This window comes from Albimonas pacifica, from assembly GCF_900113695.1.
Taxonomy (GTDB): domain Bacteria; phylum Pseudomonadota; class Alphaproteobacteria; order Rhodobacterales; family Rhodobacteraceae; genus Albimonas; species Albimonas pacifica.
On record NZ_FOQH01000002.1, the window covers coordinates 56,029 to 170,069 of the forward strand.

A 114,041-nucleotide genomic window follows, 5' to 3' on the forward strand; every position below is an offset into this window, starting at 1 on the left:
ACGTGCAGGTCGCTCTCCAGCTCCTCGATCACCGGCGGGGGCAGGTCGTCGGGCTCCTCCTGCGCCGCGACCACCCGCTCCAGCATGTCCGCCAGCTCCCGCCCCGGCAGGCGCGGCGCGCTCTCGGCCAGCGCCAGCGGCTCCAGCGCCTCGCGGATCGCGAAGTAATGGGCCACGTCGCGGGCGGTCAGCGGGCCGATCATCCAGTGGCTGCGCGGGTTCTTCTGCACCAGCCCCCGGTCCTGCAGCCGCGACAGCAGCTCCCGGATCACGTTGCGCGAGACGTCGTAGTGGTCCGCCGCCGCCTGCTCGTGAACCCGGAACAGCCCGAAGGGCAGGGCGCGGGCGACCGAGCCCTCGAAGTCCCGCGCGATCCGCTCCGCCGCCCCCATCTGCGGCTCCGGCGCGCCCTCCTCCAGCCCCAGCATGGCCGGCGTCAGCTTCACCCGCCGAGGGGCCTCGCCCCCGGGCACCAGGAACCCGCGCCCGGCGAAGCGCTCCAGCATCCCGCGGGCCGCCAGCTCCCCCATCGCCGTCCGCACCGGCGTGCGGGAGGAGCCGAACAGCGCCGCCACCGGCCCCTCGGTCAGCACCGTTCCCGGCGCCAGCCGCCCGCCCGCGATCGCCTGCTCCAGCGTCCGCTCCACCGCGGCGTAGAGGGGCGCGGGGCGACCGGGGTCGACCGTGCGGGTCTCGAGCCTCTCGGGGTCGTCTTCGCTCACGCCTGACCTCGTGTCGTTTCGGGAAACGCTACGCGCAAAATCGGCTTTCGTATACGAAAGTCGCTTTCAGGGCGCCGCATATCTGGGCTTCCCTGCCCATTTCGCCGTCGTTCGCACGGAATGCACCCTGCCTCCACCAAAGAGTTTTGACTTTTGTCACCAAAGTGCAATTCTGATCCGGCGAGTCGAACCAGGGAGGACGCGCCCACATGCTGGAGCTTCAGGGGCTCTCCAAGCGCTACGGGACCGAGGTCGCCCTCGACGACGTCTCCCTCGTCGTCCGCGACGACGAGTATCTGACGCTCCTCGGGCCCTCGGGCTCGGGCAAGTCCACGCTGCTGCGGGTGATCGCGGGGCTCGAGACGCCCGACGCCGGCCGCGTCCTGCTCGACGGCAGGGACATCGGCGCGCTGCCGACCCACCGCCGGGGCCTGGGGATCGTGCAGCAGAACTACGCGCTCTTCCCCCACATGACGGTCTTCGACAACGTCGCCTTCGGCCTGCGCTTCCGCGAGACCGCGCCCGTCGCCGACCCCTCCGAAGTCGACCGCCGCACCCGCGCGACCCTCGACCTCGTCGGCCTGACCGGGTTCGAGACCCGCATGCCCGGCCAGCTCTCCGGCGGCCAGAAGCAGCGCGTCTCGCTGGCCCGCACCCTGGTCACCGAGCCCCGCATCTGCCTCCTCGACGAGCCGCTGGGCGCCCTCGACGCCAACCTGCGCGAGCGCATGACGGTCGAGCTCCGCCGCATCCGCGAGGCGCTGGGCGTCACCTTCCTCCATGTCACCGGCAACGAGGCCGAGGCGCTGGCGATGGGCGACCGCATGATCGTCCTCGACCGCGGCCGCGCCCTGGCGGTGGCCCCGCCCGAGGAGATCTTCGCCGCCCCCGCCGACACCCGCGTGGCCCGCTTCCTCAACGCCTGGAACCTGATCCCCGGCCGCGCCGGCGCCGACGGCTTCGAGGTCGCGGGCGAAGCCCCCCTCGCCCTCCCCGCCCCCGCGCCCCAGGCGCAGACCTACGGCGTCCCCTACGACGCCGCCTGGATCAGCCGCGACCCCGCGCCGGCCCCCGGCGAGGGCGTCCTGCCCGCGCGCTACGTCGCCTCCGAGTTCCTGGGCTCGAAGGTCGTCTACCTGCTGCGCCGGGCCGACGGGAAAGTGTTCGAGGTGGAGCGCCATCTCAGCCGCGAGGACCCCGAGACCTACGCCCAGGACGAGACGCTGGCCGTCCGCTGGCGCCTCGCCGACGTGCATCTCTTCGACGGCGCCGGCCGCCGCATTCCGCTCGCCCCTGCCGGAGCCCCTGCATGACGTCCTCCGAGACCCTGACGCGCCCCGCCCCCGCCGCCGCCGATCCGCGGGCCGAGGGCTGGTTCGCCCGCAACCGCAGCCTCGTGCTGGCGTCGCCGGGCGTGGCGTGGATGGTGCTGTTCCTGCTCGTGCCGCTGGGCATGATGATCTACGTCAGCTTCTGGACGCAGACCACCTTCGCGATCAACTCCACCCTGACCACGAAAAGCTGGGTCGCGTTCTTCTCCTCGGACACCTACGTCGGCGCCCTGCTGCGCACCCTGCGCCTGTGGCTGACGGTCCTCGCCCTGACCTTCGTCATCGGCTACCCGACCGCGCTGTTCATCGGCCGCTTCGTGCGTTCGAAATCCATCCAGACGATCCTGCTGGTCGCCTGCGTGATCCCGTTCTGGACCTCGTTCCTGATCCGCGTCCTCGCCTGGCGCCCGATGCTGGGGCGCGAGGGCGCGGTGAACATCGTCCTCGAGAACCTCGGGATCATCTCCCAGCCCATCGAGACGCTGCTGTTCACCGAGACCTCGGTGATCATCGGCATGGTGCAGATCTACGTGGTGTTCATGGTCGGCCCCGTGGCCTTCATGCTGGCGCGCATCGACGACAGCCTGATCGAGGCCGCCCGCGATCTCGGCGCCTCCGCCTGGACGATCTTCTCGCGCATCATCTTCCCCCTCAGCCTGCCCGGCGTGGTGGTCGGCGCGATCTTCGTCTCGGTGATGGTGCTGGGCGAGTTCGCCACCGCCTCCGCCCTTTCGGGGCGCAAGGTGAACCTGCTGGGCAACATCATCGTCAGCCAGGTCGGCTCCCTGAAATGGGCCTTCGCCGCGGTGATCGGCGTGGTGCTGACCGTCTGCATCGGGGTGGTCGTCGCGGCCCTCCTGCGCCTCGTCAACCTGCGCAAGGAGCTCTGAGCCATGGGCGACCTCCCGATCCTGAAGCGCACGCTGGCGGTCTACACCGGCCTCTTCATCGTCTTCCTCTACGGCCCCTTCGTGGTGATGGGGATCCTGAGCTTCCAGGCCGGCCCCGAGGGCGGCCCCCAGTTCCCGATCATCGAGTGGTCGACCTACTGGTATCGCCACCTCTTCGGCCTGACCGAGGCCACCCGCATCGCCCCCCTCCCGATCCGCGAGGCGCTGCTCCGCTCCCTGACCCTCGCCTTCGCCACCACCGTCGTCTCGACGGTCCTCGGCACCCTGACCGCGCAAGCCTTCCGGCGGAACTTCCGCGGCTCCGGCGTGATCTTCTACCTCGTGATCCTGGGCATGATGGTCCCCGGCCTGCTGCTGGGCCTGGGCCAGGCGCTGGTGGCGCAGAACCTCGGCATCGACCGCAGCTGGTGGGGCACGGCCTTCGTCCTGCACGTGGTCTACACCTACCCGTTCGCCTTCCTGGTGATGCTGGCGATCTTCAACCGCTTCGACCCCCGCGTGGAAGAGGCCGCCTGGAGCTTGGGCGTCTCCCCCGCCGTCACGTTCCGCAAAGTGACCTTCCCGATGGTCTTCCCCGGCGTGCTCTCGGCCATGCTCTTCGGCTTCACGCTCAGCTACGACGAGTTCCCCCGCTCGCTCTTCACCGCCGGCTCCGACGTCACCCTGCCGCTGGCGATCTACGGAACCTTCGCGGTCGAGATCCACCCCAACATCTTCGCCTTCGGGGTCCTGTCGACGCTCTTCTCCTTCACCATCCTCGCCATCTACGGCCTGCTGATGGCGGCCTCCGTCCGCCGCGCCCGCATCAAGGCTTCCGGCATCCAGGAGGACGAGGCATGACCCGCCTCGCCGCCCACACCGCCCTCGTCACCGGCGCCGGCGCCGGCATCGGCAAGGCCATCGCCCTCCGCCTCGCCGCAGAAGGCGCGAAAGTCGCCGTCAACGACCTCTCCGCGGAGCGCGCCGCCGAGACCGTGGCGCTGATCCAGAAAGCCGGAGGCGAAGCCCTCCCCACCCCCGGCGACGTCTCCGACCCCGAGGCGGTCGAGGCCATGTATTCCACCGCGGAATCCGCCTGGGGCCGCATCACCCTCGCCGTCAACAACGCCGGCATCGTCCACCAGGCCAGACTGGAAGACCTCGCCGTCGAGGACTTCGACCGCATGATCGCCGTGCACCTGCGCGGCTGCTTCCTCGGCTGCCGCCGCGCGATCAACCCGATGCTCGCGGCGGGGCAGGGGGTGATCGTCAACATCGCCTCCCAGCTCGGCCAGATCGGCGGCATCGAGCTCGCCCATTACTCCGCCGCCAAGGCCGGCATCATCGGCCTGACCAAGTCCCTCGCCCGCGAGGTCTCGTCCCGCGGCGTCCGCGTCAACGCCGTCGCCCCCGGCCCGATCGCGACCGAGCTGGTCATGGCCCTCTCCGACGACTGGCGCGCCGCCAAGACCGCCGAGCTCCCCCTGGGCCGCTTCGGCGCCCCCGAGGACGTGGCGGCCACCGTCGCCTTCCTCGCCTCGGACGACGCGAAAATCTACGTGGGCCAGACGCTTGGCCCGAATTCCGGCGACGTGATGCTGTGAGGGACCCCCGATGACCGACGCCATGAAAACCGTCCTGATCACCGGCGCCGGCATCGGCATCGGCCGCGCCACCTCCCTCGCCTTCGCCGCCGCCGGCTGGCGCGTGATCGTCACCGACGTGCTCCCCGAGGAAGGCGCCTCCGTCGTCGCGGAGATCGAGGCCGCCGGCGGCACGGCCGAGTTCCACCCCCTCGACGTCACCTCCACCGAGGCCGCCGAGACCCTCGTCGCGAAGATCGAGCAAACCCACGGCGCAATCGACGCCCTGATCTGCAACGCCGGCATCGCCCACAAGGTCCCGCTGGCCGACCTCACGGACGCCAAATGGGACCACACCATGGAGGTGGACCTGAAGGGCATGATCCGCCTCGTCCGCCCCGCCGTCCCGGGCATGAAGGCCAGGGGCGCCGGCGCCATCGTCTGCCTCAGCTCGATCATGGGCGTCGCCTACGGCTGGGACGAGCATGTCGCCTACTCCGCCGCCAAGTCCGGCGTCGTCGGCATGGTCCGCGCGCTGGCCGTCGAGCTCGCCCGCTCCGGCATCCGCGTCAACGGCGTCGCGCCGGGCTACATCCGCACCGCCCAGGCGCTCTCCGAAAAGCATTCCCTCGGGCCGGAGGGCCTCGAGAAGGCCGCCGACTTCATCCCGATGGGCCGGGTCGGAGAGCCCGAGGACATCGCCGACGTCATCCTTTTCCTCGTCTCGGACCAGGCCCGGTATCTCACCGGCCAGGTGCTGACCGTCGACGGGGGTTTGCTGGTGGGCCGCTACTGACCGCCCGCGCGTCACGACCTCGACAGATCGTCAACAGGGAGACGACCATGAGACCCATCCACCCCTCACGCCGCCGGTTCCTCGCCGGCGCCGGCGCGCTGGCCGGCTCCTCGGCGCTGATCCGCCCGAACCGCCTGTGGGCGCAGGGCCTCTCCAGCCAGGAGCTGCGCACCGTCGGCCTCTCGGTCACGGTGCAGGAGCGCATCCTGCAGGAGTTCAAGGAGAAATCCGGCGTCGGCGCGGTGTCGGGCAAGGCCGACATCTTCCCCAACACCCAGACCGAGCTGCTGTCGGGCTCCACGGCCTACGACTGCTGGGAGACCATCGGCGAGCGTCTGCCGGCGATGACCATCACCAACACCATCGCCCCCATCGCCACCTCGGACCTTTCGAACTGGGGCGACATCCGCCCCATCTTCACCGAGGTCACGGGCGGGATGGAGCCCAAGGCTCATATCGCCGGCCAGATCTGGGCCGACGAGGCCAAGACCCGGCTGTGGATGGTCCCCACCGTCTTCAACTTCGACTCCATCGGCTACCGCCCCGACCTCGTGGAGGCCGAGGAGGCCAACACCTGGACCTGCCTCTTCGACGACAAGTTCAAGGGCAAGTCGGGCCTCAACGTGGACCCGCTGATCGCCTTCGGCCAGGCGATCCTGGCCATGAACAGCCTCGGCCTGCTGGAGGTCCCGAACCCCGGCAACCCCTCCGTCGAGGAGATCGACGAGGCCGCGGCCTTCCTGATCTCCAAGAAGAAGGGCGGCCAGTTCCGCGCGCTGTGGGGCGACTTCGGCGAGCTGGTGAACCTGCTGGCCTCGGGCGAGATGGTCGTCGCCGACGCCTGGCAGCCCGCCGTGATGGCGGTGAAGGCCCAGGGCATCCAGTGCGCCTACGCCATCCCCAAGGAGGGCTACCGCGGCTGGGCCATCGGCATCTCGATGATCGACGGCACCCCCAACGCGGAGGCGGTGAAGGCCTACGCCGACTACTGGCTGTCGGGCCCGCCGGCGATCACGGTCTCCGAGCAGGGCTATTACTCGCCCACGACCAAGATCAAGGAGGTCATGGACCCCGCCAAGTACGCCTTCTGGTACGAGGGCCAGCCCTGGACCGGCGCGCCCGAGCGCGGGATCTCCGAGGGCGACCTGCGCGACGGCGGCTCGCTGGAGGAACGGTCCTCCCACGTCGCCTACTGGCACCAGTGGCCCGACGAATACGACCACCTGATGATGAAGTGGGACGAGTTCCTCTCGGCCTGATCCCCCCCCCGCGGGGCGCCGTGCCGGGCGCCCCGCGCAGCCCTCGCCCGTCCCGGCGGGCGGGGGCCCCTCTGCCCCCCGGAGCGCCCGATGACCCAATTCGACCTGGAGCTGGTGAAGCTGCGCAAGGTCTACGGCGGCGAGACCGTCGCGGTCGAGGATTTCGACCTTCAGGTCTCGAAGGGCGAGTTCATCTCCTTCGTCGGCCCGTCGGGCTGCGGAAAGACCACGACGCTGCGCATGATCGCGGGGCTGGAGGAGATCACGTCGGGCGACCTCCTGATCCGCGGCCGGAACTTCACCCGCATCCCGGCCGAGAAGCGCCCCACTGCCACGATCTTCCAGAACTACGCCCTGTTCCCCCACCTCACGGTGCGCGAGAACATCGAATTCGGCCTGAAGGTCCGCGGCCTGTCCTCTGGGGACGTCAAACGCCGCACCGACGCGATCATCGACAAGCTGGAGCTAGGCGACGTCGCGGGATCGCGCGAAGGCGCCCTCTCCGGCGGCCAGAAGCAGCGCGTGGCCCTCGCCCGCGGCCTGGCGGTGGAGCCCGAGATCCTGCTGCTGGACGAGCCCCTCGGCGCCCTCGACGCCAACCTGCGCAAATCCATCCAGGAAGAACTGAAGATCCTCCAGCGCGAGGTCGGCATCACTTTCATCTTCGTCACCCATGCCCAGTCCGAGGCCCTCTCGATGGGCGACCGCGTCGTGGTGATGAACGCCGGGAAGGTCGAGCAGATCTCGCCCCCCTTCGAGCTCTACACCCGCCCCCGCTCCCCCTTCGTGGCCCGCTTCATCGGCCGCAACCTGCTGATCCCCGGAGACCTTTCCCAATGCACCGGGGATCGCGCGGTGGTCAGCACCCGTTTCGGCTCCCTCGCCGGCGCCCCCGTCTTCTCCGCCGCGGCCTCCGGCGCGAAAGTCACCGTCGTCGCCCCCTCCGAATACGTCGAGCTCCACGCCCCCGGCGCCCCGCCCCACGACGCCGAGGCCACCGAGGGCCTGACCGGCCGCATCACCGCCCTCGACCCCGTCGGCCACGTGATCTTCGCCACCGTGCAGCTGGACGAGACCCTCTCCGTCCGCCTCGAAACCCACCGTGAGCGCTTCGAGGGCCGCGGCCTCGCCCCCGGCGCCCCCGTCAACCTGCGCTGGCGCCCCGCCCGCGCCTCGGTGGTGCTCGACGCCGCCTGACAACGGGGGCGGCCCGCCCGCCCCCGACCGGACGGCCCCGCCCGTCCCGACCAGATCCGACGGCCCGCACGGCCGTCCCGACAGCCCGGCCGGCCCCGCGCCGACCGACCCCGCAACCGCCCTGGCGACCCCAGGCCCCGCGCGACCCCCCCGTTTCAGGAGGGAGTCGCGCGACGCTGGAGACGTGCCCGATGGACGCCCTCAAGCGCCCCTTCGCCCCTCGTCGGACGCCCCCGCACGCCCCGGCCGGCGCCTCTGCGGGCGGGGGCGGCGACCGCCTCGACCGCATCGCCGACGCCACCGCGGCCGAGATCGGCCGGGCGCTGGCCACCGGCGAGACCTCCTCCCTGGCCCTGACCGAGCGCCTCCTGACCCGGATCGCCGCCGGCGACCCCGCCGCCTTCATCCGCCTGACGCCCGAGCGCGCCCGCGCCGAGGCCACGGCCGCCGACGCCCGCCTCGCCGCCGGCCGCCCGCTGTCGCCGCTCGACGGCGTGCCCATCGCCTGGAAGGACCTGGTGGACATGGCCGGCGAGCGGACCACCGCCGGCTCCGCGCTGCACGCCGACGCCATCCCCGCGATCCGCGATGCGGCGGTGGTCGCGAACGCCGCCCGCGCCGGCATGGTCAGCCTCGGCAAGCTGAACCTGGCGGAGTTCGCCTACTCCGCCCTGGGCCAGAACCCCCACTTCGGAACGCCCGCCAATCCCGCCGTCGGCGCCGGCCCCGCCCGCGCCCCCGGCGGCTCCTCCTCCGCCTCCGGCGCCGCGGTGGCCGCGGGCCTGGTCCCCTGCGCGCTGGGTTCCGACACCGGCGGCTCGATCCGCATCCCGGCGAGCTTCTGCGGCGTGGTCGGCTCCAAATCCTCCGGCGGCCGCCTGCCCATGGGCGGCGTGTTCCCGCTCTCGAAGACCCAGGACACCGTCGGCCCGCTCTGCCGCTCGGTCGAGGACGCCGCCCTCCTCGACGCCATCCTCCGCGGCGCCCCCGCGCCTGCGCCACCCCCGCGCGACGTCGCCAACCTGTCCCTGCTGGTCCCCGAGGGCATCGCCCTGAGCGACCTCGCCGAGGACGTGTCGGAAAACTTCGAGCGCAGCCTCACCGCCCTCTCCCGCGCCGGCGCCTGGATCCGCCGCGAGCCCCTCCCGGCCCTCGAGCGCATCGCCCAGGCCCTCACGACCGGCTCCATCGTGGCGGCGGAGGCCTACGCCCTCCACCGCACGGCCCTCGAGGGCCCCGAGCTCGCCCGCATCGACCCCCGCGTCGCCGCCCGGATGCTGATCGGGCAGGGCATGTCGGCGGCCGACCTCGTCGACCTCCACCGGCTGCGCGACGAGGCCATGGCGGAAGTGGCCGCCGCGCTGGACGGCGCCTTCCTCGCCATGCCCACCACGGCGATCGCCGCCCCGAAACTGAGCGAGTTGAAGGACGAGGCCGCCTTCCGCCGCCTCACCCATCTCGCCAACCGCAACACCGGCTTCGGCAGTTTCCTGGACCTCCCCGGCCTCGCGATCCCCAACGGGCGCGACCGGAGCGGCCTGCCCACCTCCTTCCTCCTCTCGGCCCCCGCCAACGAGGACGCGGCGCTCCTGCGCGCCGGCCTCGGCGTCGAGCCGCTCATCCGCACCACGAAAGGACCAGCTGCATGATACGAGTAGGCGTCGACGTCGGCGGCACCTTCACCGACATCGTCCTCGAGCGCCGCGAGCCCGGGACGGACCCCGAGGTGACCGTCACCAAGGTCCCCTCCACCCCCCACGACCAGTCCGAGGGCGTGGTCGCCGGCGTCCTGCAGGTCTGCCGCCTGGCGGGCGTGGAGCCCGCCGCGATCAACCAGCTCTTCCACGGCACCACGGTCGCCACCAACATGGTCATCGAGCGCGACGGCGCCCATGTCGGCATGCTGACCACCAAGGGTTTTCGGGATATCCTCCACATGGCGCGGCATAAAAGGCCGCACAATTTCTCCCTGCAGTTCGACGTCCCCTGGCAGTCGAAACCGCTGGTCAAACGCCGCGACCGCCTCCCCATCGCCGAGCGCGTGATGCCCCCCACCGGCGACATCGAGGTTCCGCTGGACGAAGATGAGGTGCGCGCCGCCGCCGAGCTCCTCAAGAAGCGCGGCGTCGAGGCCGTCGCCATCGGCTTCCTGTTCTCCTTCCTCAACGACGCCCACGAGAAGCGCGCCCGCGAGATCGTCCAGGAGGTCATGCCCGAGGCCTACATCTGCGCCTCCTCCGACGTGGTGAACGTGATCCGCGAATACGAGCGGTTCTCCTCGACCGCCATGAACGCCTACATCGGCCCGCGCACGGCCCTGTATCTCCGCCGCCTCGAGACCCGCCTGAAAGAAAACGGCATCGAGGCCATCGTGCGCATCATGCAGTCCAACGGCGGCATCTCGACCATCGAGAACTCGGCCGCCCGTCCCATCGGCTTGCTGCTCTCGGGACCTGCCGGCGGCGTCATGGGCGGCCGCTGGACGGGCGAGCACTGCGACGCGGCCAACGTGATCACCATCGACATCGGCGGCACCTCGGCCGACATCTCGGTGATCCAGGACGGCGAGCTGCGCATCAAGAACCCCCGCGACACCACCGTGGCGGACCTGCCGGTGCTCGCGCCCATGATCGACATCGACGCCATCGGCGCCGGCGGCGGCTCGATCGCCTATGTCGACGCCGGCGGCGCCTTCCGCGTCGGCCCCCGCTCGGCCGGCGCCGCCCCGGGCCCCGCCTGCTACGGCCGCGGCGGCACCGAGCCGACCGTCACCGACGCCCAGGTGGCGCTGGGCCGCCTCGACCCCGAGCGCTTCCTCGGCGGCGACCTGAGCATCGACAAGACCCTCGCCGAGGAAGCCATCCGCACCCACATCGCCGAGCCGCTTGGCCTGTCGGTCACCGACGCCGCGCTGGGCATCCTGAAAATCATCAACAACAACATGGCGCTGGCCATCAACGCCAACTCCGTCGCCAAGGGCATCGATCCGCGAGGCTTCTCCCTGATGGGCTTCGGCGGCGCCGGCCCCCTGCACGTCGTGGCGCTGGGCGAGATGATCCAGGCGAAGGACATGATCTCCCCCCTCCAGCCCGGCATCACCGCCGCCACCGGCCTGCTCGTCGGCGACCTGAAGTACGAGTACACCCAGTCGGTGCTGGCCACCCTCGACGACGCCGCCGACGAGACGCTGGCCTCGATCAACGCCATCGCCGACGCCCTGACCGCCGAGGCCACCGCCCAGCTCGACGCCGACGGCATCCCCCCCGAGAAGCGCCGCTTCACCAGGGTCATGGAGTGCCGCTACGTCGGCCAGGGCTTCGAGCTTCGCGCCGCCATGCCCGAGGGCGCCCTGACGCAAGCCAACAAGCAGGCCGTCATCGACGCCTTCTTCGACGTCCATAAAGAGACCTACGGCCACGCCTTCCGCGACCAGACCACGGAGGGCGTCACGCTCCGCGTCATCGCCTCCGCGGAAGTCGACACCCTGCGCCTGAAGGAACTGGAGAAGGGCGGCCGCGCCAACCCGACGGACGCCATCCTCTACACCGCCGACACCGTCTTCGACGACGGGGTCGCCACCCCCACCCCCCGCTACGACCGCGAAAAACTGAAAGCCGACGACACCGTCGACGGCCCCGCGATCATCACCCAGCACAACTCCACGACCATCCTGCCGCCCGGCTACGTCGCCACCGTGCTCGGCTACGGCGACATCCGCATCTCGCGCACCTGACGGAGGACCCCATGACCCAGGATCTCGATCCCATCACCCTGCAGGTCGTCGGCGGCGCCCTGCACTCGATCGCCGACCAGATGGGCAACGTGCTCTACCGCATGAGCTATTCGTCCATCATCCGCGAAAGCCAGGACCTCGGCGCCGGCCTCTTCGACACGGCCTACAACACGCTCTGCGAGTCCGACTCCACGCCGATGCACATCGGCTCCCTCCCCGGCTACCTCCGCGGCATCGCCCAGACGATCCCGCTGGACGCCTGGAAGCCCGGCGACCTTGTGCTGCACAACCACCCCTACAAGGGCTGCTCGCACTCCCCCGACATCGCCGTCGTCATGCCGGTGTTCTTCGAGGGCGAGCTGGTCGGCTTCTCCGCCAACACCGCCCACCACGTCGACATCGGCGCCGCCACGCCGGGCCTGATCATCGACGTCGCCGACATGTGGTCCGAGGGCATGATCCTCGACGCCGAAAAGCTCTACGACGAGGGCGTGCGCAACGAGACCCTGTGGCGCCACATCCGCAACAACACCCGCGTCCCCGGCCTGGTGATGGGCGACCTCGAAGCCCAGATCGCGTCGGCCGAGCTCGGCGTCCGCCGCTTCCAGGAACTGATGGCCCGCTACGGCAAGGCCACGGTCATCCAGGCCACCCAGCAGCTGATGGACTACACCGAGCGCCGGATGCGGGCCGAGATCGCCAAGATCCCCGACGGAGAATACTTCGCCGAAGGCTTCCTCGACGACGACGGCCGCAACTACGGCGAGCACCTGGCGATCAAGGTGAAGGTCATCATCGACGGCGACAGCGCCACCATCGACCTCACCGGCTCCGCCCCCCAGACGCCGACGGCCTTCAACGTCCCCTTCGACGGCTCCACCATGGTGGCGGCCTTCTTCGTGTTCCGGGCCATGCTGCTCGACACCTACACGACGCAGGACGACATCCCGGCCAACGAAGGCTCCTTCCGCCCGATCTCGGTCATCGCCCCCAAGGGCTGCATCTTCAACCCGAACATGCCCGCGGCCGCCGAGGCCCGCTTCTGCCAGATCCAGCGCATGGCCGATCTGGTGATCAAGGCCCTCGCCCCGGTGCTGCCGGACCGCTGCACCGCCGGCAACGCGGCGACGCTGGACTTCGCCGCCTACTCCGGCGTCAAGGACAACGGCGACTACTGGGTGTTCCTGGAGGTCAACGAGGCCGCCATGGGCGGGCGCCCCTTCTCCGACGGCCCCGACACGGTCGAGGAGCTGATGCGCAACACCCGCAACAACCCGCTCGAGGACCTGGGCATGCACCTGCCCCTGATCTGCGACCGCTACGAGGTGCGCGACGACGTCGAGCCCGGCGCCGGCAAGTTCCGCGGCGGGCAGGGCGTGGTCAAATCCCAGCGCTATCTCACCCCCGGCCAGACCACCCACGAGAACGACCGCCACCACGACGTCCCCTGGGGCATCTTCGGCGGCAAGCCCGGCGCCACCGGCAAGCTGGAGCTGCACAACATCCACTCGGGCGAGACCCGCTCGCTGCACGCCAAGCTCTCGGGCATGCCCACCCAGACCGGGGACGTGATCTCCTACTTCTCGCCCTCGGGCGGGGGCTACGGCGATCCGCTGGAACGCGACCCCGCCAAGGTCCTCGACGACGTGCTCGACGGCTTCATCCGACCCGAGAGCGCGCGGCGCGACTACGGCGTGGCGCTGGTCGAGGTCGACGACGGCTACGGCTGGGCGCTGGACCTCGCCGCGACCGAGTCCCTGCGCGCCGACCTGCGCGCCTGACGCGCCCGGCCGTCCCCCGCGATCCGCGCCGGCGAGCCCCCTCGCCGGCGCATTTTCGTATCCGATCCGGGCCGCCATGCACCCCCTGCGGGCGTCGCCGGCCCGCGATTCCGCGTGCGGTGCAACATGGGCGCAGAGCGACCAAGAATCGTTCGCTGCCCGACAAGACTGCACAAGGCGCGTGCGGCCATGCTGATCCCTGCTCGATACAGCCTGTCGATTGGGCATAGCCCCGTGTTCGAACGCCCCTCGAAAAGGAACTGTCCACAGTGGACCTTCTCGCCCGATCGGATGCCCTCCTCGATGCCGCGGCGCCGCAGACGCCGCTGGCGGAGGTCGGCAACCTCTCCGACCGGGTGCGGGCCTACCTGCTCGCCCAGCTCACCGCGGGCGAGCTCGCCCCCGGCGAGCGGATCAACGAGGCCGAGCTCGCCCGGCGTCTGGGCATCTCGCGCAACCCGGTGCGCGAGGCGGTGGCGGGGCTGGTGCGCCAGGGCTTCCTGGTGGCCCGCCCGCGCCGCGGCGCCTTCCTGCGCACCTTCACGCGCAAGGACGCGGACGATATCTTCTCGTTCCGCATCGCGGTCGAGACCTTCGCCCTGCGCCAGGCCCTCGCGCTCGGCGAGCCGGGCTTCGGCCTGCGGATGCGGATGATCGCGGGCGACATGCTCGAGGCCGCCCGCACCGGCGACGTGGGCCGGATGCACGAGCTCGACATCGCCTTCCACCGCACGATCTGCGTGGCCTCCGACAACCGCGCGGCGCTGCGCGCGCACGAGGCGATGGACGCCTCGGTGCGCATGATGATCGCGACCGTGAACCTGCGCGAGGACCCGCTGGAGCTGTCGGCGGGCGAGCATCTCGCCATCGCCGAGGCCATCGACCGGCGCGAGGCCGACCGGGCCGAGGGCCTGCTCGCGGCCCATATCCGGCGCAGCCGAAGCAACGTCGTGCTCGCCCCCGCGGCGGAGCGCGAGCCCGGCGCGCCGCTCTCCCCGACCCCCAGGAGGACGTCATGAAGCTGTCCGCCACCAAGCTCTACGTCGAGCGCTACGTGAAATGCCGCTGCTGCGGCGTGCTGATCTACGACGCCGGCCGCGCCGATGCGGTCGAGCGCGACGGCGCGCTGTTCTGCTCGACCTGGTGCGTCGACTGGCACGACGCCCGCCCGTCCCTGTCCGCCGCCGGCCCCGGCGCGGACCCGGCGCCGGCCGACTGAGGCCCCGCCCCACCCCCGAGCGGACATCGCCCGAGGAGAAACGCCCCCCGCAGGCGGGGGGGACGCCCGGCGGCCCCGGCCGCCGGACCGAAAGCCGTGGGCGCAGGCGGCGCAGACCGCCGCGCCGCGACGCCCTGAAGCGACCCCGGCCGGGAGCGCCGGACGCTGCAACCGACAGGAGAGGTGCAATGAAATCCGCGACCCTGAAATCGTTCCTGGCCGGCGCCTCGGCGCTGGGCCTGCTCGCCGGCGGTCCCGCCGCCGCGCAGGAGGAGATCGTCGTCGGCATGGCCGTCGCCCAGACCGGCTGGATGGAGGCCTATGACGGCGAAGGCGCCAAGATGGCGCAGATGTATTTCGAGCAGCTCAACGCCGAGGGCGGCCTGCTCGGCAAGCAGATCAAGGTGCTGATCGCCGACACCAAGACCGACCGGGTCGAGGGCGCGAAGGTCGGCCAGACCATGGTCCAGGAAGGGGCCGAGCTGATGCTGGTCTCGGCCGACTACGACTACGGCGCGCCCGCCGCGCTGCAGGCCCAGAAGGCGGGGATCGTCTCGTTCTTCCTCGGCGCCTCGGACCCCAAGGCGGGCGTGCTCGGCGTCGGGCCGTTCTCCTTCACCTCCGCCAACGCCGCCCAGCTCGAGGGCGCGACGATGGCCGACTGGGGCTATCAGGAGAAGGGCTTCCGCAAGGGCTATTCCCTCGTCGACGAGTCGATCGAATACAACAAGTCGATCTGCGCCGGCTACGACTGGATCATGGGCCTCAAGGACGACGCCGAGATCGTGGGCACCGACGTGTTCAAGGGCCTCGACCCGGTGATCTCGACCCAGATCACCCGCATGTCGGACGCCATCGCCTCGGGCGGGGTGGACCACATCATGCTGTGCTCCACGAACCCCGGCGCGGCCTCGGCGCTGCGCCAGATCCGCGCCGCGGGCATCGACCTGCCGGTCTTCGGCGGCACCTCGATGGACGGGACCTACTGGACCGAGGCCGTCCCCGGCCTGAAGGACTTCTACGTCCCGTCGCTGGCCCTGACCAAGGACGACCCCCGCGCCTCGGTCAACGAGGTCACCGAGGCCTACGCCGCCAAGTACGGCGCCGGCCCCGCCTCGCAGTACGCCTACCTGATCTACGGCATGCTCGACATGTGGGTCGCCGCGGTGAAGGAGGCCGAGACCACCGACGCCGCCGCCGTGGTCGAGGTGATGAACGGCTACGACAGCTTCGAGACCACGGTCGGCCTGCGCAAGCTGACGCCCGAGCTGCACATCCAGACCGAGATCCCGATGCTGGTCACCTCCTACGAGGGCGGCGAGCAGACCCTGGTCACCGAGTGGAGCGTCGGCATGCCGATCCCCCAGGAGGTGCTCTACCGCCTGGCGAAGTGAGGGCGCGCGCCCGGCCGGTCCCTCCGGCCGTCCGGGCGCCGTCGCCCCCCGCCCCTGACCGGCCCGGCGCCACCTTGGCCGGGCAGGGGCGAGCGGCGGCGGGCGCGGCCCCTCCCTCCGCGTCCGCCGTTCCCGAATTCCGCCCCGGAGCCTGCGCGCCGCTCGCGCCCGCTCCGGACGCCTTCCGCCCCGGCGCGCGCCCCTTCGCGGTGCGCCGCGCGCCCCCGGACCGTCGCCCCGGACCGCCCCGGCCGCCCTTCCGGCCTTCGCGGACCGCGCGCGCGCCCCGCAGGAGACGCCCCATGCAGGCTCCCCCCGCCCGCCACGCGCCGCCCCTCGACCGCCCCGGCGCCTCCGACGACGCCGAGCTGGGCGTCGAGAACCTGACCGTCCGTTTCCAGGGCCTCGCCGCCATCGACGACGTGTCGCTGAAGATGCAGCGCCACGAGATCTTCGGCCTGATCGGCCCCAACGGCGCCGGCAAGACCACGCTGGTCAACTGCCTGACCGGCTTCCAGAAGCCGACGGAGGGCCGGGTGATGATGGCCGGCCGCGACATCACCGGCTGGGCCCCCACGGAATTCCGCCGCCACGGCATCGCCCGCACCTTCCAGGCGGGGCGCCTGTTCCCCGAGATGTCGGTGCTGGAGAACGCCGAGGTCACCGGCGTCGGCCTCGGCCAGTCCCGCCGCACGGCGCAGGCCGAGGCGAAGGAACTGCTCGACTGGATCGGCCTCGGCGACAAGCTCGACGTGCCGGCCTCCGCGCTCGCCTACACCGACCAGCGCCGCCTCGGCATCGCCCGCGCGATGATGCTGTCGCCCGCCTTCGTGCTGCTCGACGAGCCCGCGGCGGGCATGTCGGATTCCGAGTGCGAAGACCTGATGGAGATCGTCCAGGCCATTCCAAAAGCCTTCATCTGCGGCGTCCTGCTGATCGAGCACAACATGCGCGTCGTGATGGGCATCTGCGACCGCATCCACGTCCTCGACGGCGGCAAGACGCTCGCCGAGGACGTCCCCGAGGCGATCCAGCGCCACGAGGCGGTGATGGCCGCCTATCTTGGAATGGAGGCCTGAGATGGCGCTTCTCGACGTCTCCGACATCCATGTCCGCTACGGCGACATGGTGGCGCTGCGCGGCCTCTCGCTGAAGGTCGAGGAGGGCGAGGTGGTCTGCATCATCGGCCCCAACGGCGCCGGCAAGTCCACCACGCTCGCCGCCATCGCCGGCGGCGTGCGCCCCTACCGGGGCGAGATCCGCTACGACGGCCAGCCGATCCTCGGCACGCCCCCCGACAAGATCGCCACGATGGGCGTCAGCCTGGTCCCCGAGGGCCGCCACATCTTCGGCTCCCTGACGGTGGCCGAGAACCTGATCATCGGCGCCTACATGCGCAAGGACAAGGCCGAGGTCGCCCGCGACCGCGAGCGCATCCTCGCCCTCCTCCCGCGTCTCGCCGAGCGCATCGACTTCCCCGCCGGCCGCCTCTCCGGCGGCGAGCAGCAGATGCTGGCCGTCGCCCGCGCCGTGATGACCCGTCCCAAGCTGCTGCTGGTGGACGAGCCCTCCCTCGGCCTCGCCCCCAAGATCGTCGACCAGATCTACGAGATCCTGCTGGAACTCCGCAAAACCGAGGGCCTGACCCTCGTCATCAACGAGCAGTCCTCGAACCGCGTCCTGAAGTTCGCCGACCGGGTGAACGTGCTCCGCCAGGGTGAGATCCGCCTGGCCGGCACGGCGGCCGAGCTCGCCGACGGCGCCGCCATCCGCCAGGCCTACTTCGGCTTCGAACACGGGGCCCAGCCGGCCCCGGCCATGCAGACCCCCACCCAGGCTTCAACCGGAGGCGCGGCATGATCGGCTTCATCCAGAACCTCATCGACGCCCTGTCGCTGGGCGGGCTCTACGCGCTGACGGCGCTGGGCATCGGGCTTCTGTTCGGCATCCTTCGGCTGATCAACCTGGCGCATGGCGACCTGATCTCGGTCGCGGCCTATGCGCTGATCGTGCCGTCGGTGGACGTCACCGCGCGGATGTTCATCGGCGACTTCAACATCCTGTTCCTGCTGCCCTCGATCGCGCTGATCGTGATCCTGCTGGCGCTGGCGACCGACCTGATGGCCTTCCGGCCGCTGCGCAAGGCGACCACGCCGACGCTGATGATCGCCTCCTTCGCGGTCAGCTACATCATCCAGAACGGCATCCTGATGATCTACGGCTCGCGCCCGAAGGCCATCAACCTCTGGGGCGCCGCCAACCAGCAGATCCAGGTCGGAGACCTCCGCGTCCCCCTCCTCCAGGTGATCACCGTCGTCGTCACCATCGCCCTGATGGTCGGCCTGTCGCTGTTCCTCTCCAAGACCCGCTACGGCGTCCAGATGCGCGCCGCCGCCGAGGATTTCCGCATGGCCCAGTACCTCGGCGTCAAAGGCAACTTCGTCATCGGCATCGCCTTCGCCATCTCCGGCATCCTCGCAGCCGCGGTCGGGCTTCTCTACGTCACCCAGTCCGGCTCCCTGAGCCACACCATGGGCGTGCCCCTCGCCCTCTTCGCCTTCGTGGCGGTGGTGGTGGGCGGCATGGGCTCGCTGCCCGGCGCGGTGGTCGGCGGCTTCGCCATCGGCTTCGTCGTCACCATGCTCCAGGCCTACCTGCCGCCTGACCTGCGCGTCTTCCGCGACGCCTTCGCCTTCGCGATCGTCATCCTCGTCCTGCTGTTCCGCCCGCAGGGCCTGATCCCCGCCCGCAACGTCATCGAGCGCGTGTGAGAGGAGACACAGACCCCATGGACCGCATCCTCTCCAACATCCGCACCCTGCAGACCCCCGTCCTGCTGATCGTGCTGCTGGCGATCGTCTCCGGCCTCGCCTCCCTCACCGGCTCCGACGCCATGGCCACCACCATCGCCGAGATGATGATCCGCGTGGTCGTGGTGGTCGGCCTCTACGTCTTCATCGGCAACTCGGGCATCATCAGCTTCGGCCACATCTCCTTCATGTGCATCGGCGCCTACGCCGCCGCCTGGATGACCGCCGCGCCGACCTTCAAGCAGATCATGCTCGGCGGCCTGCCCGCCTGGCTGCAGACCGAGCAGTACCCGTTCCTCGTCGCCATGGCCTTCGCCGCGGTCCTGCCCGCCATCGTGGGCCTGGCGCTGGGCGGAGCGATCACCCGTCTCGGCGGCATCGCCTGCTCGATCGCGACCTTCGCGTTCCTGATGATCACCAACTCGGTCTACGCCAACTGGGACTCGGTCACCGCGGGCGTCAGCTCGATCATCGGCATCCCGACGCTGGTCGGCCCCTGGGTCGCCTGGGTGTTCGCGGGCGTGGCGATCCTGGCGGCGTGGTTCTACCAGATCTCCCGCCACGGCCTGATGCTGCGCGCCACCCGCGACGACCCGGTCGCGGCCCAGGCCTCGGGCATCAACCTGGTCAAGGCGCGGCTGGGGGCCTTCGTGCTGTCGGCGGCGCTGGTGGGCCTCGGCGGCGGCCTCTACGCCCAGTTCCTCGGCATCCTGACGGTGGACCCGTTCTACCTCGGCCTGACCTTCATCACGCTCGCGATGCTGGTGGTCGGCGGCATGTCCTCCCTCACCGGCGCGGTGATCGGGGTGATCGGCGTCACCATCATCGTCGAGCTCCTGCGCATGTTCGAGCGTGGTTCGATGGGCCCCATCACCCTCCCCCCCGGCAGCCAGGAGCTGGGTCTCGGCATCCTGATGGCCCTGATCCTGGTCCTGCGCCCCACCGGCCTCTCGGGCGGACGCGAGCTGAAGCTCTTCGGCCGCAGCCGCCCCGCCGCGCCCGCCGCCCCCGAGGCCGCCCAGGCCGCCCCCGCCGAATGACCGAGGACCCGAAGATGCCCGACTTCTCCGCCGGCGCCGCCTATATCGACGGCCGCTACATGCCGATCGCCGAGGCCTCGGTCCCCGTCACCCACTGGGGCTACCGCCGCTCCGACGTCACCTACGACGTGGTCGGCGTGTGGGAGGGGAACTTCTTCCGCCTCGACGACCACCTGACGCGCTTCCGCGCCTCCCGCGCCGAACTGCACATGGCGCCGAAGGAGACCGACGACGACCTCCGCGCCATCCTGCACCGCGTGGTCGCCCTCTCCGGCCTGCAATCCGCCTACGTGTCGATGGAGTGCCTGCGCTCCGTCCCCCTCCCCGGCAAGCCCCGCCACCCGGCCTACGTCCCCGCCTACACCATCGTCCTGGCGATCCCCTGGGTCTGGGTGGCCCCGCCGGAGATGATCGAGCGCGGCATGCACCTGATGGTCTCGAAAACCCCCCGCATCCCCCCTCAATGCGTGGAGCCGCGGGCGAAGAACTTCCACTGGGGCGACCTCACCCGCGCCCAGTTCGAGGCGCTGGAGGTCGAGGCCGACTTCGCCATCCTCCCCGACCTCGCCGGCAACATCACGGAAGGTCCGGGCTTCAACGTCTTCTCCGTCACCGACGGCGTCGTCTCGACCCCGATCCGCGGCGGCCTCGACGGCATCACCCGCCTCTCGGTCATGGAGCTCTGCGAGGAGCAGGGCCTGAAGCTGGAGGTCCGCGAGATCCCGGCCGACGAAATCCGCAACGCCGACGAGATCTTCACCTGCACCACCGCCGGCGGGATCATGCCCGCCAGCCGCATCGACGGTCGGATCCTGTCGAACGACCGCCCCGGCCCGATCTCCCGCCTGTTCCTCGACCGCTTCTGGGCGAAGCGCGCCGAGGGCTGGCACGCCACCCCCGTCGACTACTCGGCCGCCGCCGAGCCCACCCCCGCCTGACCCCCCCCGCAGGAGACCCCCTCATGTCCTATCGTCTCGGCGTCGACATCGGCGGCACGTTCACGGACTTCGTCGTCTACGACGAGGCCTCCGGCGAGCTGCACGCCTGGAAGAACCTCTCCACCCCCGCGGACCCGTCCGAGGGCGTGATGACCGGCCTGCGCAGCTTCGGCAAACAGTCCGAGATCTCCGGCATCCGCCTCGGCACCACGGTCGCGACCAACGCGCTTCTGGAAGGCAAGGGCGCCCGCGTCGCCTACGTCACCACCGCCGGCTTCCGCGATATCCCCTTCATCATGCGCGGCGACCGCAAGCACCACTACGACCTCGGCTGGATCAAGCCGAAACCCTTCCTCAAGCGCCGCGACGCCTACGAGGTGTCCGAGCGCGTCGGCCCCTCCGGAGAAATCCTGAGCCCGCTGAACGAGGACGAAGTCCGCGCCGTCGCGAAGAAAATCGCCGCCGAGCCCGAGATCGGCGCCGTCGCGGTGATGACCATGCACTCCTACCTCACCCCGGACCACGAACAGCGCATCAAGCAGATCTTCGCCGAGGAGGCCCCCGACCTCCCCGTCTCGATCTCCTATGAAGTCCTGCCCAAGTGGAAGGAGCACTTCCGCTCCTCCACCACCATCTGCGACGCCTTCATCAAGCCGGTGGTCAAGGACCGCATCGGCTCGATGAAGTCCCGCCTGGAGGCCGAGGGCGTCGACGCCCGGCTGGTCGTCATGCGCTCCAACGGCGGCGAGATGGAGGCCCGCAAGGTCGCAGACAGCCCCATCCAGATCGCCATGTCCGGCCCCACCGGCGGCGTCATCGCGGCCAAGCGCATCGCCCAGCTTCTGGGCATGGACAACCTCGTGACCTTCGACATGGGCGGCACGTCGACCGATGTGTCCACTGTGGTCAACGGCAAGGAGCGCTTCACCACCGACTTCGAGATCGAGTGGGGCCGCCCCATCCAGGTCCCGATGATCGACATCCGCACCATCGGCGCCGGCGGCGGCTCGATCGCCCGCATCGACGCCGGCGGCATGCTGGTCGTGGGCCCTGAATCGGCGGGCGCCACCCCCGGCCCCGCCTGCTACGGCCAGGGCGGAACACTCCCCACCGTCACCGACGCCAACCTGGTCCTCGGCCGCATCTCCGCGACCAACTTCCTCGGCGGCGCCATGGAGCTCGACGAGCCCGCCGCCCGCGCCGCCATCCAGCCCATCGCCGAGACCCTTGGCGTCTCCCTCGAAGACGCCGCCCTCTCGATCATCCGCATCGCCAACAACAACATGGTCGGCGCCCTGCACACGGTGCTGACCGAGCAGGGCCTCGACCCCCGCGACTTCACCCTGGTGGCCTTCGGCGGGGCAGGGCCCCTGCACATCTCCGACCTGATGGACGACGCCTCGATCCCCCGCGGCCTCTCGCCCAACTTCCCCGGCCAGTTCTCCGCCTTCGGCTTCACGATGGCCGACGCCCGGGTCGACCGTTACCGGACCGTGCAGCTCAACTCCCGCGCCTTCGACGCCCCCCGGGCCCGCGAAGCCCTCAAGACCCTGATCGCCGAGTGCCAGGCCGAGCTCGCCGCCCAGGGCCACGAAAGCCCCTCGATCTCCTGCGCCATCGACATGCGCTACCTCGGCCAGAACTACGAGCTGGAGCTCCCGATCCGCGCCCGAGACTTCACCGAAGAGGACGTCGCCCGGATCTACGCCGAGTTCCACGACCTGCACGAGGCCCGCTTCGGCTTCCGCCTCGACGACCACATGGAGATCGTGAACTTCATGGTCACCGGCGTCGCCTCCACCGGCGAGCTGACCCTGCCCAAGATCGCGGCCTCCTCCGAGGCCCCCGTCCCCGCCTCCACCCGCCCCGTCTACTTCCGCGCGGGCTGGGCGGACGCGGCGGTCTACTGGCGCTCGGAACTCAAGGCCGGCCAGACCCTCGACGGCCCCGCGCTGGTGGAAGAAGCCGCCTCCGTCACCGTCGTCGACCCGGGCAAGAGCCTCGAGGTCGACGCCTACGGCAACCTCATCGTCACCGCCAAGGAGTAAGCCCCATGGACATGGTTTCCCTCAACATCGTGGGCGGCATCCTGGTCTCGATCTGCCGGGACATGGGGGTGACGCTGATGCGCACCTCCTACTCCACGATCTTCTCCGAGAGCCTCGACTTCACCTGCGGCCTGGCCCTGCCCACCGGCGAACTCGTCGCCACCGGCGACTTCTGCCCCTCGATGATCGGCGGCATGCCGCTCCTGCTCCGCTCCTGCGTCCAGGAGATCGACATCGAGGACCTCGAGCCCGGCGACGTCATCGTCCACAACGACCCCTACCGCGGCGGCCTCCACACCCCCGAGCACACCTTCTTCAAGCCCGTCTTCGTCGACGGCCAGCTGATCGGCTTCTCCGTCGCCATCGGCCACGTGGCGGAAGTGGGCGGCATGGCCCCCGCCGGCTTCCCCGGCGAGGCCACGGAAATCTTCCACGAAGGCCTCCGCGTCCCCCCCGTGAAGATCAAGCGCGCCGGCAAGGACAACGAGGACGTCTGGCGCCTGATGCTCGCCAACGTCCGCACGCCCCGCTTCAACTACGGCGACTACCGCGCCATGATCGCCGCCGTCGACCTCGGCGAGCGCCGCATGGCCGACCTCGCGAAAAAGCACGGCGTCGACGGCTTCCGCGAGCATGTCTCCGCCCTGATGGACTACTCCGAGCGCCGGATGCGCGCCGAGATCGCCGAGATCCCCGACGGCGCCTACACCTTCCACGACTACATGGAAGACGACGGGATCGAGGACAAAGCCTACAAGATCAACGTCACCGTCCACGTCCAGGGCGACGGGCTGATCGTGGACTACTACGGCTCCGACCCGCAGGCGAAGGGCCCGGTGAACGCCACGCTCGGGGTGGCCTGGGGCGCCGCCTACAACGCCATCCTCCAGCTCACCGACGCCTCGATTCCCAAGAATTCCGGCTGCTTCCGCCCGATCAAGGTCATCGCGCCCCCCTCGACGGTGGTGAACGTGGACTATCCCGGCCCCTGCGTGGGCGGCAACACCGAGACCCATTGCCGCGTCGCCAATACGGTGATGGGCGCCCTCGCCCCCGCCCTCAAATCCCGCTCGGCGGCGACCGACGGCGCCTCCCACTCCAACTTCCTGTTCGGCGGAACCGACCCCGAGACGGGCGAGTTCTTCTGCTGCTACGACCTCACCCCCGTCGGCTGGGGCGGCCGCGCCTTCGCCGACGGCAACGACGCGGTCGGCGGGATCAACGGCAACTGCCCCCACATTCCCGTCGAGGTCTTCGAGTATCGCTTCCCCTTCCACGTCGAGGAATTCAAGCTCGTCGAAGGCTCCGGCGGCGCCGGCAAGCATCGGGGCGGACACTCGATTTCCAAGACCCTGACCGCCCGGGCGGACATGACCTACTCCTACATGTCCGACCGCCAGAAGATCTCTCCCTGGGGCATCCACGGCGGCAAGGAGGGCGGGCGCGCCGAACTCCTGATGGTCACCAAAGCCTCCGAGGGCGAGTGGAAGACCGTCTCGCAGCTCTACGGCAAACCCTCGCCCTCCAAGTTCGCCAACGTCCCGATCGCCAGGGGAGACCGCATCCGCATCTCCTCCCCCGGCGGCGGCGGCTGGGGCGATCCGGCCGAGCGGGATCGCCAGGCGGTGATCGACGACGTGCTCGACGGCTGGATCACCGCTCAGGATGCCGAACGGATTTACGGCGTGCGTCTCGACGCGCCCCTGTCCGAACCTGCATGATCGCGCCATCGGGTCGGGCCCCTGCGCCCGCCCCCCTTCGCCGCGCCCGATGCGCGGCCACCTGACTGATGGAAGACCCCCTAATGGACGCCTTGCCCAACTCCACCGCCGCGCGCGACGTCGCCTACCTGCTGCACCCCTACACCAACGCCCGCGCGCACGAGCGCGACGGACCGATCGTGATCGCGAAGGGCGAGGGCATCCACCTGTGGGACGATGCCGGCAACAAGTACATCGAGGCGATGTCCGGCCTGTGGTCCGTGGGCCTCGGCTTCTCCGAGAAGCGCCTGGTGGAGGCCGCCTACAAGCAGCTCCAGATCCTGCCCTACTCGCACACCTTCACCCACAAGGCGCATGAGCCCTCGGTCGAGCTGGCCGAGATGCTGGTGAAGATGACCCCCGACGGCCTCGACCGGGTGCACTTCACCAACTCCGGCTCCGAGGCGAACGACACCGTCGTGAAGATGGTCTGGTTCTACAACAACGCCATCGGCCGGCCGGAGAAGAAGAAGTTCATCTCCCGCCTCAACGGCTACCACGGCATCACCATCGCCTCGGGCTCGCTGACCGGCCTGCCGGCGAACCACCGCGGCTTCGACCTGCCCCTGCCGCAGATGAAGCACGTCACCACCCCCCACCACTACCGCTTCGCCGAGGAAGGCGAGACCGAGGAGGAATTCTCCACCCGCCTCGCCGAGGAGCTGGAAGCCAAGATCCTGGAGGAAGGCCCCGAGACCGTCGCCGCCTTCATCGGCGAGCCGGTGATCGGCGCCGGCGGCGTGCTGGTCCCCCCTGCGGGCTACTGGCCCAAGGTCCAGGCCGTCTGCCGCAAGTACGACGTGCTCGTGGTCGCCGATGAGGTCATCAACGGCTTCGGCCGCACCGGCAAGATGTTCGCCTGCGAGACCTACGACATCCAGCCCGACGTGCTGGTGCTGTCGAAGCAGATCACTTCCTCCTACCAGCCGCTGGCGGCGATCGTGTTCTCGGACAAGATCTACCAGGGCATCGCCGACGGCTCCGAGGCGCTGGGCACCTTCGGCCACGGCTTCACCACCTCGGGCCACCCCGTCGCGACCGCCGTGGGCGTCGAGAACATCAAGATCATCCAGGAGCGGGATCTGGTCTCCAACGCCGCGAAGGTCGGCGACGTGATGCGCGGCGAGCTGGCCAAATACGCCGATCACCCGCTGGTCGGCGAGGTCCGCGGCGTCGGCCTGATCGCCGCCTGCGAGCTGGTGGCCGACAAGGCGACCAAGGCGAAGTTCGACCCGGTCGGCAAGGTCGGCATGTCGGTCTTCAAGGCCGGCCACGAGCACGGCGTGATCCTGCGCGCCACCGGCGACAGCGTCTGCTTCTGCCCGCCGCTGATCACCACCGAGGAGCAGGCCGTCGACATCGTCGCCCGCTTCGGCAAGGCGCTCGAGGACGTCCGCAAGGCCCTCGGCAGGTAAGCCTCCGCGCCCGGGCATCCTCCCGGGCGCCCCGCTCCCGCGGACGGGCCGCCCTCCCGGCCCCTCCGCTCCCCACGCCGGCCCCTGGCCGGCCTTCGCCCCGCCGGCCCCGCCCGGCGCGCGCCAGCCGGGACGCCCCCGGCGCCGAACGACCCGCCGGACCCTCCCGGCCCCGACCGACCCGCCGGACCTTTGTCCGGCCGCTGACGCCCTCCCGGCGCCCGCGTTCAAAGAATCCCCGGACGGGCCGTCCTCCCCGGCCCCCCGGACCTCTCCGGACCTGACCGACCGCGCGCCCTCGCCGGCGCGTCCCCTGTCGCCTGCCGCGACCGGACGGTCCCCGCATGTCCGGACGACCCGCCCTCCCGATGGGGCCGGACCGCCGGCCCTGCGTGCTCCCTCCCTGCGACCGGACCCCCCATGACCTACCAGGCCTGCATCGACATCGGCGGCACCTTCACCGACTGCCTGATCTCCGACGGCGGCGGCGAGATCTCGATCTTCAAGTCGCCGACCACGCCCGGCGCGTTCGAGAAAGGATTTCTCAACGTTCTCAAGGTCGCGGCCGAGGGCTACGGCGAATCATTCGGCGATTTCATCAACCGAGTTGATTTAATCGTCCACGGTTCGACCGTCTCGACCAACGCCCTGGTCGAGCGCAAGACGGTCAAGGTCGGCCTCCTCCTGACGGAAGGTCATGAGGACATCCTGGTCCTGCGCGAGGGGCCCCGCAAAGGCGCCTTCCAGTACCGCCTCGACTACCCCGAGCCCTACGTCCCCCGCCGCCTCACCCGCTCCGTCGCCGGCCGCATCGACGCCCGCGGGCGCGAGCTGGTCCCCCTGTCGCTCGACGACGCCCGCGAGGCCGGCCGCGCGTTCCGCGCGATGGGCGTCGAGGCCGTCGCCGTCGGCCTCCTGTGGTCCGTCGTGAACCCCGCCCACGAACTGGCCGTGAAGGCGGCGCTGGAGGAGGAGCTCCCCGGAATCCCCATCACCTTGTCCCATGAAATCAACCCGATGCCGCGCGAATACAAGCGCACCATCGCCGCCGCCATCGACGCCTCCATCGCCCCGATCGTGCGCGCCTACGTGGAAAAGCTGAACGCTGCCCTCCTCTCCGAGGGTTTTTCAGGCGACCTGCTGCTGGCGAACTGCGTCGGCGGCATGATGCCGGTGCCCGAGATGATGGCGAAGCCGATCTACTCGGTGATGTCCGGCCCGACGCTGGCCCCGATGGCCGCGCTGGCCCTGCGCGAGGAGGCCGACATCATCGTCGGCGACATGGGCGGCACGACCTTCGACGTCTCGGCGCTGCGCGACCACAAGATCATCGTCACCCCCGACGGCATGATCCACGACGACAGTCTTGGCATTCCCAAGGTGGACGTCCGCTCGGTCGGCGCCGGCGGCGGCTCGATCGCCTGGGTGGACGAGGGCGGGCTGCTGCGCGTCGGCCCCCACTCCGCCGGCGCCCGGCCGGGCCCGGCCTGCTACGACGCGGGCGGGGCCGAGCCGACCGTGACCGACGCCAACGTGGTGCTCGGCATCGTCGATCCGGACTATTTCCTTGGCGGAAAGATGAAGCTTCGCAAGGATCTGGCCGAGAAAGCCATCGCCAAGGTCGCCGATCGCCTGGGCGTGACGATCCCCGAGGCCGCCTACGCGATCTACACCACCTCGAACCACAACATGGTCGCCGCCATCGAGGAGATCACCGTGCGCGAGGGCATCAACCCCCGCGACTCCGTCTTCGTCTGCGGCGGCGGCGCCACGGCCATCCACATGGCCGAAATGGCCGACATCCTGGAGCTGAAGCGCTACGTCGTCCCCCGCTTCATGGCCGGCCTCTCGGCCTTCGGCGGCCTGATCTCGGACATCCGGCGCGAGGACGCCGCCGTCTGCCTGACCTCCGACGCCGCCTTCGACGTGGACGCCGTCAACGCCACGCTCGCGAAACTCATGACGCAGGGCGCCGGCTTCCTCGAAGCCGCTGGAATCGCTGAGGAAGACCGCGTCTACGAGTTCGTCTTCATGGGCCGCTACGAGTTCCAGAGCTTTGAAATCGAGACCCCCTTCGAGGCCCCGAACGGGACCCTGACGGCCGCCGACCTCCCCGCCCTGGTCGAGGCCTTTCACAAGATGCACGAGCGCATCTACTCGATCCGCTCCGACACCGACGTGGTCGAGTTCACCGCCTGGAAGCTCCGCGCCATCGGCCTGCGCCGCGGCCGCGACCAGTGGAAGGAGGCGACCCTTCCGCAGCAACAGGGCGCCCCCGCCCCCAAGACCCGCCGCCCGGTCTACGACCACGCCGCCGGCGGGCCCCGCGAGCTGCCGGTCTACGACCTCGCAACCCTCGGGGCCGACGCGGAAATCTCCGGTCCCGCCCTGGTCGAGGCCGCCACCTTCACCGCCTACCTCAAGTCCGGCCACGACGGCCGCGTGGACGCCCACGGCAACCTCGTCGTCGCCGTCGCCTGACCCCCGGAGGACACCCCCATGGACGGATTCATCGAGACCCACTCCACCTCCGGCGACGCGGACAGCGAGACCCGGCGCATCGACGCCTTCATGATGTCGGTGCTGAAAAGCCGCTTCGAGGCGATCGTGCGCGAGATGACCCTGGTGGTCATGCGCGCCTCCCGCTCGGCGGTGATCAAGAACGCCCGCGACTTCTCCTGCGCGATCCTGACCTACGAGCATGAGCTGGTGACGGTCGAGGACGCCCTGCCGATCCACGTGATGTCCATGGACCTCGCGACCCGGCCGCTGACGGATCTGTTCGACGACATCGAGCAGGGCGACATCTACATCAACAACTGCCCCTACACCGGCGGCACCCACCACGCCGACCTGATCATGGCGATGCCGGTCTTCGTCGGCGGCAAGCCGCTGTTCTGGGTGGTGGCGCTGAGCCACCACGCCGACACCGGGGCGCCGGCGCCCTCCACCTACCTGCCCTTCGCCAAGAACATCTTCGAGGAGGGCATGCACTTCCCCGCGGTCCGCATGGCCCGGAACTACAAGGAAAAAGCCGACATCCTGCGCATCGGCGCGATGCGCAACCGGGTGCCGGACCTGTGGATGGGCGACGTCCGCGCCCAGATCGGCGCCTGCCGCACCGGCGAGCGTCGGATCATGGACCTGTGCGAGCGCTACGGGACCGACACCGTGCTCGGCTTCATCAAGGACTGGTTCGACTACGGCGCGCGCAGCGCCAAGGCCGCGATCTCCAAGCTGCCGGCGGGCCGCTACGAATACGAGACCCGCCACGACCCCGTCCCCGGCGTCGCCGACGAGGGCATCCCCGTTCACGTCGCCATCGAGGTCGACCCCATCGCCGGCGAGATCCTGGTCGACGTCACCAACAACGTCGACTGCGTGCCCGGCGGCCTGAACCTCAGCGAGAACACCTGCACCGGCTCCTGCCGCATCGGGGTGTTCAACAACCTCCCCGAAAGCGTGCCGCATAACGAGGGCGCCAAGTCCCGCGTGAGGGTGCGGATGCGCGAGGGCTCGGCCATCGGCAAGCCGAAGTATCCGGTGGGGACCTCGGTCGCGACCACCAACGTCAACGACCGGCTGATGGTGGCGGGCGACGCGGTGTTCTCGGGCATGGGCGCGCCGTATGGGCGGGCCGAGAGCGCGGGGCACCTGCCGGCAGGCGTCGGCGTGATCTCGGGCGCGGACCCGTGGAAGAACGGCAAGGGCTACGTGAACCAGATCTTCGTGGGCTACGGCGGCGGCGGCGCGGTGCATGGCCACGACGGCTGGCTGACCTTCTGCGGCTCGGCCAACGCGGGGCTGATCCAGCTCGACAGCGTGGAGATGGACGAGAGCATGTATCCCATCGTCGTCGAGCGCCGCGGCGTGATCCCCGGCTCCCAGGGTTTTGGAGAATTCGAGGGCGCGCCGGCGATGGGCGGCGTGTTCTACCCGCTCGACCACGACATGACGATCATCTACGCGGCCGACGGCACCCACACGCCGCCCAAGGGCGTGCTGGGCGGCGGCGCGGGCGGGGCCAGCGCCTCGATCCGCGTGACGGGCGAGGAGAAGGAGGCGCTGCCCGCCTTCTCCGAAGAGGTCATCGCCGCCGGCCAGAAGATCGAGTTCGCCGCCTGCGGCGGCGGCGGCTACGGCGACCCGCTGGCCCGCGATCCGGCCCGGGTGGCGGGCTCGGTCAACCGCGGCTGGCTGGACCCGGAGGCGGCGCGCGCGGTCTACCGCGTGGCCCTGGTCCCCGGAGGCGAGCCCGGGATCTGGTCCGTCGACCGGGAGGAGACCGCCCGCCTGCGCGCCGCCTGACCCCAGGCCGCCCCGGCGCCCGGACGGCGGGCGCCAGGGCGGCCACGGTCATCTTTTTGGGCGTTTTCGACCAAGAGCGGCGACGAATCCGGCGTATCGTAGGACGTGTCGGGCGTTGCGGCTTCCCCGAAGGGAACCGAGCGCCCACACTAAGGTCCGGACCAATAGATCGGCGATGCGAATCGATCCTCCGGACCGCTCCAGACAGGGAACAGGCGGCGCCCGCCGCCGCTTCCGACAGGGAATGCGCATGAAATACACGGTGCAGCACGATGGATCGGGGAAAGGCGGCGACGACTGGCGCCGGGCCGTCTCCGAGACCTACTTCCCCCTCGACGTCGAATTCCGCAACAGCGCCGCCTTCCAGGGCCGGCTGGAGGCCTGGTCGCTGGGCGACGTCGCGATCTCGCGCAACTCCTGCGACGGGCTGCTCTATCGCCGCCACCGCCGCCACTTCCTGCAGGAGAGCGACTCGAGCCTGCTGATCACCATCCCCGAGCTCGCCGAGGTCGGCTTCTCGCAGGGCTCGCGGTCCACCCACTGCAAGCCGGGCGGCTTCCTGGTGGAGCGGGGCGACGCGCCCTACGAGTTCTGGCACGGCAAGGCGAATTCGCTGTGGGTGCTGAAGGTCAAGGCGGCGAGCGTGCGCTCGCGCATCGGGCCGACGGACCGGATCGCGGCGCTGAACTTCGACGGGACCTGCGGGGTCGCCTCCTATTTCCTCGACATGGTGCGCACCACCGGCGCGCATGTGGAGCACCTGAGCCCCACGGCGCGCGAGGCCGCGGGGATGCACCTGCTGGAGCTTCTGTGCCTCGCCATCCGCTCGGACGACCGGGTGCTCGACAGCTCGGTCTCCTCGATCCGGGCGGCGCATCTGCACCGGGCGGAGCAGTATATCCGCGACAACCTCAAGGACCCCGAGCTGGGGCCGGCGCAGGTGGCGGACGCCTGCGGGATCTCGCTGCGCTACCTGCAGCGGCTGTTCGCCGAGCGCGAGCAGTCGATCAACGGCTTCATCCGCGACAAGCGCCTGAACCGCTGCGCCGAGGAGCTGCGGGGCGGGGGCAGGGCGGCCTCGGTCGCCGAGATCGCCTATCGCTGGGGCTTCTCGGACCAGTCGCGGTTCTCGCGTCTCTACAAGACCCGGTTCGGCTGCACGCCCACCGAGACCCGCCGCGCCGCCGCCGCCGAGCGCGAGGGCGCGGCCGGCCCCGCCTGACCTGAGCCACGGGCGGGCCGCCGACGGCCCGCCGATCCTCCGCTTCGCACCCCGAAGCCGACATCCCCGCAGGCCCCCGCGGCCCGCGGCCGACCCCGTGCGCCTGCGCGACGGGCCCAGACAACCCCCTGGAGGGACGATGAAAACCACCCGAGTCGCCGTGGACGTCGGCGGGACCTTCACCGACATCTGCATCATGGACGAGACCACGGGCGCGATCCGGATCGAGAAGACGGCCTCGACCCCCGACGACCCGATGCAGGCGATCCTGAACGGGATCGGCCAGGCGCAGGTGAACCTCGCCGAGGTCTCGATGTTCTCCCACGGGACCACCGTGGCGACCAACGCCCTGATCACCCGCCGCCTGCCCCGCGCCGCCATGGTCTGCACCGACGGTTTTCGGGATGTGGTCGAGATCCGGAGGGCCAACAAGGAGGACCTCTGGGACACCTACAAGGACGTCGCCAAGCCCTACATCGCCCGCCGCGACCGGCTGTGCGTGCGCGAGCGCGTCTCGGCCGACGGAGAGGTTCTGGCGCCGCTGAACGAGGAGGACGCGCGGCGGGTGGCGAAGGTGCTGAAGAAGCGCGGGGTTTCGTCCATCGCGGTCTGCTTCATGAACTCCTACGTCAACGGCGAGAACGAGCAGAGGATGCGCGACATCCTCAAGGCCGAGATGCCGGACGTCGCCGTCTCGATCTCCTCCCAGGTGATGCCCGAGATCTTCGAGCATGAGCGCTTCTCCACCACCATGGCCAACGCCGTGGTGGCGCCTGTCGTCGTCTCCTACGTCGACCGGCTGGGCCAGAAGCTGAGCGAGGGCGGCTACGACCGCGACCTGCTGCTGCTGCACACCGGAGGCGGGGTGATGACGCCCTCTTCCGTAAAGGACTTTTCCGCCCGGCTGGCCGGTTCCGGTATTGCGGCGGGGGCCATCGCGTCGCGCTACATCGCGGGGCTCTGCGGCTACGAGAACTCCATCGGCTTCGACATGGGGGGGACCTCGACCGACGTCTCGCTGGTCTACGAGGGCGAGCCGCGGATCACCAAGGACTGGTATGTCGAATACGGCTACCCGATCCGGTTCCCCTCGATCGAGGTGCTGACCATCGGCGCCGGCGGCGGCTCGATGGCCTGGAAGGACGAGGGCGGCAGCCTTCGCAACGGCCCGCAGTCCGCCGGCGCCGTCCCCGGCCCGGCCTGCTACGGCCAGGGCGGCGAGGTCGCCACCAACACCGACGCCAACGTGGTGCTGGGGCGCCTGGGCACGTCCCTCGCGGGCGGCAAGATCACGCTGGACGCCGAAAAGGCCGAGACAGCGGTGCGCGAGACCGTGGCCGAACCCTTCGGCATGGAACTGCACGAGGCCGCCGAGGCCATCGTCCAGGTCGCCAACGCCAACATGGCCAACGCCGTGCGCCTGCTCTCCATCGCCCGCGGCTACGACCCGCGCGACTTCGCGCTGGTGGCGTTCGGGGGCGCAGGGGCCCTGCATGGGGCCGCGGTCGCCAAGGAGCTGGCGATCCCCACCGTCATCGTGCCGCCGAACCCCGGGGTGACCTCGGCGCTGGGCTGCCTGCTGGTGGACGTGCAGCACGACTACTCGGACAACTTCATGGCGGATGCGGCCTCGACCGACCCCGCCACGCTGGAAGCCGCCTTCGCCACCATCGAGACCGAGGCCGCCGCCCGCCTCGCCCACGAGGGCGTCGAGCCCAAGGACATGCTGATCCAGCGCACGGTGGAGATGATGTATGCGGGCCAGTGGCGCTCGTTGTCGGTGAGCGTGCCGTCGACGGTGACGGACGTGAACGACCTGATCGACGCCTTCCACGCCGAGCATGAGCGGGAATACAACTTCCGCCGCGACGACGCCCCGGTGGCGATCTTCCGCGTCGCCGTGAAGGCGACCGGCGTGGTCCCCAAGGCCGACCTGCCGTCCTCCGAGCCGACCCCGCATACGCCCCAGGCCACCGGCGCCCGCCCCGCCTGGTTCGACGGCGAGAAATGCGACGCCGCGCTCTACTGGCGCGACGACCTGGGCGCGGGGGCGACCTTCGCGGGCCCCGCGGTCGTGGAACAATTCGACTCCACCATCGTGGTTCCGCCGGGCACGACCGCCGAGGTCGACCGCTACGCCAACATCCTCATCCGCATGAAGGGCTGACCCATGGACGATCTCAGCAAGCAGAGCCTCGACCCGGTCACGTTCGAGGTCCTCAAGAACAGCTTTATAACTTCAGTCGACCAGATGGCGGAGCGGATGCTGCGCACCTGCTATTCGTTCGTCATCTACAACCGCGACTTTTCAAATGGCCTGCATGACGCGGAGGGCAACTCCGTCGCGCAGGGCAATCAGGACATCGCGGTCCACGTCGGGACCCTGCACTACACCTGCAAGGACGTGCTGCGCTATTTCGAAGGCGAGATGCTGCCCGGCGACGTCTACGCCATCAACGACCCCTATGCGGGGGGCACGCATTTTTCGGACGTGCGACTGGTGCGGCCGATCTTCGACGACGACGCGCTGATCGGCTTCTCCCAGTCCAACGGCCACTGGTCGGACTTGGGCGGGACCGTGCCCGGCTCCTTCGACGTGATGTCGCGCCAGATGTTCGGCGAGGCGGTGCGGATCACGCCCGTCAGGCTTTTCCACGGCGGCCGCTTCTGCCGCGACGTGGCGGACCTGATCGCCAACAACACCCGCGACCCGGGCTCGATCATCGGGGACATCCACTCCCAGGCCCAGGCCACCCAGGTGGCCGAACGCGACGTCCTGCGCCTGGTGCGCAAATACGGCCGCGACCAGGTCACCCAGGGCATGGCCGAGGTCCAGGACTACGTCGAGCGCGCCATGCGCCAGCGGATCGCCGCGCTGCCCGACGGGACCTGGGAGACGGTGGACTACATCGACCGCGACCTGTCGCAGGGCGAGGGCATGATCCCGATCCGGATCAAGATGACCATCAAGGGCGACGAGATCCTCTTCGACTTCGAGGGCTCTCACCCGACCATCGCCTCGATGTACAACTCCGCCCCCGGCGCGACCTTCTCGGCGGTGGTGGCGGGGACCAAGACCTTCTTCCCCGACCTGCCGCTGAACTCCGGTTTCTACCGGGCGATCTCGGTGAAGGCCCCCCCGGGCTCCATCGTCGCCGCCGAGTGGCCGACGGCCGTCACCGGCTTCCTGATGCCCTTCGAAAAGATCATGAACGCGATCTTCGAGATGTGGTCGCAGATCATGCCCGAGCGCGCCATCGCCTGCGCCTTCAACCTGGAATACCTGCTGTGCGGCGGGCGCGACCTGCGCAAGCCCGAGAAGCCGATCTTCATGTTCTACGAGTGGCTTCCCGGCGGCTGGGGCGGGCGCAACGGCAAGGACGGCTCGGACGTCACCACCGCCTGTTTCGGCACCGGCCTGATGTCCCAGCCCAACGAGGGCAACGAGCGGGTGAACCCCACCCGCACGCTGCGCTTCGACATCCTCCAGGACTCGGCCGGGCCGGGGAAGTGGCGCGGCGGGGCCGGGGTGCAGAAGACCTCGGAGCTGCTGGCGAGCGAGGGCTCGGTGATGTCCTACATCTGCGACCGCGAGCGGGCGGTGGTCTGGGGGGTGGAGGGCGGCCTGCCCTCGATGCCCCACGGCCTGACGCTGACGAAGAAGGAGACGGGCGAGGACGTGTGGCTCGGCTCGGTCTTCTCGGACTACGCGGTGCATTCGGGGGACGTCTTCGCCCGGCCCACCGCGGGCGGCGGCGGCTTCGGCGATCCGCTGGAGCGGGATCCTGCGAAGGTGCTGCTGGACGTGGTGGACGACTACGTCTCGATCCGCCGGGCGGCGCTGGACTACGGCGTGGTGATCCGGGAGATCGACGCCGATCTCTGCGAGTACGAGATCGACGCCGAGGCCACCGAGACGCTGCGCGCCGAGATCCGGGGCAAGCGCCTCGGCTGGGCCCGCACCGACCCGGCCGAGGTCGCCGCGCGCTACCAGGCCGGCGAGATCGACGCGATGGATGCGCTGCGCCGCTACGCGACGATCCTCGACTGGAACACCGGCGAGCTGCTGCCCAAGTCCACCGCCCAGTTCCGCGAGAGTTTCGAGAAGCGGACCGTGGCGCACTGGGCCGAGGTCGCCGCCTGATGCCGGGGCGCGGCGGGTCTTCCGCCGCGCCCCGTTTCGTCCCGGCCGCCGCCGGGGCGCCGCCCCCCCGACCGGACCGCTGCGTGGCCGGCCGCGAGAGGCCCCGGGTCGAGCCCGGGGCGCCCGTGGCGGCCGTCTCCCCAGATATCGAAGGACGCCGGATGCCCCCCGCCAATTCCAGCGCCGAGTCCCGCAGGCTGCTGACCCCCGCCACGATCCCCGCGGCGCTCGAGGCGCAGGCCGCCGGCGCCCGGCTGCTGGCCGGGGGCACCTGGCTGATGCGCAGCGCCCTGCGCGACGAGCCCCTGACCGGCGCCTTCGCCTCCCTCCACGCGATCCCCGCGCTGAGCCGCCTGGACCTGACCCCCGAGGCCGCCGAGATCGGCGCCGCGGTCACCCACGCCCGCCTCGCCGAGGCTCTCGCCGGGATCCCCGAGCTGGCCCCGCTGGCCGTCGCCGCCGGCGCCTCGGCCAACCCCGGCGTGCGGCGGGCGGCGACGCTGGGCGGCAACCTCTGCGCCACGGAGTTCCCAGCCGCCGACCTCGCCTGCGCCCTGCTGGCGCTGGAGGCGGATGTGGACCTGGAGCGGCTCTCGGGCCCCGGCCGGGTCTACATGGCGCAGTTCCTGGCCCGGCGCGAGGCGCTGCTGCCCGGCGCCCTGGTGGCCGGCGTCCGCATCCCGCGCCGGGCGGGCCGCCTCGGCGCCCATGTCCGCCTGCCGCTGCGCAAGGCGGGCGACTACCCGGTCGCCATCGTCTCGCTGACCGCCGAGGTCGCGGACGGCCGCCTCTCCCGGCCCGTGATCGCCGTCGGCTCGGTGGAGCCGGTCGCCCGCCGCTGGGCGGAGCTGGAGGCGGCGCTGGACGGCGTGTCCCTGGACCCCGCCGCGGGGGCCTCCGCCGCCGCCGGCCTGCTCTCGTCCTTCTCGCCGCGCGAGGGGATCGAGGCGCCGGGCTGGTATCGGGCCGAGGTGCTGCCCGCCCTCGTCCGCCGCGCCCTCGCCGCCCTGGAGGCCTCCGCATGATCCGCCTGCGCGTGAACGGCGAGCCGCTCGCCCTCGACCTCGACCCGATGACGCCGCTGGTCGACCTGCTGCGCCGCGACCTGGGCCTGACCGGCGCCAAGGCGGTCTGCCGGGAGGGGTTCTGCGGGGCCTGCACCGTCCATGTCGACGGCGAGCCGCGCCTCGCCTGCCTGACGCCGGCCGGGCTGGTGGATGGCCGCGAGGTCGTCACCATCGAGGGGCTGGGCCGCAACGCCCCGCCCTCGGTCGCGCCGGTGGACGACGCGGCCCTGCCGACGGCCCTGCAGCGGGCGATGCTGGAGGAGGACGCCGTGCAGTGCGGCATGTGCTTCCCCGGCATGGTCATGGCGCTGGCGCCGGTGCTGGAGGCGGAGCCCTCCATGGACCGGGAGGCCATCCGCCGGGCGATGACCGGCAATCTCTGCCGCTGCACGGGCTACGAGCGCATTCTTGACGCCGCCGTGCTCGCCCTGCGGCCCCAGCAGGAGGCCGCGGAATGAGCGCGCCTGATCCCGCCGCCCACGTGCTCGACCTGCCGCGCCGCGATGCGCGGGACAAGCTGACCGGCGCCACCCGCTACACCGTTGACCGGATGGGGGCGGGGGCGCTGCACGCCGCCATCCTGCGCGCGACCGGGCCGGCGGGGCGGATCGTGACGCTGGACCTGGCGCCGGCGCTCTCGATGCCCGGCGTGCGGGGCGTCGCCGCCGCCGCCGACGCCCCCGGCCTGCACGGGATCGGCGTCGCCGACCACCCGCTCTTCGCCCGCGGCCACGTCCGCCAGCCCGGAGAGCCGCTGGCCGCCGTCGCCGCAGACACGCTCGACCAGGCCCGCGCGGCGCTGAAAGCCATCGTGGTCGAGATCGACCCGGACCCCGCCTGCCTGACGCTGGACGAGGCCGTCGCCCCCGGCGCCCGCCTCGTCCACCCCGACTGGCGCGACTACGCCACCCTGGTCGAGGGCGGCAACCGCCGCGACAACATCGCCTGGGAGGCCCGCGTCGACCGCGGCGAGGTCGACGCGGCCTTCGCAGACCCCACCATGCGCATCGTCGAGAGCGCCTACGAGGTCGGCCGCCAGTCGCACGTCCCCTTCGAGCCCCGCGCCGCCGTCGCCCGCTGGGAGGACGGCCGCGTGCACCTGGAATGCTCCACCCAGGCCCCCTGGACCGTGCGCCGGGTGACGGCCGAGGTGATGGGCATCGCGCCGAGCCAGGTCCGCGTCACCGTCCCCCCGGTGGGCGGCGGCTTCGGCCTGAAGTTCGACTGCTCCATCGAGCCCATCGCCGCGATCCTCGCCCGCAAGACCGGGCGGGCGGTGGCGCTGGAGCTGAGCCGCGCCGAGGAGGCGGCCTCCTGCCTCTGCCGGGAGAACGCCCGGATCCGCATCAGCTCCGCCATCGACCCGCAGGGCCATATCGCCGCCCGCGACGCCGAGGTGCTGATGGACTGCGGGGCCTACGGCGGCGAGCAGGTTTTTCTCACCACCATGACGGCGCATACGCTGGGCGGGAACTACCGCCTGGGCGCGGTCCGTCTGGTGACGAAAGCGGTCTACACCAACACGCCCCCCAACGGCGCCTTCCGCGCCTGCAACGGCGTCTACTGCACCTTCGCGCTGGAGCGGCATACCGACGAGATCTGCGCCCAGCTGGGCCTCGACCCGCTGGAATTCCGCCGCGCCAACGTGGTCGGCGACGGCGACATCGGCGCCACGGGGCAGGTGTTCCGCGGGAACGTGCTGGGCGAGATGCTGGAGCGGATGGAGGACGCCTCCGTCCCCGTGCTGCCGGCCCTGTCGGGCACGCTCCCGGACGGCCGCCTCTATGGCCGGGCGCGGACGGTGGGGACCTGGTTCGTCTTCGTGGGGCCGTCCTCGGCCACGGTGCATCTGCATGACGACGGCTCGGCGACGCTGGTCACAGCGGGGGTGGAGATCGGGTCAGGCTCGATGGCCCAGGGGCTGCCGCAGATCGTGGCGGCGCAGCTGGGGATCGCGCCCGACAAGGTCGTGGTCCGCCAGGCCGACACCGACGCCAGCGGGCTCGACATGGGGGTGGGGGGCGGGCGCACCACCGTCTCGCTGGGCGCCGCCAGCCTGGAGGCCTGCGCGGCGGTGCGCGCGCAGCTGCTGGAAGCGGCCGCGGAGATGCTCCAGACCCCCGCCTCCGGCCTGATCCTGCGCGACGGGCGGGCCGAGATCGCGGCCTCCCCGGGCGCCGGCGTGCCGATCCCCGAGCTGGTCGGCCGGATCCAGGCCTCCCTCGGGCCCGTCGCCGGCCATGGCGCCTTCACCGCGCCGGGCGAGCCCGCCATGCCCGGCTGCACGGCGGGGCATTTCATCGAGGCGATCGACATCCCCGTCCACGCCGTCCACGAGGCCGAGATCGCCCTCGACCCCGACACCGGCCATGTCGAGGTGCTGGCCTACCGCGTGGTGCAGGACGTGGGCCTCGCCCTGAACCCGCGCGCGGTGCGCGGGCAGATTCAGGGCGGGGTGGCGCAGGGCCTCGGCTACGCGCTGCACGAGGAGATCACCCACGACGCCGCCGGCGCGATCCGCCAGACCGGCTTCGAGACCTACCGCATCCCCGGCGCGCTGGACGTGCCGCGGGTGGAGGCGATCCTGCACGAGGGCGGCCCCTCGATCGGGCCGCTGGGGATCAAGGGGGCGGGGGAGGTCCCGATCCTCAACGTCCCCGCCGCCATCGCCTGCGCGGTGGCGAACGCGGGGGGCGTGCGCGTGGGCGCGCTGCCGCTGACCCCGCCGCGGGTGCTGGCGCTGCTCCGCGGCCGGGGCGGCCGGGACTGAGCGGGGCCGCGCCCCCGCCGCCCGCGCGAGGGCGGGCGAGGGCGCGGGGCGCTCAGGCCTCGGGGAAGTGGCAGGCGGCCAGGGTGGGGGCGCCGGAGAGCTCCGGACGTTCCTGCCGGCAGATCGGCTGCGCCTTCCAGCAGCGCGGCGCGAAGGGGCAGCCGGGGGGGACGTTGAGGGGCGAGGGCAGCTCCCCCTCCAGCCGGATCCGGTTGCGCTTCTGGCGGGGATCGGCCTTGGGCGTCGCCGAGAGCAGCGCGCGCGTGTAGGGGTGGCGCGGGGCGGCGAAGACCGCGTCGCGGGTCCCGATCTCCACCGGGCGGCCGAGATACATCACCGCCACCTTGTCGGCCATGTGCTTCACCACCGACAGGTCGTGGGAGATGAAGAGATAGGCGAGGTTCAGCCGCTCCTGCAGGTCGATCAGCAGGTTGAGGATCTGGCTCTGCACCGAGAGGTCCAGCGCCGAGACCGGCTCGTCCAGCACCAGCACCTTGGGGTCCAGCATCAGCGCGCGCGCCACCGCGATGCGCTGGCGCTGGCCGCCGGAGAACATGTGCGGATAGCGGTCGTAATGCTCGGGGCGCAGGCCGGTGAGGGCAAGCGTCTCGCGCGCGCGCCGCTCCCGCTCGGCTTTCGGCATGTCGGGGCGGTTGATCAGGAGGGGCTCCTCCAGGATCGAGCCGATGCGCTGGCGCGGGTTGAGCGAGCCGTAGGGGTCCTGGAAGACGATCTGCACGTCGGTGCGCAGGCGCTTGAGCGCCTCGCCCTGCGCCTTCACGCCGCCGATCTCGAAGGTCCCGCCGGTGGGGGGCTCGATCATCGCGACCAGGCGGGCGAGGGTGGACTTGCCGCAGCCGCTCTCGCCGACCACCGCCAGCGTCTCGCCGGCATGGAGGGTGAAGGAGGCCTCCGACAGCGCCTTCACCGTGCGGGGCTTGCCGAGGAAGCCGCCCTTCACCTCGTACCAGCGCGAGAGGTTGCGGGCGACGAGGGCGGGGGCGGCCTCCGCCTGGGCGGGGGCCTGGGTCTGGACGCTCATGCCTCGGCCTCCGCGGCGTGGGTCAGGGGATAGTGGCAGCGCGCGAGGCCGAGCTCGGGCGAGGCCGGCTTCGGCGGCGTGCTCCGGCAGCGGTCGTCGGCGAAGCGGCAGCGCGGCGCGAAGAGGCAGCCGGGCGGCCGGTCGAACTGGCCGGGCACGATGCCGGGGATGGTCGGCAGGCGCCGCTCGGTCGCGCGCTCGGGCAGGGCCGCGAGCAGGGCGGCCGTATAGGGGTGGCGCGGGGTGGAGAAGAGCGGGATCGCCGGCTGCTCCTCGACCTTCTGACCCGCGTACTGGACCTGCACCCGCTCCGCCGTCTCGGCCACCACGCCCATGTCGTGGGTGATCAGGATCAGGGCCATCCCCTGCTCCTGCTGGAGGGTGGTCAGAAGCTCGAGGATCTGGGCCTGGATGGTGACGTCGAGCGCGGTGGTCGGCTCGTCGGCGATCAGCAGCTTGGGGTCGCAGGCGAGCGCCATGGCGATCATCACCCGCTGGGACATGCCGCCCGAGAGCTGGTGGGGGAAGGCGCGCAGCCGCGCCTCGGGGTCCGGGATGCCGACCATCTCGAACAGCTCGACCGCGCGGGCGTGGCGCGCGCGGCGGTCGAGGTCGGTGTGCAGGCGCAGCGCCTCCTTGATCTGGAAGCCGGCGGTGAAGCAGGGGTTCAGCGAGCTCATCGGCTCCTGGAAGATCATCGCCATGTCGCGGCCGATGATCCGGCGGCGCTGGCGCGCCGACATGCCCAGCAGGTCGTGGCCGTCGAAGCGCATCACCTCGGCGGTGATCGTGGCGGTCCAGGGCAGCAGGCCCATCATGGCGAGCATCGAGACGGACTTGCCCGACCCGCTTTCGCCCACGATGGCGAGCAGCTCGCCCTGGTCCACGCTCACGTCCACGCCGTCGACCGCGCGGAAGGTCCCGCCGGCGGTGGCGAATTCGACCGAGAGGTCGCGGATTTCAAGCAGCGCCATGATCTCAGCTCCGCTTCAGCTTCGGGTCCAGCGCGTCGCGCAGACCGTCGCCCATCAGGTTGATCGCCAGCACCGTCACCAGGATCGCGAGGCCGGGGAAGGTGACCACCCACCAGGCGCGCAGGATGAACTCCCGCGCTTCGGCCAGCATCGTCCCCCACTCTGGCGTCGGCGGCTGGGCGCCCATGCCGAGGAAGCCCAGCGCGGCGGCGTCGAGGATGGCGGTGGAGAAGGACAGGGCCCCCTGCACGATGATCGGCGACAGGCAGTTGGGCAGCACGGTGATGAACATCAGCCGCAGCTTCGAGGCGCCGGCGACGCGGGCCGCGGTGACGTAGTCCTTGGACCGCTCCGACAGGGCCGAGGCGCGGGTCAGGCGCACGTAATGGGGCTGCAGGACGATGGCGATGGCGATCATCGCGTTGGTCAGCGACGGCCCCAGGATCGCCACCAGCACCAGCGCCAGCAGCAGCGAGGGGAAGGCGAGGATGATGTCCATCACCCGCATGATCAGCGTGTCGACCCACTTGGGCGCGAAGCCCGCCAGCAGCCCGATGACGATGCCGCCGGAGGCCGCGAAGGCCACCACCACCACGCCGACGTAGAACGAGAACCGCGCGCCGTGCAGCAGGCGCGAGAGCATGTCGCGGCCCACCGCATCGGTGCCCAGCGGAAACTCCCAGCTTCCGCCCTCGACCCAGAACGGGGGCTGCAGGAGGTGGTCGCGATACTGCACGATCGGGTCGTGGGGGGCGATCAGGTCCGCCAGCACGGCGACCGCGACGAAGGCCGCGAAGACCCACATGCCGATGACGGCGCCGCGGTTCTCCTTGAAATAGCGCCAGAACTCGGAGAGCTGGCCGGGGCGTTTCGCGCCCGCCGAGGCGGGGAGGTTGGAGGCGTCGACCATGCTCTCAGCCCTTCCGGATGCGCGGGTTGATGAAGCCGTAGACCACGTCCACGGTCAGGTTCACGATCATCACGATCACGGCGATCAGCAGCAGGCCCCCCTGCACCGCGGGGTAGTCGCGCCGGAAGATCGAATCGACCATCCACTTGCCGATGCCGGGCCAGGAGAAGATCGTCTCGGTCAGGATCGCGCCGGCGAGCAGCGTGCCGACCGAGAGGCCGATGACGGTCACCACCGGGATCAGGGCGTTGCGCAGCGCGTGCACGCCGTTGATGCCGAAGGGGCCGAGGCCCTTGGCCCGCGCGGTGCGGATGTAGTCCTCCGACAGCACCTCGAGCATGGCCGAGCGGGTCTGGCGCGCGATCACCGCCAGCGGGATGGTGCCCAGCACGACGGTCGGCAGGATCAGGTGCTGCACGGCCGAGGCGAAGGCCCCCTTCTCGCCCGAGATCAGGCTGTCGATCAGCATGAAGCCGGTGGGCTGGGGGAAGAAGAACATCAGCGAGATGCGCCCCGAGACCGGCGTCCACTGCAGCCAGCCCGAGACCACGATGATCAGCAGGAGCGCCCACCAGAAGATCGGCATCGAGTAGCCGACCAGCGCCGTCGACATCAGCGCCCGGTCGAAGAACTTGCCGCGGTTCACCGCGGCGATCACGCCGGCCGGCAGGCCCAGCAGCACCGCGAAGGCCATGGCGCAGACCGACAGCTCGAGCGTCGCGGGGAACAGGGCGAAGAACTCGTCCCAGACCGGCTTCTTGGTCACGAAGCTCTGGCCCAGGTCGCCCTGCATCACGCCCCAGAGGTAGTCGAGGTATTGCTCCCAGATCGGCCGGTCGAAGCCGAACTGGCGCACCAGCTCGGCGTGGCGCTCCTCGGTGATGCCGCGCTCGCCGGCCATGACGATGATCGGGTCGCCCGGCAGGGCGCGGATGAAGGCGAAGGAGATCAGCGTCACGCCGAAGAAGGTCGGAAGGAACGTGAGCAGGCGGGAGAGAAGGAACTTGAGCATCAGCCGACCACCGTGAGGGTTTTCGGGAAGGCGGTCAGGACGCGGGCGCCGGTCTGCGTGACCAGCACGTCGTCCTCGATCCGCACGCCGAGGCGCCCGGGCAGGTAGAGCCCCGGCTCGTCGGTATACACCATTCCGGGAGCGAGGACCTGCCGGTTGCCGCGCATGATCCAGGGCGCCTCGTGCACCTCCCGTCCCAGGCCGTGGCCGGTCTTGGTGAGGATGAACTCGGCGAAGGGCGAGGCCTCGAGCACCGAGGTCGCGGCGTCGTCGATCTCGTGGGCGGTGGCGCCGGGGCGGGTGGCGGCGATGGCGGCCTCGTTGGCGGCCAGCACGGTCGCGTAGACCGCCGCGTCCTCGTCGGACGCGTGGCCCACGAAGACGGTGCGGGTGACGTCGGCGTTCAGCCCGCCCCAGGCCGCGCCGAAGTCGAACAGCAGCGCGTCGCCGGCCTCGATCGCCACGTCGCGGGCATGGGCGTGGGGCAGGGCGGCGTTGGCGCCGGCGGCCACGATGGGCCCGAAGGCCAGCCCCTCGGCCCCGTGGGCGAAGAGGGCGGCGAGCAGGCGACGCTCGACCTCGCGCTCGGTCATGCCGACGCGCAGGTCGTCCAGCACCTCGCCCAGCGCGGCCTCGGAGATGCGGATCGCCTGCTCCATCGCGGCGATCTCGGCCTCGGTCTTGCACAGGCGCAGGGCGGAGATCTCGCGCTCGGCGTCGACCACCTCGATCTGCGGGAAGGCCGCGCGCAGCGCATGGTGGACGAAGACCCGCATCACCTGGCCCTCGACCGCGACGCGGCGCAGGGGCAGGGCGCGGGCCAGCGCCGCGAAGGCGGCGTCGTAGCCGTCCTGGTCGCGCCAGTCGAAGACCGCGCCGGGGAAGCCGAGCTGCGCGAAGCTGCCGAGCTCGAGGTTGGGCACCACGGCGGCGGGCTCGCCCCGGGGCGGCACCACCACCACCAGCGGCCGTTCGGAGGTGTGGAAGTCGCCGCCGATGGCGCGGGCGAAGTTGGCGCCGGGCACCAGCGCCACGGCGTCCACGTCGAGATCGCGCGCGATCGCGCGGAGCTCGGAGAGATCAAGGGTCATGCAAGCTCGCTTCTGGCGTCGGCTCGTGCGAGGGGGCCGGGACCGCGTCGGCGGCCGCGGCCCTGACGTTCGCGGAATTGGCGCGAGCGCCTATCCGAGGCGGCGCCGCAATGCAACAGGCCCGCGCCCGGATCGCTCCGGGCGCGGGCCGTTCCTCAGGGGATCGCGGGGGCGCACGCGCCCTCGTCCCGGGTCAGCGCGACCGCGTCACTCGGCCAGGTCGACGCCGTAGAAGATGTGGCCGCCCAGCGGGTGGACCTTGTAGCCCTCGACCTCGGGACGCACCGGCATGAACACGGTCGAGTGCGCGATGGTCGCCCAGGGGGCCTGATCCTTGAAGCGGACCTGGGCCTCCTCGTAGAGCTTCGTGCGCTCGGCCACGTCGGAGGTGACCTTGGCCTTCTGGATCAGGGCGTCGAATTCCTCGTCGCACCACTGGGCGCGGTTCGAGCCGCCGACGGCGTCGCAGCCCAGCAGCACCGCGAGGAAGTTGTCCGGGTCGCCGTTGTCGCCGGTCCAGCCCAGCAGCACCGCGCCGTCGCGGTCCACTTCCTTGGAGCGCTGCAGATACTCGCCCCACTCGTAGGAGACGATCTCGACCGTCACGCCGACCTTGGCGAAGTCGGCCTGGATCAGCTCGGCCATGCGCCGGGCGTTGGGGTTGTAGGGACGCTGCACCGGCATCGCCCAGATCTTCATGGACAGGTCGGCGACGCCCTCTTCCTCGAGCATCTTCTTCGCCGCCTCGGGATCGTAGGCGTCGTCCTCGACGGCGTCGTTGTAGGACCAGATGGTCGGCGGGATCGGGTTCTTGGCGATCTCGCCCGCGCCCTGGAAGACGACGTCGATGATCGCCTGCTTGTCCATCGCCATGTTCAGGGCCTTGCGGACCTTCGGGTTGTCGAAGGGCGCGACCTGGGTCGAATAGGCGAGGTAGCCCACGTTCAGGCCCTGCTGCTGCAGAAGCTCGATGTCCTCGTCCGCCTTCATCGCCTCGATGTCGGCGGGGTTGGGATAGGGCATCACGTGGCACTCGCCCGCCTTCAGCTTCTGGTAGCGGACCGAAGCGTCGGGGGTGATGGCGAAGACCAGGCTGTCGAGCGGCGAGGCGCCCTTCCAGTAGTCGGGGTTGGCGGCGTAGCGGATCACCGCGTCCTTCTGGTAGCCCACGAAGGAGAACGGGCCGGTGCCGATCGGCGCCTGGTTGAGCATCTCGGGCGTGCCGGCCGCGAGCATGGCGTCGGCGTATTCCTTGGAGACGATCGAGGCGAAGTCCATCGCCAGGTTCGCGATCATCGGCGCCTCGGGCCGGTTGAGCACGAACTTGACGGTGTAGTCGTCCACCTTCTCGATCGACTTCAGCAGGTCGGGCATCGACATGCCCTGGAAATACTCCCAGGTGCCGCCCGAGGCCGTGTGCATCGGGTTGTCGTCCTTCCACTGCCGCTCGAACGTGAAGATCACGTCGTCGGCGTTGAAGTCGCGCGTCGGCGTGAACTGGTCGTTGGCGTGGAACTTCACGCCCTGGCGCAGGTGGAAGGTGTACTCGAGCCCGTCCTCGGACACCTCCCAGCGCTCGGCGAGGCCGGGCTGGATCTCGGTCGAGCCGGTCACGAACTCGACGAGCTGGTTGTAGACCGGGTGGGAGGAGGCGTCGAAGGTGGTGCCGGCGGTGTAGAGCGCCGGGTCGAAGCCCTCGGGCGACCCCTCCGAGCAATAGACGAGGGTCTTGGCCTGCGCCGCGCCCGCGACGAGGCTCCCGGCGAGGATGGCGGCGGCCGCCTTGGCGATGAGGTTCATCAGTCTGGTTCCCTGTTTCGGTCGTTGCGAGCGACCTGTTCACCCGAACTCCCCACGCGTTCCGGCCCGGCCTGTCGAGGCGGGCGCCGCGGAAAGCGTGTCCGGGTGGCGGCGGAGGCTCGGCTTACGTGCGCGAGAAGTCAACACGCGTCCCGGCGTCAACCATGCGTTGTATTTACCGTTTGATCAACGGCGGCGTCTCCGGCCCGATCCGCTCGACCTCGCAGACATAGGCGCGCAGCGGGACGGAGCCGCTGAGCGGGTCGACCGCGTCATGGCCGATCATGGCGTTGAAATTGGCGTTCCCGGGCCCGACGGCGGGATAGCCGGGGGCGCCGATCTCCTCGCAGGGCTCCCACCAGCCGTGCTGGCCGCAGACCACGTCGGGGGCGAGCGTGCGGTCGAACCGGGCGCGGGCCTGCGAGGCGCCGTGGGGCGTGCGGATGCGCACCCAGTCGCCCTCGGCGATGCCGCGGGCGGCGGCGGCCTGGGGGTGCAGGTCGACGGGCGGGTCCGGCTGCCGGCGGCGCAGGCCCGGGACGCCGCGATTCTGCGTCTCGCAATACAGCGTGTCCTTGGCGCAGGTCAGCGTCAGCGGATAGCGCGGCGCATGGCGGGGCGCGACCAGGGGCGGCTGGTAGTCGGGCAGCGGGTCGTGGCCGTGGTCCAGCAGCGTCTGCGAATAGAGCTCCACCCGCCGCGAGGGGGTGGCGAAGCCGCGCGGCCCGTCGGGGCCCGCCTCGGCATACTTGCGCGGCCGGTGGGCGAGGGGGACGCGCACCCCCTCGGGCCGCGCGCGCAGGGTTTCGAGGTCGATGCCGCTGGGGGCGAGGATCGCGCGCATCCCCGCGTCCAGGTCCCCGTCCCAGAACCGCTCGCCCAGGCCCATGCGGCGGGCGAGGTCGAAGACGATCTCGGCGTCGGCGCGCGCCTCGCCCTGCGGCTCGACCAGGGGGCGGCGGAGCTGCACCAGGCCGTTGGCCTCGGCGCTGATCTCGAAGCCGACCTTCAGCCCCTCGGTCTCGAAGGGCGTGGCGGCGGGGAGCACCACGTCGGCGAACGCGGCCGCGGGGTTCAGGCGCAGGTCGACATGCACGTGAAAATCGAGCGCGGCCAGCGCCTTCACCGCCGCGTCGCCGTCGGCGTGGGCCATCACCAGGTTCGAGCCGAAGCTGACCAGGCCGCGGATGCGGTAGGGCTCCCCCTCCAGGATCGCGCGGTAGATGTCGGCGGAGTTCGCCTCCTCGAAGGCCGCGGGGCCGAGCGGCCGCGTCTCCCGCCCCACGGTCTTCGCGCGCTGCTCGGGCGAGAGGAACTCGCCCCCCTGCACGTCGGCCTGGGGGACCACGGGCAGCTCGACGTTGCCGCCGGGCGCGTCGTAGTCGCCGGTCAGCGCATAGAGCAGCCCGATGGCGAGCGCCGACTGCGTGGCGTTCGACTGCTGCTCGAGCCCGCTCCAGGTCATGTAGGCGAGCGGGCGGGAGGTGTGGATCAGCTCCGCCGTGCGCTCGATCTGGTCGGCGGGGACGTCGGTCAGCGCCTCGACCGTGGCGGGGTCGTGGCGGGCGCAGATCTCGGACCAGAGGTCGAAGACGGGGCGGCAGGGGACGGGGCCGTCGGGCGTCGGAACCTCGACGCGGCCGGTCAGGGCGAGGGCGGGGTCGGCCTCGCCCAGGCGCAGGGGCGTCGGCGCGCCGAGGGCGGTCGACCAGCCGACGAGCGCGTCGCCCTCCAGCCCGAGGTCGGCCGCGCGCAGCAGGCGGCCGTCGTCCTCGCGCACCAGCGCCGGGGCGTTGGTCCAGGCGCGCAGGAACGCCGCGTCGTGCCAGCCGTTGCGGATCATCACGTGCGAGAGCCCCAGCGCCAGCGCCCCGTCGGTCCCCGGGCGGACCCGCAGCCATTCGTCGGCGCGCCGCGCGAGGCCCGCGTTGCGCGGGTCGACGGCGATCAGCTTCGCCCCCCGCGCCACGGCGGCGACGGTCGCCGTGGCGTGGGCGATGCGCGAGACGGTGGGGTTGTAGCCCCACAGCAGGATGCAGCCCGCCCGCTCCAGGTCCGGCATCACCCCGGCGGGCAGGGCGGCGCCGAAGGAGTAGAGGTTCGCCATCCACCGCCCCCAGCCGCAGAGCTCGTAGGAGGTCGACTGGTTGGGGCTGCCGAAGGCGCGGCGCAGGCGCACGACCCAGTGGCGCGAATCCGACAGCGCCGAGGTCGAGGGCGAGGCGGTGTTGAAGGCCACCGTCTCCGGCCCGTGCGCGGCGGCGAGCGCGGTCAGCCGCGCGGCGACCAGGTCCAGCGCCTCGTCCCAGGTGATCCGCTCCCACCCCGGGTCGGGGTCGCCCTTGGGGCGCGTGCGGCGCACGGGATGCAGCAGGCGGCCGGGGTCGTAGACCATCTCCGGCGCCATCTTTCCCTTCAGGCACAGGGCCTTGCCGGTGGGATGCGAGGGGTCGGGGGCGAGGGCCTTCAGCCGCCCGCCCTCCACCGTCGCCACCGCGCCGCAGCGCGAGGTGCACAGCGCGCAGTAGCTCGCCACGGTCGTGCGGGTCGAAGCGTCGAGGGCCATGGTCGCCTCCCTGTCGGGCCGGGCGGCCCCCGCGCCGGGGCGCCGCCCGGGCAGTCTTCCCGATGCGGGACCGGCCTGTCCAGCGCGCACCCGGCGCGACGCGGACCGTCGCCCGCGATGGGGCGGGCGCCTATGCGTCGCGCCCGTCCTGCGCCGGGGCCGGGCGGGGGCGGCCCCGCCGGCGGGGGATGCGGAAGGCCAGCGCCGCGCGCACCAGCGGGTTGGCGAACCGGTCGAGGTCGAGGGATTCGTGCATCGCGAGCCCCGTCTCGCCCCCGATCCGCGTGCGGATCGCCGAGCGGACGTAGAACGGCGCGTCGAGCAGCGTGCGCGCCGTGCGGGGCGTGGGCCCCGGATCGGCCCGCGTCGCGCGGCGCACCCGCCAGAACCCCGCGGGCAGCGGCGCGGGCGGGGGCGGCGCCAGCCGCTGCACGCCGCCCGCGTCGTCGAAGCCCAGCGCCAGCGACAGGGGCGCGCCGTCCCGGGGCTCGACCTCGTAGAGGCAGGTGGAGCGGTCGCGCCCGTGCAGGCAGCTCCAGTGCCAGCGGCGGAAATCGCGCTCCAGCGGCCGGGCGCCGGCGTTGGCGTCGAAATAGCCCTCGCCCCGCCACTCGAAGCCGCGGCGCGCGAAGGCGACCTCGGCCTGCGCGCGCGGGGCGTAGGGGCGCCACAGGTGACGGCCGGCGGGGTCGAGGCGGACCTCGACGTCGCTCAGGGCCGCGGGGCGGATCGCGATCTCGCCCCGCACCCGGTCGAGATGGGGGAAGGCCCGCTCGTCGAGCCGCGCGGTCAGGGTCCCCCCGTCCCACTCCAGCGAGCTGCGCCCGATGCGCAGGCGGCGGGCGTCGCGCGCGACCTCTCCCGCGCCGCGCTCGGTCATCGTCCAGCGCCCGCCGGGGCCCGAGAGCAGCACGTTCACGCAGCAATGGTCCAGCGGATCGCGCCGCCCGGCCCAGGCGTACCAGGGCGAGAACACCGAGCCGATGAAGAAGATCACCGAGACGGCGCGCCGGGCCTCGCGGTCGATGGCGTCGAGATACCACCAGGCGTAGCCGCCGGGCGGAACCGGGGCGTCGAAGCGCGGTCCGAGATCACGGCCCCCGCCGCCAAACCGCCGGACAGGGTCGCCATCGGCGCCCCCGGCCCCGGATGCGTCCCGCCCCCCGCGAGGTAGAGCCCCGGCGTCGCCGTGCGCGCCGTCGGCCGGCGGAAGGCCGCCGTCGCCCCGTGGGGCGACGCGCCGTAGATCGACCCGTCCGTCCCCGGGAACCGGCGCGCGAAGCCCGTGGGCGTGGTCAGCGCCGCCGGGCCGGGCGCCGGGCTCAGGCCGAGGCTCCAGCTCTCCAGCCGGCGGCTCAGGATGTCGAGGCATCGCGCGTGCTCCTGCGGATCGGGCGGGGCGTGGGGATCGACGGGCGGGGCGTTGAGGATGATCTCGAAGCGCTCGGGCCCCGGCTTCGCCGCGGGCGCGTCGCCCCGGTCCTGCGCGCAGATGTAGAGCGTGGGCGCCTCGGGCCGCCGGCCCCGGGCGATGGGGCCGAACTCCGCCTCCGGGGAGGGGGCGAAGAGCACGTTGTGGTGGATCAGCGGAAAGCCCTCGGCCCGCGCCGTGAAGGCCCAGACGTCGGCCGAGAGCGAGCGCCGCCCCCGCGGCCGCGGGCGAAGGCCGGGCAGGGGGCCGAGCAGCCCGCGGGCCAGCGCCTCGGGGTCGCCGGCGAAGACCACGACCTCGGCCGGCAGGCGCTCGCCCCCCTCCAGGATCACGCCGGCGACGCGGCCGCGGGCGAGCTCGATGCGCGCCGCGCCCCGGCCGAAGCGCAGCTCGGCGCCGGCCCGCTCGGCGAGCGCGGCCATGGCGGCGGCGAGCGCATGCATGCCCCCCGCCACGCGCCAGACGCCCGCGGCCTCGGCCTGCCAGATCAGCATCAGCATCGCGGGCGTGCGGAAGGGCGATCCGCCGACATAGGTCGCATAGCGCCCGAAGAGCTGGCGCAGGCGCGGGTCGGAGAAGGCCCCCTGGAGCGCCGAGGCGAGGCTGCGCCCCGGCGCCATGTCGCGCAGCAGACGCCCGGCCGAGGGCGCGAGCGCCCGGGCGACCGACAGGGGCGTGGGCCTTGCGGCGCGCATGAAGGGGGCGTCGAAGGCCTCGAACAGGCGCCGGCAGCGGGCCGAGAAGGCCGCGAACTCCGCCGCCGCGCGCGGCCCGGCGAAGGCGGCGACGGCGGCCTCGGACTCGGCCGGGTCCGCGTGCAGGTCGAGGCGCGAGCCGTCCTGCCAGGCGTGGCGGGCGAGCCGACGCGCGGGCGTCAGGCGCAGCCGCGCGTCGAGGTCGTCGCCGAGCGTGGCGAAGAGGTCGTCGAAGACCCCGCGCAGGGTCAGCACCGTGGGGCCCGCGTCGACCGGGCCGCGGGGGCCGGGCAGGGCGCGGGCCTTGCCGCCGGGGGCGGAGGCGGCCTCGACCAGGGTCACGCGCAGGCCGGCATGGGCCAGGCGCGCGGCGGCGGCCAGCCCGCCGAAGCCGGCGCCGATCACCACCGCCCTGTCCTCGGAAACCCTGGTCATGATGTCATGTATTGTTGACATCAGTGCTGCACATGTCCAGTTTAATTTACATATGGCGGCCGATGCGTGCGGCGCGCCTCCGCCTCCTGCCCGCCGGCTCCAGGCCCCGGGCCGCGCGGACACAGCCCGGGAGAGCCCAGATGGACGCAGCCGCCAGGATCGAAGCCGCCCTGCGGGGCGCGATGCATCGCCGGCGCGAGGGCGCCGCCCCGCCGCGGCTGACCGAGGCGATCGAACATGCGGTGTTCCCCGGCGGCGCGCGGGTGCGCCCGCAGCTCTGCCTCGCGGTCGCCGCCGCCTGCGGCGACGACGCGCCCGCGCTCAGCGACGCGGCCGCCGCGGCGGTCGAGCTGATCCACTGCGCCAGCCTCGCCCATGACGACCTGCCCTGCTTCGACGGGGCCGCGGTGCGGCGGGGCAGGGCCTCGGTCCACGCGGCCTTCGGGGAGCCGATCGCCCTGCTGGCGGGCGATGCGCTGATCGTGGCGGCCTTCGAGGCGCTGACCGAGGGCGACGCCGGTCCCGCGCGGAGCGCGCGGCTGGGCGGGCTGGTGGCGACGCTGGCGCGCTTCTCCGGCGCGCCCTTCGGCATCTGCGCCGGCCAGGCCTGGGAGAGCGAGCCGCGGGTCGACGTCTCGGCCTATCACCGCGCCAAGACCGGGGCGCTGTTCGTCGCGGCGACGCGGATGGGCGCGCTCGCCGCCGGCGCCGAGGCCGACCGGTGGGAGGCGATGGGCGCCCGCATCGGCGAGGCCTACCAGGTCGCCGACGACCTGCGCGACGCGCTGCTGACCGAGGAAGAGCTGGGCAAGCCCGCCGGCCAGGACCAGGCGCTGGCCCGGCCCAGCGCGGTGGCCGAGCTGGGCGTCGCCGGCGCCGCGCGGCGCCTGGCCGAGATCCTCGAGGAGGCCGTCGCCGCGATTCCCGACTGCCGCGGCGCGGGCGCGCTGCGCGAGATCGTGCGGATGCAGGCGCGGCGGCTGACGCCCTCGGGCCTCGCCGAGGCCGCCGCCTGACCGCGATGGCAGCGCTGACCGATCCGCCCCAACGGACGGAGGCCCCCCGCGGCCTCGTCGAGGCCCTGCGCCGGCGACGCGACGCGCTGATCGCCTCGCCGCGCTTCCAGGCCTGGGCGGACCGGTTTCCCCTGACCCGGCGGCTGGCGCGGCGCGAGGCGCGGGCGCTGTTCGACCTTGTGGCGGGCTTCGTCTACGCCCAGACCCTCGCCGCCTGCGTGGAGCTGGAGCTGTTCGAGCGGCTGCGCGAGGGGCCGCGCTCCGCCGAGGCGCTCGCCGCGGGGACCGGGCTCGCGCCCGAGGCGATGGCGCGGCTGTGCCGGGCCGCCGTCTCGCTGCGCCTGATGGAACGGCGGGGGGATCGCTTCGCCCTCGGCCCGCTGGGCGCGGCGACGCTGGGCGCGGCCGGCGTGCGGGAGATGGTGCGCCACCACCGGCTGCTCTACGCCGATCTCGCCGACCCGGTGGCGCTGCTGCGGGGCGAGGGGGCGCCCGCGCTCGCCGGCTACTGGTCCTATGTGCGCGGCGGCGCGCCCTCGGCGCAGGAGGCCGCGCGCTACTCGCGCCTGATGGCCGCCTCCCAGGCGATGGTGGCCGAGGAGGTGCTGCGCGCCGGCGCCCTGAGGGGCGTGCGGCGGCTGATGGACGTGGGCGGGGGCGACGGAACCTTTCTCGAGACCGCGGCCCGCCGCCTGCCGCGCCTGCGCGGCCTGCTGGTGGACCTGCCGCCCGTGGCGGCGCAGGCGCAGGCCCGCTTCGCGCGCGCCGGCCTCGCCGACCGGCTGGAGTCGCGCGGCGCCGACATGCTGGCCGCCCCGCTGCCCGCCGGCGCCGACGCGGCGAGCCTGGTGCGGGTGCTCTACGACCATGACGAGCCGGCGGCGAGGGCGATTCTCGCCCGCGTCTTCGCCGCCCTGCCGCCCGGCGGCCGCATCGTCGTGGCCGAGCCGATGGCCGGCGGCCGGCGCCCCGACCGGGTCGGGGACGCCTATTTCGCCTTCTACACCCTGGCGATGACCTCCGGCGCGCCGCGCGATCCCGAGACCCACGGCCGCCTGCTGGCCGAGGCGGGCTTCGAGTCGGTGCGCGTGGCGCGCCGGGCGCGGTCCTTCGCGGCGACGGTGATCACCGCCCGCAGACCCGCCTGAAGCGTCAACATTTTCTGACAGATCGCAGGCGGTGCGACAATTTAGATTGACATGTTGCAGTGTCAATATAGTCTGACAGTTGTCCTCAGGGAGAGGCCGCGAGCCTGGCTCGGTCGAGGACGGAAAGGGTGATCCGATCATGGAGACGCGCGCCGCCGTCATGTCCCAGCCGGGACGCCTCAGCCTGGAGACGGTGGAGCTGAGCGCGCCGGGTCCGGCGGACGCGGTGATCGCGATCCGCTGGTCGGGCATCTCCTCGGGCACCGAGAAACTGTTCTGGACCGGCGAGATGCCGGCCTTCCCCGGCATGGGCTACCCGCTGGTCCCCGGCTACGAGGCGGTGGGCGAGGTGGTCGAGGCGGGTCGCGACTCCGGCCGCCGCGTCGGGGAGGCGGTGTTCGTGCCCGGCGCCAATTGCTTCGGCGAGTTGCGCGGCCTGTTCGGCGGCGCCGCCGATACCCTGGTCTCGGCCGGCGCCCGCCTGGTCCCGCTCGAGCAGGGCGCCCGCCCCGAGGGCGCGCTCCTGGCGCTCGCCGCCACCGCGCGGCACGCGATGGCGGGGCTGCGCTGCACGCCCCCCGATCTCATCGTCGGCCACGGGGTCGTCGGCCGGCTGCTCGCCCGCCTGACCCTCGCCGCCGGCGCCCCCGCCCCCACGGTTTGGGAGACCGCCGCCGCCCGGCGCGAAGGCGCCCACGACTACCCGGTGATCGACCCGGGCGAGGATCCGCGCCGCGACTACCGCGCCGTCTACGACGCCAGCGGCGACGCGGGCCTGCTCGACGCCCTGGTCGGACGGGTGGCGAAGGGCGGCGAGATCGTGCTCGCCGGCTTCTACCCCGGCCGCGTCTCCTTCGCCTTCGCGCCCGCCTTCATGAAGGAGGTCCGCCTGCGCATCGCCGCCGAGTGGACCCAGGACGACATGCTCGCGGTGCGCCTGCTGACCGAGAGCGGGCGCCTCGCGCTCGACGGCCTGATCTCGCACCGCCGCGCGGCGGCGGACGCCCCGGCCGCCTACGCCGAGGCCTTCGGCGATCCGGCCTGCCTGAAGATGATCCTCGACTGGGAGGCGACCGCATGACCCGCACCTTCGAAATCCCCGACCTCAAGCGCGGCCCCCAGGGCTCGATCGCCGAGGCCGACCGGGCGCTTCGCGAGGAGGCGCACGCGCCGCTCGACGAGATCCCGGTGGGGGAGGCGACCTCGAAGACCCAGATCATCGCGATTTACGGCAAGGGCGGCATCGGCAAGTCGTTCACGCTGGCGAACCTCAGCCACATGATGGCCGAGCAGGGCAAGCGGGTGCTGCTGATCGGCTGCGATCCCAAGTCCGACACCACCTCGCTGCTGTTCGGCGGCAAGGCCTGCCCCACGATCATCGAGACCTCGACCCGCAAGCGCCTGGCCGGCGAGGAGGTCACCGTCTCCGACGTCTGCTTCAAGCGCGGCGGCGTCTTCGCGATGGAGCTCGGCGGGCCCGAGGTCGGCCGCGGCTGCGGCGGGCGCGGCATCATCCACGGCTTCGAGACGCTGGAGAAGCTGGGCTTCCACGACTGGGATTTCGACTACGTGCTGCTCGACTTCCTGGGCGACGTGGTCTGCGGGGGCTTCGGCCTGCCGATCGCGCGGGACATGTGCCAGAAGGTGATCGTGGTCGGCTCCAACGACCTGCAGTCCCTCTACGTGGCGAACAACGTCTGCTCGGCGGTGGAGTATTTCCGCAAGCTGGGCGGCAACGTCGGCGTGGCCGGCATGGTGGTCAACAAGGACGACGGATCGGGCGAGGCCGCGGCCTTCGCCGCCGCGGTGGGCATCCCGGTGCTGGCCTCGATCCCCGCGGACGACGACCTGCGCAAGAAGTCCGCCAACTACCAGATCGTCGGCACCGCGGCCGGGCCCTGGGGCGAGCTCTTCGGCCAGCTCGCCGATCAGGTGGGCCTCGCGCCCCCGCAGAAGCCGGCGCCGCTGACCCAGGACGGGCTGCTCGCGCTCTTCGACTCCAAGGACACCGGCGGGGACTTCGTCCTCGTCCCCGCCACGCAGGAGGACATGCGCGGCAAGCTGGGCGTGGCGCGCGAGTCCCTCGAAGTGGTCTACGACGATGCTTGATCTCGACGCCCTCGCCGCCATCGAGCGCCGGCTCGACGGCCTGGCCGACGCCTGGGCGCCCGCCGCCCGGACCGAGGCCGCCGCCGCGCCGCGCCCCGCCGCCGCCCTTGCCCGCGCAAGGCCGGAGGCCGAGGGCCCCGCCGCCCGCTGTCCTTTCGCTCCGGCCGCGTCATGACCGGCCCGGGCCCCATCCGCTTCGACGCCGACGGCCGCGCGCATCTGCCGGCCGACGGTCCCGCCACGCCCGAGGCAGCGGTCGAGAGCCCCCTGCGTCTGGGGCAGGAGGGCGTCTCCTGCGCCTCGGGCGACCTGCGGGCCCAGGCCGCCGAGAACGGCGCCTCGGAGCTGCTGGAGCGCTACGCCGCCGACTATCCCACCGGCCCCCACGACAAGCCGCAGAGCATGTGCCCCGCCTTCGGGTCCCTGCGGGTGGGCCTGCGGATGCGGCGCACGGCGACGATCCTCTCGGGCTCGGCCTGCTGCGTCTACGGGCTGACCTTCGTGAGCCACTTCTACGGCGCCCGCCGCTCGGTCGGCTACGTGCCCTTCAATTCCGAGAGCCTGGTCACCGGCAAGCTCTTCGAGGACATCCGCGAGGCGGTCCACGAGCTGGCCGACCCCGACCGCTACGACGCGATCGTGGTGACCAACCTCTGCGTCCCCTCCGCCTCCGGCGTGCCGCTCAGGCTGCTGCCCGACCAGATCGACGGCGTGCGGATCGTGGGCATCGACGTGCCGGGCTTCGGCGTGCCGACCCATGCCGAGGCGAAGGACATCCTCGCCGGCGCGATGCTGGCCTACGCCCGGCGGGAGGTTCAGGCCGGCCCCGTGCAGGCCCCCGCCGGCGGGCGCGGCGACCGGCCGACGATCACGCTCCTGGGCGAGATGTTCCCCGCCGACCCGATGAGCATCGGCGCGATGCTGGCCCCGATGGGCCTCGCCGCCGGTCCGGTCGTGCCGTGCCGGGAGTGGCGCGAGCTCTACGCCGCCCTCGACGGCGCGGCGGCGGCGGCGATCCACCCGTTCTACACCGCCTCGATCCGCGAGCTTCAGGCCGCGGGGCGCCCGGTGATCGGCTCCGCCCCCGTGGGGCGCGAGGGAACCGCCGCCTGGCTTGCGGCGGTGGGCGAGGCGCTGGGGGTTCCCGCGGCGCAGATCTCCGCGGCGCAGAACGCCATGGACGGCGCCATCGCCGGGGCGCTGGCGGCCCACCGGATCGAGGGGACCGTCACGCTGTCGGGCTACGAGGGCTCGGAACTGCTGGTCGCCCGCCTGCTGATCGAGAGCGGGGCGAAGGTCCCTTACGTCGGCACCGCCTGCCCCCGCACCCCCTGGTCCGAGCCGGACCGGGAGTGGCTGGAGGCTCATGGCGCCCGGGTCGTGTTCCGCGCCTCGCTGGAAGACGACTGCGCGGCGATGGAGGCGGTCCGCCCGGATCTCGCCATCGGCACCACGCCGGTGGTGCAGAAGGCCAAGCAGCTCGGCGTGCCCGCCCTCTACTTCACCAACCTGATCTCGGCCCGTCCTCTGATGGGGCCGGCCGGGGCGGGCTCGCTGGCCCAGGTGGTGATGGCGGCGATCTCCGGGCGGGAGCGCATGTCGAAGATGCGCGGCTTCTTCGAGGGCGTGGGGACCGGCGACGCCGCCGGCATCTGGGAGGGGGAGCCGAACCTCCAGCCCGAGTTCCGCACCCGCAACCTCAAGAAGCTCGAGCGCAAGGCCAGGGCGGCGAAGGCCGCGGAGATGATCTGATGCTGATCCAGGATCACGACAGGGCCGGGGGCTACTGGGGCGCGGTCTACGCCTTCTGCGCGCTGAAGGGGCTGCAGGTGGTGATCGACGGCCCGGTGGGCTGCGAGAACCTGCCGGTGACCTCGGTCCTCCACTACACCGACGCGCTGCCCCCGCATGAGCTTCCCATCGTGGTCACCGGCCTCGGCGAAGAGGAGCTGGGCCGCGACGGCACCGAAGGCGCCATGCGCCGGGCGTGGGAGACGCTGGATCCCGCCCTGCCGGCGGTGGTCGTCACCGGCTCGATCGCCGAGATGATCGGCGGCGGGGTCACCCCGCAGGGCACCTCGATCCAGCGCTTTCTTCCGCGCACCATCGACGAGGACCAGTGGCAGGCCGCCGACCGCGCCATGACCTGGGCCTTCCACGAATTCGGAACCACCAAGGGCCGGCTGCCGAAGGCGAAGCCCCGCGACGGCGCGCCGAAGGTCAACATCCTCGGGCCGATGTACGGCGTGTGGAACATGGCCTCCGACCTCGCCGAGATCCGGCGGCTGATCGAGGGGATCGGGGGGGAGGTCAACATGGTGATGCCGCTGGGCGCCCATGTCGGCGAGCTCTCGCGCCTGGTCGACGCCGAGGTGAACGTGGTGATGTATCGCGAGTTCGGCCGCGGCCTCGCCGAGGCGCTGGAGCGCCCGTATCTCCAGGCCCCCATCGGGCTCGAGAGCACCACGCTGTTCCTGCGCAAGCTGGGCGAGCTGCTGGAGCTGGACCCCGAGCCCTTCATCGCCCGCGAGAAGCACTCGACCCTGAAGCCGGTCTGGGACCTCTGGCGCTCGGTCACCCAGGATTTCTTCGCGACCGCCAGCTTCGCGGTGGCGGCGAACGAGACCTACGCCCGCGGCATCCGCCGGTATCTGGAGACCGACCTCGGCCTGCCCTGCGAATTCGCGGTGGCGCGCCTGGCGGGGAGGAAGACCGACTCCGAGGCGATCCGCGGCATGATCCGCAACCAGCGCCCGCTGGTGGTCTTCGGCTCGGTCAACGAGAAGATGTACCTGGCCGAGGCCGGCGGGGGACATGGCCCCAGGCCGACCTTCATCGCCGCCAGCTTCCCCGGCGCCGCCATCCGGCGCGCCACGGGCACCCCCTACATGGGCTACGCCGGCGCGGTCTGGATCCTGCAGGAGACCTGCAACGCGCTCTTCGACGCGCTGTTCCACATCCTGCCGCTGGGCGCGGATCTCGACGCCGCCGAGGCGACGCCCGCCGCCCTTCGCCGCGACCTGCCGTGGGAGCCCGAGGCCCAGGCCCTGCTCGACGAGATGGTCGCCGCCCACCCGGTCCTGACCCGCATCTCCGCCGCGCGCCGCCTGCGCGACGCGGCCGAGCGCGCGGCGCTCGACCGGGGCGACGACAGCGTCGGCCGGGCGGCCGTCGCCAGCCTCGAACCCGCGTCGACCGCCCCGCGCGGCCGGCCCGGCTCCGGCCCCGAGCGGACGGAGACGCAACGCCATGGGAGGGCGTCCGCATGACCGACTACTCCAGCGATCTCAAGCCGTTGCGGCGCGGGCACGCGCCGTCCGTCGAATACGGCGTCTACTTCGGCCTGATCTTCGCGATCAGCCTGCCGGGCGCGGTCCTGCGCAGCCTGGCGGCGGCGACGCGGCTCGATTTCTCCGGCCCCGGTCCCCTCCGCCGCGCCCAGACGCGCGCGCGGGAGATCACGCCGGCCATCTTCGACGTCTGAGAGGACGTCGCCCCATTCCGGGCCGCCACGGCGGAGCGGAATCGTCGATCGAGGACGAGCTTCGGTCGGTGCTCGGCCGCGAGAGTGTCGCGGTATCAGTCGGTGCTTCCGGAGGATCGATATGACTGAAGACAAGGATGTGTCGTTCACGGGACTGACGGATGATCAGGCCCAGGAACTTCACTCCGTCTACATGAGCGGCTTCATGCTGTTCACGGCGGTCGCAGTAATCGCGCACCTGCTGGTCCTCATCTGGCGTCCCTGGCTCTAGGAGGGAAGATCAATGAGCAAGTTCTACAAGATCTGGCTGATCTTCGATCCGAGGCGCGTCTTCGTGGTGCAGGGGGTCTTTCTGTTCCTGCTCGCGGTGATGATCCATCTCGTGCTGCTTTCGACGGACCGGTACAACTGGTTCGAAGTCTCGGCCGAGAAGTACGGGGTCGCTCAACAGGAGTGACGGGTCCGGGACCGCGCGACGCGGTCCCGGACGAGACATCAATGCGGGCGGGGTCCGCCCCGCCTGCAGCTTGGGCTCCGCCGGCGCGCGTCGGCGGCATGACGCGAGGGACTGGACATGGCCTTGCTGAATTTCGAGAAGAAGTATCGCGTCAAAGGCGGCACGCTCGTCGGCGGCGATCTGTTCGACTTCTGGATCGGGCCGTTCTACGTCGGGTTCTTCGGCGTCACCACGGCGTTCTTCGCCGCCCTGGGCACGATCCTGATCTTCTGGGGGGCGGCCCTGCAGGGCACGTTCAATCCCTGGACGATCTCCATCGCCCCGCCTGACCTCTCCTACGGCCTGGGCCTCGCGCCGCTGGCCGAGGGCGGGCTGTGGCAGGTGATCACGATGTGCGCCACGGCCGCCTTCATCAGCTGGGCCCTGCGCGAGGTCGAGATCTGCCGAAAGCTCGGCATCGGCTACCACGTGCCGGTCGCCTTCAGCTTCGCGATCCTGGCCTACGTCACGCTGGTGATCTTCCGCCCGCTCTTGCTGGGCGCCTGGGGACACGGGTTCCCCTACGGGATCTTCAGCCATTTGGACTGGGTGTCCAACGTCGGCTACCAGTACCTGCACTTCCACTACAATCCGGCGCACATGCTGGCGGTGACCTTCTTCTTCACCACCACCTTCGCGCTCTCGCTCCACGGCTCGCTGATCCTGTCGGCGGTCAACCCGCAGAAGGGCGAGGAGATCCGCACCCCGGATCACGAGGACACCTACTTCCGCGACTTCATCGGCTACTCCGTCGGCACGCTCGGCATTCACCGGCTGGGCCTGCTGCTGGCGCTGAACGCCGCTTTCTGGAGCGCGGTCTGCATCATCATCTCCGGCCCGCTGTGGACCAAGGGCTGGCCCGAGTGGTGGAACTGGTGGCTCGAGCTGCCGATCTGGCCGGGCCAGGGAGGGGTTTGAGATGGCCGAGTATCAGAACGTCTTCACGCAGTTCCAGGTGCGAGGTCCCGCCGAGATGGGCCTCGCCGGAGGCGGCGCCGAACATGAGCGCAGCCGGGGGGCGAGCTTCTCCAACCTGCTGGGCTGGATCGGCAACGCCCAGCTGGGGCCCATCCACCTGGGCTGGTTCGGGGTGATCTCGCTCGCCACCGGGATCCTGTCGCTGAACATCATCGGCTTCAACATGCTGGCCCAGGTCGGCTGGTCGATCCCCGAGTTCTTCCGCCAGGGCTTCTGGCTGGCGCTGGAGCCGCCGGGGCCCGAGAACGGGCTGCGCATCCCGCCCCTGCGGGACGGGGGCTGGTGGTTCCTGTCCTCGGTCTTCATCCTGGTCTCGGTGATCTCGTGGTGGCTGCGCTCCTACACGCGGGCGGTGGCGCTGGGCATGGGCACGCATGTGGCCTGGGCCTTCGCGGCGGCGATCTGGCTGATGCTGGTGCTGAACCTCTTCCGCCCGATCCTGATGGGAACCTGGTCGGAGGCGGTGCCCTACGGGATCTTCCCGCACCTCGACTGGACCACCGCGTTCTCGCTGCGCTACGGGAACCTCTACTACAACCCCTTCCACTGCCTCTCGATCGTGTTCCTCTACGGCTCGGTGCTGCTGTTCGCGATGCACGGCGCCACGATCCTGGCCGTCACCCGCCTCGGCGGCGACCGGGAGCTGGAGCAGATCGTGGACCGCGGCACCGCCTCGGAGCGCGCGGCCCTGTTCTGGCGCTGGACCATGGGCTTCAACGCCACGATGGAGGGGATTCACCGCTGGGCCTGGTGGTTCGCCGTGCTGACGCCGATCACCGGCGGCATCGGCATCCTCCTGACCGGCACCGTCGTCGACAACTGGTATCTGTGGGCGGTCGAGCATGACTTCGCCCCGGCCTACGACGGCGCCTACGGCTATGAAGCCTACACGACCGGCGGGGAGTGAGAGCGATGTTCGGACCCTCAGGCAAGTTCCGCTGGTTCGACGAGTGGAACCGCAAGCGCCCCTTCGATCTGGTCAGGACGGCGCTTCCCGCGGGGATCCTCGGCGGCGCGGTGTTCGTGGCGGCGGCGATCGTGATCCTCGGCAACCCGCTGGAGAAGGAGACGGTGCAGACCGGCCCCCGCGGCACGGGCATGGTCAAGATCGACACGCCCGGCCAGCTGATGGCGCTGGAGGCGGTCAACGTCCTGCCCCCCTCGGACGAGCCCTGGCCCGTCGAGGAGGGCGCGATGCTTGCCGGCGAGGCCTATGAGAACGTGCAGGTGCTGGGCCACCTCTCGGTCGACAACTTCAACCGGCTGATGGCCGGGATCACCGAGTGGGTCTCCCCCGAGCAGGGCTGCGCCTACTGCCATGCCGAGGACGGCTTCGCCTCGGACGACGTCTACACCAAGGTCGTCGCCCGGCGGATGATCCAGATGACCTGGGCGCTGAACCAGGACTGGGAGGTGCACACCGCGCCCGCGGGCGTCACCTGCTACACCTGCCACCGGGGGAACAACGTGCCCCCCTACGTGTGGACCAGCCTGCCCCCGGTGAACGAGACCGTCGGGCCCACGGCCGCCTTCCAGAACCGGGCGGCGCCGCTGACCAACTACACCTCGCTGCCCGCGAACGCGATCGAGGCCTATCTGCTGGACGGGGAGCTGGTGGCGGTCAACGACCAGGCCCCGCGGGTCGACAACGCAGGCCTGCCCGGCATGAAGGAGACCGAGCGGACCTACGCGCTGATGATGCACTTCACCCAGAGCCTCGGGGTGAACTGCACCTTCTGCCACAACACCCGCGCGATCAACGACCCGACCCAGCTGACGCCCCAGTGGACCACGGCGACGCTGGGCATCTCGATGGTCCAGGACCTCAACCAGACCTGGGTCGAGCCGCTGGCCGAGCTCTTGCCCGACCATCGCCTCGGCCCGCTGGGCGATGCGCCCAAGGTCTACTGCCTGACCTGCCACCAGGGCGCGGCCAAGCCGCTGCTGGGGCAGAGCATGGTCGGCGACTGGCCCGAGCTGATCTCGGCCGAGCCGGTCTACGACTGAAGGCGGGAGGGCGGCCGCGGCCGCCCTCCTGCGCCCCGCGGCCGCGGGCGACCTCCCGCGCGACGCCTCGCAAGGGAGCGCGACCATGACCCCCCTCCGCCCGAACCCCGCCCGCCCGACCCCCGCCCGCCCGAACTCCGACCGTCCGACGACCCCGCATCTCGACCGCGCGCCCTGGCCCGCGGACCTCAAGGCGCTGAGCGACGCGGAGCTGGCGCGCCTGGCGGGCGAACTGCGGGAGGAGACGATCTCGGCCGTCTCGGTCACCGGGGGGCATCTCGGCTCCGGCCTCGGCGTGGTGGAGCTGTCGGTGGCCCTGCACGCGGTCTTCGACGCGCCGCGCGACAAGATCATCTGGGACGTCGGGCACCAGTGCTATCCCCACAAGATCCTGACCGGCCGGCGCGGCCGCATCCGCACCCTGCGCCAGGGGGGCGGCCTGTCGGGTTTTACGAAGCGGGCCGAGAGCGATTACGACCCGTTCGGCGCGGCCCATAGCTCGACCTCGATCTCCGCGGGCCTGGGCTTCGCGGCCGCCCGCGATCTGGGGGCCCCCGGGGTCGGCGACGTGGTCGCCGTGATCGGCGACGGCGCGATGTCGGCCGGCATGGCCTGGGAGGCGATGAACAACGCCGGCGCGCTCGGCAAGCGGCTGTTCGTGATCCTCAACGACAACGAGATGTCGATCTCGCCCCCCGTGGGCGCCCTGTCCGAATACCTCTCGCGCATCTACGCCAACGGCCCGCTCCACGACCTCAAGGCGCTGGCCGAGGGCGCCGCCGCCCTGCTGCCGGGCCCCGCGCGGGAGGGCGCGCGACGCGCGCGCGACCTGGTGCGGGGCGCGGCGCTGGGGGGGACGCTCTTCGAGGCGCTGGGCTTCTCCTACGTCGGGCCGATCGACGGGCACGACATGGGCCAGCTGCTGCGGGTGATGCGCGCGGCCCGCGCGCGGGCCGACGGGCCGGTGCTGATCCACTGCCTGACCGTGAAGGGCAAGGGCTACGCCCCCGCCGAGTCGAGCGCGGACAAGTATCACGGCGTGGCGAAATTCGACGTGGTCAGCGGCGAGCAGGCCAAGGGCAAGCCCGCCGCCCCCAGCTACACCGCCGTGTTCGGAGAGCAGCTCACCCGCGCCGCCGCGCTCGACCCCAGGGTGGTGGGCATCACCGCCGCCATGGCCGAGGGCAGCGGGATCTCCAAGCTCAAGGCCCGCTTCCCCGAGCGCGCCTTCGACGTGGGCATCGCCGAGCAGCACGCCGTGACCTTCGCAGCCGGCCTCGCGGCGGCTGGGATGCGGCCGTTCTGCGCGATCTACTCGACCTTCCTGCAACGCGCCTACGACCAGGTGGTTCACGACGTGGCCCTGCAGAACCTGCCCGTGCGCTTCGCGCTCGACCGCGCGGGGCTGGTGGGGGCGGACGGGGCGACCCATGCCGGGGCCTTCGACCTCGCCTACCTCTGCACGCTGCCCAACTTCACCGTGATGGCCGCGGCGGACGAGGCGGAGCTGGCCCGCATGGTCGCCACCGCCGCCGCCCACGACGCCGGCCCCATCGCGCTGCGCTATCCGCGCGGGAACGGAACCGGCGTGGCGATCCCCGAGGCGCCGCAGCCGCTGGAGATCGGCCGCGGCCGGGTGCTGCGCGAGGGCTCGGCGGTGGCGCTGCTGTCGCTCGGCGGCCGGCTGGAGGAATGCCTGGCGGCGGCCGAGGCGCTGGAGGCCCGCGGCCTGACCTGCACCGTCGCCGACGCGCGGTTCGCCAAGCCCCTCGACCGCGGGCTGATCCTGCGCCTCGCCCGCGGCCACGCCGCCCTGATCACGGTCGAGGAGGGCGCCGCCGGCGGCTTCGGCGCCCATGTCCTGCAGCTGCTCGCGGCCGAGGGCGCGCTCGACCGCGGTCTGCGCATCCGCACCCTGACGCTGCCGGACCGCTTCATCGACCAGGACACGCCCGAGCGGATGTATGCCGAAGCCGGCCTCACCGCCGCGGACATCACGGCCGCCGCGCTCGCGGCGCTGGGCGTGGACGCCGCGACGGAGGCCGCCACCGCCTGAAACCGCCGCCGCGCGCAGGAGAACGCCGCGTCCGGGACCCCGGACGCGGCGTTTCTCGGTGCGGCCGACGCCTTGGATAGATCCAGACCAGACGGGAGCGGCGGAGCGGCCGCAACCGGGGCGCCCCGGGCTCGACCCGGGGCCTCTCGCGGCCGGCGGCGGAGGCCCCGGGTCAGGCCCGGGGCCGCGTCGCGCGGGGAGGGCGGAGCCGCCCTCAGGCCGCGGCGCGGGCCAGCGCGCACTGGCTCCACAGGCCATGGAGGGCGGAGGCGAGCCGGTCGATGTCGGCCTCGGAATGCAGGGGCGAGGGGGTGAAGCGCAGCCGCTCGGTCCCCTTGGGCACGGTCGGGTAGTTGATCGGCTGCACGTAGATCCCGTGCTCGTCGAGCAGGATGTCCGAGAGCAGCTTGCACTTCACCGGGTCCTTCACCATCACTGGCACGATATGCGACGGGTTCGGCAGGTGCGGGATCCCCAGCCGGTCCAGCCGCGCGCGCAGCAGCGCCACCGCCCGGCGCTGGGCCAGCCGCTCGGCGTCGCTTTCCTTCAGGTGGCGGATCGAGACGCAGGCGCCGGCCGCCACCGCCGGCGGCAGCGAGGTGGTGAAGATGAAGCCCGAGGCGAAGCTGCGCACGAAATCGCACACCGCCGCCGAGGCCGCGATATAGCCCCCCACCACCCCGAAGGCCTTGCCCAGCGTGCCCTCGATGACGGTGATCCGGTCCATCAGCCCCTCGCGCTCGGCCACGCCCCCGCCGCGGGGACCGTAGAGGCCGACGGCGTGGACCTCGTCGAGGTAGGTCATCGCGCCGTAGCGGTCGGCGAGGTCGCAGATCTCGCGGATCGGGGCGATGTCGCCGTCCATCGAATAGACGCTCTCGAAGGCGATCAGCTTGGGGCGGCCGGGCTCGATGGAGGCGAGCTGACGCTCCAGGTCCGCGAGGTCGTTGTGCTTCCAGATCCGCTTCTCGGCCCGCGAATGGCGCACCCCCTCGATCATCGAGGCGTGGTTGAGCGCGTCCGACAGGATCACGCAGCCGGGCAGGCGGGCCCCGAGCGTGGACAGCGTCGCCCAGTTGGAGACGTAGCCCGAGGTGAACAGCAGCGCCGCCTCCTTGCCGTGGAGGTCCGCGAGTTCGCGCTCCAGCTCCACGTGGTGGACGTTGGTGCCGGAGATGTTGCGCGTGCCGCCGGCGCCCGCGCCGCAGCTGTCGATCGCGGCCTTCATCGCCTCGGCCACCGCGGGGTGCTGGCCCATGCCCAGGTAGTCGTTCGAGCACCAGACGGTGACGTCGCCCTGTCCGCCGGCGTGGCGGCGGGTGGCCCGCGGAAAGTCGCCTGCGTGACGCTCCAGGTTGGCGAACCAGCGATAGTTGCCCTCGGCCCGCAGGGCGTCGAGCTGGGCGGAGAAGGCGGCGTCGAACCGGGTTTTCTGGTCCATGTCGGGTCCTTTCGGGGCTTCAAGGCGCGGGTTTGCGGGCGCCTCTGGCTTCGGTCCAGCGCCACAGGACGCCATCGGGAATGGGAACGACCATCAGCCAGTGCTCGACGAGCGCCAGCGCGGTCAGGGCGGCGACCAGCGCCGCGCCGACGGCGGCGGCCGGGGCCTCGGCCGTGGCCGCCGTCCAGGTCCAGCCGCCGACGGCGAGCGTCAGCAGGGTGACGGAGAGAGCGAAGAACGGGGTCGGCCGGCGGATGCGGAAATGGCTCGCCACATGCGACAGGCGGCGCGGCAGCATCTCGGCATGGACATGGGGCACGCCGAGCCAGAGGTTCAGCTTGGCGGTCAGCCGCGCGCCGAAGAGGGTGGCGAAGGTCCAGAAGGCGACCGGGTTGGCCGCGCCCTCGAGATGCAGCCACAGGGCGGCGAGGGCGGCGACGAGGCTCATTTCGGAATAGGCGATCACCCCCCAGGCGCGCACGAAGCGCTCCCACTCCGGCACGTCCTCGGGGCAGGGGCGCAGCACCGGGCCGGTGAGCACGCCGGTGAGGAAGGCGAGCTCGATCCACCCCCAGATGGCGATGGCCGAGAGGAAGGCGACGTAGGCCCCCGGCACGGAGGCGTCGCCGCGGCTGAGGACCACCCCCGCCGCGCCGAGCGCCAGGACGGGAAGGGAGAACAGCGCCGCCCGCGCGGGGGCGCGCGCGCGTCCCCGCTCGGCCCGGTTGACGATCAGCAGGATGAGGCCGGTGGAGAACCACCAGGTGAACAGCGCGAAGCCCGCCGCCGCCCATCCGCTGGTCATCGCGCCGCCCTCCCTGCCGCCGGTCCGCTCACCACGCGGGCTCCAGCCGGCTGGAGGCGGGGGGCGCGTTGCGCTTCACGGGGATCAGGTAGAGGCTCGCGAAGGTCGCCGCCGCCCGGGCCGAATGCCAGCCCCGCGCGATGCGCCCGCCGATCCCGCCCCGCTTCCGCGCGGCGTCGAGGTCCTCGAAGATCACGCGCATCCGGGTCAGCCTCGCCTGCCAGCGGGGATGGTCCAGATCGAGTTCCAGCGGGAACACCTGCTTCGAGATCTCGGAGGTCAGGCGGAACACCTGGTCGTCATACCAGTCGATGTCGACGCCCAGCGCCTTGTGGAAGGCGGGCCGGGCGTGGTCGCGCACATGCATGGTGGCGAAGACGGCGACCAGGAAGAACCGGATCCACAGCTTGTTGACCCCCGAGGTCAGCTTGGGGTCGGTGCGCATCAGCAGCGCGAAGGCCTCGCCGTGGCGGAACTCGTCGTTGCACCACTGCTCGAACCACTTGAAGATCGGGTGGAAGCGATGCTCGGGATGCCGCTCCAGATGCCGGAAGATGGTGATGTAGCGGGCGTAGCCGATCTTCTCGCTGAGATAGGTGGCGTAGTAGATGAACTTGGGCCGGAAGTAGGTGTATTTCTTCGACCGGGTCAGGAAGCCGAGGTTCACCGCCACGTTCGCCTCGCGCAGCGCGTCGTTGATGAAGCCGGCGTGGCGCGCCTCGTCCCGCGACATGTAGGAGAACAGCTCGCAGATGTCGGGGTTCGAGCCGCGCCGCTTCATCTCCTTGTAGAGGACGCAGCCCGAGAACTCGGCGGTCAGCGACGAGACCAGGAAGTCGATCAGCTCCTTGCGCAGCTCCGGCTCCATCGCGTCGAAGTCGACGGCGTCCCAGTCGGCGGTCTTCTTGAAGTGGCGGCGGTTGGGGTCGGCCTTCATCTCGGCCAGCAGCGCGTCCCATTCCTCGCGCACCGGGGAGACGTCGATGCGGTCCATCTCGTCGAAATCGGTGGTGTAGAAGCGGGGGTTGAGCAGCGTGGTCTCGGTGGCCATCGCCTGGGTGTCGTAGCCCTCGGGGATCGGGGCGCCGCGGGCGTCGATGCGGGCGGCCACGGCCTCGGGGCTGTCGGGGTGGAAATCGGAACGGGCGTTCATAGCCGGATCTCCTCGGAGAAGCTGAATTCGCAAAGCTCCATGAACTCCAGGTCGCCGGTGGCGCGGGTCCACAGCCGCTCGGCGAGGCTGGCGCGGGTGATGGTGGCCTGGCGGTCCTCGCGGATCACCTCGCCCCAGGCGGCCACCACGGGCGCGCCGTGGACGATCACCTCGTCGCCCGGATGCACGACCGAGCCGTCGTTGAAGCGCACGTGGGCGTGCAGGCTTTCGAAGCGGTGCGAGACCTCGACCGTGCAGGGCACCGTCTCGCGTCGTCTGGTGAGCAGGCTCATTGCGGGTCTCCCTTGGGCTGGCCGGCCGCGGGGGGCGGCGGCAGCAGGGCGGCGAAGGCCGCCTCGTTGTCCTTTCCGAAGGCTTTCAGCTCGACCCGCCAGCCGGTCTGGGGGTCGATCAGGCGCAGGCTGCCGTCGGCGTGCAGCGTCAGCGTCGCGGGGGCGAGCGCGGGGGCGCCGTCCACCGTGCGCACCCGGGTCATGGCGCGCCCGACGCCGGCGATGAAGCCGGCCTGGCCGGGCCCGCGCTCGAGGATCAGGGCTCCGTCGGCGTCGACCACCCGCGCGGCGCCGTCGGGCTGCGGGAGGATGACGATCTCGCGCGCGGCCACCACCGGGGACTCCGGCGGGGTGGCCGCCGGCGTCGCCCCGGTCAGGCGGGCGTAGGCGGCGATGACCAGGCTCAGCAGCACCATCAGGCCGATGGCGCGCAGCAGGCCCTTGGGGATCCGGTCGCGCTCGGCGCTGCGAAGGGCGGGGGCGGCGTGCATGGTCCCCTCCTATTCCGCGGCCAGGGCGGCGGGGGCGCGGGCGCCGGCGGCCTCGAAGGCCTGTTCTTCCAGCCGCGCCTCGGCGGTCTCGGCCAGCAGGCGGGCCACCGTCTCGGGCTGGGGGATGCAGCGGAGCGTCGGCTGGGTGCGGCGCATGTGCCAGGGGCGCACATGGGGCCAGCAGACGAAGTAGGAGATGCGGTCCGACCCGATCAGCGCCAGCGACAGGTCGCCGGCGCCAAAGGGGCCGCGCTTGAGGTCCACCGCCCCGATCCAGCGATAGGGCAGGTTCAGCGTCACGGTCAGCGCGGCGCCGATGCGCATCGCCACCCGCCGGGTGGTGATCGTGTAGACGGTGGCCTTCGCCAGCACCCAGGCGATCCCCGCCAGGATCGCGCAGGCCGCGATCCCCAGCACCAGGAACAGCGCCGCCCCCTGCAGGCCCGCGACCGGGTCGCGGTCGAGATCGACCGCGAGCCGCCAGACCGCCAGCGCCGCGAAATAGGCCATCACCCAGCGCAGGCCCATCGCCTCCAGCGCCAGCGCCCGCCAGTCGGGGGCGCCCTGCCACAGGATCCGCTCGCCCTCGGGCGGCACGCCCGGCAGGCCGCGGACCGGCTCGACATGGTAGTCGTCATGGGTCATGGCGCGCCCCTCCCTCAGATCTGCGGTTCGAGACGGGCGGGGTCGGCGTAGAGCTTGCCGCCGCACCAGTAGGCCGAGATCTTGTCCTCCTCGAGGAGCGTGACCTCCCCCTCCGTCTTCGTCTGCGGAACGCCGGGGATCTGCGCGGCGTAGAGGGCGTGGACCTTTACGCCGGCCTTGCGCACCCGCGCCAGCGGCATCGGCAGCAGGCGGCGGCCGTTCCCGCCCGAGAGCTCGATCTCGAGGTAGCGGGCCATCTGCTCGGGCCGGTCGACCCAGATGTCGGAGACGTGGCCCACCTCGATCCCGTCGCCGGAGATCACCGGCAGGCCGCGGGGGTCGCGCCCGGCGGCGACGGCGTAGCCCTCGCTCATCCGCATCGGGGCGAGCTTGGGGTGGCCGTGGCCGTCGAGCTCCGGCACGTCGCGGCGCGCAGCCCAGGCGGCGGGGCCGACGCCGTCGGCCAGCGGATCGCCCGTCGGCTCGTAGGGATAGCCCGAGAACTCGAACTCCCGCCCCAGCGCCAGCTCGCGCTTGTCGCCGTTGTCGGAGGGGACGCTGACCGAGCCGCGGCCGAAGGGCAGGCGGAAGGTCTTGGGCGAGGGCACCGGGAACGGGCCCTGGTTGGCCGCGGGGGCGCCGCTTTCGTCGACCAGCGGGTAGCCCTCGCGCATGTTCTCGCGCTGCAGGTACCAGATCAGGGCGGCGAAGAAGATCCAGAAGGCGTAGAGCGCCACGAGGGCGAGATCCACGGTTCCGATGATGGTCTCGGTCATGTCGAAGTCTCCTGGCGGCGCGGTTGGGAACGGGAAGGGGCGGAGCTCATGTCGGGAACTCCGCGAGGCCCATGCGGGTCGGGGGCCGGGCGCCGCGGCGCCGTCCGGCGAGCGGACCCAGGGCGATCAGGGTGACGAACAGCAGCACGATCTCGAGGTGGTAGACCGCGGCGTAGCCGGTGGCGGGCGTGGTCAGCGCCTCGCCGAGCGCGCCGGACAGGGCGGCCTCGCCGACCAGGTCGTGGATCGCGCCGCCCAGCGCGATGCCGAGGCCCGCGGCGGTGGCCTGCGCGGCGCCCCAGGCGCCCAGCGCCAGGCCCGCGCCGCCCTCGGCGGCCATCGCCATCGCCTCGGTCAGGGTGGCGACCGAGAACAGGCCGAGGCCCAGGCCGATCAGGCCGGCGCCGACGAAGAACAGGGCGTCGAGGCCCGTGGGCTCGGCGAAGATCACGCAGCTGAAGGCGACGACGCCGATCGCCGCGCCCCGCGCTGCGACCCCGCAGGCCCCCAGACGCCCGCCCAGCCAGCGCGAGGCGAGGCCGAAGCCCGCCAGCGCCCCCAGCGCCCAGAGCGCGGTCAGCGTGGTGGTGGCCGAGACGGAGAGGCCCAGGACCTCGCCGCCATAGGGCTCGAGCAGGATGTCCTGCATCGAGAAGGCGCAGGCGCCGAGCGCGGTGACCGCGAGCAGCCGCCCCGCCTGGCCGCCGGCGGCGAAGTCGCGCCAGGCGTCGGCGAAGCGCGGGCGCGGCGCCTCGCGGGCCGCGCGGTCCATCGGGCGCAGGACCTCCTGCTTCCACAGCGCCACGACGTTGAGCGCGAGCGTCACCACCGCCGCCCCCTGCACCACCTGGATCAGGCGGAGGGCCGAGAAGTCGCGCAAGAGCCATCCCAGCACCAGCGCCGAGACCGCCATCCCCGCCAGCAGCATCACGTAGAGCAGCGCCACCACCCGCGGCCGCGTCGCCTCGTCGGCCTGATCGGCGGCGAGCGCCAGGCCCGCGGTCTGGGTCATGTGCAGCCCGACCCCGGTCATCGCGAAGGCGGCCGCGGCGCCGACATGCCCGGCCCAGTCCGGCCCCCAGGTCTGGTCGCCCGAGAGGATCAAGAGCGCGAAGGGCATGATCGCGAGCCCGCCGAACTGCCATAGCGAGCCGAACCACAGATACGGGATCCGCTTCCACCCCAGCGCCGAGCGGAAGGTGTCGGAGCGGAACCCCAGCAGCGCCCGGAACGGCGCGATCAGCACCGGCAGCGCCGCCATGGCGGCGACCAGCGAGGCGGCGACGCCGAGCTCGACGATCATCACCCGGTTCAGCGCGCCCAGCAGGATCACGGTCGCCATGCCCACCGAGACCTGGAACAGCGACAGCCGCAGCAACCGGCGCAGCGGCAGCCCGTCCGAGGCCGCGTCGGCGAAGGGCAGCAGGTTCAGGCCGAACTTCGTCAGCGGATGCGGCTCCGCCGCCGCCTCCGGCCTGGCCTTCCTGAACCGGGCGAGCGCGCGGCGGATCATCTGCGCAGCTCCATCGCCTGGGAGATGTAGAAGCCGGTCGCGACCCGCGGCCCGACGGAGAGGCGCCAGCCCGCAAGCTCCGGCCGGGAAGCGACGGCGCGGGCGAGCGCCCTCGCGCTCACCGGCACGATGGCCGGGGCGCGGTCGGCGCGCGGGAAGGCTTTTCCAGTCGCGTGCATGACGCTCAGCAGCGGCGTGCGCGGGGCGACGGTGAAGACGATGGAGCGGGACGTGCGGGGCGCCAGCGCCGCCAGCGCGTCCACGATCTCGGCGCAGCGGTAGTGGATCAGGCTGTCCATCGCGACCACATGGTCGAAGCGCCCGTGGGTGGCGTCGCGCATGTCGCCGACCGTGAAGGTCACGTCCTCGACCCCCGCCTCGGCCGCATTCCCGCGCGCGATGGAGAGCAGGTTGTCGGAGATGTCGACGCCCAGAACCGCAGCGCCCCTCCGCGCCGCCTCGACCGAGAGCTGGCCGACCCCGCAGCCCGCATCCAGCACCCGCGCGCCCGAGAGGTCCGCGGGCAGGGCCGCGAGCAGCGCCTCGCGCATCCGGCCCCGGCCTGCGCGGACCGTGGCGCGGATCCGGCTGACCGGAGCGTCGGAGGTGAGCTTCGCCCAGGCCTCGAAGGCGGTGCGGTCGAAATAGGCGGCCAGGCGGTCGCGGGTCTCGGTCCAGGCGGCGTCCATCAGTCGAACCCCAGGAGTTCGAAGATCTCGCGATCCTCCAGCGGCTTGGGCGCCAGGGGATCGGTGCCGGCCCAGAGGGACTCGGCGAGCCGGATGTATTCGGCCTGCACCAGCGCCACGTCCTCGCCCTCCATCTCGAAGAGGGTGCATTTCTTGAGGCGCGAGCGGCGGATGGCGTCGAGGTCGGGGAAATGCGCCAGCCGCTTGAAGCCGACGGTCGCGCAGTAGCGGTCGACCTCGTCGGTGTCCTTCGAGCGGTTGGCGATGCAGCCGGCGAGCCGCACGGGGTAGTTCTTCGACTTCGCCTCCACCGCCGCGAGGATGCGGTTCATGGCGTAGATCGAGTCGAAGTCGTTCGCGGTCACCACGATGGCCCGGTCGGCGTGCATCAGGGGGGCGGCGAAGCCCCCGCAGACCACGTCGCCGAGCACGTCGAAGATCACCACGTCGGTCTCTTCGAGCAGGTGGTGCTGCTTCAGGAGCTTCACCGTCTGGCCCACCACGTAGCCGCCGCAGCCGGTGCCGGCGGGGGGCCCGCCGGCCTCGACGCACATCACGCCGTTCCAGCCGACATGGACGAAGTCTTCGGGGCGCAGCTCCTCGGCGTGGAAGTCGACCTCCTTGAGGGTGTCGATCACCGTGGGGACCAGGCTCTTGGTCAGGGTGAAGGTCGAGTCGTGCTTGGGATCGCAGCCGATCTGCAGCACCCGCCGGCCGAGCTTGGAGAACGCGGCCGAGAGGTTCGAGGACGTGGTGGACTTGCCGATCCCCCCCTTGCCGTAGACGGCGAAGACCTTCGCCCCCTCGATCTTCAGGGCGGCGTCGGGGTGGACCTGGACGGAGCCTTCCCCGTCCTCTCGCAGGTTCGGGGGCGTGCGGTCGAGCGGGCTCATCGCGGGTTCCTCATTCTGCGGCGACGCCGACGCCTTCGAGCCGGTCCTCCAGCTCCTCCGCGCCATGGCGCAGGGCGTCGAGCGTCTCGGGGTCGGGGGACCAGTAGGCGCGTTCCTGCGCCTCCAGCAGGCGGCTGGACATGCGGGCGGCGGCGGTCGGGTTCAGCTCCGACAGGCGCCGGCGCATGGCTTCGTCGAGCACGAAGGTCTCGGTCAGGCGCTGGTAGACCCAGGGGGCGACCTGGCCGGTGGTGGCGGACCAGCCCAGCGTGTTGGTCACCTGCGCCTCGATCTGGCGCACGCCCTCGTGGCCGTGCTTGAGCAGGGGTTCGTACCAGCGGGGGTTGAGGGCGCGGGTGCGCGTCTCCAGCGCCACCTGCTCGCTCAGCGAGCGGACCTTGCCGGTCCCGGTGGTGGAGTCGCCGATGTAGACCGGGGTTTCCGTCCCCCGGGCCCGGCGCACGGCGCGCCCGACCCCGCCCAGCGTGTCGAAGTAATGGTCGACGGTGGTGACGCCCAGCTCGACGCTTTCGAGGTTCTGGTAGGCGAGTTCGACGTCCGCCAGCGCCGCCTGCATCACCTCCGGCCGCGGCGCCGCCCGGCCGTCGCGGCCGTAGGCGAAGCCCTTGCGGGCCTGGTAGGCGTCGGCGAGCTCGTCCTCGTCCGCCCAGCCGCCGGAGCCGATCAGGTGGTTGACGTTGGCGCCGTAGGCGCCCTCGGCGTTGGAGAACACCCGCAGCGCCGCCGTCTCGAGGTCGCAGCCGATCCGCGCGGCATAGGCGAGCGTATGGGCGCGGACGGCGTTCTGGGCCTCGGGCTCCTCGGCGGAGGCGGCCAGCCAGGCGGCCTCGGCCAGCATCCGGGTCTGGATCGGCAGCAGGTCGCGGAACACGCCCGAGAGGGTCATCAGCACGTCGATGCGCGGGCGGCCCAGCTCCTCGAGCGGGATCAGCCGGGCGCCGCAGCTGCGCCCGTAGCTGTCGATGCGGGGCGCGGCCCCCATCAGCGCCAGCGCCTGGGCGATGGGCCCGCCGTCGGACTTGATGTTGTCCGAGCCCCACAGCACCAGCGCGACCGAGCGCGGGGCCGCGCCGTGGTCGGCGACATGGCGCGCGATCAGCCGGTCGGCCTGGCGCGCGCCTTCGCGCAGCGCGAAGGCGGTGGGCATGCGGAACGGGTCGAAGGCGTGCATGTTGCGCCCCGTCGGCAGCACCTGCGGGCTGCGCAGCAGGTCGCCGCCCGGCGCCGGCCGCACGAAGCGGCCGCCGAGCGCGCGCATCAGGGCGGGGGTCTCGTGATCCTCGCCCAGCAGGCGCGCGACCTCGGCGAGGGTCTGGGGGTCGGCGGCCTCTCCGGCGGCCTCGGCCATCGCCTCCAGCAGTCCGGCGCGGGCCTCGGGCGAGGGCGGGCGGCCGACGACGTGCAGGCCGTCGGGGATCAGGGCGCGCTCCAGCTCCAGCAGGCCGCGCCAGAGGGCGGAGGCCTCGTGCTCGGGGTCGCGCCATTCGGGGGACTCGGCGCAGAGGTCGAGGGCGGCGGCCTGGGTCTGGAGCAGGCGGGCGAGCTCGGTGCGCTCGGACGCGCCGGCGGCGCCCTCGCGCCACCGCTCCAGCGTCGCCTTCAGCTCGGCGAGGCCCTTGTAGAGGCCCGCGCGCCCCAGCGGCGGGGTCAGGTGGGTGACCAGCGTGGCGGCGGAGCGGCGCTTGGCCAGCGTCCCCTCGGAGGGGTTGTTGGAGGCGTAGAGATAGACGTTGGGCAGGTCCCCGATCAGCCGGTCGGGCCAGCAGTCGGGGCCGAGGCCGCACTGCTTGCCGGGCATGAACTCCAGCGCCCCGTGCATCCCGAAGTGCAGCGCCACGTCGGCGCGGAAATCCTCGCGGATCCAGCGGTAGAAGGCGGCGAAGGCGTGGGTGGGGGCGAAGCCCTTTTCGAACAGCAGCCGCATCGGGTCGCCCTCGTAGCCCAGCGTCGGCTGCAGGCAGACCGCGACCTCCCCGAAGCGGGCGCCGAGCACGAAGACGCCGGCGCCGTCGCTCTGCAGGCGGCCGGGGGCGGGGCCCCACTGCGCCTCGATCTCGCGCAGGTGCGGCTCGCGGGCGACCAGATCGTCGGCGGTCACGCGGGCGAGGATCGAGGCGGGCTGGCCGTAGACCTCGCCGCCCGCGAGCACCGCCTCGCGCAGGGCCTCGACGCTGGGGGGCGGGTCGACCCGCCAGCCCTCCGCCTGCATCGCGTGCAGGACGTTGTGCAGGCTCTCGAAGACCGAGAGATGCGCGGCTGTGCCGGCGGCGCCGGCGTTGGGGGGGAAGCCATGGATGACGATCGCCGCCCTGCGCTCGGCCGGGCGGGAGCGGCGCAGCGCGGCGAGGCGCGCCACCCGGTCGGCGAGGCGGTTCACCCGCTCGGGCGCCGCGCGCATCGCGTTCTCGCCGATGGGATCGAGGCCGCCGGCGGCGGAGTCGAGCCCCCGGCCCCCGAACACCATCGGCCCGGTGGCGCCGTCGAGCTCCGGCAGGGCCACGAGGATCGTCGCCTCCACCGGCCCCAGCCCCGGCCCCTGCGCCCAGGCGTCGAGGGTCTGGAACTCCACCGCGTGCGCGGCGACGTAGGGCACGTCGAGGGCGGCGAGCGCCTCTTCGGCCGCCGCCCCGTCGTTGTAGGCGGGCCCGCCCACCAGCGAGAAGCCGGTCAGCGACAGCAGCGCGTCGATGCGCGGGCCTTCGGGTCCGCGGAAGAAGGCGTCGATGGCAGGCCGCCCGTCGAGGCCGCAGGCGAAGGCCGGGATCACGGCGAGCCCCCGCGCCTCCAGCGCCGCGATGACGGCGTCGTAATGGGCGGTGTCGCCGGCCAGCACATAGGCCCGCATCAGGATCAGGCCGACCGTCCCCTTGGGCGCGTCCGGCGCCGGCAGGTCGGCGAGGTCCTCGGTCACCCGGGCCTTGAGGCGGGGGTGGTAGAGGCCGGTCTCGGGATAGCAGACGGGATCGGGGGCGGGGAGGGCCGCGGCGGCCCCGGCGCGCGGGCCGCGGGCGTAGCGGGCGGCGACGAAGCCGATCATCGCGGCCACGTTCTCGTCCGAGCCCGCCAGCCAGTACTGCATGGACAGGAAATAGGCCCGCAGGTCCTGCGCCTTGCCGGGGATCCAGCGCAGCAGGCGGGGCAGGCGGCGCAGCATCTCCATCTGGCGCGCGCCGCTCTGGTTGCGGCCGGCCGAGGCGCCGCGCAGGCGCTTGAGCATCGCCGCGAGCCCGCTCGCGGGCTTCGACATGTCGAGCTTGCCCATCCGGGTCAGCCGCACGACCTCGCCCGCCGACAGCAGGCAGATCATCGCGTCGCAGGCGTCGCGCCGCGCCTCCAGCGCCGGCAGGATCGCCTGCACGTGCTCGTCGAGGAACAGCATGTTGGCGATGACGATGTCGGCCTCGGCGATGGCGTCGCGGGCGGCGGCGAGCGTCTCGGGCCGCTCGGCCCATTCGGCGGCGGCGTGCACGCTCAGCCGCAGGCCGGGGGCGGAGCGGCGCAGCCGGGCCGAGGCGCGGGCGGCGGGACCGGCCACATGCCGGTCCATGGTCACCAGCGCGATCCGGATCGGCGGGGCGTCAGCGGGCATGATGGGCCTTCGCCTCGTAGAGCGTGTCGACGCCGATCGCGGCCAGCCCGCGCTCGGCCGCGTAGGCCTCGGTGTTGCGCCGCGCCCGGGCGCGCACGAAGAAGGGGACCTTGCGCAGCTCGCGCTCGGCGTCCTCGGTCCAGCCGGGGCCGCCGACGGCTGCTGCCGGGCCGGCCGAGGCCGGCCCGGCGGGCGCGGAGGTGGGATCCGCGCCACGGTCCGCAGGGGCCTGCGGACCGCCATGCGTCGCCAGGTGGGAGGGCCCGGCGGCGTCGTGGAACTCGAAATCGTCGCGGAACATGGTCAGGAGGTGCTCCTCCAGCCCCATGACCAGCGGATGGATCCAGGCGTCGAAGAGGACGTTGGCCCCCTCGAACCCCATCTGGGGCGAGTACCGCGCCGGATGGTCCTGCACATGGAAGGGCGCCGAGATCACCGCGCAGGGGATCCCCAGGCGCTTGGCGACGTGACGCTCCATCTGGCCGCCGAGGATCAGTTCCGGCCCGGCCGCCTCGATGGCGGCCTCCAGCTCGAGGTAGTCGTCGGTGATCGTGGGCTCGATCCCGTGCAGGCGGGCGCAGGCGCGCAGGCCGCGGGCGGCCTCGCGGTTCCAGCAGCCGAGGCCCACGAGGTCGAAGCCCATCTCCTCGACCGCCACCCGGGCGGCGGAGACGGCGCGCACGCCCTCGCCGAAGACGAAGACCCGCTTGCCGGTCAGGTAGGTGCTGTCGACGGAGGCCGCCCACCAGGGCTGGCGCAGCCCCGCCTCGGACCACGCCGCCGGCAGGCCGGCGAGCCCCGCCGCCTCGGCCAGGAAGTCGCGGGTGGCGCCGGCGCCGTAGGGGACGGTGGCGGTCATCGGCTGGTCGAGCTCGCGCGCGAGCCACCGGCAGGCGGTCTCGGCGATCTCGGGGTAGAGGGGGACGTTGAACCAGGCCGCCCCCAGCCGCGCGAGGTCGGAGGGCCGGGCCCCCAGCGGCGCGACCACGTTGACGGCGATGCCCATGCCGTCCAGCAGGCGCGAGATCTCGACCACGTCGTCGCGGTGGCGGAAGCCCAGCGCGGTCGCGCCCAGCAGGTTGCAGCTCGGCCGCTCGGTCCGCGGGCAGGGGACGGCGAGGCGGCGGACCAGCTGGTAGAAGGTCTCCGACGCGCCCCAGGTCTCCTTGCGCTGGTAGGAGGGGAGGTCGACGGCGATCACCGGGATCGGCAGGCCCAGCGCCTCGGCCAGCCCGCCGGGGTCGTCCTGGATCAGCTCGGCGGTGCAGGAGGCGCCGACGATCATCGCCTCGGGGCGGAAGCGCTCGTAGGCGGCGAGGCAGGCGTCGCGGAACAGGGTCGAGGTGTCGGCGCCCAGGTCCTGCGCCTGGAAGGTGGTGTAGGTCACCGGCGGCCGGGCGCCGCGCCGCTCGATCATCGTGAACAGCAGGTCGGCGTAGGTGTCGCCCTGGGGCGCGTGGAGGACGTAGTGCAGCCCCTCCATCCCCGTCGCGACCCGCATCGCGCCGACATGCGGCGGGCCTTCGTAGGTCCAGAGGGCGAGCTTCATGACGCCGCCTCCGGCGCCCGGGCGCCCAGGATCGCGCGGCGGCGGAGCGGGCGGGCGAAGAGCTCGGCCAGGTCGCCGGCCTGCTCGTAGAGGTGGATGGGCGAGAACACGAGCTCGATCGCCCATTTGGTCGCCAGCCCCTCCGCCTCCAGCGGATTGGCGAGGCCGAGGCCGCAGACGGTCAGGTCGGGCCGCGCGGCGCGGGCGCGGTCGAGCTGGAGGTCGACGTCCTGCCCCTCGGCGATCACCGGGCCGGCCGGCAGCAGGGCGAGTTCGGGCGCCATGATCGGGCCGTGGATGTAGGGGGCCGCGACCTCGAGCGGGACCATGCCGCATTCGCGGGCGAGGAACCGGGCCAGCGGGATCTCGAGCTGGCTGTCGGGGAACAGGAACAGGGAGCGGCCGCGCAGGGTCTCGGCGGCGCGGGCCACGGCGGCGCGGGCCCGGGCGCGGGGCGCGTCGGTGGCGGCGGCGAAGCGGTCGGCCGGCACGTCGAGCGCCTCGGCGGCGGCGGCGAGCCAGGCGGTGGCGCCCTCCTCGCCGAAGGGGAAGGGGGCGCGCAGGACGGTGGCGCCGCGCGCCTCCAGCGCCGCGGCGGTCGCGCCCAGGAAGGGCTGGGCGAGCAGCACCAGCGTGTTCGGGCCCACGCCCGGCGCCTGGTCGACGCGGCGGGCGGGCAGGCTGCGCACCGGGCCCGCGCCCATCGCTTCGAACAGGCGCAGGGCCTGGTCCTCGACCACGTCGGGCAGGGCGCCGGCGATCAGGAGCTGCGTCTCGCTCGTCTCCGGCAGGGCCGGGACCATGGCGGCGAGGCAGGCGTCCTCGCCCTCGGTGAAGGTGGTCTCGATGCCGGAGCCGGAGAAGTTCAGCACCTCGACATGCGGCGCATGGGCGGCGCTGAGGCGCTCGGCCGCCCGGCTCAGGTCCAGCTTGATGACCTCCGAGGGGCAGGAGCCGACCAGGAACAGGCGGCGGATGTCGGGGCGGCGGGCGAGCAGGCGGGCGACCTCGCGGTCGAGCTCCTCGTTCGCGTCGGCGAGACCGGCGAGGTCCTTCTCCTCCATGATCGCGGTGCCGAAGCGGGGCTCGGCGAAGATCATCACGCCGGCGGCGGACTGGAGGAGGTGGGCGCAGGTGCGGCTGCCCACCACCAGGAAGAACGCGTCCTGCATCCGCCGGTGCAGCCAGATGATCGAGGTCAGGCCGCAGAACACCTCCCGCTGGCCGCGCTCGCGCAGGATCGGGGCGTCGGCGCAGCCCGGCGCGGCGGGGGGCGTGAGGGGGCGGTTCATGCCGCGACCCCCGCGTCGGAGGGGGAGGCGCCTTGCAGGCGGGCGGCGCGCAGCTTCAGCACGAACTGGGCGGCGTTCAGCGCGTAGGCGGCGTAGGCCGCGAGCGCCAGGGCGATCAGCTCCCGCGGCGCGAGCCATCCGCCCAGCAGGGCGGCGACATAGGCCGCGTGCAGGGCGATCACGACGAAGCTGACCATGTCCTCCCAGAAGAAGGCCGGGGCCAGCAGCCAGCGGTCGAACACCGCCTTCTCCCAGATCGAGCCGGTGACCATGATCGCGGCGAGCGCGGCGGCCTTGACCACGATCGAGACGGTGGCCGCCTCGTAGCCCGCGCCGGTCAGCGCCCAGCGCGCCACGAGGGCCAGCGAGACGAGGAACACCGCGAACTGCAGGATCGCCAGCACGCCCTGGACCCGGGTCCAGACGCTTGCGTCGCGCCGGGCGCGTTGCTCGGGCGTGTAGAGCGCCCGGGAAGGGGTGGCGTCGCGGGACTTTCGGATCGGATCGACCACCGGGATCTCCTTGCGGGCGATGCTGGTCGAGGGAGCGTAGAGGCGCGCTGCTCCATGTGTCAATTTTAATTTACACATGCCCTGCTAGATTGACGTTTGAAACGGTCTCGATCCCGCTTTCACGCGATATTCATTGAGAAAACGGGCGCTTTCGCCGCGTTCCGGACGAGCGGGCGCCGCAGGGTCGTCACAAAGGCGTCAATACTGATTGACATCCGGGGGTCGACTCGCGGAGGATTTCCGGGACGCGCCACTCCCAGCGCAACAAGACGCGCGGCGAATCGCCGCTCACCGGGAGAGCGCCAGGGAGGGTCCCATGGGCCGCAAGCTGACGAGGACCGCATCCCGGTCCGACGACCCTGCCCAGGGCCCCGACGACATGCAGTCCGAGGAGCGCCTCAAGAAGTCGGTCGCCCGGTTCGAGAGCGAGCTTGCGGAGGAGCTGAAGTCGATCAATGCGGCGCGCGCGGCCCGCGCGCTCGCGGCGACGGCGATCGCCGAGCTCGCCCGCCGCTATGCGCCCCGCGCGCCGGCGGGGCGCAGCGCCCGGGTGCGCGGCGGCTTCGCGCCCGACGCGCCCACGATCGCCGAGTTATGCGCCGCCCTGATCCAGGACGACGACCGCCAGCGCCATCGCGTGCTGTCCCGCTTCCGCGCCTTCGGCATGAGCGGCGAGGAGGTGTTCAACAAGCTGATCCCCGCCGCCGCCCGCCGCCTGGGCGAGCTGTGGGTCGAGGACGAGATCGGCTTCACCGACGTCGCGCTCGGCGTCGCCCGGCTGGAGGAGACCGCCCGCTCGAACGAGCCCGCGACCGAGGCCCCCTCGCCCACCGCTGCGGAACGCCCGGACTGCGTGCTGCTGTGGGTGCCCAGCGAGGAGGAGCACACCCTGGGGGCCTTCATCGCCGCCAGCCGCTTCCGCAAGGACGGCTACGTGGTCGAGCTGATGATCGGCGCCCCGGACGACGAGATGGTCGCCGCCGCCGCGCGGCGCGCCTACGCCCTGGTCGGGATCTCCTGCGGCTCTCGCCGGCTGCTCGATCCGCTCCGGCCCGCCATCGACCGTCTGCGCGGCGTGCTCGCGCCGTCCGTTCCCATCGTGCTTGGAGGACCCATCGTCGACATCGAGCCGCAAGCCGCCGACGTCGTTGGCGCCGACGGTCTTGCATCCGACATAAAGTCAGCGCTCCGCCGACTTGAAAAGGCGGGCGCTAAGATGTCATATCGGTAGAGTCTTGCCGAAAGGCGAGAAACCGCCCTTTCGGATGGAAGAAGAATTCGTGAGCCACACAGGATCGCCCTCGCGCGACCTCCGCACGCTTGCGGAATTCCCATCCGAATTGATCGCGATGGCGCTGGCCGCGTCCGGCGACCTCGTGCTCGTTCTGGATGACCAGACCCGGGTGCTCGGCGCCTCGCTTGGAACCGACGTCCGCGCCACCGAGCGCATCGAGATCGCCCACTGGCGCGGCCAGCCCCTCACATCCCTGCTGACCGATGACAGCCGCCCCAAGCTCGACAAGCTGATGGCCGAGGCCGCCGCCGGCGGACCCCGCCGCGCGCGGGAGCTCAACCACCTCGACGGCACGCTCGAACTGCCGATCCGCTACATCGCCTTCAAGATCGACGGCCGCTTCCTGCTGGTGGGCCGCGACCTGCGCCCGATGGCCGAGCTGCAGCGCAAGCTGGTGCGCGCGCAGCTCGCGCTCGAGCAGGACTACGAACGCTTCCGCGAATACGAGACCCGCTACCGCGTGCTGCTGGAGACCTCGCGCGAGGCGCTGGCGCTGATCGAGGCCGACAACGGCCGGGTGCGCGACCTCAATCCCGCCGCCGAGCGGCTGCTGGGCGTCGCCGGCGGGGGCCTCGACGGCTCCGCCCTGTCCAGCGAGTTCGAGGACCGCAGCCGCGACGCCTTCGCCGTCGCCGCCAACCGCGCGGTCGAGACCGGAGAGCCGCAGAGCGTCGCCGTGCGCACCCGCCGCGGCTTCCGCGCGCTGACCGTGGACGCGCAGCTGTTCCGCGCCGGCGGCGAGGCGCTGCTGCTCTGCCGCCTGTTCCCCGAGGAGGCGCCCGGCGGAACCTCGACCGAGTTCGGGACGGCGCTCGCCGACCTGTTCCACAAGGGCGGCGACGCCATCGTGCTGACCGACGCCGAGGGCCGGATCGAGACGGCCAACGAGTCCTTCCTCAACCTCGTCGACGTGGCCGTGGCGCGCGAGCTGCGCGGCATGTCGCTCGCCGATTTCCTCGAGCGGCCGGCCGTGGACCTCTCGGTGATGACCGAGCAGGCGATGCGCACCGGGCGCCTCTCGGGCTTCGGCACAAGGGTGCGCACCCGCTTCGGCGCCGTCGTCTCGGTCGACATCTCGACCACGCATCTCTCGGGGCGCGAGCCGCTGACCTTCGCCTTCGTGATCCGCGATCTCTCGCGCCATGTCGGCGCGCGGGAGCCGGGGCCCTCGGTCGACGGGGAGGCGATGCAGAACGTCATCGACCTCGTCGGCTCCGCGCCGCTGAAGGAGCTGGTGGCCGCCACCGCCGACGTGGTCGAGCGGATGTGCATCGAGACCGCGGTGCAGCTGACCAACAACAACCGCGCCGCGGCGGCGGAGATGCTCGGCCTCTCGCGCCAGAGCCTCTACGTGAAGCTGCGCAAGTACAATCTCATCGGACGCAGCGACGACGCCTGACTGCCGGGGTCTGCCTGGCGGGGCCTGACCGCCGGGGCCTGACCGCCAGGCGGGGGTCGCGACGATCCTGCCGGGGCGAGGGGCCCGCGGGCGATGGCCTGCGCGCGGGGCGGGGCCGGGGCGCCGGGCGAGAATCCGCTTTGAGACCGGCGACTGTCATGTATAGTTGACAGTATGTCTGCAACCCAAACCTTACAGTCCCGCCGCCTCCCCCGACCCTCCGCGGTGCTGGAGCTGCTCAAGCCCGTCACCTGGTTCCCGCCGATGTGGGCCTATCTGTGCGGCGTGGTCTCCTCCGGCGTCGCGCTGGGGGAACGCTGGCCGGAGCTGCTGCTGGGCGCGGCGCTGGCGGGGCCGGTGGTCTGCGGGATGAGCCAGGCGGCGAACGACTGGTGCGACCGCCATGTCGACGCGATCAACGAGCCGGGGCGCCCGATCCCCTCGGGCCGGGTCCCGCCCGCCTGGGCGCTGGGCGTCGCGGCGGCGATGAGCCTCGCGGCGCTGGCGCTGGGCTGGCTGCTGGGCCCCTGGGGCTTCGGGGGCGTGGCGCTGGCGGTGCTGGGCGCCTGGGCCTATTCGCTCGAGCCGGTCCGCCTGAAGCGCTCCGGGATCTGGGGGCCGGGGCTGGTGGGGCTCTGCTACGAGGGGCTGCCCTGGTTCACGGGGGCGGCGGTGATGGCCGCGGCCGCGCCGGACGGGCGGGTCGTGGCGATCGCCGCGCTCTATGCGATCGGCGCCCATGGCATCATGACGATCAACGATTTCAAGGCGATCGAGGGGGATAGGGCGCTCGGCATCCGCTCCCTCCCGGTGGCGCTGGGGCCGGAGCGGGCGGCGCGGGTCCTGTGCGCGGTGATGGCCGCGCCGCAGGTCGTCGTCGTGGCGCTGCTGCTGGCCTGGGGTCTGAACTGGTCCGCCGCCGCGGTGGCGCTGGCGCTGGTCGCGCAGGCCTTCGCCATGCGCCGGATGCTGGGCGACCCCCGCGGCCGGGCGCCCTGGTTCAACGGCGCCGGCGTCGGGCCCTACGTGCTGGGCATGATGGCCGCGGCCCTGGGGCTGGGGCTGGGGCTCGGCTGAGGCCGCCCGCCCCGGAGACCGCGATGGAACGGAGAGGCGCGATGACCCTCGGCTGGTTCGGCATCATTCGGCTTGGCCTCGTGCAGATGGCCATCGGCTCGGTCATCGTGCTGACCACCTCGACCCTGAACCGGGTGATGGCGGTCGAGCTCGCCTTGCCCGCCGCCCTGCCGGGGCTGCTGGTGGGGCTGCACTACGCCGTCCAGCTCTCCCGGCCCGAATGGGGCCGACGCTCGGACGCGGGCGGGCGGCGCACGCCCTGGATCCTGCGCGGCATGGCGGCCCTGGCCGCGGGCGGGGCGCTGGCCGCGATTTCGGTGGCGCTGATGGCCCAGGCGACGGCGCCCGGCGTGGCGCTGGCGGTGGCGGCCTTCGCCCTGATCGGCGCCGGCGCAGGCGCTGCGGGCACCTCGATGCTGGCGCTGCTCGCCTCCGCCGTCGCGCCCGGGCGGCGGGCCGCCGCCGCCACCCTCACCTGGCTGATGATGATCGCCGGCATCGCCCTGACCGCCGGCGCCGTGGGCGCGGCGCTGGAGCCCTATTCCCATGCCCGGCTGGTGGCGGTGGTGGCCGTGGCCGTGCTGGCGGCCTTCCTGCTCGCCGCCCTCGCCGTGCGCGGGCTCGAGCGGCGCCTCGCCCCGCCCGCCGCCCCGGCCGGGCCGCGCCCGTCGCTGCCGATCGTGCTGCGCCAGATCTGGGCCGAGCCGCCGGCCCGCCGCTTTACGGTCTTCGTCTTCGTCTCGATGGTCGCCTACTTCATGCAGGAGCTGATCCTCGAGCCCTATGCCGGCCATGTCTTCGGCTTCTCCCCCGGCGCCTCCACCGCCCTGTCGGGGATGCAGAACGGGGGCGTCTTCGCGGGCATGGTCACGGTGGGGATCGCGGTCAGCGGCTTCCGGCTGGGCTCGCTGCGGCTGTGGACGGTGGGGGGCTGCCTCGCCTCCGCCCTCGCGCTCGTCGCGGTGGCGGCGCTGGGGGCGCAGGGGCCGGGGGCGCCGCTGGCCCCCGCGGTGGTCGCGCTGGGCTTCGCCAACGGGGTCTTCGCGGTCTCGGCCATCGGCTCGATGATGCAGCTCGTCGGCCAGGGCCGCGCCGGGCGCGACGGGGCGCGCATGGGCGTCTGGGGCGCGGCGCAGGCCGTGGCCGCGGGGCTCGGCGGCTTCGCGGGCGCGGCGCTGGTCGACCTCGCGCGGCTCGGCCTCGCGGCGCCGGCGGCCTATGGGCTGGTGTTCCTGCTCGAGGCCGCCCTGTTCCTGGTGGCCGCGCGCCTTGCGCTGGCGGCCGTCGTCGCCGCGCCCTCGCGCCCCGTGCCCGCCGCCCCCATCCCCGCCGCCCCCGTCCTCGTTCCCGGAGAGTGACCATGCCCCGCGACCTGACCGACGCCCCCTTCGACCGGCCCGCGTTCGACGTGGTGGTGATCGGCGGCGGCCCCGCCGGCGCCACGGCGGCCGAGGACCTGGCCCGCGCCGGCCGCCGGGTGGCCTTCCTCGACCGCGGCGGGCGCATCAAGCCCTGCGGCGGCGCCGTGCCCCCGCGCCTGCTGCGCGACTTCGCCATCCCCGACGAGCAGGTGGTGGCGCGGGTCTGCACCGCCCGGATGATCTCGCCCTCTGGCGCGCGGGTCGACATCCCCATCGAGAACGGCTTCGTGGGCATGGTCGACCGCGGCCCCTTCGACGCGTTCCTGCGCGCCCGGGCCGAGGCCGCCGGCGCCGTGCGCCTGCGCGGCGCCTTCCGCAAGCTGGAGCGGGACGAGGCCGGCCTCAGGATCCTGTGGCGCGACGCGCAGGGCGAGCGCGCGACCTCCGCCCGCCTCGTGGTCGGCGCCGACGGCGCGCGCTCGGACGTCGCCCGCCAGGAGGTGCCGGGCGGCGACGCCATCCCCTACGTGATCGCCTATCACGAGGTCATCGCCGCCCCCGCCGCGACAGGGGCCTACGATCCCGGCCGCTGCGACGTGATCTACGACGGCCGGATCTCTCCCGACTTCTACGGCTGGGTGTTCCCCCATGGCGGCCAGGCGAGCGTGGGCATGGGCACCGGCGTGCGCGGCGTGGACCTGAAGGCCGCCACCGCCGCGCTGAGGGCCGGGGCGGGCCTCGCCGGCTGCGAGACGATCCGGCGGGAGGGCGCGCCGATCCCTCTGAAACCCCTGCCGCGCTGGGACAACGGGCGCGACGTGGTGCTGGCGGGCGACGCGGCGGGCGTGGTCGCGCCGTCCTCGGGCGAGGGCATCTACTACGCCATGATCGGCGGGCGCTGCGCCGCGCAGGCGGCGGAGGCGACGCTCGCCTCGGGCCGCGCGCGGGACCTGCGGCTGGCCCGCAAGCTCTTCATGCGCGAGCATCGCACCGTCTTCCGGGTGCTGCGCATGATGCAGGACACGTGGTATCGTTCCGACGAGCGGCGGGAGCGGTTCGTGTCCCTGTGCCGCGACGTCGACGTGCAGCGCCTGACCTTCGAGGCCTACATGAACAAGCGGCTCGTGCGCGCCCGGCCGGCGGCGCATCTGCGCATCATGGCCAAGAACATCGCCCACCTCGCCCGCCTGATCCCGGCGGCGTCATGAGCGCGCCGATCCCCGCCTGGCGCGACGGGCGCCTGACGCCGGTGGACAAGCTGGAGGTGCACCGGCTGGGGCTGCGGCACCCGGCCGTCTCGGTCTTCGTCAACGCCGGCGGGCGCACGCTGCTGCAGCGGCGCGCGGCGGGCAAGTATCACACCCCCGGTCTCTGGGCGAACGCCTGCTGCACCCACCCCGCCTGGGGCGAGCCGGCCGAGGCCTGCGCGCGTCGTCGCCTGGTCGAGGAGCTGGGGATCGACGGCCTCGCCCTCGTCCCCCGGGGCCGGATCGAATACCGCGCCGAGCTCGACGGCGGCCTGACCGAGCACGAGGTGGTGGACCTTTTCGCCGCCGAGGCGGACCCCGGGACCCTGGTCCTCGCCCCCGATCCGCGCGAGGTGTGGGAGACCCGGTGGATCGACCGCGACGCCCTGCGGGCCGAGATCGCGGCCGCGCCCGCCCGCTTCACGCCCTGGCTGCGGATCTACCTGCGCGACGCGGCCGACCGGCTCATCCCGGCGGCGTGACCGCCGCGGGGGTCTGCGCCCGGAAGGCCGCGAGATGCCGGCGGATCGCCGCGTCCAGGCGCTCGGGCGCCTCCTCGTGCATCAGATGGCCGAGGTCGGGGATCAGCTCGTAGGCCGCGCCCATGCGGGCGGCGGCCTCGCGGCTCACTTCGGGCGGGACCATGCCGTCGCGCCCGCCCGCCAGCAGGGCCACGGGGGACCGGATCTCGCCCAGGCGGGCGATCAGCGGGTCGAGGTCCCAGCGCGCCATCATCGCCAGCGCCCCGGCGGCGTGGCCGGCGTCGGAGAGGAGCCGGCGGTAGAGCGCCTCGCCCCGCGCATCCAGCCGGCTGCCGGTGGCGCCCAGCAGCGCCCGCGCGAGCCCCGGCGCGGCGGCCAGGCGCGAGAAGGCGACGGGGACCAGCGGGGTCAGCGACACGGCGCGCGCCGCGGCCATGGCGACGCCGGAGAGGGGCCCGTGGAAGGCGCGCAGCGCCGCGTTCAGCCCCACCACCGGCCGCGGCCGGTCGAGCGCCATGCGCAGCGCCGCCGCCGCCCCGGCGGAATGGCCGATCACCGCCTCCGGCTCGAAATCCAGCGTCGCCAGCAGGGTCTCGAGGTCCTGCGCCATCGCCGGCAGGGCGCAGCGGGCGGGCGAGCTCGACTCGGTGAAGCCGTGGCCCGGCAGGTCGAGGCTCAGCACCGCGTGGTCGCGCGCCAGCAGCGGCGCGAGGTCCCGCCAGCTGTGGGTCGAGGCGCCGGTCCCGTGCAGCAGCAGCAGGCCCGGCCCCTCGCCGAGCCGCTGGACGTGCCAGCGGTGGCCGGGCGTGCGCACGAAGCGGCTCGCCTCGCGATGGGGCCAGTCGGCGCCCTCGCGCTCCCAGCGCATCAGGGGCGGGCCCGGGCGGGCAGGCGCGCGGCGACCGCGGCGCCGAGCGCGCCGGCCTCGGCGCGGGGCAGGGCGAGATGCGCGGCGCCGAGCAGGGCCGCGAGCTCCACCGCCTGCCGGCCCGGGCGCAGGGCGGTGTCGACGACCAGGGCGGGCAGCCCCTCGGCCCGGATCAGGGCGGCGGTGCGGGCCACGTCCTCGGCCGCCCGGGCGCGGTCGGCGGTCCCGTCCAGCGCCACGTTGGCGCGCGCGTCGGTCAGCAGCGCGAGGCAGGGCGTGGCCCCGCGCCGGCGCGCCCCGGCCGCGAGCTCGCGCGCCGCGACGAGCCCCGCGGCGAGCGGCGTGCCCCCGCCGCCGGGCAGCGCGGTCAGCGCCCGCCGGGCGCGGGCGAGGGCGCGGGTCGGGGGCAGCAGGAGCTGCGCCCCGGTCCCCCGGAAGGCCGCCAGCGCCACCACGTCGCGCGCGGCGTAGGCGCGGGCCAGCAGGTGCTCGACCGCGCCCTTGGCCTCGGCCAGCCGCGCCATGGCCGCCGAGCCGGAGGCGTCGACGAGGAAGATCACCAGCCGCTCGCTGCGGCCCGTGCGCACCGTCTCGCGCAGGTCGGAGGGGCGCACGATCACCGCGGGCGCGCCGGGCCCGGCTTCCTGCCGCCGCAGGCCCTGCCAGGGGGCGGCGGCGCGCAGCGAGGCCGCCAGGTCCAGCCGCACGCCCGAGCGCAGGCGGGCGGGGCGCAGGCCGGCGCGGCGGCCGCGGGCGGCGCCCTGCCGCTCCCGCCCCGCGCCGTCGCCCTCGGCCCGGCGGACGCGCGCGGCGGCGGCGGCCAGCCGCTCGAGCGCCCCGGCCGGCAGCGCGGCGCGCACCGCCTCCACCACCGCGTCCTGGGGCGTGGAGGCGGGGGAGGGGTCGGGGCGTTCCGACCGCTCGGATCGCGTCGGGGGATCGGCCGGGGGCGGGGCGTCGTCGGGCGAGGGGTCGGGCGCGGCCTCGGGGGGCGGCGCCTCCTCGGGGGCGGGCAGGCGGCGGGCGCGGGGGGCGAGGGTCAGGCGGGCGGCGAGGGCCACCGCCTCGGGCCCCACCTCCGCCGCCCCTTCCAGCGCGGCGGCGGCGCGGGCGGCGCGCAGCGCGAAGAGGGGCGCGCGCAGGGAGGGCTCCCCCAGCGCCGCGGCGGCGCCGGCCAGCGCCTCGACCAGGTCCTCGGCCTCCGCGGTCCCGCCCAGGCGACGGCGGGCGAGCGCCAGGGCGGCCGGGTCCGGACCGCGGGCCCGCGTCTCGGCCAGCGCCAGGCCGTCGAGGGAGAGATGCAGCGCCAGCCGCTCGCGCAGCGCCGGCGGCGCGGCGTCGCCCTGCGCATCGCGCTCCCCCTCGTCCAGCGCGACCACCAGCAGCGGCCGTCCGGCGTCGAGCGCGGCGGCGAGGGGGGCGACGAGCGAGGGCGGCAGCCGCTCGGCCATCGGCAGCACCAGCGTCAGGGGCGCGTCGCCCTCCAGCAGGCCCGCCCGCCGGCGCGGGGCGCCGGCGCGCAGCGTGGCGGTCAGGTCGAGGCCGCCGGTCAGCCGCTCCGCCTCCGCCTGCGGGGGCAGGCGCAGCCAGCGGCGGTCGGGGGTCAGGCGGCGCAGCTCCTCCAGCCAGCGGTCCCGCGCCGGGCCCGCGCCCGCGCGCAGCACCGCGCCGCCGAGCCCCGCGGGGTCGAGCGCGAGCAGGGCGGCGGCGGCCAGCGCGTCCTCCCAGCCCCGGGCGGCGGGGCGGGGGGGATCGGCGCGGGGCGCGTCGCGGGGCGGCATCCCGGTCATGCGGGCACCGTCTCCTCGATCCCGCGGCGCACGCGGGCGGCGGCGCCGGTCTCGTCCAGCGGATCGCGGCGCAGGCGGTGGCCCAGCGTCTCGGACGCCATCTCGCGCAGGTGGGCGCGGGTCACGCGCGCCTCGCCCCCGAAGGCCGCCAGCGCCCGGGCGGCGCGCATCAGCGCCAGCTCCCCGCGCAGCCCGTCGGCGCCCAGCGTCAGGCACAGGCGCGCCACGTCCTCGAGCACCGCGTCGGAGGTCTCGACCTCCCCCAGCCGCTCCCGCGCCGCCAGGATCCGGCGGCGCAGCTTGCCGTCGGCCCCGCGCCAGGCGGCGACGAAGCCGGCGCGGTCGCGCTCGAACGCGTCCCGGCGGCGGATCACCTGCACCCGCTCGGAGAGCTCGCGGGGCGAGGTCACCTCCACCGCCAGCCCGAAGCGGTCGAGGAGCTGGGGGCGCAGCTCCCCCTCCTCGGGATTGCCCGAGCCCACCAGCACGAAGCGCGCGGCGTGGCGGACCGAGAGCCCGTCGCGCTCGACCACGTTCTCGCCCGAGGCGGCGACGTCGAGCAGCAGGTCCACCAGGTGATCCTCCAGCAGGTTCACCTCGTCGATGTAGAGAAAGCCGCGGTGGGCGCGGGCGAGCAGCCCGGGCTCGAAGACCTTCTCGCCGTGGCTGAGCGCCCGCTCGATGTCGAGCGCGCCGGTCACCCGGTCCTCGGTCGCGCCCAGCGGCAGGTCGATCACCGGGGTCGGGCGGGCCCGGGTCTTCCGCGGGGCCTCTCCGCAGGCGGGGCAGCCGCCCTCGCCCTCGCAGTTGTAGGCGCAGCCCTCGGGCGCGCGGATCGGGGGCAGCAGGGCCGCGAGCGCGCGCACCGCCGTCGACTTGCCCGCGCCCCGGTCGCCCAGGGCCAGCACGCCCCCGATCGAGGGGTCGACCGCGGCCAGCACCAGCGCGCGTTTCATCGCCGCCTGTCCGACGATGGCGGAGAAGGGGAAGGGCTGGGTCATGCGGTCTCTCCCTGGCGGGCGGCGACGGAGGGCAGGCCGGGCAGGGGATCGCGCCCCTGCCAGGCGCCGGCGCGGCCGATCACCGCGAACCGGGCGTAGAGCTCCTCGGCGAACCAGCCGTTGCGGCGGGCGGCGGCGATGGCCCCGGCATGGGGGCCGCCGCCGCGGGCGAAGCGGTCCATGGCGGCGGCGTCCGGCCAGATCGAGAAGGTGACCTGCTGCAGCCAGGGGGTCTCGCCCAGGCCGATCTTGAGCAGCACGTCGGGATTGGCGCCGATCGCCGCGCTGATCGCCGGCTCCCGCCCCCAGAAGCGCAGCAGGGCCGCGGGTCGCAGGGTGGCGCGGGTCAGGGCGGCGATGGGGCCGGGGGGCGCCTCGGCGGCCGCGGGCGGCGCCGGCTCGAACGGCGCCGCGCCCGACCAGCGGCCGCGGCGCGAGAGGGGGGCGAGGAACAGGTCGAGGCTTTCCTCCGCCCGCGCCCGCCAGGCGCAGAGCGGCCGGTCCCCGGCGGCGGCGGCGCGGGCGCGCTCGGCGTCCGGCCACTCGGCCAGGATCGCCCAGACCGCCCAGTTGGGCCGCGGGGTGAAGCCCTCGCCGACGCCCGAGCCGAGCAGCTTGCGAAAGCCGATCCCCGGCGCGCGGGCCAGCGCCGGCCGGGCCAGGCCCATCTGCGCCACGGCCCAGGCCCGCGCCGCGGGCGAGGCGAATCGATACAGGCTGAGGCTGACGACGGCGATCGGTCCGTTCCCTTCTCCGGTCGGGATCTGTCTCTTTGCGTTTACAGTCGCTTCCCGGATCGCTTCCGGGATCTCTTGTATATCGGGCATTCTCCGGTCTGACAGAGTGATTGTAAATCAAAATAGACACTGCTAGCGTCGAGGCATGTCGCCAACTGCTGACAGTTTCGAGACCCCCATCGCCGATGCGCCAGCCCCGGGCGCGCCGGACGGCGCGGGCCCCCGGGCGGTGATCGTCGGGGCGGGGTTCGGCGGCCTCGCGGCGGCGATCCGGCTGGCGGCGAAGGGCTACCGGGTCGAGGTGCTCGACAAGCTCGACGCGCCGGGGGGGCGGGCGACCTCGCTGGAGGTCGACGGCCACCGCTTCGACCTCGGCCCCACCATCGTCACCGCCCCCAGCCTGCTGCACGAGCTGTGGGCGCTGGCGGGCGAGCGGCTGGAGGAGTCCTGCGAGCTGGTGGCGCTCGATCCGTTCTACAGCATCCGCTTCGCCGACGGCCTGGTCTATCGCGCCCACGCCGGCGAGCGCGACGCGCGCGAGGAGATCGAGCGCCTGTTCCCCGACGACGTGCAGGGCTGGAAGCGATACCTCGAGGACAGCCGCGAGCGCTGCGAGACCGGGTTCGACAAGCTCGGCCGCCGGCCGATGAACCGGCTGGGCGAGCTGATCGCGGCGCTGCCGCGCTTCGCCGCGCTGCGCGCCGACCGCTCGGTCCACGCGCTCGCCGCCCGCCGCGTGCGCGATCCGCGGCTGCGCATGGCGCTCAGCTTCCATCCGCTGTTCATCGGCGGCGACCCGTTCAACGCCACCTCGATGTACGCGCTCGTCACCCATCTCGAGCGGGCGGAGGGCGTGCACTACGCCATGGGCGGCGCCGGCGCGCTGGCCCGCGCGATGGCCGGGCTGGCCGAGCGGCGCGGCGTCCGCTTCCGCCACGGGGTCGAGGCGGACCGCATCACCCTGAAGGACGGGCGCGCGACCGGCGTGATCGCGACCTCGGGCGAAGGCTTTCCGGCCGATCTCGTCGTCTCCAACGCCGACCCGGGCCACACCTACGACAAGCTGCTCCGCCGCCGCGCCAGGGCGCGCTGGAGCGAGCGTCGCCTGCGCCGCGCCCGCTGGTCGATGGGCCTGTTCCTGTGGCACTTCGGGACAAGCGACAGCCGCGAGCTGTGGCCCGGGATCGGCCACCACACGATCCTCAGCGCCCGCCGCTACGAGCATCTGGTGCGCGACATCTTCATCCAGGGGACCATCGCGCGGGAGATGAGCCTCTACCTGCACCGCCCCTCGGTCACCGACCCCGGCTGCGCGCCCGAGGGCGGCGACACGTTCTACGCCCTGTCGCCGGTCCCCAACCTGACCTTCCAGCCCGGCGCCGACTGGACCGAGTTCGCCGAGGAGTACCGCCAGGCCGTGCAGGCGCGGCTGGAGGCGGTGGCGCTGCCCGGCCTCGCCGAGCGGCTGACCGCCAGCCACGTGATGACCCCGCTCGACTTCCGCGACCGCTACAACGCGCCCCACGGCTCGGGCTTCTCGCTGGAGCCGCGGCTGCTGCAGAGCGCCTGGTTCCGCCCGCACTGCGTGTCGGAGGAGGCCCGGGGCCTCTACCTCGTGGGCGCCGGGACCCATCCCGGCGCCGGCATCCCCGGCGTGCTGGCGGGGGCGGAGGCGCTCGACAGCTGCATCCCGGAGGCTTCGGCATGGCGCGGCTGACCGGGGCCGGCGATCCCGCGCCGGGGTCCCGCTTCGCGCCCGACCCGGGCGACATGGCCGCCTGCCGCGCCGCGATCCGCACCGGCTCGCATTCCTTCCACGCCGCCTCGAAGCTGCTGCCCGCCCGGGTGCGCGACCCGGCGCTGGCGCTCTACGCCTTCTGCCGGCAGGCGGACGACGCCGTCGACCTCGCGGCCGGGGGGGCGGCGGACCGGGCCGCCTCGGTCGCGCAGCTGCGCCGGGGGCTGGCGCGGGTCTATGCGGGCGAGCCGGCCGAGACCCCCTCGGGGCGCTGCTTCGCCGAGGCGGCGCGCGCCTTCGACCTGCCCCGCGCGCTGCCCGAGGCGCTGATCGAGGGGCTGGCCTGGGACGCCGAGGGCCGGCGCTGCGCGACGATGTCGGAGCTTCGGGCCTACGGCGCGCGGGTCGCGGGCTCGGTCGGGGCGATGACCACGGTTCTGATGGGGGTGCGCGACGCGGACGCCCTGGCGCGGGCCTGCGACCTGGGCGTGGCCATGCAGCTCACCAACATCGCCCGCGACGTGGCCGAGGACGCCGCCGCCGGGCGGCTCTACCTGCCGCTGGACCTGCTGCGGGCCGAGGGCGTGGATCCCGACGCCTTCCTCGCCGCCCCCGCGCCCCTCCCCGGCGTCCTCGCCGTGCGCGCGGCCCTGCTGCGCGAGGCGGAGCGGCTTTACCGCCGCGCCGAGCCCGGGGTGGCCGCCCTGCCGGCGGCCTGCCGCCCGGGGATCTGGGCCGCGCGGCTGATCTACGCCGAGATCGGCGGGCGCGTGACCGCGGGTGGGGCGGAGGGGTTCTTCGACCGCGCCCGCACCTCCTCGGCGCGCAAGGCGGCGCTCGCCCTGCGCGCGGCGGCGTGCGCGGCGGGGGATCTCGTCGCGCCCGACGCCGCCGGCCTGCGGGCGCCGCCCCTGGCCGAGACCGCCTTCCTGGTCGAGGCCGCCGCGCGCCCGGCGCCGCCGCGGCGCGACCGGGCGGGGCGCCTGCTGTCGATCCTCTCGGAGCTCGAGGCCCGCGACCGCGCCCTGCGCGGCTCCCTCGCCACCGCCGCGGCGCCCTGGTCCCGCGCGGGCGCCACGTCGCGCGCCCGCGCGCGCCAATGACTGACCGTTCGCGCCCGCGCGCGCCAATGACTGACCGTTCGCGCCCGCACGCGCCAATGAATGACCGTTGGCGCCCGCGCGCGCCGCTGACCTGCCGCGCCCGCGCGCGGCAACGACCATCCGCGACCACCCGCGGCGTCGCCCCCGCGCCGCCGCACCACACCGGAGGACGAAAGACATGAGGACGATCGCCGCATTCACCATCCTGGCCGCCGTTTCCGCGGCCGCCCCGGCGCTGGCCGCCGGCGACGCCGCGCGGGGCGAGAAGATCTTCCTGAAGTGCCGCGCCTGCCACGAGATCGTCGCCCCCGGCGGCGAGGTCGTCCAGCGCGGCGGCAAGGTGGGCCCGAACCTCTACGGCGTGATCGGCCGCCAGGCGGGCTCGGTCGAGGGCTTCAAGGGCTACAGCGACAGCATGAAGGCGGCCGGCGAGGCGGGCCTGACCTGGGACGAGGCGACGTTCACCGTCTACGTCCAGGACCCCACCGCCTTCCTGCGCGAGACCCTCGACGACGCCTCGGCCCGGGGCAAGATGACCTTCAAGCTGACCAGCGGGATGGAGGACATCTACGCCTACCTGGTCAGCGTCGACGCCGACGGCGCCGACTGACCCCCGCCCGCCCTCCGACCCCGGCGCGCGCCGTCGCGCCGGGGCGGCGGCCGGCTCCCCGATCCCCCCTCTCCTGCGGCCCCGGGCCGGCGGTCCGGCTGTGGATCGTCCGCCGCGCGTCCCGGCAGGCCCCGCCCCCGGGCGGCCCCGCCGGGCGAGGGGGGGACAGGCCCGCCGCGGCGTGCTAAAGGCGCCCGCACGCGCGGCCGGCCCCCCGAGGGGCGTCGCCTGCGCAGGGGATCGCCGCCGGAGCAGACCGCGAGCCGAGATGACCAGACCTGACCGCCGCCTTTCCGTCGCGCCCATGATGGACTGGACCGACCGCCACTGCCGGGTCCTGCATCGCAAGCTGTCCGCGCGCACGCTGCTCTATACCGAGATGGTGGTGGGCTCGGCGATCGTGCGGGGGGATGCGGAGCGGCTGCTGCGCTTCCGGCCGGAGCTGGAAGGCCTGGTGGCGCTGCAGCTCGGCGGCTCGGACCCGCAGGTGCTGGCCGAGGCCGTGCGGCGGGCCTGCGCCTGGCCCTATGTCGAGATCAACCTCAACGTCGGCTGCCCCTCGGACAAGGTGCAGACCGGGACCTTCGGCGCCTGCCTGATGCGCGAGCCGGAGACGGTCGCCGCCTGCGTCGCCGCAATGATCCGCGCGAGCGAGGCCGAGGGCGGGCCCGAGATCACCGTCAAGTGCCGCATCGGCGTCGACGAGCAGGAGCCGGCCGACGTGCTGCCGGCGTTCCTCGACCGCATCGCCGACGCCGGCGTGCGCAGCTTCGCGGTCCACGCCCGCAAGGCCTGGCTGCAGGGGCTGAGCCCCAAGGAGAACCGGGAGATCCCGCCGCTGGACCACGACCTCGTCGCCGCCCAGAAGACGCGGCGCCCGGAGCTGGAGATCGTGGCGAACGGCGGGCTCGCGGATCTCGAGGCGGCCGAGGGGCGGCTCGCGGCGGGGCTCGACGGGGCGATGATCGGGCGCGCGGCCTATCACGAGCCGACGCGGGTTCTGGCCGCGGCCGACCGGCGGATCTTCGGCGCGCAGGGGCCGGACGCGGACCCGGTCGCCGTGGCGCGGGCGATGATGGACTACATCGAAGACGAGATGGCGAAGGGCGAGCGGCTGCACCGCATCGCCCGCCACATGCTGGGCCTGTTCCACGGGCTGCCCGGCGCGCGGCGCTTCCGGCGGACGATCTCCGAGGCCGCCCACCGGCCCGGCGCCGACGCCCGGCTGATCGAGGAGGCGCTGAGCGAAGTGATCCCGGCGGCCGCCTGAGCCCGGGCGCGGCCCGCAGATCGGGCGCCGGCCGGGACGGTCCTCGCGGGCGGTTCCGGGCGTCGGGGAGCGCGGGGTCGGGGGCGGCTCTCGCGTCCGCTGCGCGGCCGCAACGCCCGCCCGCCGACCCCATCACGGACTCACGGCGCGGACTCACGGCGCAGGATCACGGCGCGGCCGCGGGGCGTCAGCCCCGGCGGGCGCGGCGGCGGGCGGAGGGTCGGTTCCCGGGCGCGCGCAGGGCGCGCTCGCGCTCGGCGAGGCCGGCCATGATCTCGCGCCGGCGCTCGGAGGTCATCCGCGACCAGGCGGCGATCTCCTCGCCGGTGCGGAAGCAGCCCACGCAGATCTTCGCCGCGGGGTGCAGCACGCAGACGTTCACGCAGGGGCTCTCGATCTCGGCGCGCCGCCAGACGGCGGCGGCCTCGGCCCGGGGGTCGTGCCCGGAATCGGATCGGTCGGTCATTCGTCCTCCGGCTCGAGCGCGGACAGGCGGTCCAGCGCGCCCTGGAGGATATAGGCCGCCGCCACGGCGTCGATCACCTCGGCGCGCCGCCGGCGCGAGGCGTCGGCCTCGAGCAGCGCCCGCTCGGCGGCGACGGTGGAGAGGCGCTCGTCCCACAGCAGGATCGGCGCTTGCGTCAGGCGCGCGAAGTTGCGCGCGAAGGCGCGCGTGGACTGGCAGCGCGGGCCCTCGTCCCCGGTCATGTTCACCGGCAGGCCCAGCACCCAGCCGCCCACGGTGCGGCCCTCCAGCGCCTCGAGCATCCGGTCCACGTCGGCGCGGAACTTCTTGCGACGCACCGTGGTCAGGGGGGAGGCGATGCGCCGGCGGCCGTCGGAAATCGCCATGCCGATGGTGCGGTCGCCGAGGTCGAGGCCCACGAGCTGGGCGTCGCGCGCGAGCAGCGGGCGCAGCTCCGCCGCCTGGGCGGATTCGAGGATCGGGGCGAAGCCCGGGCGCGCGTCGGTCATTCGGCGACCCCCGCGCCGCGGGCGGCGTCGGAGAGCGTGGCCTCGGCCTCGGCGTCGCCGGCATGGGCTGCGCGCGCGGCCGCGTAGGCGGCGGCGGCGTCGCCGGTGCGGCCCAACACGCCGTAGGCGGAGATCAGGCGCGCCCATTCCTGCGCCGAGCCGCCCTCCGCCTCCAGCCGCTCGGCGAGGCCCGCGACCATGCCCTCGATCATCGCGGCGCGGTCCTGGGCGGTCATCTCGCCGGCGGCCTCCATCTGCTCGCGGCTCGGGCCGGGCAGGGCGGGGGCGGCGGGCGCGGGCCCGGCTTCCTCGAGCTGGCCGGCCTGGGCGGCGGCCTGCTCCAGGTCGGCGATCTGGGCGCGGATCGGGGCGATCCAGGGGGCGTCGGCGGGGCCTTCGCGCAGCAGCGCGCGCCAGAAGCGCAGGGCGAGGCCGTAGCGCCCGGTCTGGGCCAGCGCGAGGCCCGCGTAGTAGCGCCCGACGGCGTTGGTCGGATCGGCCTGCAACGCGCGGCCGAGCTGGGTCTCGGCCTCCGGCGAGACATAGCCGCCGGCCGAGAGGATCATCGCCTCGGCCAGCGCCACGCGGTCCTCGGCCGGGGCGGCGTCGCCCTGCAGCTCGATCGCCTCGCGCATCGCGGCCTGGGCCTCTTTCACGTCGCCGAGCCGCATCAGGCTGTCGGCGAGCAGGCGGCGCCCGCGCACGTCGTCGGGCCGGTCGGCGAGCGCGGTGCGCAGCTGGGCCACCAGGTCGCGCATCCGCGTCTCCTCGGGCGTGGGCTCGGCCTCCGGCTCGGGCGACTGGGCGGCGGCGAGCTGCGCCTCGGCCTCCGCCTGGGAGGGGCGCTGCGCCTGGCGGGAGCGCACCTCGTCGAGGCGCGCCTGCAGCGGCCGGTCGGGGGCGCCGCCGGCGCCGAGCCAGAGATAGAGCCCGCCGCCGCCCAGCAGCACCGCCGCCACGAGCCCGGCCGCCAGCGCGCGCGAGGCGGCCTTCGGCGCCGGGCGGGCGGGGGCCTGGCGCTCGGCCTCCGCGGCGGCGGCGAGCAGGCGTCGGGAGATCTCGGCGCGGCTGCCCTCTGCCTCGGCCGGGGCCAGCACGCCGCGCTCGACGTCGCGGTCGAGGCTGCGGAGCTGGTCGCGGAACACCTGCACGTCGCGGGCGGCCTCGGGCTCGGCCGGGGCGGCGGCGGTCAGCAGGGGGCGCGCCAGCCAGGCGGCGGCGAGCAGGGCGGCGACGAGGGCGGCGATCCAGAACTCCATGCGGCTCCCCTAGCCTCGCGCGCGCGATCCGTCCACCGACGCCCGCGTGAGCGGCCCCGCCGCGGCGTCATGTCCCGCGCCGGCCCGCGGCTCGCGGCGCCCCGGGGCGGGAGGGCTCGACGCCCCCGGGCCCGACCCCGCGACGCCCGTGCGGGACGCCCGTCCGGGGAGGTTGCGCGGGGCGCGCGCGCGCGGCGGGCGAGGGCGGTGCGGCGCGGGCCCGGGGCGGCGGCGGCGTCCCTCGGGTTCCCGCCCGCGACGCCGGCGGGGGTTGCGACGCGCCGCCGCTGTCGCTTTCCTTGGCCGAGACGGCGTTTCCGCGCCCCCGGCCGCCGGAGGGTTCCGGCAGAAGGGGGCCGACGCGCCTCGCGCCGCGTCCCGCCCGCGCAGTCCCGGAGGTTCCCCCGCCCATGGCCCGCTATTCGGTCTTCGCCATCGCCCGGCACGCCGCCTCCTGGCACCAGGGCTGGGAGAAAGCCTGGCGCTCGCCCGAGCCCAAGTCCGAGTACGACGCGATCGTCATCGGCGGCGGCGGGCACGGGCTCGCCACCGCCTACTACCTCGCGAAGAACCACGGGATCCGCAACGTGGCGGTGCTGGAGAAGAGCTGGCTGGGCGGCGGCAACACCGGGCGCAACACCACCATCATCCGCTCGAACTACCTGCGCGACCCCTCGGCGGCGATCTACGAACTCGCCCGCGGCCTCTACGAGACGTTGAGCCAGGAGCTGAACTTCAACATCATGTTCTCCCCGCGCGGGGTGCTGATGCTGGCCCAGACCGAGCACGAGCTGCGCGCCTACAAGCGCACCGAGAGCGCCAACCGCGCCCAGGGCATCGCCACCGAGATCGTCTCGCCCGAGCGCTGCCGGGAGATCGTGCCGATCCTCAACGTGGCGGGGCCGCGCTATCCGGTGCTGGGCGGCCTGTGGCAGGCCCGCGGCGGCACCGCGCGCCATGACGCGGTCGCCTGGGGCTATGCGCGCGCGGCCTCGGACCTCGGCGTCGACATCATCCAGGGCTGCGAGGTCACCGGCATCGACCGCGACGCGAACGGCGTGACGGGCGTGCAGACCACCCGCGGGCCGATCCGCACCCGGAAACTGTGCATCGTGGTCGCCGGGCATTCGGGCGTGCTGGCCGAGATGGCGGGCTTCCGCCTGCCGGTCGAATCCGTGGCCCTGCAGGCGCTGGTCTCCGAGCCGATCAAGCCGGTGATCGACTGCGTGGTGATGGCCAACACCGTGCACGGCTACATGAGCCAGTCCGACAAGGGCGAGCTGGTGATCGGGGGCGGCGCGGACGGGTTCAACAACTACACCCAGCGCGGCAGCTTCCAGCATGTCGAGGAGACGGTGCGCGCGCTGGTCGAGACCTTCCCGATCATCTCCCGCCTGCGGATGCTGCGCCAGTGGGGGGGGATCGTGGACATGACCGGCGACCGCTCGCCGATCATCGGGCCGACGCCGGTGCCGGGGATCTGGATCAACTGCGGCTGGGGCACGGGCGGCTTCAAGGCGATCCCCGGCTCGGGCTGGGCGACGGCCGCGATGATCGCCAACGGCGAGGACCCTGTGGCGGGGCCCTTCGGCCTCGAGCGCTTCCGCGAGGGACGGATGATCGACGAGTCGGTCGCCGCCGCGGTGGCCCATTGACCCGCTCAGTCGTTCCCCCCGTCCCCGCCGTGTCCGCCGCCGGGCGCCCCGTCGTTCGGGCCGCCGGCATTGTCGCGGCCGCGATGACGCCGGCGCAGCTCGGCCTCGACCGCGGCGCGGGCCGCGGCCTCGGTGGTGCGGTCGGCGCGGGTCCCGGGCCGGCGCCGGCGGCGCAGCAGCACCCACACGAACACCGCGCCGATCAGCGCGAAGGGCGCCCATTGCATCAGGCCCGCGGCCCCCGTCTCGTCGCCCATGCGCGTGTCTCCCTGCGCCGCGCGGCCCGCCGCCGCGATTTCGCCCCGATTTCGGGCCGTGTTTCGTCCGCTTCGCCCAGAAACGGCCGGAATAGTTATCGGTCCGTTCCTGAAAACCGTTGTAAAGGGTGCAACACGGCCATGAACAGTGGTTGGAACCTCGCCGAACGCCCCTATGTCCAGGGTCGGAACCTTAACCGACACGAGGAGACATCGTCATGGCTGACGGCAATCGCAACGGCGCCAACCCGCTTCTGGCTTTCATCGTCGGCGCCCTGCTTGTGGTCGCGGTGGGCGGCGGCATCCTCGCCTACACCGGCAACCTGCCGACCGGCGCGGGCGCGGACGACGGCCCGTCCGTCACCCTCAAGCTGCCCGACGTGGACGTCGACAAGAACTGATCGCCGGCCGGCGCGCGCCCTCGGGCGCGCCCGCGCGGTCGTGAGTTCGGTCGTGACGTCGGTCGTGACGTCGGTCGTGACGTCGGTCGCGATGTCGGGAGGGGCCGCCTGATGCTCCTCCTGACCTGCCCCCACTGCGGCGTCTCCGCCGAGGAGACCGAGTTCCACCCCGGCGGCGAGGCGCACCTGAAGCGCATCGGCCCCGACGGCGACGACGACGCCTTCATGGGCTACCTGTTCGAGCGCCGGAACCCCAAGGGCGTCCATTTCGAGCGCTGGCGCCATGCCTTCGGCTGCGGGAAGTGGTTTCACCTCGCCCGCTGCACCGTGACGCTCGAAGTCTTCGGCGCCTATCGCGCCGACGTGCACGCGCCCCCCGCCGAGATCGTCGAAAGAATCCAGGCCCGCCGCCCCGGCTGGACGCCCGAAGGGGAGGACGCCTGATGGCCCGTCGCCTGCCGCAGGGCGGTCGCCTCGTCGACCGCTTCCGCCCGCTGCCCTTCGACTGGAACGGCAAGCGCCTCGAGGGCGTCGCGGGCGACACGCTCGCCTCGGCGCTGCTCGCCAACGACAAGGTCCTGATGGGCCGCTCGTTCAAGTATCACCGCCCGCGCGGGGTGGTGGGCGCATCCTCGGAGGAGCCCAACGCGCTGGTCGCGGTGGGCGCGGGCTCGCGCCGCACGCCCAACCTGCGCGCCACCACCACGCAGCTCAAGGTCGGCATGCAGGTGGAGAGCCAGAACCACTGGCCCAGCCTCGAGGCCGACGTCGGCGAGCTGAACGCGCTCGCCGCGCCGTTCTTCCCCGCGGGTTTCTACTACAAGACCTTCATCCACCCCCGCCGGGCGTGGAAGCACGTGTTCGAGCCCTTCATCCGCCAGGCCGCGGGCCTGGGCAAGGCGCCGACCGCGCCCGATCCGGACCGCTACGAGCACTTCCACTACTATACGGACGTGCTGGTGGTGGGCGGCGGGGTCTCGGGCCTCGCCGCCGCGCGGGCCGCGGCGGGCGCGGGCGCGCGGGTGCTGCTGGTCGAGCAGGGCGCCCACTGGGGCGGCCGCGCCCCGGCCGACGGGATCGAGATCGACGGCGCCCCCGCCGCCGACTGGATCGAGGCCCAGGTCGCCGCGCTCGCCGAGGCCGGCGTCGCGATGCGCCTCAACACCCAGGCCGCGGGCGTCTACGACCACGGCTACGTGCTCGCCTCCGAGCGGCTGGAGGAGGCGCCCGAGGGCGGTCCCGCCCTGCGCGAGCGGCTGTGGCGGATCCGGGCGAAGCAGGTGGTGCTGGCGTCCGGCGCCATCGAGCGGCCGGTGGCCTTCGCCGGCAACGACCGTCCCGGCGTGATGCTGGCGGGCGCGGTGCGCGACTTCCTCGACCTCTACGGCGTGGCCGTGGGGGACCGGGTGGTGGTCGCGACCAACAACGACGACGCCTACCGCACGGCGCTCGCCCTGCACGCGGCCGGCATTGCCGTGCCCGCGATCCTCGACGCGCGCGAGACGCCGACGGGCCCGCTGGTCGAGGCGGCGCGGGCGGCGGGGCTGGACGTGCGCGGCGGCTTCGGTCCGATCCGGACCGAGGGCCATTCGCGCGTCAGCGGCCTCGCCGTCGGCCGGGTCGACGGCAACGGCGTGGGGGTCGAGACGATCCCCTGCGACGCGGTCGCCGTCTCCGGCGGCTGGTCGCCGGCGGTGCACCTGTGGAGCCACTGCGGCGGCAAGCTGACCTGGGACGAGGCGACGCTCCAGTTCCGCCCCGACCCCAAGCGCCCGCCGACCGGCGTCGACGGCGAGGGTTTTGCAATCTGCGCCGGAACCGCCAACGGCGAGCTGCACGCGGTCGCATCGCTCGCCGATGCGGCGGTCGCGGGCGCCAGGGCCGCCGCCGCGGCGGGCGCGACGGGCGAGGCTCCGGCCGCGCCCAAGGTCTCCGCGCCCGAGGAAGGGGCCGTCGTTCCGCTGTGGACCTGCCCTGCGAAGATGCCGCCGAAGCTGGCCGCCAAGGCGTTCCTGGATTTCCAGAACGACGTGAAGGTCTCGGACGTGCAGCTCGCCAGCCGCGAGGGCTACGTCTCGGTCGAACATGCCAAGCGCTACACCACGCTGGGCATGGCGACGGACCAGGGGAAGCTGTCGAACATCCCCGGGCTGGCGGTGCTGGCCGAGGCCCGCGGCGCCCCGATCCCCGAGGTCGGGACCACCACCTTCCGCCCGCCCTACACGCCCCTGACCTTCGGGGCGATCACGGGCTCGGCCAAGGACGAGCTGTTCAAGCCGATCCGCCGCACCCCGCTCGACGCCTGGCTCGACCGCCACGGCGCCGTGTGGGAGCCCGTCGGCGACTGGCGGCGCCCCTACGCGATCCGCCAGCAGGGCGAGAGCACCGAGGAGGCCGTGAACCGCGAGATCCTGGGCGTGCGCCGCTCGGTCGGGATCCTGGACGCCTCGACGCTCGGCAAGATCCTGGTGAAGGGGCCGGACGCGGCCGCGTTCCTCGACCGGCTCTACACCAACATGATGTCGACGCTGAAGCCGGGGCGCTGCCGCTACGGGCTGATGTGCACCGAGCAGGGGTTCCTGTTCGACGACGGCGTCGCCGCCCGGTTGAGCGAGGACAGCTTCCTCGTCCACACCACCACCGGCGGCGCCGACCGCGTCCACGCCTGGATGGAGGAGTGGCTGCAGACCGAGTGGTGGGACCTCAAGGTCTACGTCGCCAACGTCACCGAGCAGTGGGCCCAGATCGCCGTCGCCGGCCCCAACGCCCGCAAGGTGCTGGAGAAGGTGAACGCCGCCGGCGGCGGGGAGATGGACGTCTCGAAGGCGGCGCTGCCGTTCCTCGCCTGGGCCGAGGGCCGGCTGGGCGCCTTCGACGCGCGGGTCTACCGGATCTCCTTCTCCGGCGAACTGAGCTACGAGATCGCCGTGCCCGCCTCCCAGGGCCAGGCCCTGTGGGACGCGCTGATGGAGGCGGGGCGCGAGTTCGACGTCCAGCCCTACGGGACCGAGGCCCTGCACGTGCTGCGCGCCGAGAAGGGGTTCATCATGATCGGCGACGAGACGGACGGGACCGTCACGCCGCTGGACCTGAACCTCGGCTGGGCGGTGTCGAAGAAGAAGCCGGACTTCATCGGCAAGCGCGGCCTGATGCGCGCCGACCTGACCCGCCCCGACCGCCTGCGCCTGGTGGGGCTGGAGACGGAGGACCCCAGGGTCGTGCTCCCCGACGGCGCCCATGCGGTCGAGGGCCGGCTGGCGGACGGGCGCGAGCGGACCGTCGGCCATGTCACCTCGACCTACTGGTCGCCGACGCTCGGCCGCTCGATCGCCATGGCGCTCGTCGAGAACGGGCCCGAGCGGATGGGCGAGGTCCTGACTTTCCCCGTCCCGAACGGCCAGCCGATCCGGGCGACGATCGTCTCGCCGGTCTTCTTCGACCCCGAGGGGGAGCGCAACGATGTCTGATCCCGCCGTCTCCTGGTCCCGCGTCCGCGACCGCGGCATGATCGGCCTGCGCGCCGACCTCTCGGTCGGGGTCGTGCGCAAGGCCCTGCAGAAGGCCTGCGGGCTGCCCGTCCCCGAGACGCGCCGCCTGTCGGTCAGGGACGACCGCCGCCTCGCCTGGATGAGCCCGGACGAGCTGCTGCTGGTGCTGCCCCGGGCCGGGACCGCGCCCGTCCTCGCCGCCGTGGCCGAGGCGATGGAGGGGCGCCACCACCTGGCCGTCGACCTCTCCGACGCCCGCGCCCTGTTCCGCATCGAGGGGCCCGGCGCGCGCGAGACGCTGGCCAAGGGCGCGCCGGTGGACCTGTCGCCGGCGGCCTTCGGCCTGCACGACTTCCGCCGCTCGCGCCTCGGGCAGCTCGCGGCGGCCTTCGGGCAGGTCGCGGAGGAGCCGGACGCGTTCGAGATGGTCTGCTTCCGCTCGGTCGCGGCCCATGTCGAGCGCTGGCTCGACGTCTCCTGCCGCCCGGGGAGCCTGCCGGGGGTGTTCTGAGGCCGCCCCGCCGACTCGCGCCCGCCGTCGATTCCCGGCCCGCCGCGCCCCGCGCGGCGGGCCATGCATTTGCGGACATGCTGCGTTGCAGCAGGCGCGAGGCTGGGCCCGCAGCGCCGTCCCGGCAGGGCGGCCAGAGCGCCCCCCAGGCGGCGGCCGCGCTTGTCCCGGCGCCTTCAGACCGTCCGCCAACCCCTTCCGCGGCAACGCCATGAACGGCGACTGAGCGCAAAAAGCCCCCGCGCTTCAAGCACTTGCAGCGGTCCAACTGACGTGCGCGTCAGGTGGCGGCGAGGGCGCCGATAGGGTCAACGCTGCTGACCAAGCCATGCACGAAATGCAGAGCGGCTTTCGAAATTACCGCACTGCACAAAACGGTAAGGAGTTCCGATTATAACAGCCAAGCAAACGACGAACGACGCCCCGCTCGACGCGGACCTCGGGACGGAAACGAGACCAGCGCCGGGGCGGACCCAGGATCGGAGAAGACGGATGACCAAGAAGCTGACCCACATCGAGATCGCCCAGATCGAAGCCGACGCCCGCCGCCTGCGCGCCGTCGCGATGCGCGACATGGTCCTCGGCCTCGGCGCCTGGCTGCGCGGCCTCTTCGGCGGCCACGCCGGCGCCGACGCCCGCCGCGCCTGAGCGGCCCCGGCCCCCGGGCCGGACGCGGTCCCCAGGACCGCCTGAACGACGCCGACGACGGAGATGTCGTCGAGCGGTCCGCGACGGACGCGTCGTCAGATGATCGACGACCGAGACGTCGTCAAGAGATCGCCGCCGCCGAGGGTCCTCCCTCCCGAAGCGTCGGTGGAACAGGGGCGAAGGGTCCTCCCTCCCGACGCCTCTGCGAGACCCTCAGGGCATCGGCCGCTCTCCTCCCTGCGGCCCGCCTGAACGGTCCTTGCCCCGGCCGGTCCTCCCTCCGGACCGGGGCGCCCATTCCGCCGCGACGGGTCCTCCCCCCGGCGCGGCGGCGAGACAGGGGCGAAGGGTCCTCCCTCCCGCCGCCCCTGCGAGACCTTCGGGCCCCCGCCGCTCCTCCCTGCGGCCGGCCCGGACGGTCCTTGCCCCGGCCGGTCCTCCCTCCGGACCGGGGCGCCCATTCCGCCGCGACGGGTCCTCCCCCCGGCGCGGCGGCGAGACAGGGGCGAAGGGTCCTCCCTCCCGCCGCCCCTGCGAGACCTCCGGGCCCCCGCCGCGCCTCCCTGCGGCCGGCCCGGACGGTCCTTGCCCCGGCCGGTCCTCCCTCCGGTCGGGGCGTTTTCTTCCGCCGCGAAGGGTCCTCCCCCCGACGCGGCGGTCGGACAGGGTCGACGGGTCCTCCCTCCCGCCGCGCCTGCCGCGACCTCCGGGCCTGCGCCGCGCCTCCCTGCGGCCGCCCCGGACGGTCCATGAGCCCCGACCGGTCCTCCCTCCGGTCGGGGCTTTTTCGTCTCCGGGCCGAGGTTGATGCGACGGAAACCCGCGCGGCGCCTCTGTTGCGCCGCAGCAGCGGTTTCGGTAGCGAACGGGCGGCCGGGCCCCGCGCGCCCGGGTCCGCCTTTCCGCGGCGAGCGCCGCCCCGTCTCCGCCTCTCGCCGGCCCCGGCCCGAGCCGAGCCCTCCCGCGCCCCCCACGGGCGCCCCCCGGACGGCCGCCGCGCAAGGCCCCCAACCCGGAGCGCCCATGATCTCCTTCGCCGCCTATCGCGATTCCTGGATCGGCAGCCCCCGCGCCGACCTCCTCTCCGGCCTCGTGGTGGCGCTGGCGCTGATCCCCGAGGCGATCGCCTTCTCGATCATCGCGGGCGTGGACCCCAAGGTCGGGCTCTACGCGTCGTTCTCCATCGCGCTGCTGACCGCCATCGCCGGCGGGCGGCCGGGGATGATCTCGGCGGCCACCGCGGCGACCGCGGTGCTGATGGTGACGCTGGTCAGGGACCACGGGCTGGAGTACCTGCTCGCCGCCACGGTGCTGGCGGGCGCGCTGCAGGTGCTGGCGGGGGCGGCCCGGCTGGGTCGGGTGATGACCTTCGTCTCCCGCTCGGTGATGACGGGGTTCGTGAACGCGCTCGCGATCCTGATCTTCATGGCCCAGCTTCCGGAGCTGACGGGCGTCACCTGGATCACCTACGTGATGGTCGCCGCCGGGCTGGGGGTGATCTACCTGTTCCCGATGGTCACCAAGGCGATCCCCTCGCCGCTGGTCTGCATCCTCCTGCTGACGGCGGTCTCGCTGACCTTCGGGCTCGACGTGCGCAGCGTCTCGGACATGGGCGAGCTGCCCACGACCTTCCCGGCCTTCGCGGCGCCCGACGTGCCGCTCACCCTCGAGACGCTGCAGATCATCCTGCCCTATTCGCTGGCGGTGGCCGCGGTGGGGCTGCTGGAAAGCCTGATGACCGCCAACCTGGTGGACGAGCTGACCGACACGCCTTCTTCGCGCACGCAGGAGTGCATCGGCCAGGGCGTCGCCAACTTCGCCACCGGCTTCATCGGCGGCATGGCGGGCTGCGCGATGATCGGCCAGTCGATGATCAACGTGAAGTCGGGCGGGCGCGGGCGCCTCAGCTGCGCCTTCGCGGGCGTGATGCTGCTGATCTTCTGCGTGATGCTGGGCGACTGGGTCGGGCTGATCCCGATGCCGGCGCTGGTCGCGATCATGATCATGGTCTCGGTCGGCACCTTCTCCTGGTCCTCGATCCGGGACCTGCGCACGCATCCGCGGTCGTCCTCCGTGGTGATGCTCGCGACCGTGGCGGTGGTGGTCTACACCCACAACCTGGCGCTGGGCGTGCTGACCGGCGTGCTGCTGTCGGGGATCTTCTTCGCCGGCAAGATCGCCCAGATCTTCCGCGTGACCTCCGAGCTCTCCGCCGACGGGCGCCATCGCGCCTACCGGGTCGAGGGGCAGGTGTTCTTCGCCTCGGCCGAGCGCTTCGCCGCCGCCTTCGACTTCCGCGAGGCGCTGGAGCGGGTGACCATCGACGTCTCCGCCGCCCACATCTGGGACATCTCCTCGGTGGCGGCGCTGGACATGATCGTGTTGAAGTTCCGCCGGGAGGGGGCCGAGGTGGAGATCCTCGGCCTGAACGAGGCCAGCTCGACCATCGTCGACCGGCTGGCGGAGCACGACAAGCCGGGCGCGCTCGACCGCCTGGCCGGACACTGAGCGCGAAACGCGCCGGGAGGAGGGGAACATGAGCGGCAAGCTGGTCGCCCTGGTCGACGGGTCCGAATATTCGCGCAGCGTCTGCGAGCACGCCGCCTGGCTCTCGGCGCGCACCGGCCGCTCGGTGGAGCTTCTGCACGTCATCGGCCGGCGCCATGCCGCCACCGGGGACTTCTCGGGCGCCATCGCGCTCGGGGCCCGGACGGCGCTGCTGGAGGAGCTCTCCGAGCTCGACGCGCGCATGGCCCGCCTCGCCCAGACCCGGGGCCGCGCGATCCTGGAGGACGCGGAGGCGATCCTGAAGGGGCAGGGGATCGAGACCTCCTCCCGCCTGCGGATCGGCGACCTGCTCGACGAGGTGCAGGAGGCCGCGGCCGACGCCGACATGGTGGTGATCGGCAAGCGCGGCGAGGCGGCGGACTTCGCCAGGGGGCACCTCGGCTCGAACCTCGAGCGGGTGGCGCGGGCGGCGGACCGGCCGGTCTTCGTGGCCTCGCGCGCCTATCGGCCGATCTCGAAGGTGCTGGTGGCCTTCGACGCCGGCGCCTCGGCGCTGAAGGCGGTGGACCACATGTCCCGCTCGCCGACCGCGGTCGGCCTGCGCTTCCGCCTGGTCTTCGCCGGCGCCGAGACCGCCGAGAGCCGTCGGGCCCTGGAAGGCGCCGCGGCGATCCTGGAAGGGGCGGGCCTGGCGGTGGAGACCGCGATCCTGCCCGGGACCCCGGCCACCGCGGTGGTCGAGGACGCCGAGCGCTGGGGGGCGGAGATGCTGGTGATGGGGGCCTACGGCCATTCCCGCATCCGCTCGATGATCATCGGGTCCGTGACCGAGGAGCTGCTGCGCGGCTGCCGGCTGCCGGTGTTCCTGTTCCGCTGAGGGGCGGGGTCGTCGGCCCACAGGCGCCCTGCGGGCGGGCTGGGCTGCGGGGCGCCCGGGGGAGGGGCTCTCCCGCACGGGCTGGCCGGGGAGCCTCCGGCGGGCTCCTGACTCACCAAAGAACAAGCCCCGCGCCTGGTCTCCGGACCCGTCTCTCGCCGATGGATGCCTGAGCGACTCGCCCGACGCGGTCAAGGACAAGCCGCGCAAGCGCGGTCGCTTCGCGATCCTTGACCGCGTCGGGCGAGTCGCTCTTCACGGCATCCGCGAGAGACGGCTCCGGAGAACAGGCGCTCCCCGGCGGGCCTGCGGGCGGGGGCGCCCGGGGCGCGCGCCGGGGCGCGGAGGGCGCGGGTTCAGCGCTTCTTCTGGCTGGAGCCGCGGTAGGCGCGCGTGCCCGCCTTGCCGGCGGTGGAGCGGCCGCGGGCCTTGGTGGCTTCCTCGGCGGCGGCGTCGACGGCGGACTGGCGGGCCAGCGGGTCGTCGGCGATGGCGAGCTCGACCGCCTCCAGCCGCTTGATCTCGTCGCGCATCCGGGCGGCTTCCTCGAACTCCAGGTTCTCGGCGGCCTTGAGCATCTCCTTGCGCAGCTGGTCGAGGTGGGCCTGCAGGTTGGCGCCGGGCTTGGGGCCCTTGTCGATCTTCGCCGTGATCCGGGCGGCGTCGGTGTCGCCCTTCCACACGCCCTCCAGCACGTCCTCGACGTTCTTGCGGATCGTCTGGGGGGTGATCCCGTGCTGTTCGTTATAGGCCTGCTGCTTCTCGCGCCGACGGTCCGTCTCGCGCATCGCGCGCTCCATCGAGCCGGTGATGCGGTCGGCGTACATGATCACCCGGCCGTCGGCGTTGCGCGCCGCGCGGCCGATGGTCTGGATCAGCGAGGTCTCGGAGCGCAGGAAGCCTTCCTTGTCCGCGTCGAGGATCGCGACCAGCCGGCACTCGGGGATGTCGAGCCCCTCGCGCAGCAGGTTGATGCCGATCAGGATGTCGAAGGCGCCCAGACGCAGGTCGCGGATGATCTCGATCCGCTCGATCGTGTCGATGTCGGAGTGCATGTAGCGCACCCGCACGCCCTGTTCGTGGAGGTATTCGGTCAGGTCCTCGGCCATGCGCTTGGTGAGCGTGGTGCACAGCACCCGGCCCCCCTCCTGCGCCACGCGCTTCACCTCGTCGAGGAGGTCGTCGACCTGCGTCTCGACGGGCCGGATCTCGACGGGCGGGTCGAGGAGGCCGGTGGGGCGGATCACCTGCTCGGTGAACACGCCGCCCGTCTGCTCCAGCTCCCACGCGGCGGGGGTGGCGGAGACGAAGACCGACTGGGGGCGCATCGCGTCCCATTCCTCGAACTTGAGGGGGCGGTTGTCCATGCAGCTGGGCAGGCGGAAGCCGTGCTCGGCCAGGGTGAACTTGCGCCGGTAGTCGCCCCGGTACATGCCGCCGAGCTGGGGCACGGTGACGTGGCTCTCGTCCGCGAAGACCAGGGCGTTGTCGGGGATGTATTCGAAGAGGGTGGGCGGCGGCTCGCCCGGCGCGCGGCCGGTGAGATAGCGCGAGTAGTTCTCGATGCCGTTGCACACGCCCGTGGCCTCCAGCATCTCGACGTCGTGGTTGGTGCGCTGCTCGAGGCGCTGGGCCTCCAGCAGGCGGCCCTCCTTGACCAGCTGGTCGAGGCGCATGGCGAGCTCGGCTTTGATCCCCTTCACCGCCTGCTGCATCGTCGGGCGCGGCGTCACGTAGTGACTGTTGGCGTAGATGCGCACCTTCTGCAGGTCGGCGATCCGCTCTCCGGTCAGGGGGTCGAACTCGGCGATCGATTCGAGCTCCTCGCCGAAGAAGGAGAATCGCCAGGCGCGGTCCTCGAGGTGGGCGGGCCAGACCTCGAGGGAATCGCCGCGCACCCGGAACGTGCCGCGCGCGAAGGCTGCGTCGTTGCGCTTGTACTGCTGCGCGGTCAATTCGCGCATGATGTCTCTAAGATTGTAGTCATTCCCCGAGATCAGGTCCTGGGTCATCGCGCCGTAGGTCTCGACCGCGCCGATGCCGTAGATGCAGCTCACGGAGGCGACGATGATGACGTCGTCGCGCTCCAGCAGGGACCGGGTGGCGGCGTGGCGCATCCGGTCGATCTGCTCGTTGATCTGGGACTCCTTGGCGATGTAGGTGTCCGATCGTGGAACATACGCCTCGGGCTGGTAGTAGTCGTAATACGAGACGAAATATTCCACGGCGTTGTTCGGAAAGAACCGCTTGAACTCTCCATAAAGTTGTGCGGCCAGCGTCTTGTTCGGCGCGAGGATGAGCGCAGGGCGCTGGGTCTGTTCGATCACCTTGGCCATGGTGAAGGTCTTGCCGGTGCCGGTGGCGCCGAGCAGGACCTGGTCGCGCTCGCCCGCCTCGACGGCGGCGGCGATCTCGGCGATGGCGGTGGGCTGGTCGCCGGCGGGCTCGTACTCGGTGACCATCTCCAGGCGCACGCCGCCCTCGAGCTTCTCGCGCTTGCGCGGCTCGGGGATGGTGACCAACGAATCCACCGACATCCTTAACCCTCTCTTCACCGTTTTACCCGAGATTGGCCTTGTCGCGGGGTTAATCAAGCGCCCGCCGGAAGAACGGAGGGTCAAGCGAACATCCCAGGCGACACACGCACAGGTTGAAATTCTTGTTGTCCACGCGTCCCCATGGGACGTATGGTTCAAGTGGACCAACAAGAAGGATCGCCGGCCGGGCGCGGCACCACCCACCCCACCCCTCGCTCCCAAGCGTTCGGTCGGCGATCACCCTATACCGCGGAAGCACAGACTCCGTGGACCTTGCGAACGGACGAGGCGAGACGCCGCCGTCCGGGCCGGTCGCCGACAAGGCGACCGGCCTTTTTCTTGTCCGGGCAGCGGAGGGATTGCAAGACGCGAGGGCTTGCGCCGGCCGGGCTTCCGGGCTTCCGGGCTTCCGGGCTTCCGGGCTTCCGGGCTTCCGGGCTTCCCAGCTTCCCAGCTTCCCAGCTCGCTGGCCGCTCGATCCTTCGACTGCCGGAAGCGCGGCCTCCCCGCACCGGGGCAGGGAGCCTGGCGCCCGGCGGGCGGAGGCGGCCCGCTTCGTTGATCGGGATCGGCCGAGCCGAAGACCAGGGCGTCGTCCTCGCATTCGGCATGGTCGAAGCATCCGAGCGTCCGCGGCGGCGACGCGAGGCGGGGGCGGCGCAGACGCCCTGACCGCTCGGCATCGCGGGGCGGCCTGGGCGCCCGGGGGGGCGTCACGTCATGCGGCGGCGCCGTGGGCGGGCGCCGCGGCACGTCTCTTCGAGGCATGGGCCAGGAACGGAGACGTATCCGCTGCCGCCGGGACCATGGGGTCGGCTCCGCCGTCCTGGCTGGGGGAGGATGCAGCCTCGCCGCACCGCCGCTTCGATCCGTCTCGAGGCATCCCCGGCCGTCCCCGGCCGCAAGGTCGCGTCCCGCGCGCCGCCGACGCTCCGCAGGGGAGCGCCGGCGGCGCCGCGGGTCCGTCGCGCGGACGGGGTTCAGTCGTCCGCCGCGTCGGCGCGCGCCCGGCCTGTCCGCCGATGTCGGGACCTCGCGGCCCGGGCGCATCCTTCGCGGCCCGACCGCGTCGCGGGGTGCGTTCCCGCAACGGACCGGGCGAGGCCGCCGGCCCCCGCCGGCGTCGCCTCCCGTCCCCTCCGCACCCGGGCGAGCCGCCATGCCGGCCTTAGGGGCCCGCCTGGCGTCGCCGCCCGCGGCGCTGCGGCCGCGGCGGTCGGTGCGGATGTCGGACGTCGTCCGGACTTCGATCCGGGCGGCCGCCCGGCGGGGCTTCAGCCCTCGGCACGGCCATCGATCACCTGTCCCTCGCGCTCGCGGAGCCGCGGCCGTCCACCCCTGGTCGGCCGGTCGTTCCGCGGTGCGTCGACGCTCCTGCGTCGGGGACCGTCGTCTCCCCGGAGGCCTGCGCCTCCGTCACCCAGCAGCGGTTATGCGGTGATTCCCTTTCCCAAGCCTTGCCGCAACCGCGATGTCGCGCGCATTCGAAGCATCGCAACGCCTTGCCCGCGTTGCATTTCGAGACCGAGTCCCCCGGCCGGGCGCCCGCCGCCGCCGCCCGCGCGGCTTCGCCCGCTTGCCCTTCGCGCCGCGCCGCGGCATATCCGGCGGGAAGGTTTCAGGAGGGCGTCCGACATGCTCGCGCGAATCTACCGTCCCGCGAAGACCGCCATGCAGTCCGGCGTGGCCCGCACCCACGTCTGGGTGCTGGAGTTCGCTCCGGAGCAGGCGCAGCGCATCGACCCGCTGATGGGCTGGACCGGCGGCGGCAGCACCCGCAACCAGGTGCGCATCGAGTTCCCCACCAAGGAGGCCGCGCTGGACTACGCCCAGCGGCACGGCATCCCCGCCCAGGTGCAGGAGCCCAAGGCCCGCAAGGTCAACGTGCGCCCCAAGGGCTACGGCTCGAACTTCGCGTTCGAGCGTCGGGGCGCCTGGACCCACTGATCGCGGCGCCGGACGAAAAAGGCCGCGCCCGGACCCCGGGCGCGGCCTTTTTCATGGGCGAGCGCCCTCAGCCCCGGGCGATCCAGCCGCCGCCCAGCACCCGCGTGCCCTCGGTCGCGTAGAAGACGCAGGCCTGGCCTGGCGCGACGCCCTGTTCGGCCGCCGCCAGCTCCACCTCGACCCCGCCGCCGGGCAGGGGGCGCAGGCGGGCGGGCGCGGGCGGGCGGGTCGAGCGGACCCGCGCCTCGATCTCCCAGCCGCCCTCGGGGGCGGCCTCCATCGCCTCGTCGCCCAGCCAGTTCACCTCCTTGAGGGGGATCCGGCGGATGCCCAGCGCCTCGCGCGGGCCGACGATCACGCGCCGCGTCTCGGGGTCGAGGCGAATCACATGCAGCGGCTCGCCGGTGGCGACGCCCAGGCCGCGACGCTGGCCGACGGTGAAGCGCAGAAGGCCCGCATGCTCGCCCAGCACGCGGCCGTCGAGATGCACGATCTCTCCCGGCTCGGCCGCTCCGGGGCGCAGCTTCTCGATCACCGAGGCGTAGTCGCCGTTGGGCACGAAGCAGATGTCCTGCGAATCGGGCTTGTCGGCGACGCCCAGCCCGAACTCCGCCGCCAGCGCCCGGGTCCGGGCCTTGGAGCCGAAGCCGCCCAGCGGGAA

At 72.9% G+C, this 114,041-nt stretch carries 95 protein-coding genes (2 of these 95 only partly in view); 61 read left to right on the plus strand and 34 right to left on the minus strand.

Annotation, left to right across the window (positions count from 1 at the left end; genetic code table 11):
• A protein-coding gene (locus BM064_RS28300; RefSeq protein WP_092857805.1) for a GntR family transcriptional regulator crosses the window boundary here: on the minus strand, positions 1-722 show its 5' portion. 298 nt of this gene lie to the left of the window's left edge; the window shows 722 of its 1,020 coding nt (coding positions 1-722); the start codon lies at positions 720-722; its stop codon lies beyond the left edge, outside the window.
• A 209-nt stretch (positions 723-931) separates the two neighbouring features.
• Here BM064_RS28300 and BM064_RS03160 point away from each other — a divergent pair, with 209 nt between their 5' ends.
• The 29 genes from BM064_RS03160 (at position 932) to BM064_RS03295 (ending at position 39,427) form a co-directional block, all read left to right on the plus strand.
• Positions 932-2,035, plus strand: coding sequence for an ABC transporter ATP-binding protein (locus BM064_RS03160; protein WP_092857807.1), 1,104 nt, complete (start codon positions 932-934; stop codon positions 2,033-2,035).
• The gene (locus BM064_RS03165) at positions 2,032-2,943 is read left to right on the plus strand and encodes an ABC transporter permease (protein WP_092857809.1); all 912 of its coding nucleotides are present in this window, start codon (positions 2,032-2,034) and stop codon (positions 2,941-2,943) included. Before BM064_RS03160 ends, BM064_RS03165 begins: the two co-directional genes overlap by 4 nt.
• 3 nt (positions 2,944-2,946) lie before the next feature.
• A complete protein-coding gene (locus tag BM064_RS03170) occupies positions 2,947-3,804 on the plus strand; it encodes an ABC transporter permease (protein ID WP_092857811.1) in 858 nt (285 codons plus the stop codon).
• On the plus strand, positions 3,801-4,547 hold the full coding sequence (locus BM064_RS03175; RefSeq protein ID WP_092857813.1) for an SDR family NAD(P)-dependent oxidoreductase: 747 nt from the start codon (positions 3,801-3,803) through the stop codon (positions 4,545-4,547). Before BM064_RS03170 ends, BM064_RS03175 begins: the two co-directional genes overlap by 4 nt.
• A gap of 10 nt (positions 4,548-4,557) precedes the next feature.
• On the plus strand, positions 4,558-5,322 hold the full coding sequence (locus BM064_RS03180) for an SDR family NAD(P)-dependent oxidoreductase (RefSeq protein WP_092857815.1): 765 nt from the start codon (positions 4,558-4,560) through the stop codon (positions 5,320-5,322).
• A 47-nt stretch (positions 5,323-5,369) separates the two neighbouring features.
• Positions 5,370-6,581, plus strand: coding sequence for an ABC transporter substrate-binding protein (locus BM064_RS03185; RefSeq protein WP_092857817.1), 1,212 nt, complete (start codon positions 5,370-5,372; stop codon positions 6,579-6,581).
• 90 nt (positions 6,582-6,671) lie between these two features.
• Entirely contained in the window at positions 6,672-7,778 is a 1,107-nt protein-coding gene (locus tag BM064_RS28305; RefSeq protein WP_092857819.1) for an ABC transporter ATP-binding protein, read from the plus strand.
• A 191-nt stretch (positions 7,779-7,969) separates the two neighbouring features.
• Positions 7,970-9,427, plus strand: a complete 1,458-nt coding sequence (locus tag BM064_RS03195) for an amidase family protein (protein WP_092857821.1) — start codon at positions 7,970-7,972, stop codon at positions 9,425-9,427.
• Positions 9,424-11,511 carry a hydantoinase/oxoprolinase family protein gene (locus BM064_RS03200; RefSeq protein WP_092857823.1) on the plus strand — a complete coding sequence of 696 codons (2,088 nt, stop codon included), beginning with the start codon at positions 9,424-9,426 and terminating at the stop codon, positions 11,509-11,511. The genes BM064_RS03195 and BM064_RS03200 overlap by 4 nt, the downstream gene beginning before the upstream one ends.
• Positions 11,512-11,522: 11 nt before the next feature.
• Positions 11,523-13,292 carry a hydantoinase B/oxoprolinase family protein gene (locus BM064_RS03205; protein WP_092857825.1) on the plus strand — a complete coding sequence of 590 codons (1,770 nt, stop codon included), beginning with the start codon at positions 11,523-11,525 and terminating at the stop codon, positions 13,290-13,292.
• Between the two features lie 269 nt (positions 13,293-13,561).
• Complete coding sequence (locus BM064_RS03210) at positions 13,562-14,311, plus strand: GntR family transcriptional regulator (RefSeq protein ID WP_092857827.1); 750 nt, start codon at positions 13,562-13,564, stop codon at positions 14,309-14,311.
• Positions 14,308-14,511, plus strand: a complete 204-nt coding sequence (locus BM064_RS26750; RefSeq protein ID WP_143103249.1) for a hypothetical protein — start codon at positions 14,308-14,310, stop codon at positions 14,509-14,511. The genes BM064_RS03210 and BM064_RS26750 overlap by 4 nt, the downstream gene beginning before the upstream one ends.
• Before the next feature lie 188 nt (positions 14,512-14,699).
• A complete protein-coding gene (locus tag BM064_RS03215) occupies positions 14,700-15,905 on the plus strand; it encodes an ABC transporter substrate-binding protein (protein ID WP_143103250.1) in 1,206 nt (401 codons plus the stop codon).
• A gap of 302 nt (positions 15,906-16,207) precedes the next feature.
• Positions 16,208-16,984 carry an ABC transporter ATP-binding protein gene (locus BM064_RS03220; RefSeq protein WP_092857831.1) on the plus strand — a complete coding sequence of 259 codons (777 nt, stop codon included), beginning with the start codon at positions 16,208-16,210 and terminating at the stop codon, positions 16,982-16,984.
• A gap of 1 nt (position 16,985) precedes the next feature.
• Positions 16,986-17,765, plus strand: coding sequence for an ABC transporter ATP-binding protein (locus BM064_RS03225; RefSeq protein ID WP_092857833.1), 780 nt, complete (start codon positions 16,986-16,988; stop codon positions 17,763-17,765).
• Positions 17,762-18,676 carry a branched-chain amino acid ABC transporter permease gene (locus BM064_RS03230; RefSeq protein ID WP_092857835.1) on the plus strand — a complete coding sequence of 305 codons (915 nt, stop codon included), beginning with the start codon at positions 17,762-17,764 and terminating at the stop codon, positions 18,674-18,676. Before BM064_RS03225 ends, BM064_RS03230 begins: the two co-directional genes overlap by 4 nt.
• 17 nt (positions 18,677-18,693) lie before the next feature.
• The gene (locus tag BM064_RS03235; RefSeq protein WP_092857837.1) at positions 18,694-19,755 is read left to right on the plus strand and encodes a branched-chain amino acid ABC transporter permease; all 1,062 of its coding nucleotides are present in this window, start codon (positions 18,694-18,696) and stop codon (positions 19,753-19,755) included.
• A gap of 14 nt (positions 19,756-19,769) precedes the next feature.
• Complete coding sequence (locus BM064_RS03240; protein ID WP_218160943.1) at positions 19,770-20,693, plus strand: aminotransferase class IV; 924 nt, start codon at positions 19,770-19,772, stop codon at positions 20,691-20,693.
• A gap of 23 nt (positions 20,694-20,716) precedes the next feature.
• Positions 20,717-22,741 (plus strand): hydantoinase/oxoprolinase family protein, encoded by a 2,025-nt coding sequence (locus BM064_RS03245; protein ID WP_092857841.1) that lies wholly within the window; start codon positions 20,717-20,719, stop codon positions 22,739-22,741.
• 5 nt (positions 22,742-22,746) lie between these two features.
• Positions 22,747-24,462, plus strand: coding sequence for a hydantoinase B/oxoprolinase family protein (locus tag BM064_RS03250; protein WP_092857843.1), 1,716 nt, complete (start codon positions 22,747-22,749; stop codon positions 24,460-24,462).
• An 83-nt stretch (positions 24,463-24,545) separates the two neighbouring features.
• On the plus strand, positions 24,546-25,916 hold the full coding sequence (locus BM064_RS03255; RefSeq protein ID WP_092857845.1) for an aspartate aminotransferase family protein: 1,371 nt from the start codon (positions 24,546-24,548) through the stop codon (positions 25,914-25,916).
• A 420-nt stretch (positions 25,917-26,336) separates the two neighbouring features.
• Positions 26,337-28,397, plus strand: a complete 2,061-nt coding sequence (locus tag BM064_RS03260) for a hydantoinase/oxoprolinase family protein (RefSeq protein ID WP_092857847.1) — start codon at positions 26,337-26,339, stop codon at positions 28,395-28,397.
• Positions 28,398-28,415: 18 nt separating this feature from the next.
• Entirely contained in the window at positions 28,416-30,224 is a 1,809-nt protein-coding gene (locus BM064_RS03265) for a hydantoinase B/oxoprolinase family protein (RefSeq protein ID WP_092857849.1), read from the plus strand.
• 250 nt (positions 30,225-30,474) lie between these two features.
• Positions 30,475-31,446 (plus strand): helix-turn-helix domain-containing protein, encoded by a 972-nt coding sequence (locus tag BM064_RS03270; RefSeq protein ID WP_092858772.1) that lies wholly within the window; start codon positions 30,475-30,477, stop codon positions 31,444-31,446.
• A 139-nt stretch (positions 31,447-31,585) separates the two neighbouring features.
• Positions 31,586-33,613 carry a hydantoinase/oxoprolinase family protein gene (locus BM064_RS03275; RefSeq protein WP_092857851.1) on the plus strand — a complete coding sequence of 676 codons (2,028 nt, stop codon included), beginning with the start codon at positions 31,586-31,588 and terminating at the stop codon, positions 33,611-33,613.
• Positions 33,614-33,616: 3 nt separating this feature from the next.
• Positions 33,617-35,590 (plus strand): hydantoinase B/oxoprolinase family protein, encoded by a 1,974-nt coding sequence (locus BM064_RS03280; protein WP_092857853.1) that lies wholly within the window; start codon positions 33,617-33,619, stop codon positions 35,588-35,590.
• A 161-nt stretch (positions 35,591-35,751) separates the two neighbouring features.
• Positions 35,752-36,615 (plus strand): FAD binding domain-containing protein, encoded by an 864-nt coding sequence (locus BM064_RS03285; RefSeq protein ID WP_092857855.1) that lies wholly within the window; start codon positions 35,752-35,754, stop codon positions 36,613-36,615.
• Positions 36,612-37,115, plus strand: coding sequence for a (2Fe-2S)-binding protein (locus BM064_RS03290; RefSeq protein ID WP_092857857.1), 504 nt, complete (start codon positions 36,612-36,614; stop codon positions 37,113-37,115). Before BM064_RS03285 ends, BM064_RS03290 begins: the two co-directional genes overlap by 4 nt.
• Positions 37,112-39,427 carry a xanthine dehydrogenase family protein molybdopterin-binding subunit gene (locus BM064_RS03295; protein ID WP_092857859.1) on the plus strand — a complete coding sequence of 772 codons (2,316 nt, stop codon included), beginning with the start codon at positions 37,112-37,114 and terminating at the stop codon, positions 39,425-39,427. The genes BM064_RS03290 and BM064_RS03295 overlap by 4 nt, the downstream gene beginning before the upstream one ends.
• Before the next feature lie 52 nt (positions 39,428-39,479).
• On the opposite strand, the gene BM064_RS03300 is transcribed toward BM064_RS03295, so the two are convergent.
• From BM064_RS03300 to crtD, 9 genes are all read right to left on the minus strand, one after another.
• Positions 39,480-40,469 (minus strand): ABC transporter ATP-binding protein, encoded by a 990-nt coding sequence (locus BM064_RS03300; RefSeq protein ID WP_092857861.1) that lies wholly within the window; start codon positions 40,467-40,469, stop codon positions 39,480-39,482.
• Positions 40,466-41,443: an ABC transporter ATP-binding protein gene (locus BM064_RS03305; RefSeq protein WP_092857863.1), complete on the minus strand. Its 978-nt coding sequence runs from the start codon at positions 41,441-41,443 to the stop codon at positions 40,466-40,468. Before BM064_RS03305 ends, BM064_RS03300 begins: the two co-directional genes overlap by 4 nt.
• A 4-nt stretch (positions 41,444-41,447) precedes the next feature.
• Complete coding sequence (locus BM064_RS03310; RefSeq protein WP_092857865.1) at positions 41,448-42,353, minus strand: ABC transporter permease subunit; 906 nt, start codon at positions 42,351-42,353, stop codon at positions 41,448-41,450.
• A gap of 4 nt (positions 42,354-42,357) precedes the next feature.
• Entirely contained in the window at positions 42,358-43,365 is a 1,008-nt protein-coding gene (locus BM064_RS03315) for an ABC transporter permease subunit (RefSeq protein WP_092857867.1), read from the minus strand.
• Positions 43,365-44,456 carry a M24 family metallopeptidase gene (locus BM064_RS03320; protein ID WP_092857869.1) on the minus strand — a complete coding sequence of 364 codons (1,092 nt, stop codon included), beginning with the start codon at positions 44,454-44,456 and terminating at the stop codon, positions 43,365-43,367. The genes BM064_RS03315 and BM064_RS03320 overlap by 1 nt, the downstream gene beginning before the upstream one ends.
• Before the next feature lie 207 nt (positions 44,457-44,663).
• Positions 44,664-46,256: an ABC transporter substrate-binding protein gene (locus BM064_RS03325; RefSeq protein WP_092857871.1), complete on the minus strand. Its 1,593-nt coding sequence runs from the start codon at positions 46,254-46,256 to the stop codon at positions 44,664-44,666.
• A 175-nt stretch (positions 46,257-46,431) separates the two neighbouring features.
• Positions 46,432-48,822 carry a molybdopterin-containing oxidoreductase family protein gene (locus tag BM064_RS03330; RefSeq protein ID WP_092857873.1) on the minus strand — a complete coding sequence of 797 codons (2,391 nt, stop codon included), beginning with the start codon at positions 48,820-48,822 and terminating at the stop codon, positions 46,432-46,434.
• Positions 48,823-48,952: 130 nt separating this feature from the next.
• Positions 48,953-49,819 carry a hypothetical protein gene (locus BM064_RS03335; protein WP_092857875.1) on the minus strand — a complete coding sequence of 289 codons (867 nt, stop codon included), beginning with the start codon at positions 49,817-49,819 and terminating at the stop codon, positions 48,953-48,955.
• The gene (gene crtD / locus BM064_RS03340; RefSeq protein ID WP_092857877.1) at positions 49,816-51,384 is read right to left on the minus strand and encodes a 1-hydroxycarotenoid 3,4-desaturase CrtD; all 1,569 of its coding nucleotides are present in this window, start codon (positions 51,382-51,384) and stop codon (positions 49,816-49,818) included. The genes BM064_RS03335 and crtD overlap by 4 nt, the downstream gene beginning before the upstream one ends.
• 140 nt (positions 51,385-51,524) lie before the next feature.
• On the opposite strand from crtD, the gene BM064_RS03345 reads away from it, so the two are divergent.
• From BM064_RS03345 to dxs, 13 genes are all read left to right on the plus strand, one after another.
• Complete coding sequence (locus BM064_RS03345) at positions 51,525-52,400, plus strand: polyprenyl synthetase family protein (RefSeq protein ID WP_092857879.1); 876 nt, start codon at positions 51,525-51,527, stop codon at positions 52,398-52,400.
• Positions 52,401-52,405: 5 nt separating this feature from the next.
• Entirely contained in the window at positions 52,406-53,548 is a 1,143-nt protein-coding gene (locus tag BM064_RS03350; RefSeq protein ID WP_092857881.1) for a methyltransferase, read from the plus strand.
• A gap of 139 nt (positions 53,549-53,687) precedes the next feature.
• Positions 53,688-54,629 (plus strand): chlorophyll synthesis pathway protein BchC, encoded by a 942-nt coding sequence (gene bchC / locus BM064_RS03355; protein ID WP_092857883.1) that lies wholly within the window; start codon positions 53,688-53,690, stop codon positions 54,627-54,629.
• A complete protein-coding gene (locus tag BM064_RS03360; protein WP_092857885.1) occupies positions 54,626-55,657 on the plus strand; it encodes a chlorophyllide a reductase iron protein subunit X in 1,032 nt (343 codons plus the stop codon). The genes bchC and BM064_RS03360 overlap by 4 nt, the downstream gene beginning before the upstream one ends.
• Before the next feature lie 171 nt (positions 55,658-55,828).
• A complete protein-coding gene (gene bchY / locus BM064_RS03370; RefSeq protein ID WP_092857889.1) occupies positions 55,829-57,409 on the plus strand; it encodes a chlorophyllide a reductase subunit Y in 1,581 nt (526 codons plus the stop codon).
• A complete protein-coding gene (gene bchZ / locus BM064_RS03375; RefSeq protein ID WP_092857891.1) occupies positions 57,409-58,926 on the plus strand; it encodes a chlorophyllide a reductase subunit Z in 1,518 nt (505 codons plus the stop codon). The genes bchY and bchZ overlap by 1 nt, the downstream gene beginning before the upstream one ends.
• Positions 58,923-59,141, plus strand: a complete 219-nt coding sequence (gene pufQ / locus BM064_RS03380) for a cytochrome PufQ (protein WP_092857893.1) — start codon at positions 58,923-58,925, stop codon at positions 59,139-59,141. The genes bchZ and pufQ overlap by 4 nt, the downstream gene beginning before the upstream one ends.
• Positions 59,142-59,262: 121 nt before the next feature.
• The gene (gene pufB, locus BM064_RS03385) at positions 59,263-59,412 is read left to right on the plus strand and encodes a light-harvesting antenna LH1, beta subunit (protein ID WP_092857895.1); all 150 of its coding nucleotides are present in this window, start codon (positions 59,263-59,265) and stop codon (positions 59,410-59,412) included.
• Between the two features lie 12 nt (positions 59,413-59,424).
• On the plus strand, positions 59,425-59,598 hold the full coding sequence (gene pufA / locus BM064_RS03390; RefSeq protein WP_092857897.1) for a light-harvesting antenna LH1, alpha subunit: 174 nt from the start codon (positions 59,425-59,427) through the stop codon (positions 59,596-59,598).
• 117 nt (positions 59,599-59,715) lie between these two features.
• On the plus strand, positions 59,716-60,555 hold the full coding sequence (pufL, locus tag BM064_RS03395; protein WP_092857899.1) for a photosynthetic reaction center subunit L: 840 nt from the start codon (positions 59,716-59,718) through the stop codon (positions 60,553-60,555).
• Position 60,556: 1 nt separating this feature from the next.
• Positions 60,557-61,522 (plus strand): photosynthetic reaction center subunit M, encoded by a 966-nt coding sequence (pufM, locus tag BM064_RS03400; RefSeq protein WP_092857901.1) that lies wholly within the window; start codon positions 60,557-60,559, stop codon positions 61,520-61,522.
• 5 nt (positions 61,523-61,527) lie between these two features.
• Positions 61,528-62,622, plus strand: coding sequence for a photosynthetic reaction center cytochrome PufC (gene pufC / locus BM064_RS03405; protein ID WP_092857903.1), 1,095 nt, complete (start codon positions 61,528-61,530; stop codon positions 62,620-62,622).
• A gap of 85 nt (positions 62,623-62,707) precedes the next feature.
• Positions 62,708-64,678, plus strand: a complete 1,971-nt coding sequence (gene dxs, locus BM064_RS03410; protein WP_092857905.1) for a 1-deoxy-D-xylulose-5-phosphate synthase — start codon at positions 62,708-62,710, stop codon at positions 64,676-64,678.
• Positions 64,679-64,892: 214 nt separating this feature from the next.
• Here dxs and hemA read toward each other — a convergent pair whose 3' ends face one another.
• From hemA to bchF, 14 genes are read right to left on the minus strand one after another with little or no spacing between them, the layout of a single operon-like run.
• Positions 64,893-66,119 (minus strand): 5-aminolevulinate synthase, encoded by a 1,227-nt coding sequence (gene hemA / locus BM064_RS03415; RefSeq protein ID WP_092857907.1) that lies wholly within the window; start codon positions 66,117-66,119, stop codon positions 64,893-64,895.
• Between the two features lie 19 nt (positions 66,120-66,138).
• The gene (gene puhE, locus BM064_RS03420) at positions 66,139-66,924 is read right to left on the minus strand and encodes a putative photosynthetic complex assembly protein PuhE (protein WP_092857909.1); all 786 of its coding nucleotides are present in this window, start codon (positions 66,922-66,924) and stop codon (positions 66,139-66,141) included.
• 28 nt (positions 66,925-66,952) lie between these two features.
• Positions 66,953-68,077, minus strand: a complete 1,125-nt coding sequence (acsF, locus tag BM064_RS03425; protein WP_092857911.1) for a magnesium-protoporphyrin IX monomethyl ester (oxidative) cyclase — start codon at positions 68,075-68,077, stop codon at positions 66,953-66,955.
• On the minus strand, positions 68,074-68,370 hold the full coding sequence (locus BM064_RS03430) for a hypothetical protein (protein ID WP_092857913.1): 297 nt from the start codon (positions 68,368-68,370) through the stop codon (positions 68,074-68,076). Before BM064_RS03430 ends, acsF begins: the two co-directional genes overlap by 4 nt.
• Positions 68,367-68,861, minus strand: coding sequence for a photosynthetic complex assembly protein PuhC (gene puhC / locus BM064_RS03435; protein ID WP_092857915.1), 495 nt, complete (start codon positions 68,859-68,861; stop codon positions 68,367-68,369). Before puhC ends, BM064_RS03430 begins: the two co-directional genes overlap by 4 nt.
• Before the next feature lie 9 nt (positions 68,862-68,870).
• A complete protein-coding gene (gene puhB / locus BM064_RS03440) occupies positions 68,871-69,506 on the minus strand; it encodes a photosynthetic complex putative assembly protein PuhB (protein WP_092857917.1) in 636 nt (211 codons plus the stop codon).
• A gap of 14 nt (positions 69,507-69,520) precedes the next feature.
• Positions 69,521-70,282, minus strand: coding sequence for a photosynthetic reaction center subunit H (gene puhA / locus BM064_RS03445; RefSeq protein WP_092857919.1), 762 nt, complete (start codon positions 70,280-70,282; stop codon positions 69,521-69,523).
• 46 nt (positions 70,283-70,328) lie between these two features.
• Complete coding sequence (locus BM064_RS03450; protein ID WP_092857920.1) at positions 70,329-71,795, minus strand: MFS transporter; 1,467 nt, start codon at positions 71,793-71,795, stop codon at positions 70,329-70,331.
• Positions 71,792-72,484 (minus strand): magnesium protoporphyrin IX methyltransferase, encoded by a 693-nt coding sequence (gene bchM / locus BM064_RS03455; RefSeq protein ID WP_092857922.1) that lies wholly within the window; start codon positions 72,482-72,484, stop codon positions 71,792-71,794. Before bchM ends, BM064_RS03450 begins: the two co-directional genes overlap by 4 nt.
• The gene (bchL, locus tag BM064_RS03460) at positions 72,484-73,377 is read right to left on the minus strand and encodes a ferredoxin:protochlorophyllide reductase (ATP-dependent) iron-sulfur ATP-binding protein (RefSeq protein WP_092857924.1); all 894 of its coding nucleotides are present in this window, start codon (positions 73,375-73,377) and stop codon (positions 72,484-72,486) included. The genes bchM and bchL overlap by 1 nt, the downstream gene beginning before the upstream one ends.
• A 10-nt stretch (positions 73,378-73,387) precedes the next feature.
• Positions 73,388-76,987, minus strand: coding sequence for a magnesium chelatase subunit H (locus tag BM064_RS03465; protein WP_092857926.1), 3,600 nt, complete (start codon positions 76,985-76,987; stop codon positions 73,388-73,390).
• Positions 76,977-78,536, minus strand: coding sequence for a ferredoxin:protochlorophyllide reductase (ATP-dependent) subunit B (gene bchB / locus BM064_RS03470; RefSeq protein ID WP_092857928.1), 1,560 nt, complete (start codon positions 78,534-78,536; stop codon positions 76,977-76,979). Before bchB ends, BM064_RS03465 begins: the two co-directional genes overlap by 11 nt.
• Positions 78,533-79,828 carry a ferredoxin:protochlorophyllide reductase (ATP-dependent) subunit N gene (locus BM064_RS03475; RefSeq protein ID WP_092857930.1) on the minus strand — a complete coding sequence of 432 codons (1,296 nt, stop codon included), beginning with the start codon at positions 79,826-79,828 and terminating at the stop codon, positions 78,533-78,535. Before BM064_RS03475 ends, bchB begins: the two co-directional genes overlap by 4 nt.
• Entirely contained in the window at positions 79,825-80,340 is a 516-nt protein-coding gene (bchF, locus tag BM064_RS03480; protein WP_245779042.1) for a 2-vinyl bacteriochlorophyllide hydratase, read from the minus strand. Before bchF ends, BM064_RS03475 begins: the two co-directional genes overlap by 4 nt.
• Positions 80,341-80,656: 316 nt before the next feature.
• Here bchF and BM064_RS03485 point away from each other — a divergent pair, with 316 nt between their 5' ends.
• The 6 genes from BM064_RS03485 to BM064_RS03510 all read left to right on the plus strand — a co-directional run bounded on the left by BM064_RS03485 (position 80,657) and on the right by BM064_RS03510 (position 87,200).
• On the plus strand, positions 80,657-81,571 hold the full coding sequence (locus BM064_RS03485; RefSeq protein WP_092857934.1) for a cobalamin B12-binding domain-containing protein: 915 nt from the start codon (positions 80,657-80,659) through the stop codon (positions 81,569-81,571).
• A gap of 49 nt (positions 81,572-81,620) precedes the next feature.
• Positions 81,621-83,033: a transcriptional regulator PpsR gene (gene ppsR / locus BM064_RS03490; protein ID WP_177236131.1), complete on the plus strand. Its 1,413-nt coding sequence runs from the start codon at positions 81,621-81,623 to the stop codon at positions 83,031-83,033.
• A 174-nt stretch (positions 83,034-83,207) separates the two neighbouring features.
• On the plus strand, positions 83,208-84,110 hold the full coding sequence (gene chlG / locus BM064_RS03495; RefSeq protein WP_092857938.1) for a chlorophyll synthase ChlG: 903 nt from the start codon (positions 83,208-83,210) through the stop codon (positions 84,108-84,110).
• Positions 84,111-84,151: 41 nt separating this feature from the next.
• Complete coding sequence (locus BM064_RS03500; protein ID WP_092857940.1) at positions 84,152-85,468, plus strand: BCD family MFS transporter; 1,317 nt, start codon at positions 84,152-84,154, stop codon at positions 85,466-85,468.
• A gap of 2 nt (positions 85,469-85,470) precedes the next feature.
• Entirely contained in the window at positions 85,471-86,679 is a 1,209-nt protein-coding gene (locus BM064_RS03505; protein WP_092857942.1) for a geranylgeranyl diphosphate reductase, read from the plus strand.
• Complete coding sequence (locus BM064_RS03510; RefSeq protein WP_092857944.1) at positions 86,676-87,200, plus strand: isopentenyl-diphosphate Delta-isomerase; 525 nt, start codon at positions 86,676-86,678, stop codon at positions 87,198-87,200. The genes BM064_RS03505 and BM064_RS03510 overlap by 4 nt, the downstream gene beginning before the upstream one ends.
• On the opposite strand, the gene bchO is transcribed toward BM064_RS03510, so the two are convergent.
• From bchO to crtA, 4 genes are read right to left on the minus strand one after another with little or no spacing between them, the layout of a single operon-like run.
• A complete protein-coding gene (gene bchO, locus BM064_RS03515; RefSeq protein WP_092857946.1) occupies positions 87,184-88,068 on the minus strand; it encodes an alpha/beta fold hydrolase BchO in 885 nt (294 codons plus the stop codon). The genes BM064_RS03510 and bchO overlap by 17 nt on opposite strands.
• Positions 88,068-89,858: a magnesium chelatase subunit D gene (locus BM064_RS03520; RefSeq protein WP_245779043.1), complete on the minus strand. Its 1,791-nt coding sequence runs from the start codon at positions 89,856-89,858 to the stop codon at positions 88,068-88,070. The genes bchO and BM064_RS03520 overlap by 1 nt, the downstream gene beginning before the upstream one ends.
• Positions 89,855-90,859, minus strand: a complete 1,005-nt coding sequence (bchI, locus tag BM064_RS03525) for a magnesium chelatase ATPase subunit I (RefSeq protein WP_092857948.1) — start codon at positions 90,857-90,859, stop codon at positions 89,855-89,857. The genes BM064_RS03520 and bchI overlap by 4 nt, the downstream gene beginning before the upstream one ends.
• Entirely contained in the window at positions 90,856-91,656 is an 801-nt protein-coding gene (gene crtA, locus BM064_RS03530) for a spheroidene monooxygenase (RefSeq protein WP_425426142.1), read from the minus strand. The genes bchI and crtA overlap by 4 nt, the downstream gene beginning before the upstream one ends.
• 85 nt (positions 91,657-91,741) lie before the next feature.
• Between crtA and crtI the strand changes: the two genes are divergently transcribed.
• The 4 genes from crtI to dusA all read left to right on the plus strand — a co-directional run bounded on the left by crtI (position 91,742) and on the right by dusA (position 96,317).
• Positions 91,742-93,313, plus strand: a complete 1,572-nt coding sequence (gene crtI / locus BM064_RS03535; RefSeq protein ID WP_092857950.1) for a phytoene desaturase family protein — start codon at positions 91,742-91,744, stop codon at positions 93,311-93,313.
• Complete coding sequence (locus BM064_RS03540) at positions 93,301-94,437, plus strand: phytoene/squalene synthase family protein (RefSeq protein WP_092857952.1); 1,137 nt, start codon at positions 93,301-93,303, stop codon at positions 94,435-94,437. Before crtI ends, BM064_RS03540 begins: the two co-directional genes overlap by 13 nt.
• 178 nt (positions 94,438-94,615) lie before the next feature.
• On the plus strand, positions 94,616-95,047 hold the full coding sequence (locus tag BM064_RS03545; protein WP_092857954.1) for a c-type cytochrome: 432 nt from the start codon (positions 94,616-94,618) through the stop codon (positions 95,045-95,047).
• A gap of 268 nt (positions 95,048-95,315) precedes the next feature.
• Positions 95,316-96,317, plus strand: a complete 1,002-nt coding sequence (gene dusA, locus BM064_RS03550; RefSeq protein WP_092857956.1) for a tRNA dihydrouridine(20/20a) synthase DusA — start codon at positions 95,316-95,318, stop codon at positions 96,315-96,317.
• 187 nt (positions 96,318-96,504) lie between these two features.
• On the opposite strand, the gene BM064_RS03555 is transcribed toward dusA, so the two are convergent.
• From BM064_RS03555 to ccmI, 3 genes are read right to left on the minus strand one after another with little or no spacing between them, the layout of a single operon-like run.
• Positions 96,505-96,783, minus strand: a complete 279-nt coding sequence (locus tag BM064_RS03555; RefSeq protein ID WP_092857958.1) for a DUF1289 domain-containing protein — start codon at positions 96,781-96,783, stop codon at positions 96,505-96,507.
• On the minus strand, positions 96,780-97,292 hold the full coding sequence (gene ruvX / locus BM064_RS03560) for a Holliday junction resolvase RuvX (protein WP_092857960.1): 513 nt from the start codon (positions 97,290-97,292) through the stop codon (positions 96,780-96,782). Before ruvX ends, BM064_RS03555 begins: the two co-directional genes overlap by 4 nt.
• Positions 97,289-98,551 carry a c-type cytochrome biogenesis protein CcmI gene (gene ccmI / locus BM064_RS03565; RefSeq protein WP_092857962.1) on the minus strand — a complete coding sequence of 421 codons (1,263 nt, stop codon included), beginning with the start codon at positions 98,549-98,551 and terminating at the stop codon, positions 97,289-97,291. Before ccmI ends, ruvX begins: the two co-directional genes overlap by 4 nt.
• A gap of 410 nt (positions 98,552-98,961) precedes the next feature.
• On the opposite strand from ccmI, the gene BM064_RS03570 reads away from it, so the two are divergent.
• Positions 98,962-100,206, plus strand: coding sequence for a sarcosine oxidase subunit beta family protein (locus BM064_RS03570; protein WP_092857964.1), 1,245 nt, complete (start codon positions 98,962-98,964; stop codon positions 100,204-100,206).
• Positions 100,207-100,211: 5 nt separating this feature from the next.
• Here BM064_RS03570 and BM064_RS03575 read toward each other — a convergent pair whose 3' ends face one another.
• Positions 100,212-100,463 carry a hypothetical protein gene (locus BM064_RS03575; RefSeq protein WP_092857966.1) on the minus strand — a complete coding sequence of 84 codons (252 nt, stop codon included), beginning with the start codon at positions 100,461-100,463 and terminating at the stop codon, positions 100,212-100,214.
• A gap of 218 nt (positions 100,464-100,681) precedes the next feature.
• Here BM064_RS03575 and BM064_RS03580 point away from each other — a divergent pair, with 218 nt between their 5' ends.
• The 7 genes from BM064_RS03580 (at position 100,682) to BM064_RS03605 (ending at position 108,896) form a co-directional block, all read left to right on the plus strand.
• Complete coding sequence (locus tag BM064_RS03580) at positions 100,682-100,864, plus strand: hypothetical protein (protein WP_092857968.1); 183 nt, start codon at positions 100,682-100,684, stop codon at positions 100,862-100,864.
• A gap of 111 nt (positions 100,865-100,975) precedes the next feature.
• Positions 100,976-101,308 (plus strand): sarcosine oxidase subunit delta, encoded by a 333-nt coding sequence (locus BM064_RS03585; RefSeq protein WP_092857971.1) that lies wholly within the window; start codon positions 100,976-100,978, stop codon positions 101,306-101,308.
• A complete protein-coding gene (locus tag BM064_RS03590) occupies positions 101,308-104,331 on the plus strand; it encodes a sarcosine oxidase subunit alpha family protein (RefSeq protein WP_092857973.1) in 3,024 nt (1,007 codons plus the stop codon). Before BM064_RS03585 ends, BM064_RS03590 begins: the two co-directional genes overlap by 1 nt.
• Positions 104,324-104,863, plus strand: coding sequence for a sarcosine oxidase subunit gamma (locus tag BM064_RS03595; RefSeq protein ID WP_092857975.1), 540 nt, complete (start codon positions 104,324-104,326; stop codon positions 104,861-104,863). The genes BM064_RS03590 and BM064_RS03595 overlap by 8 nt, the downstream gene beginning before the upstream one ends.
• A 492-nt stretch (positions 104,864-105,355) precedes the next feature.
• Positions 105,356-105,511 (plus strand): RSP_7527 family protein, encoded by a 156-nt coding sequence (locus tag BM064_RS27340; protein ID WP_177236132.1) that lies wholly within the window; start codon positions 105,356-105,358, stop codon positions 105,509-105,511.
• Between the two features lie 1,023 nt (positions 105,512-106,534).
• Complete coding sequence (locus BM064_RS03600; protein WP_092857977.1) at positions 106,535-108,019, plus strand: SulP family inorganic anion transporter; 1,485 nt, start codon at positions 106,535-106,537, stop codon at positions 108,017-108,019.
• A 28-nt stretch (positions 108,020-108,047) separates the two neighbouring features.
• Positions 108,048-108,896, plus strand: a complete 849-nt coding sequence (locus BM064_RS03605; RefSeq protein ID WP_092857979.1) for a universal stress protein — start codon at positions 108,048-108,050, stop codon at positions 108,894-108,896.
• 356 nt (positions 108,897-109,252) lie between these two features.
• On the opposite strand, the gene uvrB is transcribed toward BM064_RS03605, so the two are convergent.
• Positions 109,253-111,433, minus strand: a complete 2,181-nt coding sequence (gene uvrB, locus BM064_RS03610) for an excinuclease ABC subunit UvrB (RefSeq protein ID WP_092857981.1) — start codon at positions 111,431-111,433, stop codon at positions 109,253-109,255.
• A gap of 1,635 nt (positions 111,434-113,068) precedes the next feature.
• On the opposite strand from uvrB, the gene BM064_RS03615 reads away from it, so the two are divergent.
• Positions 113,069-113,380: an ETC complex I subunit gene (locus BM064_RS03615; RefSeq protein ID WP_092857983.1), complete on the plus strand. Its 312-nt coding sequence runs from the start codon at positions 113,069-113,071 to the stop codon at positions 113,378-113,380.
• A gap of 67 nt (positions 113,381-113,447) precedes the next feature.
• Here BM064_RS03615 and mnmA read toward each other — a convergent pair whose 3' ends face one another.
• A protein-coding gene (mnmA, locus tag BM064_RS03620; RefSeq protein ID WP_092857985.1) for a tRNA 2-thiouridine(34) synthase MnmA crosses the window boundary here: on the minus strand, positions 113,448-114,041 show its 3' portion. The gene runs 555 nt beyond the window's last position; only the last 594 of its 1,149 coding nucleotides appear in the window; the start codon falls outside the window, past its right edge; the stop codon is at positions 113,448-113,450.

Bases quoted from the DNA above. Each gene is read 5' to 3' on its own strand.
- BM064_RS03160 (WP_092857807.1), top strand. From the start codon at position 932: ATGCTGGAGCTTCAGGGGCTCTCCAAGCGCTACGGGACCGAGGTCGCC.
- BM064_RS03165 (WP_092857809.1), top strand. From the start codon at position 2,032: ATGACGTCCTCCGAGACCCTGACGCGCCCCGCCCCCGCCGCCGCCGAT.
- BM064_RS03170 (WP_092857811.1), top strand. From the start codon at position 2,947: ATGGGCGACCTCCCGATCCTGAAGCGCACGCTGGCGGTCTACACCGGC.
- BM064_RS03175 (WP_092857813.1), top strand. From the start codon at position 3,801: ATGACCCGCCTCGCCGCCCACACCGCCCTCGTCACCGGCGCCGGCGCC.
- BM064_RS03180 (WP_092857815.1), top strand. From the start codon at position 4,558: ATGACCGACGCCATGAAAACCGTCCTGATCACCGGCGCCGGCATCGGC.
- BM064_RS03185 (WP_092857817.1), top strand. From the start codon at position 5,370: ATGAGACCCATCCACCCCTCACGCCGCCGGTTCCTCGCCGGCGCCGGC.
- BM064_RS28305 (WP_092857819.1), top strand. From the start codon at position 6,672: ATGACCCAATTCGACCTGGAGCTGGTGAAGCTGCGCAAGGTCTACGGC.
- BM064_RS03195 (WP_092857821.1), top strand. From the start codon at position 7,970: ATGGACGCCCTCAAGCGCCCCTTCGCCCCTCGTCGGACGCCCCCGCAC.
- BM064_RS03200 (WP_092857823.1), top strand. From the start codon at position 9,424: ATGATACGAGTAGGCGTCGACGTCGGCGGCACCTTCACCGACATCGTC.
- BM064_RS03205 (WP_092857825.1), top strand. From the start codon at position 11,523: ATGACCCAGGATCTCGATCCCATCACCCTGCAGGTCGTCGGCGGCGCC.
- BM064_RS26750 (WP_143103249.1), top strand. From the start codon at position 14,308: ATGAAGCTGTCCGCCACCAAGCTCTACGTCGAGCGCTACGTGAAATGC.
- BM064_RS03215 (WP_143103250.1), top strand. From the start codon at position 14,700: ATGAAATCCGCGACCCTGAAATCGTTCCTGGCCGGCGCCTCGGCGCTG.
- BM064_RS03220 (WP_092857831.1), top strand. From the start codon at position 16,208: ATGCAGGCTCCCCCCGCCCGCCACGCGCCGCCCCTCGACCGCCCCGGC.
- BM064_RS03225 (WP_092857833.1), top strand. From the start codon at position 16,986: ATGGCGCTTCTCGACGTCTCCGACATCCATGTCCGCTACGGCGACATG.
- BM064_RS03230 (WP_092857835.1), top strand. From the start codon at position 17,762: ATGATCGGCTTCATCCAGAACCTCATCGACGCCCTGTCGCTGGGCGGG.
- BM064_RS03235 (WP_092857837.1), top strand. From the start codon at position 18,694: ATGGACCGCATCCTCTCCAACATCCGCACCCTGCAGACCCCCGTCCTG.
- BM064_RS03240 (WP_218160943.1), top strand. From the start codon at position 19,770: ATGCCCGACTTCTCCGCCGGCGCCGCCTATATCGACGGCCGCTACATG.
- BM064_RS03245 (WP_092857841.1), top strand. From the start codon at position 20,717: ATGTCCTATCGTCTCGGCGTCGACATCGGCGGCACGTTCACGGACTTC.
- BM064_RS03250 (WP_092857843.1), top strand. From the start codon at position 22,747: ATGGACATGGTTTCCCTCAACATCGTGGGCGGCATCCTGGTCTCGATC.
- BM064_RS03255 (WP_092857845.1), top strand. From the start codon at position 24,546: ATGGACGCCTTGCCCAACTCCACCGCCGCGCGCGACGTCGCCTACCTG.
- BM064_RS03260 (WP_092857847.1), top strand. From the start codon at position 26,337: ATGACCTACCAGGCCTGCATCGACATCGGCGGCACCTTCACCGACTGC.
- BM064_RS03265 (WP_092857849.1), top strand. From the start codon at position 28,416: ATGGACGGATTCATCGAGACCCACTCCACCTCCGGCGACGCGGACAGC.
- BM064_RS03270 (WP_092858772.1), top strand. From the start codon at position 30,475: ATGAAATACACGGTGCAGCACGATGGATCGGGGAAAGGCGGCGACGAC.
- BM064_RS03275 (WP_092857851.1), top strand. From the start codon at position 31,586: ATGAAAACCACCCGAGTCGCCGTGGACGTCGGCGGGACCTTCACCGAC.
- BM064_RS03280 (WP_092857853.1), top strand. From the start codon at position 33,617: ATGGACGATCTCAGCAAGCAGAGCCTCGACCCGGTCACGTTCGAGGTC.
- BM064_RS03285 (WP_092857855.1), top strand. From the start codon at position 35,752: ATGCCCCCCGCCAATTCCAGCGCCGAGTCCCGCAGGCTGCTGACCCCC.
- BM064_RS03290 (WP_092857857.1), top strand. From the start codon at position 36,612: ATGATCCGCCTGCGCGTGAACGGCGAGCCGCTCGCCCTCGACCTCGAC.
- BM064_RS03295 (WP_092857859.1), top strand. From the start codon at position 37,112: ATGAGCGCGCCTGATCCCGCCGCCCACGTGCTCGACCTGCCGCGCCGC.
- BM064_RS03300 (WP_092857861.1), bottom strand. From the start codon at position 40,469: ATGAGCGTCCAGACCCAGGCCCCCGCCCAGGCGGAGGCCGCCCCCGCC.
- BM064_RS03305 (WP_092857863.1), bottom strand. From the start codon at position 41,443: ATGGCGCTGCTTGAAATCCGCGACCTCTCGGTCGAATTCGCCACCGCC.
- BM064_RS03310 (WP_092857865.1), bottom strand. From the start codon at position 42,353: ATGGTCGACGCCTCCAACCTCCCCGCCTCGGCGGGCGCGAAACGCCCC.
- BM064_RS03315 (WP_092857867.1), bottom strand. From the start codon at position 43,365: ATGCTCAAGTTCCTTCTCTCCCGCCTGCTCACGTTCCTTCCGACCTTC.
- BM064_RS03320 (WP_092857869.1), bottom strand. From the start codon at position 44,456: ATGACCCTTGATCTCTCCGAGCTCCGCGCGATCGCGCGCGATCTCGAC.
- BM064_RS03325 (WP_092857871.1), bottom strand. From the start codon at position 46,256: ATGAACCTCATCGCCAAGGCGGCCGCCGCCATCCTCGCCGGGAGCCTC.
- BM064_RS03330 (WP_092857873.1), bottom strand. From the start codon at position 48,822: ATGGCCCTCGACGCTTCGACCCGCACGACCGTGGCGAGCTACTGCGCG.
- crtD (WP_092857877.1), bottom strand. From the start codon at position 51,384: ATGACCAGGGTTTCCGAGGACAGGGCGGTGGTGATCGGCGCCGGCTTC.
- BM064_RS03345 (WP_092857879.1), top strand. From the start codon at position 51,525: ATGGACGCAGCCGCCAGGATCGAAGCCGCCCTGCGGGGCGCGATGCAT.
- BM064_RS03350 (WP_092857881.1), top strand. From the start codon at position 52,406: ATGGCAGCGCTGACCGATCCGCCCCAACGGACGGAGGCCCCCCGCGGC.
- bchC (WP_092857883.1), top strand. From the start codon at position 53,688: ATGGAGACGCGCGCCGCCGTCATGTCCCAGCCGGGACGCCTCAGCCTG.
- BM064_RS03360 (WP_092857885.1), top strand. From the start codon at position 54,626: ATGACCCGCACCTTCGAAATCCCCGACCTCAAGCGCGGCCCCCAGGGC.
- bchY (WP_092857889.1), top strand. From the start codon at position 55,829: ATGACCGGCCCGGGCCCCATCCGCTTCGACGCCGACGGCCGCGCGCAT.
- bchZ (WP_092857891.1), top strand. From the start codon at position 57,409: ATGCTGATCCAGGATCACGACAGGGCCGGGGGCTACTGGGGCGCGGTC.
- pufQ (WP_092857893.1), top strand. From the start codon at position 58,923: ATGACCGACTACTCCAGCGATCTCAAGCCGTTGCGGCGCGGGCACGCG.
- pufB (WP_092857895.1), top strand. From the start codon at position 59,263: ATGACTGAAGACAAGGATGTGTCGTTCACGGGACTGACGGATGATCAG.
- pufA (WP_092857897.1), top strand. From the start codon at position 59,425: ATGAGCAAGTTCTACAAGATCTGGCTGATCTTCGATCCGAGGCGCGTC.
- pufL (WP_092857899.1), top strand. From the start codon at position 59,716: ATGGCCTTGCTGAATTTCGAGAAGAAGTATCGCGTCAAAGGCGGCACG.
- pufM (WP_092857901.1), top strand. From the start codon at position 60,557: ATGGCCGAGTATCAGAACGTCTTCACGCAGTTCCAGGTGCGAGGTCCC.
- pufC (WP_092857903.1), top strand. From the start codon at position 61,528: ATGTTCGGACCCTCAGGCAAGTTCCGCTGGTTCGACGAGTGGAACCGC.
- dxs (WP_092857905.1), top strand. From the start codon at position 62,708: ATGACCCCCCTCCGCCCGAACCCCGCCCGCCCGACCCCCGCCCGCCCG.
- hemA (WP_092857907.1), bottom strand. From the start codon at position 66,119: ATGGACCAGAAAACCCGGTTCGACGCCGCCTTCTCCGCCCAGCTCGAC.
- puhE (WP_092857909.1), bottom strand. From the start codon at position 66,924: ATGACCAGCGGATGGGCGGCGGCGGGCTTCGCGCTGTTCACCTGGTGG.
- acsF (WP_092857911.1), bottom strand. From the start codon at position 68,077: ATGAACGCCCGTTCCGATTTCCACCCCGACAGCCCCGAGGCCGTGGCC.
- BM064_RS03430 (WP_092857913.1), bottom strand. From the start codon at position 68,370: ATGAGCCTGCTCACCAGACGACGCGAGACGGTGCCCTGCACGGTCGAG.
- puhC (WP_092857915.1), bottom strand. From the start codon at position 68,861: ATGCACGCCGCCCCCGCCCTTCGCAGCGCCGAGCGCGACCGGATCCCC.
- puhB (WP_092857917.1), bottom strand. From the start codon at position 69,506: ATGACCCATGACGACTACCATGTCGAGCCGGTCCGCGGCCTGCCGGGC.
- puhA (WP_092857919.1), bottom strand. From the start codon at position 70,282: ATGACCGAGACCATCATCGGAACCGTGGATCTCGCCCTCGTGGCGCTC.
- BM064_RS03450 (WP_092857920.1), bottom strand. From the start codon at position 71,795: ATGATCCGCCGCGCGCTCGCCCGGTTCAGGAAGGCCAGGCCGGAGGCG.
- bchM (WP_092857922.1), bottom strand. From the start codon at position 72,484: ATGGACGCCGCCTGGACCGAGACCCGCGACCGCCTGGCCGCCTATTTC.
- bchL (WP_092857924.1), bottom strand. From the start codon at position 73,377: ATGAGCCCGCTCGACCGCACGCCCCCGAACCTGCGAGAGGACGGGGAA.
- BM064_RS03465 (WP_092857926.1), bottom strand. From the start codon at position 76,987: ATGCCCGCTGACGCCCCGCCGATCCGGATCGCGCTGGTGACCATGGAC.
- bchB (WP_092857928.1), bottom strand. From the start codon at position 78,536: ATGAAGCTCGCCCTCTGGACCTACGAAGGCCCGCCGCATGTCGGCGCG.
- BM064_RS03475 (WP_092857930.1), bottom strand. From the start codon at position 79,828: ATGAACCGCCCCCTCACGCCCCCCGCCGCGCCGGGCTGCGCCGACGCC.
- BM064_RS03485 (WP_092857934.1), top strand. From the start codon at position 80,657: ATGGGCCGCAAGCTGACGAGGACCGCATCCCGGTCCGACGACCCTGCC.
- chlG (WP_092857938.1), top strand. From the start codon at position 83,208: ATGTCTGCAACCCAAACCTTACAGTCCCGCCGCCTCCCCCGACCCTCC.
- BM064_RS03500 (WP_092857940.1), top strand. From the start codon at position 84,152: ATGACCCTCGGCTGGTTCGGCATCATTCGGCTTGGCCTCGTGCAGATG.
- BM064_RS03505 (WP_092857942.1), top strand. From the start codon at position 85,471: ATGCCCCGCGACCTGACCGACGCCCCCTTCGACCGGCCCGCGTTCGAC.
- BM064_RS03510 (WP_092857944.1), top strand. From the start codon at position 86,676: ATGAGCGCGCCGATCCCCGCCTGGCGCGACGGGCGCCTGACGCCGGTG.
- bchO (WP_092857946.1), bottom strand. From the start codon at position 88,068: ATGCGCTGGGAGCGCGAGGGCGCCGACTGGCCCCATCGCGAGGCGAGC.
- BM064_RS03520 (WP_245779043.1), bottom strand. From the start codon at position 89,858: ATGACCGGGATGCCGCCCCGCGACGCGCCCCGCGCCGATCCCCCCCGC.
- bchI (WP_092857948.1), bottom strand. From the start codon at position 90,859: ATGACCCAGCCCTTCCCCTTCTCCGCCATCGTCGGACAGGCGGCGATG.
- crtI (WP_092857950.1), top strand. From the start codon at position 91,742: ATGTCGCCAACTGCTGACAGTTTCGAGACCCCCATCGCCGATGCGCCA.
- BM064_RS03540 (WP_092857952.1), top strand. From the start codon at position 93,301: ATGGCGCGGCTGACCGGGGCCGGCGATCCCGCGCCGGGGTCCCGCTTC.
- BM064_RS03545 (WP_092857954.1), top strand. From the start codon at position 94,616: ATGAGGACGATCGCCGCATTCACCATCCTGGCCGCCGTTTCCGCGGCC.
- dusA (WP_092857956.1), top strand. From the start codon at position 95,316: ATGACCAGACCTGACCGCCGCCTTTCCGTCGCGCCCATGATGGACTGG.
- BM064_RS03555 (WP_092857958.1), bottom strand. From the start codon at position 96,783: ATGACCGACCGATCCGATTCCGGGCACGACCCCCGGGCCGAGGCCGCC.
- ruvX (WP_092857960.1), bottom strand. From the start codon at position 97,292: ATGACCGACGCGCGCCCGGGCTTCGCCCCGATCCTCGAATCCGCCCAG.
- ccmI (WP_092857962.1), bottom strand. From the start codon at position 98,551: ATGGAGTTCTGGATCGCCGCCCTCGTCGCCGCCCTGCTCGCCGCCGCC.
- BM064_RS03570 (WP_092857964.1), top strand. From the start codon at position 98,962: ATGGCCCGCTATTCGGTCTTCGCCATCGCCCGGCACGCCGCCTCCTGG.
- BM064_RS03575 (WP_092857966.1), bottom strand. From the start codon at position 100,463: ATGGGCGACGAGACGGGGGCCGCGGGCCTGATGCAATGGGCGCCCTTC.
- BM064_RS03580 (WP_092857968.1), top strand. From the start codon at position 100,682: ATGGCTGACGGCAATCGCAACGGCGCCAACCCGCTTCTGGCTTTCATC.
- BM064_RS03585 (WP_092857971.1), top strand. From the start codon at position 100,976: ATGCTCCTCCTGACCTGCCCCCACTGCGGCGTCTCCGCCGAGGAGACC.
- BM064_RS03590 (WP_092857973.1), top strand. From the start codon at position 101,308: ATGGCCCGTCGCCTGCCGCAGGGCGGTCGCCTCGTCGACCGCTTCCGC.
- BM064_RS03595 (WP_092857975.1), top strand. From the start codon at position 104,324: ATGTCTGATCCCGCCGTCTCCTGGTCCCGCGTCCGCGACCGCGGCATG.
- BM064_RS27340 (WP_177236132.1), top strand. From the start codon at position 105,356: ATGACCAAGAAGCTGACCCACATCGAGATCGCCCAGATCGAAGCCGAC.
- BM064_RS03600 (WP_092857977.1), top strand. From the start codon at position 106,535: ATGATCTCCTTCGCCGCCTATCGCGATTCCTGGATCGGCAGCCCCCGC.
- BM064_RS03605 (WP_092857979.1), top strand. From the start codon at position 108,048: ATGAGCGGCAAGCTGGTCGCCCTGGTCGACGGGTCCGAATATTCGCGC.
- uvrB (WP_092857981.1), bottom strand. From the start codon at position 111,433: ATGTCGGTGGATTCGTTGGTCACCATCCCCGAGCCGCGCAAGCGCGAG.
- BM064_RS03615 (WP_092857983.1), top strand. From the start codon at position 113,069: ATGCTCGCGCGAATCTACCGTCCCGCGAAGACCGCCATGCAGTCCGGC.